Genomic DNA, 103,773 nt, shown 5'->3' on the forward strand with positions numbered 1-103,773 from the left:
GCCGCGGACTCGACCGCGCCCGCAGCGAATGGGCGTTCCACGCCGCCGTGCACAACCTCGGCAAGATCCTCACCCACCTGACCGGCGGCACCCCGCTCCCGGCCACCCCCTGACCCGGCGGGGGCCACCCCCGCACCGGCACCCACCTCGGCACGAGACACCCGCACCCGGACCGCCCTCACTCAATTCCGCAACAGCCCCCCGGGCGTTAATAAGTACTCACAGGCCGAAGGCATATAGTTCATAGATATACTAAAAGCGGAGGTGGCGGGCACTGGGCCCGCCACCAGCTCGCGATAGGGTTCCCCCATGACCGATGACGCAGCGCCGGTGCCCGTCGAGGTACCGGACAGCCTCGACTTCTGGTCGTTCATCGAACTGGCGAACCGGCGCCTGAGCACGGAATACGGCTCGACGCACGAACTCGCCACCCAAGTCCTCCTGACGTTGAACCGCGCGTCGAACGTGGTGACGTACGACCTGGAGTCGTCGATTCACCGCCCGCGCGGCCTGTCGTGGTCGGCGTTCCGGCTGATGTTCGTGACATGGCTGGCCGGGCCCGTCGAGTCGAAGACGGCGGCCAAGCTCACCGGTATGAGCAGGGCGGCCGTCTCGAATCTGACGAAGACGCTGGTCGGTGGTGGTCTGATGGAGCGGACCCCGGACGAGCGGGACGGTCGGTCCGTCCAGTTGTCGCTCACCGAGAAGGGCCGGAGCGAGATCGGTGAGATCTACCGTGAGCAGAACGAGCGGGAACATGCCTGGGCGAGTGTTCTCACCGAACCGGAGCAGCGCATTCTCGTCATGCTGCTGGACAAGCTGATCACCAACCGCAGCCAGTTCGACGTCCGCGGGCGTAACTGACCCCTGCTGTGCCTCCCGGGAAATCTGTGCTTGCCATCACGCCCGTAATTTAGTTAATGTGTTTACTACTACGGACACGCACTTCTAGGGAGGCCGGTCATGGCGTTCTATCGGCACGTGGGCAACATCCCGCCCAAGCGGCACACCCAGCACCGTKACGACAACGGTCAGCTCTACTTCGAGGAATTGATGGGAGAAGAGGGGTTCTCCTCCGACTCCTCACTGCTCTACCACCGCCACATCCCGTCGGCGATCGTTGATGCCACCGTGTGGGACCTGCCCGACCAGAGCACGACACCCAATCATCCGCTCAAGCCGCGCCACCTCAAGTTGCACGACCTGTTCCCGGACACGGTCTGGGCCGACACCGACGTGGTCACCGGACGCCGGTTGATCCTCGGCAACGCGGACGTCCGCATCTCCTACGTGGTCGCCGCCAAGGAGTCGCCGCTGTACCGCAACGCGATCGGCGACGAGATGGTCTACGTCGAATCCGGTGCCGCCACCGTCGAAACCGTGTTCGGCGCGCTCGAGGCGAAGCAGGGCGACTACGTTCTCATTCCGATGTCGACCACCCACCGCTGGATCCCGCAGGGACCGGAACCGTTGCGTGCCTACGCGATGGAGGCCAACAGTCACATCGTCCCGCCGAAGCGTTACCTGTCCCGGTTCGGTCAGCTGCTCGAGAACGCGCCCTACTGCGAGCGCGACCTGCACGGGCCGTCCGACACGCTGCAGGTCGAGGGCACCGACGTGGAGGTGCTCGTCAAGCATCGGACGTCGCACGGGATCGTCGGCACGCGAATGGTGTACCCGCACCATCCCTTCGACGTCGTGGGCTGGGACGGGTGCCTCTACCCCTACACGTTCAACATCTCCGACTACGAGCCCATCACCGGGCGCGTGCACCAGCCGCCGCCGGCGCACCAGGCGTTCGAGGGCAACAACTTCGTCATCTGCAATTTTGTGCCCCGCAAGGTCGACTACCACCCGCTGTCGATTCCGGTGCCGTACTACCACTCGAACGTCGACTCCGACGAGATCATGTTCTACGTCGGCGGAGACTACGAGGCGCGCAAGGGTTCCGGCATCGGCCAGGGCTCGATCTCGATTCATCCCGGCGGCCATGCGCACGGTCCGCAGCCCGGCGCGTACGAACGCAGCATCGGGGCCGAGTTCTTCGACGAACTCGCCGTCATGGTCGACACGTTCCGCCCGCTCGAACTCGGCGAGGGTGCCGTGGCGTGCGAGGACTCGGGCTACGCGTGGACGTGGGCAGGGCGGGGGCCGACGCCGTGATCTCCGCCCTCTTCGCCGGTCTCTGCGACGACGCCGCCCTCTTCCCGCCCGGAAACGCACCCCTGCCCGACGCCCTGCCCGCGCACGCCGGACATTTGTCGGCGCCGTACGCGGATCTGGTCGGTCCCTTCGTCTTTCCGGTCGCCCGGCTGGGCGAATTGACCCCCGGTGCGCTCGAACTGAGCCTGACGCTGCCCGGCGGTCCGGCCACGCTCGAACCCGCACTCGACCGCCTCGCGCAGATCGACGGTGCCACCGCGGTGGCACTCGAGATCGCGGTGCCCGCAGACCAGACGGCCGCGGAGTTCTTCGCTGCGATGGACGCCGTCGAGGCGCTGACCGCCGGGCTCGACGTGTTCGTGGAGGTGCCGCGTGGCGAGCGCCGGCCCGACTTCCTCGCCGCACTGACCGGCGGCCCGTTCGCGGCGAAGTTCCGCACGGGTGGCGTGGTCGCCGAGGCCTACCCGGACGAGACCGAACTCGCCGCTGCGCTGCACACCGTCATCGCGTCGGGAATCCCGTTCAAGGCCACCGCCGGACTGCACCACGCCGTCCGCAACACCGATCCGCACACGGGATTCGAACAGCACGGTTTCCTCAACGTGCTGCTCGCCACCCGGCACGCACTCGGCGGCGCCGGCGTCGACGAGGTGGCCGCCACCCTCGCCGGACGTGACGGCACACCGCTCGCCCGCGAGCTGCGCGACCTCCCGGCCGACGTCGTCGGCGCCGTTCGCACCGCCTTCCGATCCTTCGGCACGTGCAGCATCCTCGAACCCCTCGAGGATCTCGTCGCACTGCACCTCGTGCCGTCTTCCGTCCTCGCCTCCGCAGATCAAGGAGCCCACGCATGACCGTCCTCGACATCCCCGCAGATTCCCTCTTCGGAATCGAGAACCTGCCGTACGGCGTGTTCTCGACCGCCGACTCGACCCCACGGGTCGGAGTGCGGGTGGGAGATTCCGTCGTGGATCTCGCCGCCGCACTGGGTGACGACGTCTTCGCACAGCCCACCCTCAACGCCTTCATGGCGCAGGGCCGGGCCCGCTGGACCGAGGTCCGCAGGCAGATCACCGAACTCGTGCAGGGCGACGTCGCCGACACCGCGGTGTTCGCCGTCGAGGACGTGACGATGCACCTGCCGGTGGCCGTCGCCGACTACGTCGACTTCTACGCCTCCGAGTACCACGCCACGAATCTCGGGCGACTGTTCCGCCCCGACTCCGAGCCGCTGATGCCCAATTGGAAGCACCTGCCGGTTGGATACCACGGGCGGTCGAGCACCGTCATCGTGTCCGGCACGGACGTCATCCGGCCCTGCGGGCAGCGCAAGACCCCGGCTCAGGACGCCCCCGACTTCGGGCCGTCCCGCCGCCTCGACATCGAGGCCGAGATGGGCTTCCTCGTCGGTGTCCCGACGAAGCTGGGGGAGACGATCACCCCGGATCAGTTCGCGGAGTATGTGTTCGGGGCGGTCGTCGTGAACGACTGGTCCGCCCGCGACATCCAGGCCTGGGAGTACGTGCCGCTCGGCCCGTTCCTCGGGAAGAGCTTCGCGACGTCGATTTCTCCGTGGGTGGTTCCGCTCGACGCGCTCGAGGCGGCCCGCATCGACACCCCGACGCAGGATCCGCAGCCGCTGCCGTACCTGCGCGGCGAGGAGAAGTGGGGCCTGGACATCGACCTGGCCGTCGAATGGAACGGACACGTCGTGTCGCGTCCGCCGTATGCGCAGATGTACTGGTCGCCGGCGCAGATGCTCGCACACACCACGATCAACGGCGCCGCTGCCAGCACGGGCGACCTGTTTGCGTCGGGCACCATCTCCGGACCCGAGAAGGATCAGCGTGGTGCGTTCATCGAACTGACCTGGGGTGGACAGGAACCTGTCGTCGTCGGGGACGAGAAGCGCACGTTCCTCGAGGACGGCGACGAGATCGCCATCTCCGCCACCGCACCGGGCCCGAACGGCACCCGCATCGGCTTCGGTGAGGTGCGGGCCCGCATTGCTCCGCCCGTGAGTACTTGTTAACCGCGGGCGGTTGATAAGTACTCACGGGTGGTAGGCAGTAGTCATGACCGAGAACTTCGTTGAGACCACTGCCGAGCCGGACACCGGCGTCGCGTTCCTCACCCTGAACCGCCCCGAGCAGCGGAATCCGCTGTCGTCCGAGGCCATGCGGGACGTCACCGCGGCGCTCCGGAAGCTGGGCGACGACGACACCACCCGCGTCGTCGTCATCAGGGCTGCAGGACCGGTGTTCTCCGCAGGCCACGACCTGAAGGAGATGATCGGCCGCACACTCGAGGAGGAGCAGGCCATCTTCGACACCTGCGTCGAGATGATGCAGACCGTGCAGGACATTCCCCAACCGGTCATCGCGTCCGTCCAGGGCGCGGCCGTCGCGGCGGGCTGTCAGCTCGCCGCGTCGTGCGACCTGGTCGTCGCGTCGTCGAACGCCGTGTTCGGGACGCCGGGGGTGAAGATCGGCCTGTTCTGCTCCACCCCGATGGTGGCCCTCAGTCGTGCGATCGGACGTAAGCGTGCCCTGCAGATGCTGCTCACCGGGGAGACGATCGGGGCGGAGACCGCCGCGGACTGGGGGCTGGTGAACCTGGTCGTGGCACCCGAGGAACTCGACGCGCAGACCCGGACTCTCGCCGCGAAGATCACGAAGGCCAGCCCGCTCACGGTGAAGATCGGCAAGCAGGCGTTCTACCGGCAGATCGAGCTCCCTCAGGGCGAGGCCTACGCGGCGATGGCGGAGACGATGGCCACCAACGCGATCACGTGCGACGCCCAGGAGGGCATGCAGGCGTTCGTCGAGAAGCGCACACCGCAGTGGCAGGGAAAATAGCGCGCGCTGTCTGCATTGCGCGGTCCAGCGAACCGGCGAAGGATCAAGTGTGCAGTGGCTGCGGCCGCGGGCCGTCGGTGCCCGCTGACGGTGGACCGCGACGGGTCGGTCACCGAGATCGTTCTCACTGCGGGGCGACCGTCCCGCGGGAGGTGACTATCGATGTTCATCCAGGTTATTCAAGGAAAGGTGTCCGACGAGGCCGGCCTACGCCGGTGCATGGACCGCTGGACGGAGGACGTGCGACCGGGAGCGACGGGCTTCCTGGGCTGCACCCAGGGATTGTGCGACGACGGAACGTTCATCGCACTCGCGCGGTTCGAATCGGCCGAAGCGGCCCGGCGTAACAGCGAGCGTCCTGAGCAGGGCGCGTGGTGGGCAGAGACCGAGAGGTGCTTCGAGGGTGCCGTGTCGTTCATGGACTGCCCGGACGTGATGGAGTGGATGGGTGGCGGCTCGGACGACGCGACATTCGTTCAGGTCATGGAGGGGCACACCACCGACGCGAGCCGGATGCGGGAGCTGCTGGAACAGGCCGAACCCCAGGTTCATCAGCTGCGCCCGGAGATCCTCGGCGGAACGTTGTGCACGTACGGCGACGGCGGGTATGTCGAGGCGGTGTACTTCACCTCGGAATCGGAGGCTCGCGAGCACGAGAAGGTCGAGATCCCGGACGACCTGAGGTCGTTGTTCGAGGAAGAGGGGCGGTTGATGGGCGACGTGTCGTACTACGACATGCACGAGCCGATGCTGGTGCCTGCAGGGCGGTAGCCGAAACCTCCGGCAAGGTACTTGGACGTCCTATAACCTTCGTGCATGAGTCTGGATGCGCGTACCGATACCGTCGACGGAGTGCTGCGGCGCTCGGCCGCCAAGTTCCCCGACCGCCGGGCACTGACGTTCGAGGACCGCACGTGGACGTACCGTGAACTCGACGACGCGGTCAGCCGGGCGGCCGCCTACCTGCAGTCGCTCGGACTGTCGGCCGGTGAGCGGGTGGCCGCGTACGGCACGAACTCGGACGCGTACACGATCGGGTTCCTGGCCTGCGCGCGTGCGGGTCTCGTGCACGTCCCCGTCAACTATGCGCTCGAGGGTGACGAGCTGACCTATCTGGTGTCGCAGTCCGGGAGCGCCGCCGTGCTGGTCGATCCGGCGCTGAGGGGCACGCTCGACTCGGTCCGCGGCGTCCTCGATCTGCGCCACGTGATTCCCCTGCGCGACGCCGAAGACTCGCTGCTCGCCCACAGCGGCTCCGGCGAGGTCCCCGTGCTCGCGGTGCCGGTCGCGGCCACCGATCTGGCGCAGTTGCTGTACACGTCCGGGACGACGTCGAAGCCGAAGGGCGCCATGATGACTCACGGCGGGCTCGTGCACGAGTATGTGTCTTCCGTGATCGCCCTCGCGCTGAGCGACGGCGACAATCCGCTGATCTGCATGCCGCTGTACCACTCGGCGGGCATGCACGTCTTCCTGATGCCGTACCTGTCGGTGGGCGCCTCGGTGAATCTGATGCAGACCCCGGACATTCCGGAGATCCTGCGGCGCATCGAGGCGGATCGCATCGGCTCGCTGTTCCTGGCGCCGACGGTGTGGGTGCCGCTCGCCGGACATCCGGATCTCGGGACCCGCGACCTGTCGTCGCTGAAGAAGGCGCAGTACGGCGCGTCGATCATGCCGGTGACGGTGCTGAACAAGCTGCGTGAACGCTACCCCGACCTCGGCTTCTACAACTGCTTCGGACAGTCCGAGATCGGTCCGCTCGCCACGGTGCTGCAGCCGGGGGAACACGAGGACCGGCCGTCGTCGTGCGGCAAGGCCGTGTTCTTCGTCGAGACGCGGGTGGTGGACCCGGACGGCAACGACGTTCCGGACGGCACGCCCGGTGAGGTGCTCTACCGTTCACCCCAGCTGTGTCTGGGGTACTGGGACAATCCCGACGCCACCGCGGAGGCGTTCCGCGACGGCTGGTTCCACTCGGGGGATCTCGTGACGCGGGACCCGGAGGGGTACATCACCGTCGTCGACCGCATCAAGGACGTCATCAACACCGGCGGCATCCTGGTGGCGTCGCGGGAGGTCGAGGATGCGGTCTACACGCATCCGGACGTGGCCGAGGTCGCGGTCATCGGGACGCCGGACGACAAGTGGATCGAGGCGATCACCGCGGTCGTGGTGTTGCGGGAGGATGCCGCCGGCGTGACACCGGACGGGTTGATCGCCCACGTCAAGGAACGTATCGCACCGTTCAAGGTGCCCAAGCAGGTGGTGTTCGTGGACGAACTGCCCCGCAACCAGAGCGGGAAGCTGCTCAAGCGGGAACTGCGGGCGACGCTCTGACTACTTCCTGGTCGATGCCCGCTCGATCAGCTCGACCGGGAGTTTCACCGATTCCACGTCGTTGCCCGCGATGATCGACAGGAGATGACGCACACCCGTCGCGCCGATCAGGCGCGCGGGTGAGCGGACGGTCGTCAGCGGCACCGGCAGCTGGGCGACCACCGGAATGTCGTTGTACCCGACGAGCGCGAGGTCGTCGGGGATCCGCAGCCCGAGGTCGCGGGCGACGCCGAGGACGCCGATCGCGATGGTGTCGCTGACGGTGAAGATCGCCTCGGGACGCGAATCCGACTCGAGGAGAACGGTGGCCGCGGCGACACCGCCGGACACGTCGAAGTCGGAGCGGACGACACGATCCGGGCGGAGTTCGATGCCGTTCTCGGCCAGTGCGGCGCGGAATCCGGCGAGGCGGTCGCGGGAGGTGCTCGCATGGTCGGGGCCTGTGATGACGGCGACCTCGGTGAAGCCGCGGTCGAGGAGATGGCGTCCGGCGAGGTAGCCGCCCCGGTGGTCGTCGCCGGACACGAACGGCAGACCGACGTCGGCGTGCCGGTTGAGCTGCAGCATCGGCAAAGCCCCCACCGACAGTGAGTCGACGAATTCGCGGCCGGGACTGTGCAGGCTGCTGAGCAGCAGGCCGTCCACCTGCCTGCTGACGAGGAACTCGATGGCGCGGCGCTGGGCGTCGAGGTCGTCCGGTGGGCTCGACAGCAACACCGAGTAGCCGGCCTGCGTGGCCGTCTCCTCGATGCCCTGGAACATGGTCGCGACCACGCCGTCGGTGAGTCGCGGCATGACGACGCCGAGGGTGGTGGTCTTGCGTGTCCGCAGGCTCGCGGCCCACAGGTTGGGCTGGTAGCCGAGTTCCACCGCCACCTCGCGCACCCGCAGCGCGGCCTCGGACCAGCCGTCGGCGGGTTCGGGCTGCCGGAGCACCCGGGATGCCGTCGACACGTGGACGCCGGCGCGTTCGGCGATCTCGCGGAGGGTAGGCGGACGCCCGGAGGTGCGTGTCGGGCGGTCCGGCTGGTTCACGGGCAATCCTCGCGCTCGGGGACGGGGGCCGGCGGGTGTCGTGGTTGACGGCTGCCGGAACGCGCCTTAGTCTACGTGACGAAATCGTTCGTGCAATCGTTCTCGCGAACGTTTGCACATCAGCCCCACCGGCCCCGTGGAGGAACAATGTCCGACTCGCAGTCCCTGTCCCAGCTGTTCGCCCTCGACTCGCTGCTCGACACCGAGGAGATCGCGATCCGCGACACCGTGCGCCGATTCGCGGACGAGAAGATCCGGCCCCACATCGGCGAATGGTTCGAAGCGGCGGCGCTGCCCGTGCGTGAACTGGCGCAAGGGCTGGGCGAACTCGGCGTGCTCGGTATGCACCTCGACGGATACGGCTGCGCCGGCATGAGCGCCACCGCCTACGGCCTGGCCTGCCTCGAACTCGAGGCCGTCGACTCCGGAATCCGCAGCCTCGTGTCCGTCCAGGGCTCGCTGGCCATGTACGCGATCCACCACTACGGCAGCGAAGACCAGAAGCAGGAATGGCTGCCCCGGATGGCCGCCGGCAAGGCGATCGGCTGCTTCGGACTGACCGAGCCCGACTTCGGCTCCAACCCCGCAGGCATGCGCACGGGCGCCAAGCGGGACGGTGACGACTGGATCCTCAACGGCACCAAGATGTGGATCACCAACGGATCCGTCGCCGACGTTGCCGTCGTGTGGGCGCGCACCGACGACGGCATCCGCGGATTCGTCGTGCCCACCGACACCCCCGGCTTCTCGGCGCCCGAGATCAAGCACAAGATGTCGCTGCGGGCGTCCGTCACCTCGGAGCTCGTGCTCGAGGACGTCCGGCTGCCCGAATCCGCGATGCTGCCGGAGGCCAAGGGACTGTCCGGTCCGCTCGGCTGCCTCAACGAGGCCCGGTTCGGCATCATCTTCGGTGCGATGGGCGCCGCCCGCGACTGCCTCGAATCGGCCATCTCCTACGCGCAGGACCGTCAGGTCTTCGACAAGTCGCTCGCCGCCTACCAGATCACGCAGGTCAAGATCGCCGACATGGCCCTCGAGGTCGGCAAGGGCCACCTGCTGGCGTACCACCTCGGACGTCTCAAGGATCGCGGCGTGGCACGTCCCGAGCAGGTCAGCACGGGCAAGCTGAACAACGTCCGCGAGGCCATCGCCATCGCCCGCGAGTGCCGCACCATCCTCGGCGCCAACGGAATCACGCTGGAATACCCCGTGATCCGCCACGCCAACAACCTCGAGTCCGTGCTCACCTACGAGGGGACGTCCGAGGTCCACCAGCTCGTGATCGGCAAGGCGCTGACGGGCGAGGCAGCGTTCCGGTGAGAAGTGCATCCCTGGATGGCCTGCTGATCGCCGACTTCGGACGGGTGCTCGCCGGGCCGTACGCCACGATGCTGCTCGCCGATCTCGGCGCCGACGTCGTCAAGATCGAGCGCGCCGGTGTCGGGGACGACACCCGGCAGTGGGGGCCGCCGTGGGTGGGCGACGAATCCACCTACTTCCAGTCCGTCAACCGCAACAAGCGGTCCTTCGCCTGGGATCTGCGTGACCCCGCCGACCTGCAGCAGGCGCGGGAACTGGTCGCCCGGGCCGACGTGGTGGTGGAGAACTTCCTTCCCGGCACGATGGACCGGCTCGGGCTCGGCTACGACGCCGTGCGGGAGATCAATCCCGACGTGGTCTACTGCTCCGTCACCGGGTTCGGCGGCGAGAACAACCTGCCCGGGTACGACCTGCTCATCCAGGCCGTCGGCGGGTTGATGAGCATCACCGGTCCCGAACCTGGCGTTCCGACGAAGGTCGGGGTGGCCGTCGTCGACATCATCACCGGACTGCACGCCGCGGTCGGGATCCTGGCGGCGCTGCGTCACCGTGACCGCACCGGGGAGGGGCAGCGGGTCGAGGTGAACCTGCTGTCGTCGCTGCTGTCCGCCCTCGCGAACCAGACGTCGGGGTACGTGGGTGCCGGTGTCGTCCCGCAGGCGATGGGCAACCGGCACCCCAGCATCGCGCCGTACGAGGTCTTCCGGACCGGCGACCGTCCGCTGGTGCTGGCGGTGGGGAACAACCGTCAGTTCGCCTCTCTCGTCGAGGTTCTCGGTGTGCCCGAACTCGCCGGCGACGAGCGGTACGCGACCAACACGCAACGGGTGGCGCACCGCGAGCAACTGGTCCGGGACATCACCGCGGCGCTGTCCGCGGGCTCGGCGGACGAGTGGTTCGAGAAGCTGACCGCGCAGGGTGTCCCGTGCGGTCCGCTCAACGACATCGCCGACGCAGTGGCGCTCGCCGAGCGGCTCGGGCTGAATCCGGTGGTCGAGATCGACGACCCCCGCAGGGACCGGCCCGTACGTCAGGTGGCGAACCCGATCCGGCTCAGCGCCACCCCGGCGAGCTACCGCAGCGCGCCGCCGCGGCTCGGCGAGGACACCCCAGCCGTGAGTACTTGTTAACCGCCCGCGGTTAACAAGTACTCACGGGGGCTCTTCCCTAAGGGAGTGTTAGGAAGGCTCCGCGGCCCTTCCGTATCGATGTGACGTGACCCACTGTGGTGTGAACGCAGAGATCCAGAGCATCGAGAGGAGTCCCGCGTGAGCACCACATCGACGGGTGAGCGCCGAGTCATCGGCAATGTTTTGAAAGGTTCGGTCGGCAACCTGATCGAATGGTACGACTGGTACGTCTACGCGGCGTTCAGTGTGTACTTCGCGAAGGAGTTCTTCCCGGAAGGCGACACCACCGCGCAGCTGCTTTCCACGGCAGCCGTTTTCGCGGTCGGATTCCTGATGCGGCCGATCGGCGGCTGGATCATGGGACGGTACGCCGACCGGCACGGACGCCGATCGGCGCTCACCCTGTCGGTGACCGTGATGGCGGCGGGTTCGCTCGTCATCGCCGTCACGCCGTCCTACGCGAGCATCGGGCTCGTGGCACCGGTCCTTCTGGTGATCGCCCGGATGCTGCAGGGACTGTCGGTCGGCGGCGAGTACGCCACCAGCGCCACGTACCTGGCCGAGGTCGTGTCGCCCGGCAGGCGCGGGTTCTACTCGAGCTTCCAGTACGTCACGCTTGTCGCCGGGCAGCTGATCGCACTGGGTGTGCAGATCATCCTGCAGCTGACGTTGCCTGCGGAGGCCATGCAGTCGTGGGGCTGGCGGATCCCGTTCCTGATCGGCGCCGCCGGTGCCGTCGCGGTGATGTGGCTCCGTCGCACGATGGACGAGTCGGAGGCGTTCACCGACGAGGTGGAGGCGAAGCGTGACGCAGACTCCTCGGACGGTGGGCCGAAGGAAGGTTCGCTCCGGATGCTGCTGCAGTACCCCCGCGAGTGCCTGCTGGTGTGCGCCCTGACGCTCGGTGGTTGCGTGGCGTTCTACACGTACACCACGTACATGCAGAAGTACATGATCAATACGTCCGGCATCTCCAAGGACACGGTGGCGTGGATCAACTTCGCTGCCCTGCTGGTGTTCATCGTGTTGCAGCCRATCGGCGGCGCACTGTCCGACCGCATCGGTCGCCGGAAGTTGCTCATCTTCTTCGGGATCGGCGGAACCGTGCTCACCGTCCCCCTGATGACGGTGCTCGGGACCACGACGAACCCCCTGGTCGCGTTCGGCCTGATGATGCTGGGGCTGATCGTCGTCACCGGGTACACGTCGGTGAACGCGATCGTGAAGACCGAGCTGTTCCCGACGAAGGTTCGCGCGCTCGGGGTCGGGCTGCCGTACGCGCTCACGCTGGCGATCTTCGGCGGAACGGTCGAGACCGTCGCCCTCGCCCTGAAGCGGGCCGGCCACGAATCGCTATTCTTCTACTACGTGACCGGGTGCATCGCGATCTCGCTCGTCGTCTACTTCTTCATGCGTGAGACTTCGGACGGTTCGCCGCTCGACCGGACGACCAGCCGGGAGGACACCCCGGACGACGACGTCGAGCTGGTCGACTCGCGGAGCTGATCGAAGGGAAGAGAAGTGCAGATCGCGGTGGTCGAGGACGACGACGGAGTCGGCGACGCACTCGTGGAAGCATTGGCCACCCACGGCCACGAGGCGGTGCGCATGCGGCGCGGCTCCGATCTCCTTCTCGGCCATCGCGGTATGGACGCGGTGATACTCGATCTCGGTCTCCCCGACGCGGACGGCCTGCAGGTGCTCCGGCAGCTGCGGGCCGTCAGCGACGTTCCGGTGGTGATCCTCACCGCCCGCGACGACGAACGGTCGGTGGTGCGGGGCCTGCGGGGCGGGGCGGACGACTACCTCGTCAAGCCGGCGCGGCTCGCGGAATTGCTGGCGCGGCTCGACGTCGTGACCCAGCGTCGCCGCGCGACCGCGGCCTCGGCCGAGCAGACGGTCACCGAGGGTGACGTGGTGGTCGATCTGGCGGCACGCGAGGTGGAGGTCGGCGGCGCTCCGGTCGCGTTGACGGCCAAGGAGTTCGAGCTTCTCGAGGTGCTCGTCACCCGTCCCGGTGCCGCCGTGAGCCGCCAACAACTGATGGATGCGGTGTGGGGCGACGCGTACGTGGCCATCTCACGCACCCTCGACGTGCACATGACCGGGTTGCGCGCGAAACTGGGCCGGCCCGGGCTCATCTCGACCATCCGCGGGTACGGCTACCGCTGGGGCACCTGACGTGCGCCGCCGTGTGCTCGCCGTCCTGCTGGTGTTCGCGGCCGTCGCGGTGGTGGCATTCGCCGTCCCGCTGGCGCTGGCCACCAGCGCCGGGAGAACCCAGGCCCTGCGGCTGAGCAGGGAGGCGGACGCGACGCATTTCGCCAGCCTCGCCGGACAGACCCAGGCCCCCGGAAGTACCACGCTGCTGCGGGAGGAGGTGGCCCGCTACCACGAGTTGTACGGCGAGGGCGTCCTCATCGTCGACGCGCGAGGCAACCTCCGCGCGGGCGCCGGACTGTCGCCGGACGACGCCGACGTCGCCGCGGCGGTCACGGCGGGACTGCGCAACCAGAAGCAGGGGATCAGCGGTTCGCTGACACCGTGGTCGGCGGACCGTGTCCTGTCGGCCGTGCCCGTCGGAACGGGCGCGCAGGTGGACGGTGCCGTCGTCCTGGACGTGTCCACCCGCGCCGCACGGGAGTCCATCCGGACGTCGTGGGTGGTGATCGTCGCAGGGGCGCTCGTCGCGCTGGCGGCGGTCACCGCGGTCGCGATCGCGCTGTCCCGGTGGACCGTTCGTCCGCTCGGGGCGCTCACCGCCAGGGTCGGCGCCCTCACCGACGCCGTCCCGTCGCCGCGTCCGCGGGCGCGGCGCAGCACGGGGCAGCCGTCCGGCAGCTACACCGGGCCACCCGAGGTTCAGGAACTCGCGAAGGCGTTCGACACCATGTCGGGCGCCATCCAGGCGTCCGGTCAGGCGCAGCGGCAGCTGATCGCCGACACCGCCCATCAGCTCCGAAACCCCCTCGCGGCCCTGCACATCCGGTTGGATTCCCTCGGCCCGCACGTCGCCGAGGCCGGGGCCGAGACGTACCGTCGCACGGGGATGGAGGTCGATCGGCTCGGCGGGATCCTCGACGGACTGCTGGCGCTGGCCGTCGCCGAATCGCCCACGGACTCCGCCGACGACGAGACCGCGCACGGCGGATGCGACGTCGGTGCCGTCCTCGCGGACCGTGCCGACGCCTGGACGGAGGCCCTCGCGGAGTCGGGGATGGACCTCGTGCTCCGGGAACCGGCCGAACCGCTGGTCGCCGACTTCCGGTCGAGTCACCTGGCGCAGGTCCTGGACGTCCTGCTCAGCAACGCGCACGCGTACGCCGGTCGAGGTTCGACGGTCCGGATCGACACGGGACGGTCGGCCGCGGGAATCGAGATCCGGGTGAGCGACGACGGGGCCGGGGTGAGMGAGGACGAGATCGGCAAACTGTCGTCACGCTTCTTCCGCGGGTCCGGCGCGGCGCAGCAGGGCACCGGGCTCGGGTTGTCCATCGCGACCGCGCTCGTCGAGGGCGGCGGTGGGGCGCTGACGATCGCCGCGGAGCAGCCACACGGACTCCGGGTGACGCTGACACTGCCGGCGGTGGCGCCGTGATCACCCGACGTGCACTTCTACGCGGCGTCGTCGCCGCCGGAGCGACCGCGGCCACCGGTTCGCTGCTCGCCGCGTGCTCGGACAGCGACCGCGATCCGCTGCGACTCGCCGCCGGAGAGGAGGGCGGATTCTTCTGGGAGTTCGCCCAATTGACGGCCCAGGCCGCGGAGCGTGCCGCACTGCCGGTGAGCATCGTCCCGGTCCGCACCGCGGGGTCGATGGACAATCTGGCGGYGCTGGCATCCGGAGACGCGGAACTCGCCCTGAGCCTCGCCGACGCCGCCGTGGCGGCTCTCGAGGCCGGCGCCGGGTTCACCGCCATCGGCAAGGTGTACGAGAACTACATGCAACTCGCGGTGCGCGCCGATTCCGGGATCTCGGACACCTCGCAACTGAGAGGTACCCGAATCAGCCTGGGTGCCACAGGCTCCGGCGCGGAACTGACGGGCGAACGGATCCTCGAGGTGCTCGGTCTGGCGGGTCCGGGAGACGTGACGCGTCTGCACCTGTCGATGACCGACGCGGGGCAGGCCCTGCGTGACGGCACCGTCGACGCGGTTCTGTGGGCCGGCGGAGTGCCCACGCCGTCGTTCGCGAATCTCGGGATCCCGCTGCGTCTACTCGACCTGTCTGCCGAACTGGAATTGCTGCGGGAGCAGTTCGGCCCGCGCTACGAGCCGGTGCTGATTCCGCCCGGAACGTACGGACAGCAGGCGTCGGTCGCGACGATCGGTCTCGCGAACCTGCTGCTCGCCGACCCGGCCGTCTCGGACAGCGCCGCCGGCGCCATCGTCGAGGTGCTCATCGACCACGCGGCGGAACTGGTGCCGGATCAGGCGACCGGCAGCCAGTTCCTGGACCGGCAGTCGCTGATCGTCACCGCGGGGGTTCCACTGCACCCCGGCGCGGCCGCGGCGTACCGCAGACACCACGGCTGAGCCGGTCGATCACTACACCTGGTCGATCACTGCACCTGGGCGACGACGAAGATGCGCCGGAACGGGAAGAATGTGCTGCCGTCCGGTCGCCGGGGGTACGCCTCGTCGAGTAGCGGGACGAGTTCTTCGCGGAACCGGTCCCACTCCGGCGCCGAGAGGGCGTCCTTGACCGGGCGGAGCGCGGTGCCGGTGATCCACTCCAGAACCGGGTTCTCCCCGGTCAGCTGCTGCACGTACGTGGTCTCCCAGGCATCGACGGCGCACCCGGCGTCGGCGAGTAGACCGGCGTAGTCGGTGGGATCGTCGACGACCTTGCTTTCCCGGAACGGCGCGTCCGGCAGCAACCGGGACCATCGGTCGCTCGAAGCGAGGTCCCGGACGACTGCGTGCGAGGGCGCGTCGAAGTTGCCGGGAACCTGCACTGCGATCCACGCCCCCGACGGCAGCTGAGCCGGCCAGCGACGCAACAACTCCCGGTGTTCGGGCACCCACTGCAGGGCGGCGTTGGAGACGACGACGTCCGTGTCGGGCTTCGGCGTCCAGTCGCGCACGTCCTGCCTGCCGGCGTCGAGGCCGCGTTCACGCGCGGCCTCGACCATCTCGGGTGAGCTGTCGGAGGCCTCGAGGACGGCGTCCGGCCAACGTTCGGCCAGGCTGACGGTCAGGTTTCCCGGGCCGCAACCGAGGTCGACGACGCGGCGCGGTGACCGCGCGTCGACTCGCGACAGCAACTCGTAGAACGGGCGCCCGCGATGGTCCGCGAAGGCGAGGTACTTGTTCGGATCCCACATATAGTCCTCCTCGCCTGAAACAGTACGCCCATACTGTTGGCGTGTGGGGTCAGAGGCCGAGATCCTTCGCGATGATCGTCTTCATGACCTCGCTCGTGCCGCCGTAGATGCGGGAGACGCGGGTGTCCGCGTACAGGCGCGCGATGGGGTACTCGAGGATGTAGCCGTATCCGCCGTGCAGTTGCAGGCACTTGTCGATGACCCGGCCCGCGGCCTCGGTGCAGAACAGCTTCGCCTTCGCGGCATCCGCCACCGTGAGTTCGCCGGCGTCGTGCAGTTCGAGCGCCCGGTCGGCCATCAGCTGGATCGCCTCGACCTCGGTGGCGCACTCGGCGAGCACGAACTTGGTGTTCTGGAACGCCGCGACTGGCTTGCCGAACACCTTGCGCTCCTTCACGTACGCGATCGCGTGCTGCAACGCCGCGGCCGCGGTCGCCGACCCGCCGAGCGCGATGGAGAGGCGTTCCTGGGCGAGGTTGTGGGTGAGGTAGCTGAAACCGGCACCTTCGTCGCCGAGTCGGTCCGCCACGGGCACCTTGACGTCGGTGAAGGACAGTTCGGCGGTGTCCGAGGCCTTCAGGCCGATCTTCTCGATCTTGCGACCCACCGCGAAACCCTCGGACGTGGTGTCGACGACGAGGATGGTGAGACCGGCCCGGCGGTCCTCGGGGGTGCTGGGCGCGGTGCGGCACACCACGAGGATCCGGTCGGCGAGCGCGCCACCGGTGATGAACGTCTTCGCGCCGTTCAGGACGTAGTGCGACCCGTCGTCGGACAGCTTGGCCGACGTCGCGATGTTCGCGAGGTCCGAACCGGTTCCCGGCTCGGTCATCGCGATGGCGAACATGATGTCGCCGGACGCGAATCCGGGGAGCCACCGCTGCTTCTGCTCGTCGTTCGCGTACTCGAGCAGGTACGGCAGGATCAGGTTGGTGTGCACCGAGTAGCTGCCGAACGTGACTCCGGCGGCCGCCGTCTCCTCGCCGACCACCGCCGCGAACTTGAAACTCTTCTCACCGCCGCCGCCGAACTCCTCCGGCACCTGGATGCCGAGTACCCCGAGCTCCCCGAGACGACGGTAGAAGTCGCGCGGGGGATGCCCTTCGCCCTCCCACTCGTGGTGGACGGGGGCGACTTCCTTGGCGATGAAGTCGCGGATCGTCTTCCGGAACGCGTCGTGATCTTCGTTGAACACCGTACGCTGCACGGGCTTTCTCCTTCGAATTACAGTGCGTAACTGCGTAGTACGACCTTGCCGATGATTATCTTCCGTACCTCGGAGTGTTCGTCGGATCGAAAGTCTGGGCGAGGCGGCTCATGGGATGAGAATGCCCGATCCGCGGGGGTCCGGCTAGGGGCGTTCGGCTATCGGTCGGATAGCGCAGTCCAATGCACGCGTGGCTCCTCGACTCTGCCGACACATAGGCAGACGTAGCCGGTGCCTTCGCCGAGTGCGTATTGATCACGGGCACCCCGGTACGTTGAATGAACCGTGACACTGTGACCCACGCCACCCCGCTTCCGAAGGGATCACCACGTGACCCGCTCCACTGCCATCCTCGACCGGACCGTCGCCATCGGTTCCGAGTCCCGCAGCCGCGCTTGGGGCCTGACCGGGCTCCTCGTGCTGCTCTACGTCGTCAACTACGCCGACAAGGCCGTCCTCGGCATCATCGCCCAACCCCTCGCCCACGAGCTGGGACTGAGTGCCTCGCAGATCGGGCTGGTGGGAAGCCTCTTCTTCCTGACCTTCACCGTCGGCGGATTCTTCGCCGGCGCGCTGAATCGCTGGATGTCGCTACGGTGGGCGCTGCTGCTGCTCGCGATCGCCTGGTCCGTCGCGATACTCCCGCTCGTGGTCGTCGCGTCTTTCGCGGTGCTGCTGGTCAGCCGCCTGCTGCTCGGGCTCGCGGAGGGGCCGAGTTCCGCGCTGCTCCACACGGCGGCGTACTCGTGGCATGCACCCGCCAAGCGCGGACTGCCGAGCGCTCTGCTCGCCGGTGCCGCGTCCATCGCCAAGATCGCCGTCGCGCCTGCTCTCGCATTCGTGACCGTCACGTTCGGGTGGCGCTACGCGCTGGTCGCGCTGGCGGTCATCGGGGTCCTGTGGTGCGTCGTGTGGCTGACCGTCTGGAGCGAGGGCCCGTACATTCGCAGCGGCAAGGGCGCCGATTCCGCGGCCTCCGGTGACGCGGGCGAACCGGCGGTGCCGTGGGGTCGCATCTTCCGGACCCGGACGTTCATCAGCGGCGCGCTTCTCGTCATGAGCGTGTACGCGCTGGTCGCCGTGGTTCTGACGTGGCTGCCCTCGTACTTCGAGGTGGGCCTCGGATACAGCCGCCTCCAGGCCGGCTCGATGTTCGCGTTCCCGAGCATCGCCGGGCTGATCCTGATGCTGCTCTCGTCCGTGATCGGCGACCGTCTGCTCGCACGCGGTTCGACGTCCCGCGTCGTCCGCGTCATCGTCCCCGCAGTCGGGGTGCTGATCTGCGGAGCGATCCTGCTGGCACTCCCGTCCATCACCGCACCCGCCATCGCCGTCCTCGTCGTCTCCGTCGGCTACGGCTTCGCCGCGTCGGTGTTCCCGCTGCTCAACGCGGCGATCTCGGAGATCTGCCCGCCCCGTCAGACCGCGGGCACCCTGGGCGTCTTCCTCGCCGTCATGGCGATCGGCGGCCTCGTCGCCCCCTACGCGACGGGTCTGATCGTCGACGCGGCTGCCTCGCCCGCCGAGGGTTACGCCACCGCGTTCCAGTCGCTCGGCCTCATCGCCGCCCTCTGCGCGGTCGGCGCCCTGGTCTTCGCGAACCCCGAGCGCGACAAGACACTCGTCCGGGGTGACGCTGCGGACATAGGCACGAACTAACCCTCTGATCGGCCGAAAGTCGTTGTGCTGACGACATCGCCCGTGATTGATTCGAGTGACCCCCTCAGATCGAAGGAACACACCATGCGCGATGCAGTGATCGTCGACGCCGTCCGCACGCCCATCGGGCGGCGTGGCGGTTCCCTGTCCGGAATCCACCCCGCAAATCTGTCGGCGCACGTCCTCGAGGCCCTCGTGGCGCGCACCAATCTCTCTCCGGAGGAGATCGGCGACGTCGTCTGGGGCTGTGTCAGCCAGGTGGGGGAGCAGGCAGGCAACGTCGCCCGCACCGCTGTGCTTGCCGCCGGCTGGCCGGAGACGGTCCCGGGCACCACGCTCACCCGGGCGTGCGGATCGAGCCAGCAGGCCGTGAGCTTCGCCGCCGCCGCCGTGATCGCCGGCCACGAGGACGTCGTCGTCGCCGGTGGTGTGGAGTCCATGAGCCGGGTTCCCATGGGCAGCGCCAGCAAGAACGGCGAGCACTTCCCGGCGGCCGTCCTCGACCGGTACGGCGTCGACGGGTTCAGCCAGGGCACCGGCGCCGAGATGATGGCCGCGAAGTGGGGGCTCTCCCGTCAGGTGCTCGACGAATACGCGCTGCGATCCCACGAACTCGCCGCGCACGCCGCGGACCGGGGCTCATTCGACGGGCAACTCGCACCGCTCTCCGACGTCCTCGCCGGGGACGAGGGGATCCGCCGCGGCGGCACGCTAGAGTCTCTCGGCAAGCTGAAGACCGTGTTCAAGGAGGACGGCGTGATCCACGCCGGCAACTCCTCGCAGATCTCCGACGGCGCCGGTGCGCTGCTCGTCACGACGAGCGAGAAGGCCGCGCAACTCGGTCTGACCCCGATGGCCCGCATCCACACCTGTGCCGTTGCCGGCGACGACCCGGTGATCATGCTGACCGGACCCATCGCCGCGACGGAGAAGGCACTGTCCCGGTCCGGACTGAAGATCGACGACATCGGCGCATTCGAGGTGAACGAGGCCTTCGCTCCCGTCCCGCTGGCGTGGCAGGCGGAGACCGGCGCCGCGACGGACCGGCTGAACCCGCTCGGTGGCGCCATCGCCGTCGGTCACCCGCTCGGCGGTTCCGGCGCGATCCTCATGACCCGACTCGTCCACCACATGCGGGACAACGGCATCCGGTACGGACTGCAGACCATGTGTGAGGCGGGCGGCCTCGCCAACGCCACCATCCTCGAACTTCTCTGATCCGACAACACTTTTCGAAGGGAACACCCGCACGATGGAACTCAAGGGAATCTCGACCGCGGTCACCGGCGGCGCGTCCGGTCTCGGACTCGCGACGGCACGCCGCCTCGTCGACGCAGGCGCTCAGGTCACGCTCATCGACCTCCCGAACTCCGACGGGGAGGCGGCGGCGAAGGAACTGGGCAGCGCCGCCCAGTTCGCTCCCGCCGACGTCACCGATTCCGAGCAGTTCGCGGCCGCACTCGACGTCGCCGACGACCGTGGTGGCCTGCGCGGCATCGTGCACTGCGCCGGGGCGGGACGCCGGATGCGCATCCTCGACTCCGACGGCAAGGCAGGCTCCGTCGAGGACTTCGAGTTCGTGATCCGGCTCAACCTCGTCGGTTCGTTCAACGCCCTGCGCCTCGGCGCGGAACGGATCGCGCGGCAGGAGGAGATCGACGGCGAGCGCGGCGCGGTCGTGCTGACGGCGTCCGTCGCCGCCTTCGAGGGTCAGATCGGCCAGATCAACTACACCGCATCGAAGGCCGGCATCGTGGGCATGACGGTCACCGCGGCCCGTGACCTCGCCAGCCGCAACATCCGGGTGTGCACCATCGCGCCGGGAATCATGGACACCCCGCTCCTCGCCCGGCTGCGCGACGACGTGCGCGCGTCGCTGGAGAAGTCCGTGCCGGGCCCGTCGCGTCTGGGCAAGCCCAGCGAGTTCGGGCAGCTCGCCTGCCAGATCCTCGAGAACGGCTACCTCAACGGCGAGACCATCCGCCTGGACGGTGCCATCCGCATGGCACCTCGCTGACGAGTAAGGGACCGAACGTGAATTCTGCTGCACCGGTACTGCATTACCCCGACCTGACGTTGGCGGCGTTTCCGTCCGGCATGGCGGACCTGTACGGAGACAAGGCCGCAGTGGTCGACGGCGACACGGTGTGCACCTACCGCGAGCTCGACCAGCGGTCGGGCGCGTTCGCCGCCGCCCTGCGGGACGCGGGGGTGACCGAGCGTGACGTGGTGCTCCTGCACCTCGGCAACTGCATCGAATTCGTCGTGGCCTACTACGGCGCACTGCGGGCCGGCGCGACCGTCACCCTGGTCAACCCGCTGCAACCCGGCCCCGGCCTGCGCTCGCAGATCGTCGACACGGCGGCGGTCGCCGCCGTCACCCAGCCCGGACAACTGGACACTCTCACCGAGGCGGCGAGCGGCACCACCGTCCGCACCATCGTGGTGGCCGGACTCCCCGCGGGCGTCGGTCGCGGTCAGTTCGGGTTCGAGGAGTTCGTCCGCGGATACGCCACCGCACCGTTCACCCCGAAGGTGTCCGGGGACGACGTCGCCCACCTCGCCTACACGGGCGGCACCACCGGGTTGTCCAAAGGTGTGCGGGTACTGCACCGCAACGTCCTCGCCAACGTGACCCAGATGATCGCCTGGCGCGCGGGTCACGAGGTGCGCGCCACCGCCGACGGCGGGATCGAACTGCGCCCCGTCGAGAGTCTCGGGGACCGCGGGGTGGTGCCCGGCGCGGGCGCGACCGTCGTCGTGTCGCCGCTGTTCCACGCGCACGCGCTGATCAACATGTCGTTCCTCCTGCTGTGCGGGGCGACCCAGGTGTTCGCCGGGCGGTTCGAGCCGGGCCGCATGCTGGAGTTGATCGAGACGCACCGCGCCACGTACATCACCGGCAGTCCGGCGATGTGGCATGCCGTCGCCACCCACCCCGACGCCGTCGTTCGGGACACCGACTCGGTGCGGGTCGTGTCGTCGGGTGCGGCGCCGATCGATCATGTGACGCTCGAGGCGCTGGTCCGGGCGTTCCCGTCGGCGAGCGTGGTCGAGGGGTACGGGCTGACGGAGGGCACCTGCCTGGTCGCCTCCGCACCGTTGACCGGCTCTGTCGCGTACAAGCTCGGCAGCGTGGGGCTGCCGGTGTTCGACACGGAGGTGCAGATCCGTGCCCAGGACGACTCCGGCGCCGTGCTGGAGGCCGGCACCCGCGGCAAGTTGTGGGTCCGCGGCCCGCAGGTCACGGACGGCTACCTGAACCATCCGGAGATCACGGCGCAGCAGTACGTCGACGGCTGGCTCGACACCGGTGACATCGCCTACCTGGACGAGGACGGGTACCTGTTCATCTGCGACCGCACCAAGGACATGCTGATCTACAAGGGCTACAACGTGTATCCGCGTGAGCTCGAGGAGATTCTGGTCTCGCATCCGGACGTGTCCTCGGCTGCCGTCGTCGGCAGGGAGGCCGGCAGCGTCGGGCAGGAGCCGGTGGCGTTCGTGGTGCCGATGCCGGACGTGACGATCGATCCGGATGCGGTGTCCTCGTTCGTCGCCGAGCGGGTGCTGCCGTACAAGAAGGTACGCGACGTCGTGGTGGTCGAGCAGCTGCCGACGTCGGCGGCCGGGAAGATCCTCAAGACGAAGCTGCGTGAGCAACTCGCCGCCGCGACGACCTAGCGTTTTTCTCCCGCTGGGTGGAAGCGACCCTGTGGAGCGCTTCCTACTTCCCCCTACCGTCCTGGTGGGGGGAAGAAGGGAGCGCCGATGGCATCGGCCGAGTCGATCGTGTACATCGTCGACGAGATGGTGGCCGAGCCCGGGCAGGCTCGCGCGTTTCTCGCCGACTACCTGGAGCGCTATGTGCCCGGCGCGATTGCGCGTGGCCTGACCCTCGACCGCGTGCTCGTCTCCCCGCCGGTATGGCTGGAGGACCAGTCGAACACCCTGACCGTCAGCTGGACTCTGCGGGGCGCTCGCGCGTGGTGGCGGCAGAGTCTTCTCGCACGCCACGATGCGGAGGTGCTCAACTGGTGGGCCGATGCCGACGAGTTCCTCACCACCCGGCGACGCACCGTCTCCTGCTTGCCCGCGGACGTGGCGGCGATGACTGATGTTTAAGGTGACCACGCTCGTTCACCTCGTCGCCGACGCGGATGCCTCCACCGGTGCGGCGTTGGCCGACAGGCTGCGCGAGATCGCTGCGCCCACGGCCCGGCGCGTTCTCGTGACTCCGACCCTGCCCGGCGGAATCAACGGGGGCGACGTGATCGCGCACCTGCACTTCGACGACGAATCCCACTGGCGCGCTGTCGAACCAGGCATCATCGCACAGCTACGCATCCCCGAGATCGGGCACATCGACAGCGTCGGTTACACGGGCGTGCCCACTCCCGCCCTGGGTCCTCTCGAACCGACCGTCTACCGGACGCTGTTTGTCTCAGTGGACGATTCGGTCGACCCGGCGGTGGTGGAGCGCTTCGAATCCGAGACGCGGGCGATGCCGACCCACATCCGCACGATCGGGACCTCGCAGCTGAGCCGGGTGCACGAATCGGCCGGTTCCGCGCGGTGGACCCACGTCTGGGAGCAGGAGTACGCGAACCTGGACGGGCTGCTCGGGCCGTACATGACACACCCCTATCACTGGGCGCACATAGATCGGTGGTTCGATCCCGAACGCGGGCCGCGGATCGTCACTCGGCTGTGCCACAGCTTCTGTGCGATCGACGGCCCGACCATCACGGTTGCTGCACCTGCCACTCCCCGCTGAACGCAGGGGGCCGCTTCTCGATGAATGCGCGTAGTGCGGCCGGAGCGTCGGTCGCAAAGTTGACCGCTTGCGAACGCGCCTCGTTCTCGAGTGCCTCCCGCAACGACGACGTCGTGCCGTCCTCGATCAGGCGTGTCGACTGCATGACGGCCACCGTCGGCGCCGCGGCAAGACTGGTCGCGAACCGGGCGACCGTGGCATCCAATTCGTCCGGCTCGACGAGCTCGCTGACCAGTCCCAGCGCATCCGCCTGCTCGGCGTCGATCATCTCGGCGAGCATGACCAGACGTTTCGCGCGGTGCAGTCCCACCATGCGCGGCAGGAGCCACGAGCCGCCGAAATCCACCGACAGGCCGCGCTTGGCGAAGATCTGGCTGAACTGCGCGTCGCGCGAGGCGATGAGCAGGTCGCACAGCAGCGCCAGGTTCCAGCCGGCTCCCACGGCGTAGCCGCGAACCTTCGCGATCAGCGGCTTGGGGAACTCGGCGACCGCCAGCGCCGTCGCGTTGATCTGGCGCATGCGGTTCAGCGGGTGCATGGGGGTGCGCTTGTCGAGGTCTGCGCCGGTGCAGAAGTCGTCGCCCGCGCCGGTGAGGACCACGACGCGGGTGGCGTCGTCGAGGGCGAGTTCGCCGAGTGCCTCACGCAACGCGATCCACGAGTCGAGGGTCATGGCGTTGCGCCGTGCGGGCCGGTTCAGGGTGATCGTCGCGACCGCGCCGTCCCGGCTGATCAGAACGTCGCGTTCGGCGGATTCGGTGCCTGTGGTCGAGGTGACGGTTTCGATGCTCATACGCGGCTCCAGACGTCGGCGCGGTTCTCGGCGCACGCCGGAGTGGTCGACGCCGTGCCGCCCAGCCAGTCGATCACCGGGGACGTTCCGCCGCAATGTCGTTCTGGGATACACCGGATGAGGTGAAACCTATGGTTACCGCCGAGTGTCATAGGTTCCGATTAACCGGACCATCAGCGATGTGTCTTTGTCCACGCCCGGACTGCGTGCTGAACTGGTCGGACCTGGAAGTGCTTGCATCAGAAGACTCCCCCTCATCAGGAGAACCGATGTCTCTACCCTCCGTGCTGTCCGATCGCCTGCGCCTGCCGGCTGTGGCCTCCCCGATGTTCATCGTCTCGGGTCCCGAGTTGGTGATCGCCCAGTGCACGTCGGGAATCGTCGGCTCCTTCCCCTCGCTCAACGCCCGCCCACAGCCCGTCCTGCGTGAATGGCTCACCCGCATCACCGAGACCCTTGCCAAGCACGACGCCAACAACCCGGAGACACCGTCCGCGCCGTACGCGGTCAACCTGATCATCCACAACAGCAACGACCGCCTCGACGAGGACCTCGCGACCATCGTCGAGTTCGAGGTCCCGATCGTTATCACGTCCCTCGGCGCCCGCGCCGAAGTCAACGAGGCCATCCACAGCTACGGCGGCATCGTCCTCCATGACGTCATCAACAACAAGTTCGCGAAGAAGGCCGTGGAGAAGGGCGCCGACGGCCTCATCGCCGTCGCGGCCGGCGCCGGCGGACATGCGGGCACCCTGTCGCCGTTCGCGTTGATTCAGGAGATCCGCGAATGGTTCGACGGGCCGCTCTTGCTGTCGGGCTCCATCGCTCACGGCCGCTCGGTTCTCGCCGCGCAGGCCGCCGGCGCCGACCTCGCCTACATCGGCTCCGCGTTCATCGCCACCGCAGAGGCCGACGCGGACCAGGGCTACAAGCAGATGATCGTCGACTCCACCGCGTCCGACATCGTCTACTCCAACCTGTTCACCGGGGTGCACGGCAACTACCTGCGCGGCAGCATCGAGGCCGCCGGACTCGACCCGAACAAGCTCGCCCACTCCGACCCGTCCGCCATGAGCTTCAGCGGTGGAACCGCCAAAACGAAGGCATGGCGCGATATCTGGGGGTCCGGACAGGGGATCGGCACCGTGCGCTCGGTGCAACCGACGGCGGAACTCGTCGACCGGCTCGTCTCCGAGTACGCCGCGGCCAAGAGCTACCTGCTCGCGCTGTAACCTTCCGCCCGCACGAGTTCGACGAACGCGTGCCCGACCGGGGAGAGCATGTCGGGATCGAATGCGATCCCGAAGGTGCGGGCAATCGTCGGCTCCGCGCGGCGGACCACCGCGCGGTCCTGGGCCGCCTCCGCGATCGACCGTTCCAGCAGGGTCCCGCCTATTCCCGCGAGTACCAGGGGAAGTCGCGCCTCGCGGTGATCGGACAGCGCCGCGAGAGTGGGGCGTGCGCCGGCGCGACGGATCGATTCCTCGATCTCATTGGCGACGGAGTGGCCGCGGGGGACGAAGACCATCGGGATGTCGGGAAGCGCGGCGAGCGGAACGGGACCGTCCGGGAGGTCGGTGCCCGGTGGGTACACGAGCCAGTACTCCTGTTCGCCGAGTTCGACGACGTCCAGGCGGGCGTCGTCCAGCGGTAGGTGGGCCACCACGAATTCGCAGTGGCCATCCTCGATCAGCGACCCGGCCTGTGCCTCGTCTTTCAATTCACCCAACCGGACCATCACATTCGGGTGGGTTCGCCGGAATTCGGTGACGAGGTCGACGAGGGGTCCGATCGCCAACGCCGGAAACGCCATGATGTCCAGTCGGCCGGCGAGTGCCCCGTCGGAGGTGGCGAGGAGGTCTTCGACGGCGGTGACGTCGCGCAGGATCTGCCTGCTCGGCCCGACCATGCTGCGCCCTGCGGCGCTGAGCACCATGCCCCGGCCGATGCGGTGGAACAGCTGCACACCCAGTTCCCGCTCGAGCCCGCGCAATGCCTGCGAGATGGTGGGCTGTGCGACACCGAGCGACGCGGCGGCCCCGTTGATGCCTTCGTGTTCCACGACGGCGAGAAAGTACTCGACCTGACGCAACTCCATGTGCTCAGTTCCTCACTCGGGTGCCGGTGTTCGGGTGGCCTGCGCGATCGCGACGAACGCCGAGGCCGCCGGTGATCCCGGCCCGGACCGCTGCACGAGACCGACGGGACGGGTCAGCTTCGGCGTCATCGACCGGATCGAGACCCCGCGCAACTGTTCCTCGGCGACGAGGCGGGGGAGGACGGTGGCCCCCGCGCCGCGCATCACCAGCTCCCACGTGGCGCCCGGGTGCGTGCAGTCGATGACGACGTTCGCGGGCTCGCCGACGAGCTCGGTGATCAGCGCCGCGTCGCTCTTGTCCCCGAGATCCTGAACGAGCGGAATGTCGCGGACGGCCGAGCGGGGCACCGGATCGGGAAGCGTCTCGGCGAGGGCGCCGGGCAGGGCGAGTACCAGCTCCTGGTCGCCGATGGGGACCGAGCGCAGTGCGCTGTGGTCGACGGACAGGTCGATCACCCCGAGTTCGGCCTCGCCGCGGCGCAGGGCGCCGAGGACGCCGGTGGGGCCGTCGGCGTCGATGATGCGGACCGTCACGCGGGGGTACTGCTCCCGGAACCTGCGCACCAAATCGACGATCGGATCGATCGAGAACGCCGCGTAGGTGACGACGTCGACGCGGCCGGACACGAGTTCGCGCACGGCGGCGACCTTCGCCTTGGCCCGTTCGACGTCGGCGAGGATGCGGCGGGCGGCGACGTCGAGGGTGCGGCCGTCCTCGGTCAGCTCGAGACGCCGCCCGGTGCGGTCGAACAGGGTGACACCGAGGCGGCGTTCGAGTGTGCGGATTGCCTGCGAGAGCGACGGTTGCGAGATGTAGAGGGACTGCGCGGCCCTGGTGATCCCGCCGTGATCGACTACCGCGACGAAGTAGGTGACGAGATGCAGGTCCACGCGGTCATCGTACGGAAGCCGTGATGCGGGCTGTGCCGATCATGCGGCTAGCGGCCACGCCACACCGGCGGGCGCTTCTCCGCGAAGGCGCGTGCACCCTCCTGCGCGTCCTCGGAAGCGAACACCGGATCGAGGAAGCGGCGTTGCCCGATGAACGCGTCGGGGTCGGTGTAGTTGGCGGACATCGCGACGACCTGCTTGGTGGCGCGCACGGCGAGGGGACCGTTGGCGGCGACCCGTGCCGCCAGTTCGCGCGCGGTGTCGAGGGCCTGTCCGGGCTCGGTGAGCCGGTTGACGAGTCCGTGCGCGTGCGCCACCTCGGCGGTGAGGGGGTCGCCGGTGATCGCCATCTCCATCGCGATCGGGTACGGCAGCACCTTCGGCAGTCGCAGCAGGCCGCCGCCGGCGGCGGCGAGCCCCCGCTTGACCTCGGGGATGCCGAACTTGGCGTCGCGGGCGGCGACGATCAGATCGGCCGACAGTGCCAATTCGCAGCCGCCGGCCAGCGCCCAGCCCTCGACCGCGGCGATCAGCGGCTTCGTCGGCGGGGCCTCCGTGATTCCGCCGAAGCCGCGTCCGGGCAGCGACGGCCGCTCCCCGCGGGTGAACGCCTTCAGATCCATGCCCGCGCAGAACGTTCCCCCGGCGCCGGTGAGGATCGCGATCGTCAGGTCGGGCCGCGCCTCGAACTCGTCGATCGCGGCGGCGAGTGCCTTGGCGACCTCGAGGTCGACGGCGTTCTTCGCCTCCGGCCGGTTCAGGGTGATGACGGCGACGCCGTCGGAGAATTCGGTGAGAACCACGCTCATGGGGTGTCTTCCTTACGGTGTCGGGGTCCAGCGTTCGGGGTGCCCGCCGAGTGAGCGGATGCTCCCGCGGTCGGCGAGAACGAGCAGGTGGGCATGGGTTTCGCGGACCGCGAGGCGGAGCAGGCGGTCGGACATGGATTCGAACGGCCGCGACCACGAGATGTGCTGCGAGATCTCCCACGCCGTCGATTCGGGGCGCACCCCCAGGGCGTCGACGATCTCCGCGAGGCGTTCCTCGTGATGACCCATCAGCTGCCGGGCGCGGTCGGCGATGCCCCGGAAGCGGTACTCGTGGGCCGGCAGCACCTCGCCGTCGGGCATGGAGGTGGTGGCGTGCAGCGACAGCAGGTAGCGGTGCAGCGGGTTCTCCAGCTCGCCGGGGACCGTGGAGATGTTGGGACTGATGCGGGGCAGCATGTGGTCGCCGCTGAACATCAGCCCGTGGGTGTCGTCGACGAAGGTCAGATGACCGGGAGTGTGCCCCGGGGTCCAGACCGCCCGCAGATCCCAGCCCGGAAGGTCCAGGGGAGTGCCGTCATCGAGCACGACGTCCATGGATTCGCCCGCTCCCAGGCGAACGAGGTCGACGCGGGCGGCCGCGAGGATGTCGGTGGGGGCCCCGAGTTGGGCGAGCTGGGTGTTCCACAGCTGTTCGTCGGCGGTGGCGTCCTCCGGCGAATGGTGGCCGAGGAGTGCGGCATCCGCGCCGTGCATCGCGAGCGCGGCCCCACTGACCTCCCGCAGCCGCGGCGCGAGACCGAAGTGGTCGGGATGCAGGTGGGTGACGGCGGCGTACCGGACGTCGGTGACGTGGTGCCCGGTCTCGGCGATGCCGTCGACGAGGGCTCGCCACGACTCCTCGGAATCCCAGCCGACGTCGATCAGGGCGAGGCCGTCGGGCAGCGCGAGCGCGTAGATCAGAACGTAGCGCAACGGGTTTCGCGGCATCGGCACCGGGATCGACCACAGTCCGGGTCGTACCTGCTCGACCGGTGGCAGGACGCCGCGGGCCCACGCCTCGCGCTGGACGGTACCGACGTCTTCGGTGACGATCACGACCGCACCTCCGTCGCGCGGAGCCCTTCGCGCAGGGTGCGTTTGAGGATCTTGCCGCTCGCTCCGCGCGGAAGTTCGGCGACGTAGACGATCTCCCGCGGCTTCTTGTACGACGCGAGCCGGGCGGCGGTGAACGCGATCAGGTCCTGCTCGTCCGGTTGGTTCGCCGGATCGACGAGCCGGACGACCGCCGTCACGGACTCACCCCACGTCCGGTGCGGCACGCCGACCACCGCCACCTCGGCGACCGCCGGATGCTCGGCGAGCACCGATTCGACCTCGATCGGGTACACGTTCTCGCCTCCCGTGATGATCATGTCCTTCACCCGGTCGGTGACGAACAGATAGCCCTCCTCGTCGATGTGCCCGGCGTCGCCGGTGCGCAGAAAACCGTCGTGGGTGAGCAGTTGCGCGGTCTCGTCGGGCCGCCGCCAGTAACCCGTGACGTTGTTGCGTGAGCGGCACACGATCTCCCCGGATTCGCCCACCGGAAGCCGGGCACCGGTCACCACGTCCCGGATCTCGACCTCCACACCGGGCATGGGTTTGCCGGCGGAACGCAGCAGGTGCGCGCGGTGCCCGGACGGGTCGTGGTCCTCGACGGCGAGGGCGGTGACCGAGCCCGTCGTCTCGGTCATGCCGTAGCGCTGCACGAATCCACAGCCGAGCCGATCGATCGCGCGCCGGAGCAGAGTGGTGGTGATCGGCGCCGAACCGTAGGCCACCAGTTCGAGGCTCGACACGTCGTAGCGGTCGAGGTCGGGCACGTCGAGGAGCATCTGAATGGTCGACGGAACCAGGAAGGCGTGGGTGATCAGGTGCCGTTCGACGAGTTCGGCGACCTGTCGGGCGTCGAACGCGCCGAGCAGCACCACGTGGACGCCGGCCGACAGGCACGTGCTCATCCAGCCGGCACCCGCGATGTGGAACAGCGGCATGGCGTCGAGTGCCACCGAGCCGGGCTTCCAGCGGTAGATCAGCAGGCCCTGCGGCTCGTTGTGCAGGTTGCGATGCGTCGCGACGACGCCCTTCGGGAAGCCCGTGGTGCCCGATGTGTAGAGCTGCAGCACCTCGGCGTCGGGGTCGTCCCCGAGACCCGGATCGGTGGCGGTGCCGGACGTGACCAGCCGGTCCCACGTCCAGGTGCCGGGCCGAAGAACGTCGCCGTCGGCGGCGTCGACGACCACCACGACCACACTCGGGAGCGCGTCGCGGACGGCGTCCGCGGCGGCGGCGAATTCGGATTCGACGATCAGTACCTGGAGTTCGGCATCGACCGCGATCGCGGCGGCCTCGGCGGGCGGGAGTCGCCAGTTGAGCGGGACGAACACCCGCCCCGACTTGGCGGCGGCCACGAACGTCTCGACCCCCTCGGTGCGCATCCGCAGCAGTGCCCCGACCCGGCCGCCACCGGATGTCAACGCCGACAGCGCGGTTGCGATCCGATTGGTCCGCCAGTCGAGCTCCGCGTACGTCAGCGTGGTGTCACCACACGTCACGGCCGGTGCTCCGGGCCGTTCTGCGGCATGGCGCCGCACGCGCTGGGGAAGATGCAGACCGCTCACATCACGCTCCTCGATGACTCGTCGACGCCGCCGGGGAACCGGGTGACGCGTGCTGCCAGTCGACCACCCGTGTGAGGCCGGAAACAAAGTCACAGAGCCGAACGGACAGTGAGGAATCGCCTATGGATGCCCGGCCGAGCGGCCTCGCGGCGTTTGTAGACTGGCGTGATGGCCGCCACCCCCGCCCTGAACCCCGAGGATGTTCAGCGTGCTGCGGCGGCACTGCACACCCCCGACATCGACGGGTGGGCCAACCGGTTCGAACTGCTGTCCGACGGCAACCGCCTCCGACTGCTGTTGTGTCTGCACCACGCCCCCGACATCTGCGTCGGCGACCTGGCGGCGGCACTCGACATGACCGGCACCGCCGTCTCGCACGCGCTGCGACTGCTCCGCAACCAGGGGTGGGTGTCGGCGACGCGGGACGGTCGATCGATGCGGTACCGGCTCACCGACGACACCGTGCACGAACTGCTGCACACGATCGGGGCCACGCACTATCACAATCACCCGGGTGCCGAAGAGGAAAGGTGAATCCCGACATGGAGAACGACCCCGGACTGCTGCCGCTCGACGGCATCACCGTCGTGGCACTCGAGCAGGCCGTGGCCGCTCCGCTCGCCACCCGCCATCTCGCGGACATGGGCGCGCGGGTCATCAAGATCGAGCGCGTCGGTGAGGGAGACTTCGCCCGCAACTACGACGACGCGGTGTTCGGGCAGGCCTCGCATTTCGTGTGGCTGAATCGGTCGAAGGAGTCGCTCGGCGTCGACCTGAAGTCCGAGGTGGGTCGGGACACCGTCGCGAAGCTGATCGCGAAGGCCGACGTCTTCGTCCAGAATCTCGCCCCCGACGCCGCCGACCGTCTGGGGTTCGGCGCCGACGAGTTGCGCGCCGACCACGAGGAACTGATCGTCGTGAACATGTCGGGCTACGGATCGGCGGGGCCGCGGCGCGAACGCAAGGCCTACGACATGCTGGTCCAGGCCGAAACGGGGATGATCTCGGTGACCGGCACCCCCGACACCGCAACCAAGACGGGTGTTCCGGTCTCCGACATCGCGGCGGGAATGTACGCGATGACGTCAGTTCTCGGAGCCCTGTTCCGGCGGTCACGAACCGGGGTGGGGGCGCGGATCGACGTGTCGATGTTCGACGCGACCGCCGAGTGGCTGGGCCACCCGATGTACATGAAGATGTACGCCGACAAGCAGATCCCGCGCGTCGGGCTCGGTCATGCGGCGATCGTCCCGTACGACTCCTACCCCACCCTCGACGGGCAGATCCTCATCGGTGTCCAGAACGACCGCGGGTGGCGGCAACTGGTGACCGACGTGTTCAAACGCCCCGAACTCGCCGACCACCCCCGGTTCGCGACCAACATGCTGCGCGTGCAGCACCGCGCCGAGGTGGACGCCCTCGTCGCCGAGGAGACTCAACGCTTCACGAGCGCGGYTCTCGACCAGGCGCTCGCGGACTCCGGGATCCCGGCGGCGGAGCTCAACGACATGGGCGGGTTGATCGAGCATCCGCAGCTGGATCAGCGCGACCGCTGGCGTGACATCGGCACCGAGGCCGGGCCGATCAGGGCGATGCTGCCCCCGATGACGTTCTCCGACGTGGAGATGCGGATGGGCGACGTGCCCGCGCTCGGCGCGCACACCGATCGGATCCTCGGTGAACTGGGCTGGTCGGCGCAAGATATCGCGACGATGCGCGACCAGGGCGTCGTCGGCTGACGACGCGCCGCAGCCCCGGCCCGAGTGAGGCCGGGGCTGCAGCTCGCTCTTCGCTCAGGGTGTGGCGAAGAACTGCTCTACGGCCGGCTGTGCGTTGGGATTACCCACACCGATGCCGATGACGGCGCCGGCGATCGTGCCGACCACTGCGCCGACGATGCAGCCGGCAATGAAGTTGGGGAAGATCGACACGCACCCGATGGCCATGCCCACGTTGGAACCGATCGCCATGCCCTGCAGGCCCGCGTTGTTCCAGCCGGTATTGATCTCGTTGGTCATCTTGTCGAAGGCGTCCTGCTTCCCTTCGTTCTCCGGGAAGAACTGTTCGGCCACCTGGCTGCTGCCGCCGTCGGCTGCCGGGGTCATCAGCGGCTGCGACCAGTCGATTCCCTGAGGTGCGGGATCGGCATACGCAGTGCCCGCCCCGACGGCCATCGCGGAGATGACGAATATGGACAATGCCAGAGTTTTCAAGAGTTTCATGGAAATTCCCACCATGTCGTAGGACGAACACGGTCCCCACCTGAGTGCACCGAACATCGTTGTGCGTGGACCATATTCGCTGGAAAACCGGAACGGCTACATGCATATGTGGGTGCGCGGTGATGCTCCCCGTGTGCGAACTAACCCATAGCCCTCCCGAAATCGTCTTCGGAGTCGGACGGAAAGCCCCGCTACGGGGTTCCGAGGAATTCGTAAACCGCTGGTGGCGCAGCGGGGTTCGCGTTGCTGATACCCGTGACCGCGCCGATCGCTGCGCCCACCGCGGCACCGGGGAGGCACCCGCCGAGGATGAGGAAGACGCACCCGACGACGAATCCGATGCCTGCGCCGATCGCGGTCGCGGTCCCGCCGCCGTTGTCCCAGCCGATCTGCAGTTGCTCGACCATGTTGTTGTACGCCGAATCCCTGTCAACCGGGGTGAGGGCGAGGGTTCCCGCGACAGGGGTCGTCGTGGGTGTCAGGTTCAGGAAGCGGCCGGCGTCGGTGATGACCGGATCGATCGCGAACTGCACACCGGCGATCGAATAGCGCAGGGGGATCATGCCCACCGGGGTGCCCGAATCGTTGACGATGTCGACGGCGGCGGCCGTCCGCGACAGGGTGAAGTGCCCGGCGTCGAGTGCCGTGCCGACCGATCGGCCGTCGGCGCTCAGGCTGGTGTGCGAGATGACGGCCTGGTCGGCGGGAGTGGGGGCGGCATACGCGGTACCCATTCCGACACACAGGGTGGCGATCAGCAGCGCTGCCGGTGCTGTCACTCTATGCAGTTTCATGGTGTTTCCCATGCGTAGTAGCGGATGACAAACGACAAATCTGGTTCGACCTGGCGCTTCACAGTTGCCCCGACCGGCGAAAGCGTCCGTAACCTGCCTACTGCAGACATCTTCCCCCTTCGGATGCCCCAGTTTTCGGCCTTTCCGCAAAATACGTGCGTATCGGGGTGTCGGTGCAGGGATTACACCGTGAGCCGGTAGAACCGGAAGAACGCGAAATCCTCGATCGGCAGGACGTCCATGGTGCCGAAACCGGCCGCCTCGGCGTAGCCGCGCAATGTGCTCGGGCGCATGACCGTTCCGGTGCCCGCGCTGGGTGTGTGGTTCATGCCGTCGGGAAGACACACGGTGAGGCTGAATCCGTACATCAGACGCTCGATGTCGCTTCCCGGGGCGGAGAACTCGTCGTCCACCGCCTCGTCCATCACGATCATCGCGCCACCGGGAACCAGTGCCTTGCGGACCGCGGACAGCACGTCGACGGGCGCGGGCATGTCGTGGATGCACTCGAACGCGAACGCGGCGGTGTAGCTGCTCTCGGGGATCCCGGCCGCATCCGATTCGGTGATCGTGATCCGATCGGCGACGTCCGGCCGCTCGCGCACATTGGACCTCGCGAGTTCAACGGTCGCGGTGTCGATGTCGTAGCCGTGGAGCCGGGCATCCGGGTAGGCACGCGCGAGTGCGATCGTGGACCAGGCGCCGCCGCATCCGACGTCGGCGATGGTGGCACCGGGCGTCCGGAGCAATGCATCCACCTCGGGAACCGATGCCAGTGCACCGGGAAGAACCTGCTCGTACCACGGCCGATTCATGTCGGCCTGCGACTCACGGGCATCCGTGCCGTACTGCGCCCAACCCACACCGCCGCCCGTGCGGTACGCCTCCAGCAACGCGGGCATCTGCGTGGTCGCGGCGACGAAGATCCGCGCCAGCGGTGCAAGATAGTTGAGACTCTGCTCGTCGGTGAGTACTTCGGCGGCGCCGGCCGGAAGCGTGAACGTCCGTGGCTCCGAATCGTCGACCGTGAGAAGTCCCGACACGGCCTGCTGTTCGAGCCACTCCCGCGCGTACCGCGGGTGGGTGGTGGTGCGTTCCGCCAGTTGGTCCGCGGTCGCCGGACCGTCCGAAGCGAGACTGCGGTACCAGCCGAGACGGTCGCCCAGATGGACGGCAAGGAGGTCGATCGCTCCGAGCGATGCGTCGAAAATGCGCTGGGACACGGCCCCGGCGTCGGCTTCGGGTATGGACATCGCTGACCTCCGGTGGGAGTGCGGGCGAAGCTTCGTCTCCCCATCGTGGGCTACCTGGTCGGCGGTGTCACGGATCGTTCGCCGGGCGAATGAGGGTCGGTCGCGGGAAGCCGGAAACCCCAGGGCAACTCGAGACGATGCTGGGCGAGCAGCGCGGGGTCGCCGAGCAGTTCCAGGATCGGACCGTCGGCCACCAGGTGTCCCTCGTCGAGGATCACGGCGCGCGTGCACAACTGGGCGGCGTACGGCAGGTCGTGCGTGACGAGCAGCTGCGTGGTGTCGATACCCAGGAGGACGTCGGCCAGTTCGCGTCGGGCGACGGGGTCGAGATTGCTCGACGGCTCGTCCAGCACGAGCACGTCCGGGGCGCACGCGAGGACCGTCGCCAGCGCGACGCGGCGGCGCTGCCCCACGGAGAGGTGCGCGGGATTGCGGTCCGAATGTGCCGTCATGTCCACGGCCGTCAGCGCGTCGTGCACCCGCTCGTCGAGCGCGGTCCCGGTGACCCCGAAGTTGACCGGACCGAACGCGACGTCCTGCGCGACGGTCGGCATGAACAACTGGTCGTCGGGGTCCTGGAAGACGATGCCGACGCGGCGCCGGACCTCCCGCACCGTGTCCCGGGACGCCCCCCGCGACAGCTCCAGCCCGCCCACGGTGACACTGCCCTCGGTGGCCGTCAGAATGCCGTTGAGGTGCAACATCAGTGTGGTCTTCCCGGCCCCGTTCGGACCGAGGACGGCCACCCGCTCGCCGGGTTCCACCGTGAGGTCGATCCGGTGCAGCGCGGCCCTGCCGTCCGGATACGCGAACGAGACGCCCTCGAGATGCACGGCCGCGGTCATCGGAGCACCCACACGGTGACACAGATCCCCACCGCGCACACGGCGGGCACGAGCCCCGCCCGCCACATCGCAGCGGTCGCCGGGGGCGCGCCGATCGTGGGAACGGAACCCGTGAAACCCCGCGACAGCATGGCCAGGTGGACGCGCTCGCCGCGCTCGTAGGACCGCACGAACAAGCCGCCGACGCCCCGGGCGGTGGCACCGATCTGCCGGAACGTCCGGGGGTCGTCGCCGCGGGAGAGCCGGGCGGTGCGCATCCGCTCGACCTCGGCGGTCAGCAGGTCGAGGTAGCGCAGCATCAGCACCACGATCGTGGTGAGCATCGCGGGCACGCGCAGCCGCGCCAGACCCAACGGCAGGTCCCGGGCCGGCGTCGTCGCGGCGAGTGTCAGCGAGACAAGGACGCCGAGCGTGCCCTTCACGAGAATGCCCCAGGCGGCGTAGAGGCCCGCGACGGACAGCGACAGTCCGAGGACGGTGACGCGTGCACCGCCCTCGGCGAACGGCAGGAGGAGCGCGAGCGTCACGAATGGCAACTCGATCAGCATCCGCGGTCCGATCCACGTGAGCGCAATGCCGGCGATCCGCCAGATCACGATCAGGATCGCGAGATACCCGGCGAACGCCCAGAACGCCTCGCGTGGCGTCGCGACCACCGCGAAAACGAAGACGACGGCGCAGACGATCCCGACCTCGGCCGGCAGTCGGTGCACGGGGGACGTGCCGTCGAGGTAGAGCGGATGGGCGTGGCCGGCTCCCACGGTCAGGGGCTCGTTCGGTTGCGCCGCACGCGGGCGAGCAGCCAGAACAGGCCACCCGCGACGACGAACGTGGCGGTCGCGCCGATCACGCCCGCGACCCCGGTGAGATGCGACCGGCCGCCCACCGTGTAGTCGGCGAGCGGCGAGTCCGACAACGGGTGGGCGGACGCGTTCTGGGCGATGCAGTCACCCTCGAGCGTCTCCCCGGTATCGGTTTCCACGGTTTCGCACCCGCGAGTGGTCGCGGAATCCAGACCGTCAGGACTCGAGCTGGCGAGGTACGAGACCGCGCCGGCGACGAGCAACGCCACCAGCGCGAAGCCGATGAGGAATCGGCGCAGCGAGACCGGCGACGACGTGCTCATGCCCGCACCTCGACTCGGCGGGGCGCCGTCCGCAGCAGGTACACGAGGTCGGGGCGCGCCTTCGCCACGGCCGTCGCCGTGACGGCGGTGATGAGGCCTTCGCCGATGCCGATCAGCACGTGCGCCCCGAGCATGTACACCGCCACCGCGCCCAGCGACGTCGAATCTCCGGACGTCGCATGACCGCCGATCGCGTATTCGAGGACGAAGCCCATCGACGCCGCCACCGTTCCGCACAGTGCCGCGGCGAAGGCGAGCGCACCGAGGATGCGGAAGCGCAGTCGCTGCTGTCGCACCACGAGTGGACGCAGGGCCACCGCGACGCCGTAGCCGACGACCACCCCGATGATCGCCATGTTGGTGATGTTCGCTCCGAGCGCCGTCAGCCCACCGTCGGCGAACAGCAGCGCCTGCACGATCAGCACGATCGAAACGCAGAGCATGCCGGTGTAGGGGCCGACGAGGATGGCGGCGAGCGCGCCGCCGAGGAGGTGCCCGCTCACACCGGGAAGGATCGGGAAGTTGACCATCTGGACCGCGAAGATGAAGGCCGCCACGAGACCGGCCATCGGGGCGGTGCGTTCGTCGAGTTCGGAGCGCGCGCGCCACGCGGCGATCGACAGTCCCGCCACCGCGACGACGACGAACAGCAGGGAGGTCGGCGCATTGATCAGGCCGTCGCTCATGTGCATTGCCACGGGTTCCACGGCGTCTCCTCCGGCCGGCAGCTGATCCTTCGAAGTCTAGTTTCTCGTATGAACACTTGAACAGGTGTTCATGGGTGCCGGTGAGCGCGTGTGTGGTCTCCGCGGATCCCGGGTCAGTGCCAGGTGTGGTCGACGAGCGCCGTCCGGGGCCCGAACTTGGGTTTGACGGCCTGTCCGCTCACCTCCAGCAGGCGTACCGCGCGATAGCGGTGCGGCTGCAGCGGAGCCAGGTACTCCACCATCTCGGCGTCGTCGAGGGGCTTGCCGAGCAGCGACCACCCCACCACCGCGGCGAGGTGATAATCGCCGACCGACAGGGCGTCGGGATCGCCGAGCGCACGCTGCGACACCTCGGCCGCCGTCCAGATCCCGACGCCGGGGACGGACATCAGCCGGCGATTCGCTTCCTTGCGGGGGAGGTCGACGATCTTCTCGAGCCGGTCGGCGACCTGCGCGCAGCGGACGATCGTCCGGGACCGGCTGGGGTCGACGTTGGCCCGGTGGAATTCCCACGACGGAACCCGCCGCCACACGTCCGCGGTCGGCGGTAGTCGCATCCCGTCGGGGGCGGGACCGGGCGCGGGTTCGCCGAACTTCCACACGAGCCGCCGCCACGACGCGAACGCGGCGAGGCCGTGCACACGCTGCTCGAGGATGGCGGGAACGAGGGCCTCCATCACCCGGTCGGTGCGGCCGAGGCGCAGGTGCGGGAATCGGCGGTGGGCCTCGACGAGGATCGGATGGTCGGGGGCGAAGTCCGCGCAGTCGTCGTGGTCGCCGACGAGGCGGCCCAGGCCCTCGGACAACTCGTGGGCGCCCGCACCCCACGCCTGACAGCGCACCGAGTGGCGGTCGATCTGGGTGAGGCGATACGTGACCGGCCCCGACTTCTGCACCGACGTCCGCCAGATCGAGCCGTCGGCCGTCCGGCGGTGGCAGGGGTCGCCCTTGCCGCGTTGCAGCGGCTGCAACGACATGGCGACGTCCAGGGGACGCCGCGCGGTCACGGTGGTCTCGACCACCTCCAGCGAAACCGTCATCGAATGCAGCGTATCCACTCCGAAGGCGACCGCTACCGGCGGATGTCGGAGCGCGCACGTAAAGTCCCAGCCATGATCATCGTGAGTACCGACGGATCCTGTCTCCGCAACCCCGGTGGGGCGATCGGCTGGGCATGGGTCAATCACGAGGGTCCCAGCCAATCGGGTGGCGAACCCTCCGGGACCAATCAGATCGCCGAGCTGCGGGCCTTGCTCGAAGCGATCACCGCGCATCCCGGGGAAGATCCGCTGCTGATCGAGTCCGATTCCCAGTACGCCATCAAGTGCGCGTCGGAGTGGCTGCCCGGTTGGAAGCGCAAAGGCTGGAAGACGGCGGGTGGCGCCCCCGTCAAGAACCTCGCACTGGTGCAGTCCATCGACCGGGCCATCAGCGAACGGCCCGGGCCCGTGCGTTTCCGCTGGGTTCGCGGCCACGTCGGCAATCACTACAACGAGATGGCCGACGTTCTCGCGGGCGAGGCGGCCCGCGCCGTCGCGTCCGGTGCGCTCGCGCCGGCGCCGGTCTCTGCCCCTGCCCCCGCGCCTGCACCGGCAGTCGTCGCGCCGTCCACCCCCGAGGCCGAGGACGCGTTCACGCTGTTCTGAGTCGGCCCCGTTCTGATCTGCMGGGGTCTGCGTCCGGCACTGCGTCGAGGAGAAGACTGTTGTCCGAGGATCTGCGAGTGCAGGAGTTCTGGCGTGCGCTGGGGCTGCCCGGCATCATCGACGTTCACACCCACTTCATGCCTGCGAACGTGATGGAGAAGGTGTGGGGTTACTTCGACGCAGTCGGTCCCCTCACCGGACGTGAGTGGCCCATCCACTACCGGCACGAAGAGGACGTCCGCGTCGAACACCTCCGTGGGTTCGGTGTCAGGCGGTTCACGTCGATGATCTACCCGCACAAGCCGGAGATGGCCGCGTGGCTGAACCAGTGGTCGGTCGAGTTCGCCCAACAGACCCCCGACTGTCTGCGGACCTCGACGTTCTACCCGGAGGAGTCCGCGGCCACGTATGTCGCCGAGGCGGTCGAGTCGGGGACGCGCGTCTTCAAGTCCCACATCCAGGTGGGCGATTACTCGCCGAACGATCCGCTCCTCGACCCCGTGTGGGGTGTGCTGCAGGAGTCGGGTGTCCCGGTGGTCATCCATTGCGGGTCGGGGCCGGCGCCCGGCACCTACACGGGCCCCGGCCCGATCGCCGAGTTGCTGTCGCGGTACCCGAGGCTGCACCTGATCATCGCCCACATGGGTCTGCCGGAGTACCGGGAATTCCTGGACTTGGCCGACCAGTACGGCAACGTGTATCTCGACACGACGATGACGTTCACGGACTACACCGAAGCGGCCACACCGTTTCCGCGCGATCAGGTGCACCGGCTGGCGGATCTGCAGGAACGCATCGTGTTCGGCAGCGACTTCCCCAACATCCCGTATCCCTACCTCGACGCACTCGAGGGACTCACCCGATTCGACCTGGGCGAGCCGTGGCTGCGAGCGGTGTGCCACGACAACGCGGCCCGGCTCTTCGCGATCGTCTGACGACGGGGTGCGGTGCCGCGTCGATCCGGTTCCGTGTCACCGTCATTCACACTCCGACCAGTCAGCACTGCTCTCGCCCGGGCGCAGGGTGCCGAACGGCCACTCGAATCCCTCGAGGTCGAGGACCCGGCACCGGTAGTTGCCCCATGGGGTGTTCGCGGGTTCCMAGACCGAGGTGGCGCCGGCCTCGATCGCCGTGGCGTAGAGCTCGTCGACTTCGCTGTCGCTGCCGACGCTGAGATACGTACCGTGCCCGACGGTCTCGCCGCGGAGCGCAGGCCGGTCGTAGTTGCCGTCGTCGCTGAAGACCATGATGGCGGCGTCGCCTCGTCGCAATTCGGAATGCATGATCCCGCCGTTGTCGTCCGGGAATTCGAGGGTGGTCTCGAAACCGAACGCGCGCTCCAGCCAGCGCAGAGCTGCCGGGGCGTCACGGTAGGCGAAGTACGAGTGCAGGGCGGCCGGGCGGTTCTCGGTGGTGGTCATGGGGCGACGATACGAACGATCGAGGTCAGCCACGGTCCGCAATATCCGTAGCCCCGGAATGTCGACGCGGGCGCGGACCCCGCTGACCGAGCTGCCCTGCGCTAGAAAGGATTCCACCAGTTGATGAACGCGATATAGAGATTGGTCGGGAAGAAGAACTCCCAGTCCAATCCCATGTACGGCAGGTCGGGCAATATGCCGATCATGATCCCGTCCCATTGTTCGTCAGGGCGGCCAACAGGTGCAGCAGGTTGGCAATCAGCGGCGGGAAGATGTCGATGTCCACCCAGTTCATGAGACTCTCCTCGGGTCGTCCCGACCTGCCTGGCGTATCGCCTGCGGCGTGACCTGCGTTACCACGTCCAAGCTGCGGGAGCGGAGCGCAGTGAGGACTACCGCAGGCAGGAGAGTGCCCTCGGCAGGATTCGAACCTGCGACCTACCCTTTAGGAGAGGGTTGCTCTATCCCCTGAGCTACGAAGGCGCGGTGCACGCGCGGGGCGCACACCGAGGTGAGTGTAGCGGGAATGGTGGTGCGCTCGCGATGGGGAGGGCATGGTTGTCGCAGATGTTCTGGAAGTGACGACGGAACGGGAGACGCACATGTCCGAGATCGACTTGACCGACCTCGCTGCGCGGCACGACGGTTCGCTGAACTTGCACGGTTATCTGGCGAGGCCGTCCGGTGAGGGTCCGTGGCCGGGTGTAGTGATGGTGCACGAGGCGTTCGGCTTGGACGACGTGATGCGCCGGCAGGCGGACAGGCTGGCGGCGGCGGGGTTTCTGACGGTTGCGCCGGATCTGTTCAGTGCGGGTGGTGCGCGACGCTGTCTGGTGTCGACGATGCGGGCGATGCTCTCGGGGAAGGGCCGGGCGTACGGCGACATCGAGGCTGCCCGTCAGTGGTTGTCCGGCTCGTCGGACTGCACGGGGAAGATCGGTGTCATCGGATTCTGCATGGGCGGCGGGTTCGCCCTGATGTCCCTGCGCACGGGGTTCGATGCGGCGGCCCCGAACTACGGGGTCCTGCCGCGCGACCTCGACGCGGCCGTGGCGGGTGCGTGCCCGGTGGTCGCCAGTTACGGCGGCAAGGACTTCGCTCTGCGGAATGCGGCGGCCAAGTTGGAGGCGGCGCTGACGAAGGCCGGCGTGGCTCACGATGTGAAGGAGTACCCCACTGCCGGTCATACGTTCCTGAACGATGAACTGGYCGGACCGAAGGTGCTGCGTCCCCTGGCGAAGGTCACGGGGATGGTGCCCGACCCGGAAGCCGCCGCCGACGCGTGGAAGAGGATCGACGGTTTCTTCGGGGAGCACTTGAGTTGATCAGTGGATGTACTGGCGGGCGCTCGACGTGGCGTGCCGGTAGTCGAGTCCGCATGCCCGGACGACCTGCCCGAGACTGAGGTAGCCCTCGACGCTGGTGGCCTTCGCGAATTTGCCGTCGGCCCGCACCGTGACCGTGACGCTGGACGCGACCGAATCGACCCGTGCGAGTTCGTACTCGTCGACGCCGTCGGCGGCCTGAGCCACGCAGGTGACTGCGCCCTGGGCGTACGCGATCTCGATCAGGTCCTCGATCATGTGCAGGCTCCTCGCCTCGAAGTAACGAACTGAGGTTAGCCTTAGCTACTCGGCCTCTGTCAAGTCCCTCGATGCGGAATGCCGTCCTCGACCGTGGTGCGCGAACGGTCCCGGCGTAACGTGACCCACGCTTTCGGACGGTGACAGCAAGGACTGAGAAGGGTTGCAGGTGTTCCATGGCTGACCGCACTTCCTCGACGGGCTCGATCGGATCGGAACCGGGTGATGGCTCAGGGACGGGACCGGCCGGTGAGCCGCATCTCTCCAGGCAGCTCGCCAACCGGCACATCCAGCTGATCGCGATCGGCGGAGCAATCGGCACGGGTCTCTTCATGGGATCCGGGAAGACGATCTCGCTGGCCGGACCGTCGGTGATCTTCGTCTACATGATCATCGGCTTCATGCTGTTCTTCGTGATGCGGGCGATGGGCGAGCTGCTGCTCTCCAACCTGCATTACAAGTCGTTCTCCGACTTCACCGCCGACCTGCTCGGCCCCTGGGCCGGGTTCTTCACCGGGTGGACGTACTGGTTCTGCTGGATCGTCACCGGCATCGCCGACATCGTCGCGATCTCCGGTTACGTGCAGTACTGGTGGCCCGACCTCCAGTTGTGGATCCCGGCGCTGGTCGCCATCGCGGCGCTGCTGCTGCTGAACCTGCCGACCGTGCGGGCGTTCGGTGAGACCGAGTTCTGGTTCGCGCTGATCAAGATCATCGCCATCGTCAGCCTCATCGTCGTCGGACTCGTGATGGTGTTCACGCACTTCACGTCGCCCAACGGTTCGGAGGCCGGCTTCGACAACCTGTGGAACGACGGCGGCATGTTCCCGACCGGGGCGATGGGCTTCGTGGCCGGATTCCAGATCGCGGTCTTTGCGTTCGTCGGTATCGAGCTCGTCGGCACCACCGCGGCCGAGGCGAAGAACCCGGAGAAGAACCTGCCGAAGGCCATCAACTCCATCCCCATCCGCATCCTGCTGTTCTACGTGGTCTCGCTGATCGTGATCATCTCGGTCACGCCATGGCGTGAGGTCGTCCCCGGCGAGAGCCCGTTCACGGCGATGTTCACCCTCGCCGGTCTGGGGATCGCGGCCGGAGTCATCCAGTTCGTGGTGCTGACGTCCGCGGCGTCCTCGGCGAACTCGGGAATCTATTCGACGTCCCGGATGGTCTACGGCCTCGCGCAGGAGGGTGACGCGCCGGGCCGGCTCGGCAGGCTCTCCTCCCGCAAGGTCCCGGCCAATGCGCTGATGTTCTCGTGCGCCTTCCTGCTGTCGGCGATCGCGCTGCTGTTCTCCGGCGACTCCGTCATCGAGGCGTTCACGACTGTGACGACAATCTCATCGGTGCTGTTCATGTTCGTGTGGACGATGATCCTGGCCAGCTACATCGTGTACCGGAAGCGGCGGCCCGAACTGCACGAGGCGTCGAAGTTCAAGATGCCCGGCGGTGTGGTGATGTGCTGGGTCGTCCTGGCGTTCTTCGTGTTCCTCATCTGGGCGTTGACCCAGGAGGCGGACACCCTGGAGGCGCTCCTCGTCACCCCGGTATGGTTCGTCGTGCTCGGGATCGCGTGGGCGGTGATCCGCCGGCGCGCCCCGCACCGCGCCCGCTACGCCGCATTCAAGGCAGAACTCGAGGACCGCCGAACATAAACGTTCGGTAACGGTGGCGCGGACCTATATCGTTTTGTTACATTCGTCGCCAGACAGAGGAGCCCACCCCGGACGGGGAGAGCTGCAATCCGACGACTGACGAGGTATTTACTGTGGGTTCCCACCACCGGGCAAACGGGTCTTCCGTTCGCTTCGAGATCGATCCGGACGCGGCGCGCGGACGCCATCGCAACCAGCAGACCGGAGCGGGTGTGGGCATCAAGGCCGCGACTGTTGCGGCCGCCACCGGAGCCATCGTGGTCGGCGCAGCCCAGCTGGGCGCCGGAAACGCTGCTGCCGCCCCCGTCGACTCCCACGAGACGAGCGGCGCGCAGACGCTGCCGGGTGTGCCGTTCGAGATCCCGGCCGGTGTCCTTCCCGCCGGCTTCGAACTGCCCGCAGACCTCGGTGCCGCCGCCCAGAACCTCGGCGGCCCGGACCTCGGCGCTCAGGCGCAGCAGTGGCTGTCGTCCGTCAACCCGGTCAAGCCGCACGCGGTTCAGCCGGTGTCGGGCAAGCTGACCTCCAACTTCGGTTCCCGCTGGGGAGCACACCACGGCGGCATCGACATCGCGGCGCCCATCGGCACCTCGGTGCTCGCGGCGGCCGACGGTCAGGTCATCGACGCCGGCGCGGCGTCCGGTTTCGGACTGTGGGTGCGTCTGCTGCACGACGACGGCACCGTCACCGTCTACGGACACGTCAACGACTACACCGTGAGTGTGGGGCAGCGCGTCACCGCCGGGCAGGAGATCGCCCACGTCGGTAACCGCGGTCAGTCCACCGGACCGCACCTGCACTTCGAGGTACACGACGCGAGCGGTAACAAGGTCGATCCGGGGCGCTGGCTGCAGGACCGCGGCGTGGCCGTCACCTGGGGCGACGCAGGCGCCAACGCGTAAGGGCCTATTCCGGCTCGAGGTCGTCGTCGTTGCGGAACACGAGTGGTCCGCTGTCGAGGGCGATCGCCCAGCGGCGTGAGACGGCCCAGTCGCGGCCGTACGAATCGTTGCTGATGTCCTGGACGCCGGCGAAATCGTCGACGATGACGCCGGCCTCCAGGGGCCACTTCTTCTCGGCCAGTTCGTGATCGGCCGAATGCCGCGTTTTCACGCGCGTGCCCACGGAGAACTCTGGTTTCTTCTTGGAGTCGGTATCAGGCGTCATCTCAAGTCCTTCCGCTCACCAGCGTCTGGTTCGAGGTTAGCCCGCCATCCCGCCTTCGCGCGGGATGAACGGATATGCTCCCCCGTGAGCGCAGTTCGACGCGCAGTTGGGGAGTGGTATGGGTCGCGAAGTGACGTCTCGGACATTCACCCGAGAAGACCGGCGCCTGTTCCGGCAGAAGGTGCTCATGTGCGTCGACGCGCTCGAGAGGATGCTGCGGGAGGGAGCGTTCGTCGACGAGGTCGACCCGCCGAGGCCCATGCTGGGCATGGAGATCGAGTTCAATCTCGTCCATGCCGACATGACGCCGGCGATGTCCAATCTCGCAGTCCTCGAGTCGATCGACGACGACGCCGTGTTCCAGACCGAACTCGGTCAGTTCAACGTCGAGATGAACGTCCGGCCGGGTCCCCTGATCGGTGAGGGGACGTTCGAGCTCGAACGCACCCTGCGGGCATCGCTGCACGTCGCCGACGCGCGGATCCACGGGCACGACGCCCAGCTGGTGATGGTGGGAATGCTCCCGACATTGCAACTCGAGCACCTCGGCCGCGAGTGGATCACCGCGAATCCCCGCTACGAGCAGCTCAACGATCAGATCTTCGCCGCGCGCGGGGAGGACATCGAACTCGACCTCGAGGGTGTGCCGCTCGAGGGCCGGCTCGCCGAACAGCTGAAGGTGGACGCCAATTCGGTGCTCCCGGAAGCCGCGTGCACGTCGCTGCAGCTGCACCTGCGCGTCGCGCCGGACGAATTCGCCGCGCACTGGAACGCCGCGCAGTGCCTGGCCGGTGCCCAGGTGGCCCTCGCCGCGAATGCACCGTTCATGGCAGGCAAGGCGCTGTGGCACGAATCGCGCATCCCGATCTTCGAGCAGGCCACCGACACGCGGCCGCTGGAGCTGAAGAACCAGGGCGTGCGGCCGCGTGTGTGGTTCGGCGAACGATGGATCACGTCGGTCTTCGACCTGTTCGAGGAGAACTCCCGATACTTCCCGGCGCTGCTGCCGGAGGTCTCCGACGTCGACCCGTCGGCCGAACTCGACGCGGGCCGGGTACCGGACCTCAGCGAACTGCAGATGCACAACGGCACCATCTACCGATGGAACCGCCCGGTGTACGACAGCGACGACGGCAAGCCGCACCTGCGGATCGAGAACCGGGTGCTGCCCGCGGGCCCGACGGTGCTCGACACGATGGCGAACGCCGCGTTCTACTACGGCGCGCTGCGCGGGCTCGTCGAATCGGACCGGCCCGTCTGGTCGCAGATGTCGTTCAACGCGGCCGAGGAGAACCTGCACGCGGGCGCGAAGTACGGTATGGACGCCGAGTTGTACTGGCCCGGTGTGGGGTTCGCGGGCGCCGACGAGCTCGTCCTGCGGCGGCTGCTGCCGATCGCCGACGAGGGGCTCGCCGCGTTCGGGCTGTCCGCGAAGGCCCGCGATCGCTACCTCAGCGTCATCGAGGGCCGGTGCGTCACCCGGCAGACGGGGGCGTCGTGGCAGCGTGCGCAGGTGGTCCGGCACGAGAACGCCGGTCTGAGCCGCCCGGAAGCCCTGGCCGCCATGTTGCGTCAGTACGTGGAGAACATGCGTGAGGGCAGCCCCGTCCACACCTGGCCGGTGTGAACGAAGCCGCCGTGGCTCTCACACGGTGGCCGACCAACTGTCGGGGCCGAACACCTCGTAGTGGATGTTCTCGGCGGGCACGTCCTTCGCGAGGAGCGCCTCCCGCATTCCGAGCATGAACGGCAACGGACCGCACAGGTAGGCGCGAGTGCCGGGCGCGATCGCGACCTCGCCGAGGTCCGCGCGGCCCTCCCGCAGGCTGCCCTCGGGCCGGCGGGCGCCCAGGTCTTCGTACCAGCGGTGCATCACCGCGAACGGCAGACGTTCCACCAGTTCGGTCAGTTCCGCGCGGTGCGCGTGACTGCTGGCGGACCGGTCGGCGTGGAGCACCGAGATCGGTCGGCTGTCCTCGGTGTCGGCGAGGTGGCTGAGCATCCCGATCATCGGCGTGCACCCGATGCCCGCGGACACGAGCAGCAGCGGCGCGTCGTCGTCCTGCAGGACGAGATCGCCGAACGGCGTCGACACCGTCACGATGTCGTCTTCGAAGACGTTCTGGTACAGGAAGTTCGACACCTCGCCCGCTCGCTTCACCGAGATCCTCCAGTCACCGCGCGACGGGGCCGACGACAGGCTGTACTGGCGGATCTGGCGCGCGCCGTCCGGCAGGTGCACCGCCACGGACAGGTACTGCCCCGGAGCGAACGACGGAAGCGGCGAGCCGTCGAGGGACGTCAGCACGAACGACACCGTGTCGGCGGACTCGTGGCGGCGCTCGCGGACCCGCACGTCCCGCCACACGTCGCCGACCGTCACTCCCGCCGAGGCGTAGAGGCCGGCCTCCATCGCGATCAGCGTCTCCGCCATCAGCCAGTACACCTCGTCCCAGGCCGCAGCGACCTCGGGAGTGACGGCGTCACCGAGGACCTCGACGATGGCCGCGAACAGGTGGGTGTGCACGATCGCGTACTGCGCGGGCTCGATCCCCAGTGAGGCGTGCTTGTTCGCGATCCTCGACAGGATGAGGTCGACGCGCGCCTGATCGGGCTCGAGTTGGAGGGCCGCGAACGCGGCGATGGCCCCGGCCAGCGCTTTCTGCTGTTCGCCCTGCTTCTGATTTCCGCGGTTGAACAGGTCACGTTCGAGTTCGGGGTGCGCGTCGAACAGCTTGCGGTAGAACAGCGTCGTAATGTCCGAGATCGCGGCGCCGACCACGGGCAGGGTGGCGCGGATGACGTCCGTCGAGGTGGGCGAGAGCATGTCATTCTCCGATCGTTCGAGAAATCTGGGAAGTTGTGGCGGCGGCTACGCGTGGGAGGGTGAGCAGCACGGTTCCGGTGGGGGACCGGGTGAGGTCTTCGATGGTGAGGGCGTCCAGCGACTCGAAGAACGCGTTCTGCGCGCGTCGCAGCGCCGACCGCAGCAGGCAGCCCGATCGCAGCGGGCACGGTTGGGCGCCGTCGCAGTCGACGACCTCCGCATCGCCTTCGAGTCGGCGGGCGAGCCAGCCGACGGAGGCGGTGCGCCCGAGTTCGGTGATGGCCAGACCGCCCGCGCGTCCCCGGCGTGCGTCCACGATGCCGAGTTCACCCAGCCGGGTAATGACCTTGGCGGCGTGGGTGTACGACACCGACAGTTCCTCGGCGATCGCCCGGCTTCCCGGTCGTTCGCCCTCCCCGGCGACGGCCAGTCGCATGACCACCCGCAGTCCGAGGTCGGTGAACTGTGTGAGTTGCATGACCCGAACGTACTTTAATTCGCATTCCGAATACCAAATTTGTGACCGACGTCGCTCCAGCGGAATCTGCTCGGAAAGTGCAGTGGCCCAGCAAAATTCGAATAGGGCACAGGACCCCACCTTCTCATCATCGTCGAAGTCGGGGCCCGCGGCTACGGGCGGAGAGCCCGAGTTGGTGGGGACTTAAGTCCCTCGTCGAAAGGCGAAGGGCGGCAGACGCGAAACGGAGGCCGGGGATAGTGTGAAGTCATGAGCACACGGGACCGCAACAGCGTCGTCGTCGGTGTCGACGGATCGGACACCTCGAAGTCCGCTGTTCGGGTGGCCGCCGAACTGGCCACCGAACGTGGACTGAACCTGAAGATCATCCACGCACTCGACTTCGCCCCGTACGGGTTCGGCGGTCCCTACATGGATTCGGGCGGCGTGTACGAGTGGGTGGAGGCCAGCGGCAAGGCGATTCTCGCCGAAGCGCAGGAGCAGGCGTTCGCGGTCAATCCCATCATCGACGTCCACACCGAACTGTCGATCGGCAGCAGTGCCCAGTGGCTCGTCGACCTGTCCGAGAACGCCCGGATCGTGGTCGTCGGCGCGTCCGGGTCCGGAGCGGCCGCCACCGCACTGCTCGGGAACACGGCGATCAACGTCACCAGCCACGCGCACTGCCCGGTCGTCGTGGTCCGCGGCGACGCCCACGCCGGAGGGCCCGTCGTGGTCGGCGTCGACGGCAGCCCCACCAGTGAGCGGGCGATCTCGGTGGCTTTCCAGGAGGCGTCGCTGCGGAATGCGCCGTTGGTGGCCGTCCACGTCTGGAGTGACCTCGGACCGAAAGCGTTCGAGGACCCGCGGGCCGCGGCCCTGGTGCCGCAGGGACTCGAGGAGGACGAACACGCCGTTCTCGCCGAGAGCCTCGCCGGCTGGCAGGAGAAGTACCCCGACGTGCGGGTCACCCGGGAGGTGTACATCGACAATCCGCGGGCGCGACTGCTCGAGTGGTCGAGGAAGGCGCAACTGCTGGTGGTCGGCAGCCGGGGGCGCGGAGGATTCAAGGGGATGCTGCTCGGATCGACCAGTAACAGCCTGGTCGGTGGTGCGCATTGCCCGGTAGTCGTCGTGAGGCCTGCACGTCCCTGACGCGATTGTTCGCAGTAGTGTCTGGGTTGACGCAGGAACAGGTTGCAGATAACGCCAGGATTGGGGAACGACGTGCGCATAGGTATGGGCTTGAACTACAGCGGCGGTTTCGCCGAGACGGTCGACGAGGTCGCCGACCTGGAGAAAGCCGGGCTCGACATCGCGTTCGTGCCCGAGGCCTACTCGTTCGACGCGGTGAGCCAGATCGGCTATCTCGCCGCCAAGACCACGACACTCGAACTCGCGTCGGGCATCTTCCAGATCTACACCCGCACGCCCAGCCTGACCGCCATGACGGCGGCCGGCCTCGACTTCGTGTCGGACGGACGCTTCGTGATGGGCCTCGGCGCCTCCGGCCCGCAGGTGATCGAGGGCTTTCACGGCGTCAAGTACGACGCCCCGCTCGGGCGCACCCGCGAGGTCGTCGAGATCTGCCGCAAGGTGTGGCGCCGCGAGAAGGTCGAGTTCCAGGGCAAGTACTACCAGATTCCGCTGCCCGCCGAGAAGGGCACCGGGCTGGGCAAGCCGCTGAAGATCATCAACCACCCTGTGCGTGATCGCATCCCGATCGTCATCGCCTCGCTCGGACCGAAGAACGTGGAGCTGACCGCCGAGATCGCCGAAGGCTGGGAACCCATCTTCTACCACCCGGAGAAGGCGGCGAGCGTGTGGGGCGAGCCCCTGGCCAAGGGCAAGGCGAAGCGCGACCCCAGCCTCGGTGAGCTGCAGGTCTTCGCGTCGCCCGCCCTCGCCATCGGCGACGACGTCGAGCACATGCTCGACTGGGTCCGCCCGGGCCTGGCGCTGTACATCGGCGGCATGGGCGCGAAGGGCAAGAATTTCTACAACGACCTCGCGGTCCGGTACGGCTACGAGAAGGAAGCCGAGACCATCCAGGACCTCTACCTGTCGGGCAAGAAGGACGAGGCCGCCGCCGCGGTGCCGGACGATCTGGTGCGGGCCGTGTCGCTGATCGGTCCGGAGAGCTACGTCGCGGAGCGGGTGGCCGCCTTCGCCGAGTCCGGGGTCACCACGCTCACCGTCACCCCGCTCGCCGCGGATCGTGCGGGACGAGTCGCGCTGGTCGAGAAGCTCCGCAAGATCTGCGGGTAGCCCCGCAAACCCCAGCAGTGCCCAGCCGGAAGAATCAGGAAAGGTGACCATGACTGGAATCAAGCCGATCGTCGTGGGTGTGGACGGATCCGAGGCGGCCTCGGCCGCAGTGGCGTGGGCCGCTCGCGCCGCCGCCGCCCTGTCGCTCCCGCTGCACATCGTGACAGTGGTGCACATTCCTGCCTTCTATTACACCGAGCCGTACCTGGCCGAGAGTTTCAAGGAAGAACTCGAGGACACGGCGAAGGCCCGGCTGGGCAGTGCGCGGGTGCATGCCAAGCAGACGGTGGACGAGCCGCTCGACATCACCACCGAACAGCACGAGGGCAAGGTGAGTCAGACACTCATCGAGCTCTCCGCGAACGCGCACATGGTGGTGCTCGGTTCGCGGGGGCACGGTGAGTTCACCGGTCTGCTGGTCGGCTCCACCACCTCCGCGGTCGCCGCGCACGGCCATTGCCCGCTGGTGGTCGTGCGGGGGCGCACCATGGACGGGCAGCCGCCCACGGAGGGGCCGATCGTGGTCGGCGTCGACGGCTCGGAAAGCAGCAAGGCGGCGGTGGAAGTGGCGTTCGAGCAGGCCGCCGCCCGCGGAGCGAGCCTGGTCGCGGTCAATGTGTGGAGCGATGTCAGTGTGCAGCCGTCGCTCGGCGCCAGCCCGGAGGACGCGCTGTGGAGCAGCATCCAGACGGGTGAAGAGGTGGTGCTGTCGGAGCGCCTCGCCGGATACCAGGAGCGGTATCCCGACGTGACGGTCGAACGCATCGTGGCGCGGGACCGTCCGGTGCGGGTGCTCAGCGAGTTCGCCGAGAAGGCGCAGCTGATCGTGGTCGGCAGCCGCGGCCGGGGTGGCTTCAAGGGAATGCTGCTGGGCTCCACCAGCAATGCGTTGCTCCACACCGCGGATTGCCCGGTGATGATCGTCCGGCCGGAAAGCTAGCGCCCCCGATCACGACGACTGTGCGGTAGCCTTCGCGCGACTTCGCAGAGGAGGTTCGAGTGAAGGCAACCCTCATGCTCCGGGGACTGGTCGCCGGCGCAGTGGTTGTCGGCGCAGTGGCCTCGGTCCAGCCGGCGACGGCGAGTGCCGGCACGGGCACGCTGCTGCGCCTGCCTGCGAGCGATTCGAACGTCGGTGTCAGCACACTCGAACTGGTGGATCACGATCGCGACGATCCGTGGTCGCCGGGCCGTGCGCGATCCATTCCGGTGACGGTCACCTATCCTGCCGGATTCGCCGCGGGCGGAACCCGCTCGCTTCCCGTGATCCTCTTCTCGCCGGGCTTCTATGTGCCGCGGACGCTGTACACGATCGCCGCCGAGGATCTCGCGAGCCGCGGCTACGTGGTGATCGGCATGGACCACACGGGTGAGGCCCTCGCGACGGTGTTCCCGGACGGCCGCGTCGTCACGTCGCAGATCACCGACCCGTACTCCGCGGAAACCCAGAAGAAGGCGCTCGACACCCGGGTGGAGGACGCGAGTTTCGTCGTCGACACCGTCGAATCCCTCTCCCGCGGTGACGACCCCGACGGGATCGGCCGGCTGCTGCCGGACGGCCTCTCCGAGGCCGTCGATCCCGAACGGATCGGGATGTTCGGTCACTCGATCGGCGGAGCCACGACCACCCAGGTCCTCCTCGACGATCCGCGGGTGGACGCCGGGGTCAATGTCGACGGAGCGCTCCTGTACGCGAACACGGCGAGCCCGATCGTTTCCCAGGATCCCGGCACCCCACTGCTCAGCGTGCTCAACTCGCGTCACGCCGAGAGCCCCGAAGGCCGGGACAGGTTCTGGGGACAGTATTTTGCGACCCCCCGGTCCTGGAGCAAGGTCTACGCACTCCGGGACACCGGGCACTTCAGCTTCACCGACGCCGAGCACTACGTCCCGCAGGCGATCCCCGATCCTCCCGGAATGGACGTGCCCGCCGGCTTCAGCCTCGGCACGGCTCCCCGCCAGGAGGTGGTCGACACGACCAACGACCTCGTGGCGGGAATGTTCGACCGCTTCCTGAAGGAGGCTCCGGCACCCGAACTCGACGACGCCGCGTCGCGGTACCCGCTGGTCTTCGAGGTGCGTTAGAGGGCCGCGGCGCGTTCGCCGCGGCGGAAGTTGCGCATGCCCCAGTAGCCGATTCGCAGAATCAGTTGGGGATGGCCCGGCATGTCGAGTCGGCGTGCCAGCCGGTGCGCCGAGTCGTCGACGCGAAGCGGGTGGGAGAGGATGGAGGCACCCAGCCGGGCGTCGACGGCGGTCAGCCACGCTCGTTCGACCGCGATTCCGGTGCGGACCAGGTCGATCGACTCCTGCGTGTCCGATACGAACACGAGGACGGTCTCGCTCTCGATGGCCGCGGCGAGCCGTGCCGAGTCGGGGACGCCGCGGGTGACGACGGGGCGGATCGCGTCGACCGACTCGTGACCGCCCTGCGGCAGCCAGTGCGACGTCCACGGGAAGAGGTCGCGCTGGTGGCCGGGATCCTGCCGAACCCGGTCGGCGGAATAGAGAAGGACGTCGGCGAGCGCGGGCGCCTCGTCCGCGGCGAGCAGCCGAGCGCGGACGCCCTCTATCTCCGCCGCGGCGACGATGTCGGCGATGGTTTCTGCGGGAACCGGTATGTCGGCGAACGCTTCTCGATGACTCCGGCGGCGGGCCATCGCGGAGAACAGCCTCAGCTCGGTGCTGGACGGGGTAGCTGTGCCCACGGCCCGAACGGTGGCGACGAGGTCGCGTCTGCGCGGATCGGGCAGCAGGTCGGTCTCGATCTTCTTGCCGAGCGCCCGCAGCGCGAGCTCCACGTTCGCGACACCCGCACCGCACGAGATCACGCGGTCGGCGCGTGGTGTGTCCGTGAAACCGCGACGCTCCGTGACCTCCGCGCACCCGCCGTCGAGCCGAAGATCCCACGGCTGGGTGTCGTGGACCGACGGGGCCGAGACGATGGCGCGGGAGACCACCTCGATGTCACTGAGCGACCAGCTGTTCATCGCGACCTCCACTTGTCGTGTCCGGGTGTTCCCCCGCAGGCTCAGCCTCCCGCGCACCGCGGCGCCGGCGCTGGGGTCGAAGGTCCCGAATGCGCGAGGGAGAGGTCCCGGAGGGGTGGGCACCGGTCGCCGGCGCGGTACGGTTCGAGGAGAAGACGGTGGAGGTGCAGACATGACCACGCGGGTGTTCCTGGTCGACGACCACGAGATCGTGCGACGAGGCCTGGTCGATCTACTCGGCAGCGTGCCCGACCTCGAGGTCGTCGGGGAGGCTGCGTCCGTCGGCGAGGCGATGGCACGGATCCCGGGCAGCGGCGCCGACGTCGCCGTGCTCGACGTCCGGTTGCCCGACGGCAACGGCGTCGAACTGTGCCGGGACCTCCGCACGTCCCTGCCCGAACTGCGGTGCCTGATGCTCACGTCGTACTCCGACGACGAGGCGCTGTTCGACGCCATCATGGCAGGCGCGTCCGGATTCGTCCTCAAACAGATCCTCGGCACCGACCTGGTCGCCGCCGTGCGGACGGTGGGGGAGGGCGGTTCGCTGCTCGACAGCAGGGCGACGTCGGCGCTGATGAACCGGATCAGGTCCGCGCGCCGGGAAGACCCCCTGGCGGAACTGTCCGAGCAGGAACGCGCCGTGTTCGAATTGATCGGCGAGGGGCTCACCAACCGGGAGATCGCCGAGCGGCTCTTCCTCGCCGAGAAGACGATCAAGAACTATGTGTCACGGCTGTTGTCGAAACTCGGGATGCAACGACGCACGCAGGCCGCCGTGCTGGCCACCGAACTACGCAACCAGCGCTGACTTCTTCCTCACGTCAACGGAACCCGCCACGTGACGACGGTTCCGCCGCCCTCGGCGTCGACGGTGCAGGTGCCGCCGCAGTGCTCGGCACGCCGATCGAGGTTGTCCAGTCCGCTGCGCCGGGCGCCGTCGGCGATCCCGATGCCGTCGTCCGCGACCGTGACGGTGAGGTCGTCCCCGGCGGCCACCGAGATGTCGATGGTGGTGGCCCGCGCGTGCCGCAGCGCATTGCTCAGGGCTTCCCGCAGCACCGCCTCCGCGTGCTGGTGGATGCGGCTGGGCACGAGAGTGTCGATGGCGCCCGAGAACTGGACGTTCGGCGCGATCGGTGACTGGGAGGTGAGGTCGCCGATCACGTCGAGGAGACGACGGCGCAGACTGGTCGCGGACGCAATCCCGGTGGCCTGCAGATCGAAGATGGTGGTGCGGATCTCGCGCACCGTGCGATCGAGTTGCTCGACCGCGGTGGCCACGATGGAGCGCACGCCCTCTGGGACGTCCCCGACCGCGTGCGTGCTCTGCAGGCTCATGCCGGTGGCGAACAATCGCTGAATGACGTTGTCGTGCAGGTCACGCGCTATCCGGTCGCGGTCGGCGAGCACCGACAGCAGGCGTTGCTTGCTCTGCTGATCGGAGAATTCCACCGCGACGGCAGCCAGGTCGGCCACCGATTCGAGTCGGGCGACCTCGTCCGGATCCCACGCGGTGTTGCCGCGCGCCGTGACCACCAGGATCCCGCCGACCCCCGACGCCGTCGACAACGGCAGCACCGCGGCCCGGCCCGCCTCGGCGGAGAACGGTGCGAGACCGTCGAGACCCGTCAGCAGTGCGGGAGTGCGGGAGCGCAGCACTTCGGCGAACGGCTCGGCCTGGGTGGCGATTCGGAAGCTGTTGCGCAGCGGCCGCACCGTGCTGTCCGCGCCGACCACCGCGCCCTCGCCGAGCGTGACGACGATGAAGACCTCGTCGCCGCTGGACAGTTCGCGTACCTCGGCGGCGAGTGTGTGGAGTGTTTCGTCGAGTGATCCGCCGACCATCAGCCGGGACGTGATCGCCGCGACGGCCGTCAACCACCGCTCCCGCGTCCGCGATTCCTCGAACAGCCGCGAATTCTCCACCGCCACACCTGCCGAGGTCGCGAGCGCGCGCAGGATCACCTCGTCCTCGTCGGTGAACTCGGGTCCGCTGAGTTTCTCGGTGAGGTAGATGCTCCCGAAAACCTTGCCCCGCATCATGATCGGCATGCCCAGAAAGCTCTTCATCGGTGGATGATCGGGCGGGAAGCCGATCGACCCGGGGTGATCGGCCAGGTTGGCGAGGCGCACCGGGCGGGGGTCGTGGATCAGCAGTCCCAGCAGACCGAGGCCTTCGGGCAGATGGCCCATGTGCGCACGCTCTTCCGGCGTGATGCCCTCGTAGACGAACTCCGACAGCCCCCCGTCGGGGGCGTGGACACCGAGCGCGCCGTACCGGGCGTCGAGCAGGGACGTGGCCGAAGTGACGATGCGTTGCAGGGTGGAATCCAGCTCGAGTCCCGAACCGACCACGAGGACCGCCTCGAACAGTCGCTGCAGACTTCGGCGCGTGGGGACCACGTCGGCGAGCCCCTCCCGAAACTCACTGATCCTCGCCTCGTGCCCGCCGTCCGCTCCCATGTCTGCAGCATAGGTCCGGGGGCGGCGTAACGCCGCGAACCGCGGCGTCGATAAGGGCTCGAGTGTTTACTCATTCGAACTAATGCTTACCCATTGACGTGACGAGGGAGAAGAAGAATGAATCGACGGCACTTCGGACGACGGGTCGCGGCAGGTCTGACCGCTGCAGTGGCAGCGACGATGATGTTCACCGGTGTCGTATCGGCGCAGCCCGCAGATTCCGCCCCCGTCGTCGACCCGGCCACCGCGATCGCGAAGCTGCGCACCGTCGCCGCCGGTAACCCCGAGGCCGAAGCCGCCCTCGAGCGACTCGCCGCGTCGCCGACCGACACCGCGGCAACGAACATCGCCCTCCCGGGCCAGATCTTCCAGATCCCCGCGTACTCCGACACCGGGCAGGGCGGTCCGGTCCTCGGACAGCTGTACGGCGCGGGCGTGGCGACCAACATGAGCAACCAGTTCCGCTTCGGATTCTTCGGCGGACCGGGCGTCATCGCGAACGACCAGACCGGTGCCGAACTCGACGTCGTCTACTACAGCTTCGCCACCGGTGCCAGCGGCATCGTGAAGCTGGACCAGAACAACGTCGCGGTTCCCACGGTCGTCTCCTCTCCGCCGGTCGCCGGGCTCGGCAGCGGTCTGGTCGTGGCGGCGGTGTACGGCTCGCTGAACCACCAGGTGGGGCCGAACGTCGTCAAGAGCACGATCTGGTGGCCCACCCTGGGCACCGTGCTCGCCTGACCGTTCGAGAACTCAGGTGGCAGGTTCGGCTCCCGGCCGGGCCTGCCACCACTCTCTCCAGCGCTCTTCGAGTTCGGCCCACTCCTCGTCGTCCAGGTCGTAGGCCGCCAGCAGGATCTGCGCACCGCCGTTGGGGCGTGCCGCGTTGACGGGCTGCTCGCCGAACTGCAACAGTCCCGGGCCGAGGTCGTCGACACTCACCGCGGTCTGGTGTTCGCCCACGAAACACACGACCCCGTGCAGCAGATCGCCCGTCTCGGCGACCACGGTGAAATGATCGCCGACCGTCATTCCCTCGAGTTTGTCGAGGCCGAGCAGATGCCGCGCCGAATCACCCTCCGCGACCGGGCCTTCGAGGAACAGTGTGCGACGCTCGTCGAGTCCGTGCCGCTCGATGCCGAACTTGAGGAACTGCAGAAACGTGGTCCAGCCCTCGGTGACGTCGTCGTACCAGTCGTCGGCGGCGGGGTCGCCGCTGCGGGGCGGGCGGGTGATCCGCACCAGCGTGGTGCCCTCGTGCTCGTGGAGGCTGAACTTGTCGGCGCCGTTCAGGGCCAGAGTGAAGGCGGCGGCGTCCTCTTTCACGTCGTCGAAGTAAATTTCCCTGATCTCGTCGGCCAGGCCGGCGTAGTCCCAGCCGTGCCAGCGCCGGATCAACTCCGGGTCGCGCAGGGCAGGCCACACCACCGACGGCGCCGCAGCGACGGACACCTCGATCACGGGCTGGGATTCGGTCACGCGTTCTCCTGCGTCGTCACTGTTGCCGGTCCGACATGCACCACCGACCGCCAGAGATGCACCACCATGACGACGAACGCCACGCACCACACGGTGAATGCACACCACAGTTCGGCACTACCGACGATACCGACGAGTGGAAGATGGTCCGCACGCCCCAGGTAGATGCCGGCGACCCCATACATGCCGAGTGGGAAGACGATGCTCCACACGGTGGCGTCGTAGCGCAGCGGCACCTTGTTCGCGACGTGACGCCACGATCGGTCGAGATCAGGTCGAACCCGCCCAGGTTCATGCCACCGAGATGATGCCGCTGGCCATCACGATTGCGAAATAACCCAGGTTCAGGCTTCGAACGGACTCCTCGACACGATCGAGCACGACCCTCACATGGCGACGGTGAGCAGGAACGCGACGTCCTCGATCGCCTCGACGCTGTGCCGATCGGTCGGAAGAACCAGCAGATCGCCGGTGGAACCCTTCCACGAGTCCTCGCCGGCCACGAGGTTCAGTTTGCCGCTGAGAATGAACAGGGTGGCCTCGCCCGGGCTCTCGTGTTCCGCCATCTTCTGACCCGCGGCCAAGGCGATGACGGTCTGTCGGAGGCTGCGCCGATGCCCGCCGTACACGGTCTGCGAACTGCGGCCGCTGGACGTCCCGCCTGCCAACTTCAGTTGCTGACGGGCAAGGGCGGTCAGTGACTTCTTGTCCATGAGGTGAGTATGAACCACTGCGCGCACCGTCACCCGTCGAATGGGGTAACGGTGCGGCGGCAAAGGGGTCGTTCAGCGCCGGATGAGGGCCCAGCCCTGGGCCACCGCGAACGCGCCGACCACCGCGGCCTGCAGCAGCACCCAGACGACGCCGACGGTGGTGAGGTGCTGCCACTCCGTGAGCACCAGGGCCACGCTCGCGCCCACCCAGAAGACGTTCGCGAGGACGACGGCGTCCACCGCGGCCGGCGAAGGACGGGCCGGCACGCTCACCGYCCACACCCCGGCGGTGAAGACGATCAGGAAGACGCCGATGGCACGCAGGAAGCCGGCTGTCGGGCCGAGGACGTCGTCGAGCACGGTGGCGGCGGCGAGGTAGGCGACGCCGTTGGCGCCGGTGACGACGGCGTCGACGCGGAGAGTGAGGCGCAGTGGGGAGAGAGCGGTGCGGGTTTCGAGTGCGGCGATCATGTCGGCGGTCCTCACGTGAGACGAGTGAACGGGTACGTCACTCAGACTCGCGCCGAAGCCGAATGCTCTCAATTACCTCGCAGGTAATGCTCGCGTGTAGGTGATCCACCGGTAGCGGGTGCCGTTCTTCGCCGACGTGAGCCACTCACCGGTGTCCTGCGCGTGCCAGGAGTCGTCGATCGGGGGTGCCCAGGCGTCGCCGTCGATCGTGACGTCGATCTCGGAGACCAGCAGTTGGGTGGCGAACGGCATTGCCGCCGTGTAGATCTGGGCGCCGCCGATGACGCAGACGTCCTCGTTGGTGAGCGCGAGCGCGGAGCCGAGCCCGTCGGCGGACTCGGCACCCTCCGCAGTCCAGTCGGGCTGACGGCTGATCACGATGTTGCGCCGCCCGGGCAGGGGCCGGAACCTCGGGGGCAGCGAGTCCCACGTCCGGCGGCCCATGATCACCGGGTGACCCTGCGTCACCTTCTTGAAATACGCCATGTCCTCGGGGACGTGCCACGGGATCGTGTTGTCGAGGCCGATGACGCCGCCGACGCCCTGGGCCCAGACCAGCTTGACCTGCCGCGCCGCCACTAGACGGCCACCGGCGCCTTGATGGCGGGGTGGTGCCGGTAGTCGACGATCTCCACGTCCTCGAAGGTGTAGTCGAAGATCGAATCCCGCTTGGTCAACTTCAGCGTCGGGTACGGCAACGGTTCCCGGCTCAACTGCTCGGTGACCTGGTCGACGTGATTGTCGTAGATGTGGCAGTCGCCGCCCGTCCAGATGAAATCGCCCGGTTCGAGCCCGGCCTGCTGCGCCACCATGTGGGTGAGGAGCGCGTAGCTCGCGATGTTGAACGGCACACCCAGGAACAGGTCGGCGCTGCGCTGGTACAGCTGGCACGACAGCTTGCCGTCCGCGACGTAGAACTGGAAGAACGCATGGCACGGCGCCAGCGCCATCTGCGGGATGTCGCCGACGTTCCACGCCGACACGATGATGCGACGCGAGTCGGGGTTCGACTTCAGCGTCTCGATGGTCTGGGTGATCTGGTCGATGTGCTCGCCGGACGGGGTCGGCCAGCTGCGCCACTGCACGCCGTACACCGGGCCCAGTTCGCCGTCCGCGTCCGCCCACTCGTCCCAGATCGTGACGCCGTTGTCCTGGAGCCACTTCACGTTGGAATCGCCGCGCAGGAACCACAACAGTTCGTAGACGATCGACTTGAGGTGCACCTTCTTCGTGGTGATCAGCGGAAACCCGTCCGCGAGGTTCCAGCGCATCTGATGACCGAAGACGCTCTTCGTGCCGGTCCCGGTGCGGTCTGCCTTCGGGGTGCCCGTGTCCATGACGAGTCGGAGCAGGTCTTCATACGGGGTCGGCACAGTCACGGCGTCCAGTTTAGGCGCTCCGCGCCCGTGCGCCTTTTCGGTAGCTGGAACAACCGGAAAGGCGCACGAGCGCTAGCCTTCGCCCATGCGTGAACTCTTCGTGATCGGCGTCGGTGCCGGCGACCCCGACCAGGTGACGGTCCAGGCGATCAAGGCGATGAACAAGGCCGATGTGTTCTTCGTCATCGGCAAGGGTGACGAGAAGCAGGACCTCGTCGATCTCCGCACCACGATCCTCGAGGAGCACGTCGCCGGCGCGTACCGCGTCGTGGACATCGTCGATCCGCCCCGCGACCGCACGCCGTCCGACTACGAGGGCGTGGTCGACGACTGGCACGAGCGCCGGGCGGCGCTGTTCGAGGCCGAGTTCGCGTCCGAGCCGGGGGTCGGGGCGATCCTCGTGTGGGGTGACCCCTCTCTCTACGACAGCACGCTGCGGATCGTCGAGCGGGTGCTCGCCCGCGGCAACGTGTCGTTCGACTACTCGGTGATCCCGGGCGTCACCAGCGTGCAGTCGCTGGCCGCGCAGCACCGGATCGTGCTCAACCGGATCGGCGAACCCGTGCACATCACGACCGGCAGGCGACTGGCCGAGGGTCTGCCCGACGGCGTCGACAACGCCGTGGTCATGCTCGACGCCCACTGCACGTTCACCCAGGTGCCCGGCGACGACGTCCAGATCTGGTGGGGTGCCTACCTCGGCACACCCGACGAGGTGCTGATCTCCGGTCGCCTGCGCGACGTCGAGGACGAGATCCAGCGGGTGCGCGCCGCATTGCGCGAACGCAAGGGCTGGATCATGGACACCTATCTCCTCCGCAGGTGAGTGAGAAAGCGTGGAGGAGCACACTTCGGCGCTCACCTACCGTTAGCCTGGGACCATGCCCGAGCTGCCCGAGGTGGAGGCGTTAGCCGAGTTCCTGCGTGAACATGCCGTGGGAGCGGTCGTCGGCCGAGTGGACGTGGCGGCCCTGAGCGTGCTGAAGACGTTCGACCCCCCGATCACCGACCTGCAGGGTCGCGACGTGACGGGCGCGGCCCGGTTCGGCAAGCACCTCGCACTCGATTGTTCCGGGTTGTGGCTCGTCACCCACCTCTCGCGTGGGGGCTGGTTGCGCTGGACCGACAACCCGTCGGCGGCGCCGCCGAAACCGGGGAAGGGTCCGCTGGCGCTGCGGGTGCACTTCTTCACCCCGGAGGGCGCGACGCCGGCGTTCGACCTCACCGAGGCGGGCACCAAGAAACGGCTCGCGGTGTGGGTGGTGCACGACCCGCAGGAGGTGGAGGGGATAGCCCGGCTCGGACCCGACGCCCTCGCCGTCACCGAACCCGAGTTCGCGGCGCTGCTGTCCACCACGTCGGCGCGGATCAAGAATGCGCTCGTCGACCAGTCGCTGCTCGCCGGCGTCGGCAACGCGTACTCCGACGAAATCCTGCACACCGCAAAGATTTCCCCGTTCGCCACGTCGCGCACTCTGCCGGAAGACCAGGTGCACGTGCTGTACGACGCGATGCGGTCGGTGCTCAGCGACGCCGTCCAGAGGTCGCTCGGCCAGGATGCGGCGCGGCTGAAGGGGGAGAAGCGATCCGGGATGCGGGTGCACGCCCGGACCGGCCTCCCGTGTCCCGTCTGCGGCGACACCGTCCGGGAAGTGTCGTTCGCGGAGAAGTCTTTTCAGTACTGCGCCACGTGTCAGACCGGAGGCAAGGTGCTCGCCGACCGCCGGATGTCGCGACTGCTGAAGTAGGCGTCGGCGCGAAACGGTGCCCGCATATAGTTGTGACCATGCGTGAACAGGCACCCGTACGGTTCGGTACACCTCTGACGGCAGGCGCGACGCGCGTGATGCTGCTCGGGTCGGGTGAGCTGGGCAAGGAAGTGATCATCGCCCTCCAACGGCTGGGGGTCGAGGTGATCGCCGTCGACCGCTACGACAACGCGCCGGGCCACCAGGTGGCGCACCGCGCGCACACGATCGACATGAGCGACCCGGAGGCGCTGTTGCGTCTCATCGAGGAGGAACGCCCCCACTTCGTGGTCCCCGAGATCGAGGCGATCGCCACCGATGCGCTGGCCACGATCGAGGAGCGCGGCACCGCGGTGGTCATCCCCACCGCGCGGGCGACGCAGCTGACCATGAACCGTGAGGGGATCCGGCGCCTCGCGGCGGAGGAGCTGGGGCTGCCGACGTCGCCCTACGAGTTCGCCGAATCGCTCGAGGAGGTCCGCGCGGCCACCGAGCGCATCGGCTTTCCCTGCGTGATCAAGCCGGTGATGTCGTCGTCCGGAAAGGGGCAGTCCACGGTGCGCGGCGCCGGCGAAGTCGAGACCGCCTGGGAGTACGCGCTCGCGGGCGGCCGCATCAATTACGGCCGCGTCATCGTGGAGGGGTTCGTCGAGTTCGACTACGAGATCACTCAGCTCACCGTCCGGGCGATCGGCGCCGACGGCGAGGTGGGCACCTTCTTCTGCGAGCCCATCGGGCATCTGCAGGACTCGGGCGATTACGTGGAGTCGTGGCAGCCGCAACCGATGAGCGACGCGGCACTCGCCCGGTCGCGGGAGGTGGCCGAGAAGGTGACCGCAGCGCTGGGTGGGCGCGGGATCTTCGGTGTGGAACTGTTCGTGAAGGGCGACGACGTCTACTTCTCGGAGGTCAGTCCGCGACCGCACGACACGGGCTTGGTCACCCTTCGGACACAACGACTCTCGGAATTCGAACTGCATGCCCGCGCCATTCTCGGCCTGCCCGTCGACACCACCCTCACGACACCCGGTGCGTCCGCGGTGATCTACGGCGGCGTCGACGCCACCGGTATCGGCTTCGAGGGCGTCGCCGACGCGATGGCGGTCCCCGAGACGGACCTCCGCCTGTTCGGCAAACCCGAGAGCTTCGTCCGCAGGCGGATGGGCGTCGCCGTGTCCACGGGACCGGACGTCGAGACCGCGCGCAGCCGCGCGCGGGAGGCGGCTTCCCGCGTCGAGCCCGTCGCGTGAGTCCGGGCGCCGAACTCCTCGTCGGCCTGGCCATCGTCATCGGGCTCGTCGGAATCGTCATCCCGATCCTGCCCGGAACGATCCTCATCTTCGCGGCAATCCTGGTGTGGGCCATCATGACCGGTGGCGCGACGGCGTGGACGGTGTTCGCGGTCGCAACGGTGTTCCTCGTAATCAGTGGCGTCGTCAAATACACCTGGCCCGGTAAACGGATGCGCACGGCCGGGGTTCCCAGCCGGTCGCTGATCGTCGGCGGACTGGCCGGGATCGTGGGGTTCTTCGTCGTTCCCGTGGTGGGGTTGTTCCTCGGTTTCATCGCGGGAACGTATGTGGCCGAGCTCTACCGGCTGCGTGCGCACAACCGGGCGTGGGCGTCGACGTGGCACGCCTGCAAGGCCGTCGGACTGTCGATGCTGATCGAACTGCTCGGCGCCCTGATCGCTTCCGGTGTGTGGCTGGCCGCGGTGGCCGCGACGTAGGTCGCTCGCAATCGTCGCCGAGGGGTATCCAGAAGGGTCCTCCACCTGCGATGATCAAATGCGGATGTTGATCTTCCCGGCCAGCGGAGGAATACGCCGTGAACAAGAAGACGACCTGGATCCTGGCGCCCCTCGCTGCCGTGGCCCTCTCCCTGAGCGGCTGCGGCGACGACTCGTCCGACTCGGCGGCGCCGAGCACGACCAGCGCCGCCGCCACGAGCAGCGGCGAAGCGGCGCCCGCGTCGAACATGATGGAGAAGGTTCCGTCACCTTTCGTGATGACCCCACAGATGGAGCCGACCTACGTCGGTGCGGTCGACGGATCCGACGCGTACATCGCGCTGGCCCGGTCCGGGGACGACATGATCGCCTTCCTGTGCGACGGAGACCAGATGTGGACATGGATGACCGGCACCATGGACGGCGACAAGGCGTCGCTGTCGTCGCCGGACGGAGCGACACTCACCGCGTCGATGAGTGACGGCACCGTGACGGGGCAGGTCAGCGCGCCGGGCACGCCCGACAAGGCGTTCGTGGCCCACCCGGCTGCTGCGGAGGAAGGCATGTTCCGCGCAACCACCAACCACGACGGCGCCGATTACACCCTCGGCTGGATCATGACCGCCGACGGCGTCCGGGGGCTCGAACGGCAGGCCAACGGATCGAGCACCGGTGCCATCGCGGTCGATCGGAACGACGACGACATGGACGATCGGCAGCGTGAGCGGCGGCAGGAACGCCGCGAACAGCTGGACTGCGACGAGATGAACAACTACAACATGTGGCTGGTGGCGCAGCCACAGACGCCGCCGGTGGCCGAGATGGTGTCGATGAACAGTGTGCAGATGGAAGGGTGTTGACACGGGTCCTGCGTGCTAGCAGGCCCCTCCGGGAGCGTCGCAGCGGTACCAGGCGCGCGCGTTGCCGCCCATGACGGCGTCGAAGTCGTCACCCACCGCGTCCGCGACGATGTCGATGTCGCTGTCCTGGAACACTCTTCGGGAACGACTACCCGGAAGGTCGGTGCCGAACATCAGCGCCTCGGGGTTGACGGCGTGGATCTTGCGCAGCACGTCGCCGACGTTCTCGATGGTGGTCCGCCCGAACCCGGTTGCCTTCACCCGAACTCCGCGGTCGACGAGGTCGAGCAGGTACGGCAAGCCCCGTGTCGACATCCCCAGGTGGTCGATGCACACGGCGGGAAGTTTTGCGAACACCGGCTCGAGCGACAGCAGCAGCGTGGCGTCCACGTAGAACTCGGCGTGCCAGCCGGCCAGCTCGTACGCGCGCAGGGCCTGCTTGGTGAGGAGCTTCACGTCGGTCGCGCTGCGCCGGAGGTTGAATCGGAGGGCCCGCACGCCGGCGCGGTCGAGTTCGAGGATGCTCTCGTCGGTGGCGTCGGGCTCCATCTGGGTGACACCCACCCAGCTGGGGCCGAGCTCCTCGAGCGCCGCCTTCAGGTAGTTCTGATCGGTCCCCTGGTACGAGGCCGTGACGACCGCGCCGCCGTCCACGCCGAAGCCTTCCGTGCGCGCCCGGTAGTCGGCGATGGTGAACGGCTTTGGGAGATAGCCGTGGTTCTCGACCACCGGGAACCGGGGGTCGATGATGTGAACATGGGCGTCAAACACGACTTATATCCTGCCTTGTGCGGGGGACACGTTGCGTGGCGGAGCGGTGCGCGAGTGCTGGTACAAGCGTCCTACACATACGTCTCAGACTCCTTAGGGTGAGGTCATGGGAAATCGCGAAGACCTGATCGACGGCGCCGCGCGCAGCCTGTACGAAAAGGGATACTCGCGGACGACGGCCCGGGACATCGCGTCGGCCTCCGGGGTGAGTCTCGCGGCGATCGGCTACCACTTCGGCACCAAGGAGGCGCTGCTCCACGCCGCCCTGTACCGGGAGATGGAGCGCTGGGGCGACGACCTCGCGACGGCCGCCGCGAAGAAGATCGAACCCGGCATGAGTTCGACGGAACGGTTCGAAGCCATCTGGACCGGGGTCATCGAGTCGTTCACCGCCCATCGTCGGTTGTGGATGCTGCAGTTCGAACTGCTCGGGCACCTGGACTCCCTGCCGGAATTGAGAAAGAACCTGGTGGCGTCGACGGCCGACGCCCGCGAAGGACTGGTCGAACTGTTCGGTGACGCGGGCATCGAGCCCGGCCGGGCACACACATTGGGCGCTCTCTACCAGGCACTGCTGCTCGGCGTCGCGGAGCAGTGGCTGGTGGACCCCGACCACGCGATGTCGGCCGAGGAACTGCTCACGGCGTTGCGGGCGCTGTCGTCACACCTGGCCTGAGACGACGGAAGGGAACCTCCCGCAGGAGGTTCCCTTCACACCGATTCGAAAGATCAGGCCTTGTCGGGCTCGCTGGCCTTGAGCATGTCCTCGCGCTCGACGACCTTGATCCGCTCACGGCCCTCGGGCTCGCCCAGGCTGCGCTCGTGCGCATCGAGGCGGTACCAGCCCTGCCAGGTGGTGTACGGGACCTGCTTGCCCTCGAGGAACTCGATGATCGCGTCCTCCGACGGGTTGGCGGGCTCGGCGAAGCCGGACCGGTCCTCGAGCAGGTTCGCGACGGTCTCGTTCGCGTCGCCCTTGGTGTGACCGATCAGGCCGACCGGGCCGCGCTTGATCCACCCGGTGACGTACGTGGCGGGCATGAACCGGTCGTTGCCCTCGGCGGTGTCGTCGGCGATGACGCGTCCGGCCTCGTTCGGGACGGTACCGGCCTGCTCGTCGAACGGGAGCTTGGCGATGTTCTGCGACAGGTAGCCCACCGCGCGGTACACGGCCTGCACGTCCCAGTCGTTGAACTTGCCGGTGCCCTTGACGTTGCCGGTGCCGTCGAGCTGGGTGCGCTCGGTGCGCAGACCGACGACCTTGCCGTCCTCGCCGAGCACCTCGGTGGGCGATTCGAAGAAGTGCAGGAACAGCTTGTGCGGACGGTTGCCCACGTCGCGGATGGCCCAGTCCTGCAGGGTGTTGGCGACCATGTCGACCTGCTTGGAGTTGCGGCGCGCCTGCTCGGAGCCCTCGTCGTAGTCGATGTCCTCGGGATCGACAATGACCTCGATCGTCGGCGAGTGGTCGAGTTCACGCAGCTCGAGGGGGGTGAACTTGGCCTGCGCCGGTCCGCGGCGACCGAACACGTGGACCTCGACGGCCTTGTTGGCCTTGAGTCCCTCGTAGACGTTGGCGGGGATCTCCGTCGGCAGCAGTTCGTCGCCGGTCTTGGCGAGGACGCGGGCGATGTCGAGGGCGACGTTGCCGACACCGAGGACGGCGACCTTCTCGGCCTCGAGCGGCCAGGTGCGCGGGACGTCGGGGTGGCCGTCGTACCAGGAGACGAAGTCGGCGGCGCCGTAGCTGCCGTCGAGTTCGATGCCCGGGATGTTCAGGGCGCGGTCGGCGTTGGCGCCGGTGGAGAAGATCACCGCGTCGTAGAAGTTGTGCAGGTCTTCGAGGGTGATGTCGCTGCCGTAGTCGATGTTGCCCAGCAGGCGCACCGACGGCTTGTCGAGCACCTTGTGCAGGGCGGTGATGATGCCCTTGATGCGCGGGTGGTCGGGTGCGACGCCGTACCGGATCAGACCGAAGGGGGCAGGCATCCGCTCGAAGAGGTCGATGCTGATCCCGCCGTCAGACGCGGCATCGGATTTCATGAGAGCGTCGGCTGCGTAGATACCGGCGGGGCCGGCACCCACGATCGCAACGCGCAACGGACGTGTCTGATCAGTCATCTGGAGCGAACTACCTTCTGATGGGCGGACAACGAAACCTCAGCTTAAATTAAGCCCAGCCTAATCGGGTGGCCGAGGTGCGGCAGACAGGGCAGAGCCCATTCTCGGGACGCACGCCTGTAGAGGGTAGTCGCCTTCGCGTTGGGGGGTCACAAACAAGATTTGTAGGGGCAGCTCTATACACTCGTGGCCACGCCGAGATCGAAGGGAAGTCATGTCCGGTTCGAGCGAATCGCCCCAGCGCGACGCGGGAGGCACCGAAGATCCGGTGGATCCCCGGCGCACCACGGCGGTGCCGTTCATCGCCGCCGTCACCGTCATCGTCGTCATCCTGGTTGCCATCGTTGTGTCCAGCAGGCTCTCGCCCGCAGACGAGAACGTCACGGAAGCGGACCGCATCAACCGCTCGGTCGCCGACTTCATCCAGGCCCACAACCACGACGACGCCGATCTGCAGAAGACGCTGGTCTGCTCGTCGTGGTCCGACGATCGGTCGGTGCTTCGGGACCGGGAAGGCGAGGTCACGCTGAAGGGCGTCGAATCGTCCGAGGTCAACGGGGATCGTGCCCGGGCGGAGGTCCGGGTCAGCGCCGACGACGGCAAGGGCGAGACGACGGATACCTGGCAATTGACGCGGGACGGGGAAACATGGGTCGTCTGCAACTGACCGTTGCCCGGAAGGGCATACCGAACAGGGTTGTGAAAAGCTGACATGGTGAGTTACGCAGGCGACATAACGCCGGAGCATGCCTGGGAGCTGCTCCGCGAGAATCCCGACGCTGTGCTCGTGGATGTGCGGACGGACGCCGAGTGGAAGTACGTCGGAGTCCCCGACACCACCCCGCTCGGGCGGAAGACCGTGCTGATCGAATGGGTCAGCTACCCGACGGGCACTCGTAACGACAACTTCGTGGACCAGTTGAAGGAGGCCGGGATCGCGGGCGGCGAGAACGCCCCGGTGATCTTCCTGTGTCGCTCCGGCCAGCGGTCCATCGGTGCGGCGGAAGCCGCGACAGCGGCGGGCATCGGCCCGTCGTACAACGTGCTCGACGGTTTCGAAGGCGGCCTGGACGCCGAAGGTCATCGTGGGGCGGTCGGCTGGCGGGCGCTGGGCCTGCCGTGGAGGCAGTGGTGAGTGCAATTCCCCGAGGCGGCGCGTTCGACAAGGCGCTGCCGGACGACATCGGCCAGGGCACGATCAGCGTGCGCGGAGGAACCCTCCGTTCCGGTTTCGAAGAGACGTCCGAAGCGATCTTCCTGAACTCAGGCTTCGTGTTCGAGAGCGCGGGAGCGGCCGAGGCGTCGTTCACCGGCGAGATCGACCACTTCGTCTACTCCCGGTACGGCAACCCGACCGTGAAGATGTTCGAGGAGCGACTGCGCCTTATCGAGGGCGCAGAAGCGTGCTTCGGCACCGCCAGCGGCATGTCCGCGGTGTTCACGGCACTGGGCGCGCTGCTCAAGGCCGGCGACCGGCTGGTCGCGGCGCGTAGCCTGTTCGGTTCCTGCTTCGTGGTGTGCAACGAGATCCTGCCCCGCTGGGGTGTGGAGACGGTGTTCGTCGACGGCGAAGACCTCGACCAGTGGGAGAAGGCTCTGTCCGAGCCGACCACCGCGGTGTTCTTCGAGACGCCGTCGAACCCGATGCAGACGCTCGTCGACGTGCCCCGGGTGGCGGAGCTCGCGCACGCCGCCGGCGCAAAGGTCGTGCTGGACAACGTGTTCGCGACACCGCTGCTGCAGCACAGCCTGGAGCTCGGTGCCGATATCGTCGTCTACTCCGGCACCAAGCACATCGACGGCCAGGGCCGTGTGCTCGGCGGGGCGATACTCGGACCGCAGGACTACATCGAAGGTCCCGTCCAGAACCTCATGCGCCACACCGGGCCGGCTCTCAGCCCCTTCAACGCGTGGACGCTCCTCAAGGGACTCGAGACGATGCCGATCCGGGTGCGGCACTCCGTCGGCTCCGCACTGGAGATCGCCCAGTTCCTCGAGGGCCACTCCGCGGTCGACTGGGTCAAGTACCCGTACCTCGAATCGCACCCCCAGCACGAACTCGCCAAGCGGCAGATGAGCGGCGGCGGCACCGTCGTCACCTTCGCACTGAACGCATCCGAGAGCGAAGCGAAGAAGCGGGCATTCGAACTCCTCGACGCCCTGCGGCTGGTCAACATCTCCAACAACCTCGGCGACTCCAAGTCGCTCATCACCCACCCGGCCACCACCACCCACCGGGCGATGGGCCCGGAAGGTCGTGCCGCCGTGGGCATCACCGACGGCGTCGTCCGGCTGTCCGTGGGACTCGAAGACACCGCCGACCTGCTGACGGATCTGGAGCAGGCGCTGGGATAGGCGCTTCGCGCCCGTGCGCCTTTCTGGTTGTTMCGGCAACCAGAAAGGCGCACGAGCCCGAAGGGCCTACAGGTCGAGGCTCGTGGCCGGCGCGATTGCGTCGAGGCGTTCGGCGGTGGCCCCGTCCTGGGTGTCGTACCGGCGTGCGCACTCGGTGAGGTTCGTCGACATCTCGGCCACAGTCCGCTGCAACAATTCCCGCCGCTCGTCCAGGTAGGACGTGAACCGGGCGAACGCGCCGCCGGCGGCCTCCGGCCAGGCCGCACCCGAGTCGGCGAGGGCCGCGTCGGTGGTGTTCAGCTGTGCGGACGCATCGTCGAACAGGACGTCGAGCTGACCGGCCGCTGCGCGTAGGGCCGCTGTGTCGACGTGGATGGAACCGCTCATTTTCGATCCTTCGTGTCGGTCGAGACGAGATCGGACTCCCGCGGGCGCGATCGATCCGTTAGGGTACGGGCATTATGCATCCTGGGGGGGATCGTGAATCTGAGGGACATTGCCCAGTGGGACACCCGCGCGCTGCAGGCCGTGCAACGGTCGCTGTCGGTGCGGGCGGCGACGATCTGTTTCGTGCAGGACGGTCTCGCCGACATCGGCCGGTTGCCGGCGTGGCACGACGACGCCGCGGACGCCGCACGTCGGCGGTTCCGGATCGTCGCGGATGATCTGAGCGGTGAGGCCGCGGCGATCGCCGTCGTCGAGAAGCTGGCCCGCGACCTGGTCGACGCGGTCACGCACCTGAAATCCGAACTCGACGGCCTCCGCGAAGCGGCCGCCGCCCACGGTATGGCTCTGTCGGACAGCGGGGACATCGCCGAGGCGCCCGGACCGCCCGTCGACACCTCAGGGGCAGCACGGCGCGACGAACTCCGTGCCGCGGCCCGGGCGCTGATCCTGCAGGCGGAAGACCTCGTCGCCGACGCCGCCGCTGTCCTGACGCGGGCCGCGGACGGCGCGGCCGAACCCGGTGAGGCGGATCGACCGGGCACCGGACTGTCCGCCCCGGCGCCCCCGCGGGACGGCTCCCCGCTGGACAACCGCGAGTACTGGGACGCGCTGCCGGCAGCCCAGCGCCGCGAGGTGATCGAGCAGCATCCCGAATGGGTGGGTGACCGCGACGGCATCCCGTCCGCGGTGCGGCACGAGGCGAACGTGAGCCGGTTCGACGACGAGCGGTCGCGGTGGGAGACGGAGCGGGACCGGCTCGGGGAACGGCTGGGCCGCAACATGTTCGGTGGAGCATTCGCCGACGACGACGCCGAGTTGTGGTACGCCGAGCAGAAGTTGCGGGACCTCGACGACCTCGAGAAACTCGTGCGCGATCACCCGGACGGCAGGCTGATGCTGCTGGACCTGCAGTCGGGTGAACGGACGATGGCCGCATTCGCGCTCGGCGACCCCGACACCGCCGACCACATCGCCGTCACCACACCGGGCATCGACACGACCGCCGCCTCGCTGCGCGGGATGACCGATGAGGCGTCGGCGCTGAAGGCCGAGACCGAACGGCAGTTGGACCTGGCCGGCCGCACCGGCGACACGGTGTCGACGATCGCGTGGCTGGGGTATCAGCCGCCGACCACCACCGGTCCGGGCAACTACGACGTGCCGTTCATCGACCAGAATCTCGGGCGCGGATGGCTCCTCGATTCCTGGCAGTCCGACCGCGCGACCGCGGGTGCCCCGAAGCTCGCCTCGTTCTACGAGGGACTCGACGTCGCCTCGCAGACGCCCGATCCGCACATCACCGCGCTCGGCCATTCGTATGGTTCGTACACCCAGGGCCTGGCCCTGCAGGACGCGGGACCGCGGCAACCGGTCGACGACGCCGTGTTCTACGGTTCGCCCGGGTTCGACGCGAACGACGAATCGGATCTCGGGTTGGCACCCCGGCACGGGTTCGTGATGCGCGCGCCCGATGACCCCATCACCGTGGCAGACGGGTTCGGCAGGCTCGGCCCCGATCCGGTGCAGACGGACCTCGAACAACTGTCGGTGCTCGAGGCGTCGACCCCGGACGGCGTGCGGCGCGAAGATGCCAGCGGGCACAGCGAGTATCCGCGGCCGAGTGGCAACGGGGAGCTGCGGACGTCCGGCTACAACATGGCGGTGATCGTCGCGGGCATGCCGGAACTGGCTGTCCGGTGACGGTCCGCGGCGGGTGGGTGGTGAAGACGGTCGCCGTGATCGGCGCGGCGATCCTGACGAGCGGATGTGGTGGCGTGACGGACAACCCGTACAACTTCAGCGACGAGGAGGTTGCGGCGGCGGCAGCGAGCCTGAGCGACCGGCCGACACTCGCGGTCACCGAGCGGCAGGTCACCGACGCGCTGATGCGGATCAGCGAGGCCGTCGCGGCGATTGCACCGGATGTTCGGTGGCGGTGGCATCGCGAACGCAGCCGGGGCGGCGGGTGCCCGGGACCGTATGCGTACACGGAGGGGCAATCCGTCACCACGCCGGTATTGCTGTCCGACACCCCGATCCGCGACGCCGATTGGCCCGCCATGCTGGCCGCGGCCCGTGCGATCGCCGCCGACGCCGGAATGGACCGGCTCGACGTGCAGGCCGACCGACCCGGACACCACGACGTGACGTTCGCCGGTGGCGACGGGAACTGGATCACGTTCGGGACGTACAGGGCAGCGACGATCAGGGGTATCACGGGCTGCCGCCACCCGTGAGTACTTGTTAACGTCCCGCGGTTAAGAAGTACTCACGGGCGGCGGAGCCGCATCGCCGAACGGATCCGACGTCCGGCCGACCAGGTCGGCGACCGATTTGAGCACCGCGGTGGGACGGTAGGGGAACAGTTCCACCGAATCCCGCGTCGAAATTCCGGTGAGGACGAGGATGGTCTGCAGGCCGGCCTCGAGCCCGCAGACGATGTCGGTGTCCATGCGGTCGCCGATCATCAGCGTGTTCGCGGAGTGCGCGCCGATGGCCCGCAACGCCGAGCGCATCATCAGCGCATTCGGCTTGCCCACGTAGTACGGGTCGCGACCGGTGGCCCTACTGATCAGTGCGGCAACGGATCCCGTGGCCGGAAGGGAACCCTCCCGGGACGGGCCGGTGGGGTCGGGGTTGGTGGCGATGAAGCGAGCGCCCCTCTCCACCAAACGAATTGCGGTGGTGATCGCCTCGAAGGAGTAAGTGCGGGTCTCGCCGAGGACCACGTAGTCGGGATCGTTGTCGGTGAGGACGTACCCGATGTCGTGCAGTGCGGTGGTGAGCCCGGATTCGCCGACGACGTAGGCGCTGCCGCCGGGGCGCTGGCTCGCCAGGAACGTCGCGGTGGCCAGGGCGGACGTCCAGATCGATTCCTCGGGAATGTCCAGGCCGGTGCGGAGCAGACGGGCGCGGAGGTCGCGCGGAGTCCTGATCGAATTGTTGGTGAGGACGATGAACGGGGTACCCGACTCCCGGAGTTCGGCGAGGAACAGGTCGGCCCCGGGAACCAGGTGCTCTTCGTGGACGAGAACGCCGTCCATGTCCATCAGATAGGTCCAGCCCGGGTGCTCTACGTCTTTGCTCACCGACTCAGTATGAGGGAGCGGGAGGGTGCATGCGCGACTATGCGAGCAGCCGGAACAGGCCGATGAGGCCGACGACGACGATGGTTCCCCGCAATGCGGTCGGCGACAGCCTGCGGCCGTAACGGGCACCGAGGACGCCTCCGAACAGCGAGCCCACCGCGATCAGGCCGGCGGCCGCCCAGCTGATCCGGTCGAAGGCCACGAGCGTGTACGCGGTCGCGGCGACGACGTTGACGAGGAGCGAGAGCAGGTTCTTCGCGCCGTTCATCCGTTGCAGGCTCTCCGGCAGGATCGCGCCCATCACACCCATCAGCAGGATGCCCTGCGCGGCGGTGAAGTATCCGCCGTACACGCCGACGGCGAACGTCCCGACGGTCAGCAGGGTGAGGCGCGCCGGGCTCAGGCCCGCCTCGTGGCTGCCGCGCTGCTTCGCCCAGGCCTGGATCTTCGGCTGCAGCACCACCAGGATCAGGGCGAGGATCAGCAACACCGGGACGACGAGTTCGAACACAGTTTCGGGTAGGTGCAGCAGTAGCCACGAGCCGAGAACCGCACCGCACAGCGACGCCGGGATCTGCCACCGCAGCCGCGGTCCCTGCCCGGCCAGTTCCCGCCGGTACCCCCACGTGCCGGACACGCCACCGGCGACCAGGCCGATCGCGTTCGACATCGTGGCGGTCACCGGAGGGAACCCGAACGCCACCAGGGTGGGGAAGGTGATGAGCGTGCCGCTGCCGACGATGGCGTTGATCGCGCCCGCGCCTACACCGGCTACCAGGATCGCGATGACTTCGAGTGGTGTCACCGAGGCGACGTTACAAGGGCCTCGGAAGGCCCGGCAGCCGGGTCGCACGACCACGGAGATGCAGGGCTGCACGCATCATCCAACCGCATCGATCTCCGTCTGTCAGTACTTCTGCGCACGGTGATTCTTGCGGCCGATCGGCACCATTTCCCCTGTGTTGCAGGGAAATACCCCGTGTTGACGGGGTTCGGGAATGCGGCTAGTGTTCGCTTCAACCATCCAGAGCGACCGAGAGACCTGGCTCGTTGACGTCGCAGCAACCCTTCCGAATTCTTCGGGTGCGGGTGCTACCGCCGGGATCGATGGAAGGCAGCACATGAACTACCCCGCGCGCCCTGCGTGGCGCAGACGGCACATCGACCTGTGCCGGACCACCTCCTGCCACTGTTGACGAGGTCTCACAGCACGCTCACCGGGCATTTCGCCCGGTGAGCGCCTGACGCGCGCCCGCATCCCGCGGAAGACGCGCCGTCCTCCTGTCCCGATACCAGGTGAAAGGCCGCCTCAGTGATGTCTGTCGTAAGTGGTGAGGAAGCGTGAGCGCCCCCGTCCGGGCGCGTTCGGCCGCGCCCTTCCATTCAGTGCCCTCCGGCGACGGGGACGCCGCGCTGGAAGTGGCGCGGAGGTGGCATCCGTGGCGGTGGATCGTCAGCGCCGCCGTGCTGGTCCTGCTCGCTCAGTTCGTCCACGGCCTCGCCACCAACCCGGGATGGGACTGGGCGACGTTCGCCAAGTACTTCACCGCCGGCTCCGTGCTGCAGGCCCTGTGGATGACGGTGAAGCTGACGCTGTGGGGGACGATCCTCGGATTCGCACTCGGCGTGGTGCTGGCGGTCAGCCGCTTGTCGCACAATCCGGTGTTGCAGGTGATCGCCTGGGTGTACATCTGGGCGTTCCGGTCGATTCCGCTGATCGTGCAGCTCCTGTTCTGGTTCAACATCACGTACCTGTATCAGACTCTGTCGCTGGGCATTCCGTTCGGTCCAGGCTTCTTCACGTTCGAGGTGAACGGTGTCATCAGCGGCTTCACCGCCGCCGTCATCGGTCTGGCCCTGCATCAGGCCGCGTACTCCGCCGAGATCATCCGCTCCGGCATCATCTCGGTGGACCACGGGCAGATCGAGGCGGCGCAGTCGCTGGGCATCCCGCGCCGACGCCAGTTCTTCAAGATCGTTCTGCCCCAGGCGATGCGCGGCATCCTGCCGAACGCCGCGAACGAGGTGATCAGCCTGTTCAAGGGCACCTCGATCGTGTCGACGATGGCAATCGCCGAACTGTTCTACCAGGTTCAGGTGATCTTCGGCCGCAACGGCCGCGTCGTGCCGCTGCTGATGGTCGCGACGATCTGGTACATCATCCTGACCACGCTGTTGTCGATCGGCCAGTACTACGTCGAGCGGCACTACGCGCGCGGATCGGCACGGGCGCTGCCGCCGACTCCGTGGCAGAAGCTCACCCGGAAGTTCGCCGAGATCCGTGACGCCGGTGTCTCCGTACCGAGAGGCGCCACGAAATGACAACCGAAGCCCATCCGGCGGAGTACGCGGTGGAAGTTCGCGGAGTCCACAAGTCCTTCGGCGCACTCGAAGTCCTGCGGGGTGTGGACCTGCTAGTCCGCAAGGGCGAGGTGACGGTGATCCTGGGGCCGTCGGGTTCCGGCAAGTCCACGCTGCTGCGCACGCTCAACCACCTGGAGAAGGTCGACCGCGGCACCATCCGCATCGACGGCGACCTCATCGGTTACCGGCGCAAGGGCAGCAAACTGCACGAACTGCGTGAACGCGACATCCTGAAGCAGCGTTCCCGGATCGGATTCGTCTTCCAGAACTTCAATCTGTTCCCTCACCTCACGGTGCTGGAGAACGTGATCGAGGCGCCGGTGTCGGCGCAGGGCCGCGACCGGGCCGAGGTCGAGGCCGAGGCGATTGCGCTGCTGGAACGGGTGGGCGTAGGTGACAAGGCCCACGAGTACCCGCGACAACTGTCCGGCGGCCAGCAGCAGCGGGTCGCGATCGCCCGGGCCCTCGCACTGCGCCCGGCGGTGATCCTGTTCGACGAGCCCACGTCTGCCCTCGACCCGGAACTGGTCGGCGAGGTCYTCGCCGTGATCAAGCAATTKGCACGGGACGGCGCGACCCTCGTGATCGTCACCCACGAGGTGGGCTTCGCGCGGGAGGTCGCCGACACGGCGGTCTTCATGGACGCCGGCGTCGTGGTGGAACAGGGCCCGCCCTCGCAGGTCATCGACAACCCGCAGCACGACCGCACCACAGCATTCCTCTCCCGAGTTCTCTGATTCTCCACACCTCGGTGTGGATCCCCGAAAGGCGCACATGTCCACCGCACGGTTCCGTACGAAAATTCTGGCCTCGGCCCTCACCACCGTCGCGCTGCTCGCCGCCGCATGCGGGGGCGGCGACGTCGAGGACGAGGGATCGGCGCCGACCTCGGCTGCCGGATACAACCTCACCGCCGACCAGAATCGCATCACCACCGACGAGGTCGAGTCGATCGCCGCGAAGGTCCCCCAACAGATTCGCGACCGCGGCACGCTCGTCGTGACGGGCAGCGCCGGCTCCGCCCCGCCCCTGCGTTTCTACGCCGACGACGACAAGACGCTCATCGGCTCGGAGACCGACTTCGCGTACCTGATCGGCGACGTTCTCGGGTTGAAGGTCGATCTCCAGGCGGCGGACTGGGCGCAGAACTTCGTCCGCATCGATTCGGGGGAGGCCGACGCGTTCATCTCCAACGTCACCGTCACCGAGGAGCGGAAGGAGAAGTACGACTTCTCGACGTACCGCCTCGACACGGTCGCGTTCGAGACGAAGAAGGACAGCGGCATCCAGATCAAGGAGCCCAAGGACGTCGCAGGTCTGAAGATCGCGGTCTCCTCCGGCACCAATCAGGAAGCGCTGCTGGTGAAGTGGAGTGAGCAGAACGTCGCGGCGGGGCTCGAACCGACCGACATCACCTACTACCAGAACGTCACCGACTACTACCTGCCCCTCGCGTCGGGCCGGATCGACGCCTACTTCGGGCCCAACCCGTCCTCGTCGTTCCACGTGGCGCAGGCCGGGGAGAGTGAGATCGCCGGAACGTTCTCGGGGGCGGGCGACGCCCTCCAGGGTGAGATCGCCGTGCTCACCAAGAAGGACAACGGACTGGTGGCCGCCGTCAACGAGGCCATCAACCACATCATCGAGAACGGTACGTACGCACAGGTTCTCGAACGCTGGAACATCGCGAGCGAGGCCGTCGGCACGTCGGTCGTCAACCCGCCCGGCCTCCCGAAGACCAGCTGACAGGAGGACCAGTGACCGAGAGGACCGAATCCGTGCAGACCGTGTTCGTCGATCAGGCCGATCCGCTGGCCGCGCCGCTGCTCGAAGAACTGGCGATCGAGTACAGCACCCGGTACGGGCGCACCCGCGACGAGATCTACGACGACCTCAGCACGTACCCGGCGGAGGAGTTCGCCGCACCGGGTGGCGCGTTGCTCGTTCTGGTCGACGACGGGACGTCCGTGGCGGGCGGGGCCTTCCGCCGCTACGACGACACGACGGCCGAACTCAAACGGATCTGGACCTCGTCGGCGCACCGCCGCCGCGGCCTCGGACGAATCGTGCTGCGGGAGCTCGAGGCCGCGATCGCCCGAGCAGGCTATTCCCGCATCTTCCTCACCACTGGGCCGCGGCAGCCCGAGGCGGTGGCCCTGTACCTGGCCGCGGGGTACACGGCGCTGTTCGACCGCTCCCTCCCACCGCAGGACGTCGGAATCCACGGATTCGAGAAGATCCTGCACACCCCTACCGCTCTGCCTTCCGTCTGGGCCGCAAAGGAGTACGAGTCCGTATGAAGTTTCTGCTGATGAGCCTGATCACTCACCACCCGGACCCGGTGACCGGGGAGAAGATCGGCACTGCGGCGAGGCTGCAGGAGGTCGTGGACTCCGCCGTCCTCGCCGAGCAACTGGGGTACGACGGGTTCGCGGTGGGCGAGCGCCACGAGCATCCCTTCCTGTCCTCGTCCCCGCCCGTGGTGCTCAGCGCCATCGCGGCGCGCACCAGCACGCTGCAGTTGTGGACCGCGGTGACCACGCTGAGCCTGCTCGACCCGGTCCGCGCGTTCGAGGACTACTCGACGCTGGACAACCTGTCGGGCGGCCGGTTGCAGCTCATCATCGGCAAGGGCAACGGCACCGCGCAGGCGGAGCTGTTCCACGTCACCCCGGACGACCAGTGGGACCGCAACCGCGAGGGCTACGAACTGTTCCGGCAGTTGTGGGAGAGCGAGGACGTCACCTGGGAAGGCACGTTCCGGCCGTCTCTCGAGCACGCTGTCGCCCTTCCGCGCCCGCTGCAGCGGCGGATCCGGATCTGGCACGGCAGCGCGACGAGCAAGGAGTCGGTGGATCTCGCTGCCCGCTACGGTGATCCGATCTTCTCGGCGAACGTCACGTATCCGATCGACTCGTACGCCGAACTCGTCCGGCACTACCGCGAACGGTGGGCGTACTACGGTCACGATCCCGCCGACGCCCTCGTCGGCGCCGGAACGGCCGGGTTCTACGTGACGGCGAACTCGCAGGATGCGCTGGACGTGTGGCGGCCGATTCACGCGGCTCGCCTCGACTTCGCCCGCAGCGCAGGACTTCCGGTGGTGTTCGAGACCGTGGAGGACTTCGTCGAACGCAGCTCCGCACTGATCGGCAGCCCGCAGCAGGTGATCGACAAGGTGCAGCGCTACCACGAGCAGTTCGGCCACGAGGTGATCCACCTGAGCGCCGACCGCGTCGGCAGCGACAAGCAGCACCGCGAAAGCCTGGAGCTGTTCCAGGCCGAGGTGGCAACCGGGCTGYGCGAGACCATTCCGAGCCGACCCCTCGCGGCCGGCACCGAGGAGGAAAACTCATGAGCCTGGTTCTGGGCATCGAACTCGACGGCGAGGGTGCGCATCCCGAAGCCTGGCGGCGAGCCGCGCACACACCCGACCGGTTGCTGACCGGGCGAACGGTGGCGGACCGGGTCGCGGCCGCGGAAAACGCCGCTTTCACGTTCGCGTCTTTCGACGATTCGCTCCTGCCGCCCGGCGCCGACGGGGGACCCGTCGGCCGGATCGACGCGGTGAACCGCGCAGCGTTCGTCGCCGCGACCACCAGCACGATCGGACTCGTACCGGTCGTCGGCACCACGTACGCCGAGCCGTTCCACACGTCCTCCCAGCTCGCGACGCTCGACTACGCGTCGCGCGGTCGCGGCGGCTGGATCGCGGCACGCGACACCGACCCGCGGGTCGCGAGCGCACTGGGCCGGGCCGAGGTCACCACACCCGCCGACCTCGCGCGGGAGGAACGGGACGCGATCACCGTGGTCCGGGACCTGTGGGATTCGTGGGAGGACGACGCGGTGATCCGCGACTACGCCACCGGACGTTTCGTCGACCGCGACCGATTGCACTACATCGACTTCCGGGGCGAGACGTACTCGGTGAAGGGTCCGGCCATCGTGCCCCGGCCACCGCAGGGGCAATTGGTGGTATTCGGCCGCGCGGGGCACACGGATCCGTCGCTGGTCGACGTGGTGCTGGTGTCCGGACCGACACTCGAGGACACCACCGCGGCCGCCGGGCGCGCGAAGGCCGGCGGCGCACCGCTGGTGGTCGCCGAACTGGATGTCGCGCTCGGCTCGTCGACGCCTGCCCCGCCGAGCGGACGGCTGTCGTTCGCCGGCGACGCCACCGGGCTGCTGGAACTGCTCCGCGCCCTGGATACGCACGTCGACGGTGYGCGCCTGCATCCCGCCGTCGTCGACGAGGATCTTCCGGTGCTCGCGCGATACGTGGTCCCGGCACTTCTCCGTGCCGGCATCGCCCACCGCCCCGTCCCCGGTTCGACCCTGCGCAGCACGCTGGGCCTCGACCGTCCCATCACCCGATTCCAGGCCGAGCGCCTCGAAGACTCCTCTCGCTGAAAGGTTGTGGAGAACATGACCGACAACTCGTACGCCAGGCCCGGCGCCCAGGTGCACTTCGGTGTCTTCTTCCAGGGCGTCAACCACACGACGATCTGGTCCGATCCGTCGAGCGGATCGCAGATCGACTTCGAAACGTTCCGTCGGGTGGCACTGACCGCCGAGCGCGGCCTGTTCGACGCCTTCTTCCTCGGTGAGGGCCTGCGCCTGCGGGAACAGGAAGGCAAGATTCTCGATCTCGACATCGTGGGCAGGCCGGACGCGATCACCCAGCTCTCGGCGCTGGCCGGCATCACCCGGCACATCGGGTTGGTGGCCACCCAGAACACCACCTACAACGAGCCCGCCGACCTCGCCCGGCGGCTGTCCGGGCTGGACCTGCTGTCCGGTGGCCGTGCCGGCTGGAACGCCGTCACCACGGACAACGCGTGGACCGGTGAGAACTTCCGGCGCGGCGGCTTCCTCGATCACGCCGACAGGTACGAGCGGGCCGGGCAATTCCTCGACACCGCCCGGGCGATCTGGGATGCGTGGGTAGACGGCGCGGTCGCGACGAGCACCGACGCGCCGTCGTGGTCGACCCCGGACGGTGTGCAGGAGGTGTCCCGGCGCACGTCACAGTTCGACGTCACGGTCACCCCCACGCTGCCGCGCAGCGCGCAGGGGCATCCCGTCATCTTCCAGGCCGGCGACTCACCGGCGGGCCGGGACTTCGCGGCCGCGCACACCGACGTGATCTTCTCCCGGCACGGAACGCATTTCGACGAGGCGCTCGCCTTCGCCGAGGACATCCGGGCGAGACTGCGTCGTGCCGGCCGTCCCGAGGACGACGTCAAGATTCTGCCGGGCACGCAGATCGTGCTCGCGGAGAACGCGTCCGAGGTGGAGGAGAAGGTGCGCTGGGTTCTCGAGGGCCAGTACACCGGGCAGACGGCGTTGTCGCTGGTCGGTCAGGTGTGGGGCCGCGATCTGTCCGATCGCGACCCGGACGGTCCACTGCCCGAATTCGATCCGGTGCCCGCGCCGATCTCCGTCACCCGTGGGGCGGCGCGTGACGGAAAGGATCCGCTCGCCATCGCCCGGGAATGGCGGGCCCTGGCAGAGGCGCAGAACCTGTCGCTGCGTCAGGTTGCGATCGCGACCACCCAGCGCTCCGGATTCGCCGGTACTCCCGGGCAGGTCGCCGACGAACTCACCCGGTGGGTTCGCAGTGGGGCCACGGACGGGTTCAACATCTCGCCGTATCTGGTGCCCACCGGACTCGACGAGATCGTCGACCTGCTTGTGCCCGAATTGCAGGAGCGAGGTTCGTACCGAACGGAATACGAAGGCTCCACCCTGCGTGAACATCTCGGTCTCCGGCCCGCTCTGTCGCGGCGGGAACTCCCGCCCCGGCAGGCCGTGGGGTAACGGGGGTCCGTGTGGCGCGGCGACCGGCGATCTCTTACACTCGGTAACGACCATCCAGAGCGACCGAGAGACCTGGCTCGTTGACGTCGCAGCAACCCCCCGCCCTGCGGGTGCGGGTGCTACCGCCGGGATCGATGGAGGAACGATGTTGACCGAAGGTTTCGTGAGCGCCTGGGGGCGTCTCCACGTCGATCTCTGCCGGCTGTCCACCTCGATCTGTCACAGCTGACCTGACACCCCGATCCGTCGGGGTTCCGGCTCTTCACACCGCATCCGCGTCGGATCCGGTGTCCCTCACCTTCCTGTGCGCGTGAGCGCTGCCGAATCGACTTGGCAGCACGCACGGCACTTCTTCGAGATCACGGAGTTCTCGGTGCCATCAGTGCTTTTGTCCTCGCCCCACCGCGGTGCCCGCATCGCAGCAGGTATCGGTGCCGTTGCCGTGCTGGCCACGGCGCTCACCGCCTGCGGTGGCGGTTCCAGCAGTTCCTCCGCGGATGCGGGCCCCGCGCAGCCCGGCGGCACACTCCGCTACGGCCTGTCCCAGGCACCCACGTGCGCCGACCCCGCGCAGTCGGGCACGAATCAGACGGTCTACGTGGCTCGTCAGGTGGTGGACTCGCTCACCGACCAGGACCCGGAGACGGGCGAACTGAAGCCGTGGCTCGCCGAGAGCTGGGAAACCGGCGCCGACGCGTCCTCCTTCACGTTCCACCTGAAGGAGGGGGTGACGTTCAGTGACGGAACACCTTTCACCGCGGAGTCGGTGAAGAAGAATCTCGACGCCATCGTGAACACCCTCTCCGGCGCCAAGGCCCCGCTCGGTGCCAGCTACCTCGCCGGTTACACCGGTACCACCGTGATCGACCCGCTGACGGCGCAGGTCGACTTCGCCGCACCCAACGCGCAGTTCCTGCAGGCGTCGTCCACCCCGCAGCTGGGCATCCTGTCCGATGCGTCCGTCGCGAAGTCCGCCGAAGAACGGTGCACCGGCAACATCTCGGGCACCGGACCGTTCACGTACGCCGACTACCAGCAGGACAAGTCGGTGACCCTCGCCAAGCGCGCCGGATACAACTGGGGTTCGGACGTGTTCGGCCATGACGGCGAGGCCTACCTCGACACCATCGAGTTCAGCGTCGTGCCCGAATCCGGTGTCCGCACGGGCAGCCTGTCCTCGGGACAGCTGGACGCGATCAGCGACGCGTTGCCGCAGGACGCCCCGCAGATCGAAGGCGCGGGCGGGCAGGTGCTCACCACGTCGAACCCCGGGACCCCGTTCGGCTTCCAGCCCAACGTGACTCGCGGACCGCTCGTCGACCCCGTCGTGCGCAGCGCGCTGGTCCCGGCGATCAACCGGCAGGAACTGGTCGACACCGTACTCGGTCCCAACTTCACACCCGCCACCAGCACGCTGGCCAGTCGCACCCCGGGCTACGTGGCGCTGCTGGACGTGACGTACGACCCGGAGAAGGCGAAGTCGATTCTGGATCAGGCGGGCTGGGTTCCCGGTGCCGACGGCATCCGCGAGAAGAGCGGTCAGAAGCTGAGCTTCCCCGTTCTGTTCAGCTCCGTGTTCGCCGGCAACCAGGCCATCCTCGAACTGGTGCAGCAGCAGCTCAAAGAGGTGGGAGTGGATCTGCAGCTGAATCTCGTGTCCACTCCGGAGTCCATCGCCCGCCAGAATTCCAAGGACTTCGACGCCACCTACTACAACAGCACCCGCGCCGACGGTGACATCCTCCGCACCCAGTTCGGCCTCGACGGCCGCAACCTGAACAACCGCGGACCGATTCCCGCGCTCGACGACGTGCTCGCGAAGCAACTCGCCACCACCGACACCACCGAGCGGAGCGCGCTCGTCGCCGACGCCCAGCAACAGGTGCTCGACAACGGTCTGTGGATCCCCACGGTGGAGTTGTCGCAGGCGATCGGCGCAGGTCCCAACGTGCAGGACCTGAAGTTCGAGGCCTCGGCCCGGCTCCAGTTCTTCGACACCTGGATCAGCGGACGCTGAGCCATGATTCGCTACCTCGGACTACGCGTGCTGCAGGCGATCGCCGTCCTGTGGGCGACGTTCACCGTGTCGTTCGCCGTGCTGTTCCTGCTGCCGTCCGACCCRGTGAGCATCGCCGTCGACTCGGCGACCACCGGAACGACGGTCGACGCGGCCGCCGTCGCGGAGCTGCAGGCGCGGTACGGCCTCGACCAGCCGGTGTGGGTGCAGTACTGGAACTCGCTGAGCCACGCCGTCCGCGGTGACTTCGGGTACTCGATCGCCACCGGGCAATCGGTGACCGAGGCGATCGGGAACGCGGTCCCCAGCACGCTCGCGCTGGCGTCGGCGGCGCTGGTTCTCGCGGTCGTGTTCGGGGCAGCGGTCGCGTTCCTCGCCACCTACACCAGGGTCCACTGGGTGCGGAATCTGCTGTTCTCACTGCCTCCGCTCGGTGTCGCGGTGCCGACATTCTGGGTGGGACTGATTCTGCTGCAGCTATTCTCGTTCCGGCTGAAGGCCTTCCCGGCGTTCGGTGACCAGGGGATCGCGACGCTGGTGCTCCCCGCGGTGACGCTCGCGCTGCCGACCGGTGCCGTGATCGCGCAGGTGCTCGCGGCGAGTCTGCAGACCACGTGGCGGCAGCCGTTCATCGAAGCCGCGCGGGCGAAGGGCGCGTCCCGCTGGCAGATTCAGACCCGGCACGCGCTGCGCCTGTCGAGCATTCCGGCGTTCACCATCGCCGGTGTGCTCGTGGGTAATCTGCTGGCCGGATCGGTCGTCGTCGAGACGGTGTTCTCGCGCGCCGGCGTGGGGCGGCTCACCCAGACGTCCGTGATGGCGCAGGACATTCCGGTGGTCCAGGGAATCGTGGTGCTGAGCTCGGTCGTCTACGTACTCGTCAATCTCGCCGTCGATCTGCTCTATCCGCTGATCGATCCCCGGATCGTCGAGGGCAGGCGCAGTTCCGGCCGCAACACCACCGCGGATGTGGAGGAGAAGGTTCATGTCTGACATCCTCACCAGGGAACTGATCGAGGAGGCCGAGGGTTTCGGCGCTCCGCCGACCGAACCGCCTCCCGTGGTCGCGTCCGAGTCGGACAGTCGCGGACGCCGCGCGGTGCCGTGGTTGCGTCGCAATCTCGTGCCGGTGGCCTCGGCCGCCGTGCTCCTCGTCGCGGTCGGATTCGCGGTGGCGCCGTCGGTGTTCGCGAGCGGCGACCCGCTGGTCGGGGTGCCCGCCCAGAAACTGCAGGCGCCGAGTGCCGCGCATTGGTTCGGCACCGACAACATCGGCCGTGACGTGTATACCCGCGTGGTCCACGGTGCCGGATTATCTTTGACCGCAACGCTGTTGGCTGTGGGTATCGCGCTGGTCGTCGGTTCGCTGATCGGCCTGCTGTCCGGTGCCGTCGGAGGTGCGCTGGACGCCGTCCTGATGCGCGTCGTCGACGTCCTCCTGTCGATCCCCGCCCTGCTGCTCTCGCTCGCCCTGGTGACCGCGCTGGGGTTCGGCACGGTCAACGTGGCGATCGCGGTGGGCGTGTCGCTGATCGCGAACTTCGCCCGCGTGATGCGGTCGGAGGTGCTGCGAGTACGCCGGTCGCTGTACGTCGAGGCGGCGTTCGCGTCGGGTGTCCGCTGGCACACGGTGCTGCGCCGCCACGTTCTGCGGAACTCGTACGCGCCTGTCGTGGCACTCGCCGCCGTCGAGTTCGGGATGGCGGTCCTCGCGGTGTCGTCGCTGAGCTTCCTCGGGTTCGGCGCGGTGCCGCCCACCCCGGAATGGGGCTCGCTGATCTCCGAGGGCCGGAACTACCTCGCCACCGCGTGGTGGATGACCACCCTGCCCGGACTGGTGATCGTGGCCGTCGTGCTGTCGGCGCACCGACTCGGGCATGCACTCGAACAGAGGGAAGCGCGATGAGCTCGACGACTACTGCTGCGGCAGGCACCACGGCGCCGCTACTCCAGGTCTCCGGACTGCGGGTGGCGTACGGGAGCGTGAGCGATCCCGTCGTGGCCGTGAAAGGCGTCGACCTCACGGTGTCGCGCGGGGAAGTGGTGGCCGTGGTCGGCGAGTCCGGCTCCGGGAAATCCACCACCGCGCACGCGATCCTCGGATTGCTCAGCGGATCCGGGCGGGCCGTGGCCGGCACCGTCACGTTCGACGGTGAGCGTCTCGACACCAAGTCGGAGCGCGCACTCGAGCGGATCCGCGGCGCCCGGATCGGGCTGGTTCCCCAGGACCCGACGACGTCGCTCAACCCCGTCCTGAGAGTCGGCGCCCAGGTGGCGGAGGTGCTCCGGATCCACGGTCTCGCCGACCGGCGGACGGCAGGCATCGAGGCAGTGCGCATTCTCGCCGAGGCCGGGATCGACAAGCCCGAGGTGCGGGCGAGGCAGTACCCGCAGGACCTGTCGGGCGGGCAACGGCAGCGCGTCCTGATCGGGATCGCGCTGGCGTGCAGCCCCGAACTCGTGATCGCGGACGAGCCGACCAGCGCACTCGACGTCACCGTGCAGCGTCGGATTCTCGATCACCTCGACGCGCGGATCGCCGAGTCCGGCACCGCGGTCCTGCTGATCACGCACGATCTGGGTGTCGCCGCCGACCGTGCCGACCGGATCGTGGTGATGAGCGAGGGTGAGGTGGTGGAAGCGGGCCCCACCCGCGAGATCCTCGAGAACCCACAGCACGAGTACACCCGCACCCTGCTGGCCGCGGCGCCGAGTCTCGCGGTGGGACGGGGGCCCAGTCGCGCCGCGGAGGCGGGCGGAGCCGAACCCGATGTCCTGCTGCGCGTGTCCCGGGTGTCCAAGACGTTCCGGATCGACCGGCGCACGGCCATCGACGCCGTCCAGGGCGTGTCGTTCGAGGTTCCCCGCGGGCGCACGCTGTCGCTGGTGGGGGAGTCCGGGTCCGGCAAGTCCACGGTGGCCCGGATCGCGATCCGGTTGGAATCTCCCACCGCGGGCCGCGTCGAGTTCGACGGCCGGGACATCACCGGCCTGCGCGGCGGCGCGCTGCGTGCCCTGCGCCGCCGAGTGCAGATCGTGTACCAGAACCCGTATGCGTCCCTCGATCCGAAGCTGACGATCGCGGACATCGTCGCGGAACCGCTCGGTGCGTTCGGTGTCGGCACCCGGGCGGAACGGGCGGCACGAGTCGCCGAACTGCTCGAACAGGTCGCGTTGCCGCGTACCTACCTCGAACGCAGACCGGCCGAGCTGTCCGGTGGGCAACGGCAGCGGGTCGCGATCGCCCGCGCGCTCACGCTGCACCCGGAACTCGTCGTGCTCGACGAACCGGTGTCCGCGCTGGACGTCTCGGTGCAGTCGCAGATCCTCGGGCTGCTCGAGCGCCTGCAGCGGGAACTCGGGCTCAGCTACCTCTTCATCTCGCACGACCTCGCCGTGGTCCGGCAGATCAGCGACACGGTCGCGGTGATGCAGTCCGGCCGCATCGTCGAATCGGGCACCGCGGCAGCAATATTCGACAATCCCCGCCACGACTACACCCGGCAGTTGCTCGACGCCATCCCGGGACGATCCGTCGTGCGTCCACGTTCTGCACAGCTGGAGGAATCGATTCATGCCTGAGCCACACGACCCGCTCGTCGCCGTCGATCTGTACGGCACGGGGATTCACCCGCAGTCCTGGCGTCGTCCGGACTCGCGCGCCGAGGACCTCTTCACCGCCGGCTACTGGACCGGCCTGCTCGGGCAGGCCGACTCGGCCGGAGTGGACCTCGCGTTCGTCGGCGATACCTTCGCGATCGCCACGACGGGACATGCCGATCAGCGTGGGCAACTGGACGCCGTGGCGATCGCCGCACGGGCCGTCGCGCCCACCGAGCGGATCGGCCTGGTTCCCACGGTGACCGTCACCCACACCGAACCGTTCCACGTGTCCAAGGCCATCGCGAGCCTCGACCACGCGTCTCTCGGCCGTGCCGGATGGCAGGTGGACGTGTCGGCCGGTCAGGCGCAGGCGAATCTGTTCGGACGCAAGGACGCGCAGGATGCCGAGAGTCTGTGGGCGGAGGCGGCCGACGCGATCGAGGTCGTGAGCCTGCTGTGGGACAGCTGGGAGGACGACGCCGAGATCCGCGACGTCGCCACCGGCCGCTTCATCGACCGGGACAAGCTGCACTACATCGACTTCGAGGGCGCGCACTTCTCCGTGAAGGGTCCCTCGATCACGCCGCGGTCGCCGCAGGGGCAGTCGCTGATCGTGATCGGCGCGCGGGACGAGCACTCCACGAGGGTGGCCGCCGCGCGTGCCGACGTGATCCGCATCGGCGCACCCACCGTGGACGCGGCACGTGACGTCGCGGACCGGGTGCGACGTGCCGCCGCCGAGGCCGGCCGGGACCCCGCCTCGCTGCGGATCCTGCTCGACGTCGAGGTGGTGATCGCCGAGACCGCCGACACGGCGGAACGCGACCTCGCCCAGCTCGAGAACTGGTCCGGCGGCCGGTACGAGCCGGCGTCGATTCTCCACCGCGGCGACGCGCCGGGACTCTCCCGGCTGATCACCGACGTGGTGGGCGCCGGGGGCGTCGACGGCGTGACCCTCCGGCCGCTGGCGCTGACGTCCGGCCTGAACGAGATCACCGAGCGCGTCCTGCCGCTGCTGCGGCCGGGCGGCCGAGCGTCCGACAGCGGGGTGCTCCGGGAGCGGCTCGGCTTCACCCGTCCCGTCAATCACTTCGCCGGACAGGACTGACATCATGAGCAACCAGCGCAAGCAGATTCATCTCGCCGCGCACTTTCCCGGCGTCAACAACACCACCGTGTGGAGCGACCCCGAATCGAAGAGCCAGATCGACTTCGACTCGTTCGTGCACCTCGCGGAGACCGCCGAACGCGGATTGTTCGACTTCTTCTTCCTCGCCGAGGGCCTGCGCCTGCGTGAGCACCGAGGCCAGATCCACGACCTCGACGTGGTGGGCCGCCCCGACACCTTGACGGTGCTCGGCGCACTCGCCGGAGTCACCACGCATCTGGGCCTGGCGGGGACGATCAACACCACGTTCAACGAACCGTACGAGTTGGCACGGCAATTCGCCTCGCTCGACCATCTGTCCGACGGCCGGGCCGCGTGGAACATGGTGACGTCCTCGGACGCGTTCACGGGGGAGAACTTCCGGCGCGGGGGATACCTCGACAAGGCCGACCGGTACGTCCGCGCAGGCGAACTGATCGAGGGCGCCCGCAAGTTCTGGGACAGCTGGGATCAGGATGCGCTGCAGATCGACCGCGCCCGGGGGGTGTTCGCCCCGGACAACTCGATCCGCGACGTCACCCACTCCGGCTCCCAATTCGACATCCGGGGGCGGTTCACGATTCCCCGGAGCCCGCAGGGGCACCCGGTGCTGCTGCAGGCGGGCGACTCCGATCAGGGCCGCGAATTCGGGGCCGCGCAGGCGGACGCGATCTTCACCATCCACGGGTCGCTCGAGGACGGCCAGAAGTTCTACACGGACGTCAAGGGCAGGCTGGCGAAGTACGGGCGCAGCCACGGTGATCTCAAGGTGCTGCCGGCGGCGACGTTCGTGCTGGGCGACTCCGCGGCGGACGCGGCCGAGCGCGCCGATCACATCAGGCACCAGCAGGTGGGCCCGCAGACGGCGATCGCGTTTCTCGAACAGGTGTGGGGCCGCGACCTTTCCGCGTATGACCCGGACGGTCCGCTGCCGGACGTCGAACCGGCCGACGACACGAACATCACCCGCGGCCGGGTGCGGCACGCGAAGGACCCCCGCGAGATCGCTGCCGCGTGGCGGGCGAAGGCGGAAGCCGAGAAACTCAGCATCCGGGAACTGATCATCGCGGTCACCACCCGCCAGCAGTTCGTCGGCACCGCCGCCGAGGTGGCCGAGGAGATCGACCGCTACGTGCAGGCGGATGCGTGTGACGGCTTCATCCTGGTACCGCACCTCACTCCGGGCGGGCTCGACGAGTTCGTCGAGAAGGTGGTCCCGGAATTGCAGAACCGCGGCAGTTTCCGCTCCGAGTACTCGGGGACGACCCTGCGCAGTCATCTCGGACTGCGCCATCCGCATCACCAGACAGAAGGAGTTCGGGCATCATGACCGCAGTCACGGCAGGCGCGACATTCGAGCAGGACTGGCAGGACTGGCATTCGGGGCGAGAGGAGTCTTTCCGCGACCCGCTGGGATGGCTGAGTCTCACCGCCCTGCACTGGCTCGTCGAGACCGACACCACGTTCCCCGATCTGCCCGGGAAGTGGCGGGCCGACGCGGACGGTGTGGTGATCACGGCGACCGCCGACGCCGGGCTCGAGGTCGACGGCGAACCCGTCGACGGCACGGCGGCCCTCGCACCTCTGGAGGGCGCACCCGGTCAGCTCGTGCGGCACGGGAGCCGCAACATCGAGGTGATCCGGAGAACCGGTGACGTCGCCCTGCGGATCCACGACCCCGAGGCGGGCACTCTCGCCGCGTTCACCGGCATCCCCACGTTCCCGCCCGCGCGGCAGTGGTCCGTGCCGGCGACGTTCACCCCGTTCCCGCAGTCCCGCGTCGTGACGACGGGTGCGGTCGTCGAGGGGCTCGAGCACCACCACACGGCGCTGGGGACGCTGACCTTCGACTACGACGGCGCCGCAAACGAACTCGTCGCGTTCGCAGGCAAGAACGGTGGCCTGCACGTTCTGTTCACCGACGCCACCAGCGGGGTCAGCACGTACCCCGCGGCGCGGTCACTGGCCGTGGACGCTCCCGCCGCCGACGGCCGGGTGATCCTCGATTTCAACCGGGCGGCCAACCTGCCGTGCGCGTTCACCGACTACGCCACCTGCCCGGTCGCGCCCGCCGAGAACCGGCTGACGCTCGCGGTCGAGGCCGGCGAGAAGAACCCGCGGTAGGCATGGCCGAGAAGCAGGTCGTGCTCGGGGCGGCGGCACCCGCGGGCCGGACGGACTTCGCCGTCCTCGCGGATGCCGCCCGCACCGCGGAGCGGGGGAGATTCGACTTCTTCCTCGCCGATGGCGACACCGCGGCGAACGCGCTGGCCGGGTTCACCGACACGGTGGGGCTCGCGGCGACGCTGGACACGACCTCTGCCGAACCGTACGACGTGGCCCGCCGGCTGGCCTCACTCGATCACCTGTCCGGCGGGCGGGCGGCGTGGAACACCTGGGCTTCCGGCGATGAGTGGGCCGCGGAGTTCGTCGACACCGCACGMACGCTGTGGGATTCCTGGGCCGAGGGGGTCGTGACCATCGACCGCGGCGCGGGGCGATTCGTCTCGGATCCCACCGCAGGCGCGTTCTACCACCGGGGCAGGCACTTCGACATCGGTGGACGCTTCACCGTCCCGCGGAGCCCGCAAGCGCAACCGGTGGTGATCGTGTCGGGTGACGGCCCGCAGGCCCGGGATCTCGCCGCCCGGCACGGCGACGTGATCATCGCGCCGCTCGGCACATTCGAGGCAGGGCGCGAGTTCTACGACGACCTCGCACGCCGCACGGTCGAGGCGGGCAGGCCCGCCGATGCGGTGAAGGTTCTGTCCGCCACGACGTTCGTGGGTACCGCCACGTCCGTCGCGGACCGGATCGTCCGCTGGGTCCGCGAGGACGCAGCGGACGGGTTCGTCCTCCCCTCCTCCCTCACCCCGGACGAACTCGCCCTGTTCGTCGACACGGTGGTGCCGTTGCTGCAGGACCGCGGCGTCCTGCGTACCGAATACACCACCGTCGCGCTGCGGCGGCACCTCGGACTCGGTGCCCCGCGCAGCCATCGCGCTGTCAATCCCCGCTCTCTCCAGAAGGTGCCCTCATGACCACTCCGTTGTCCGTCCTCGACCTGTCGCCCGTCAGCGAGGGCACCACCGCCCGCACCGCCCTGCGGAACACCGTCGACCTCGCCCGGCACGCCGAAGCGTGGGGATACAAGCGGTACTGGGTTGCCGAACACCACTTCGTGGGCGTCGCCAGTTCCTCGCCGGCCGTGCTCGTCGGGATCCTGGCCGCGGCAACCAGCACCCTCCGGGTCGGCGCCGCCGCGGTGCAGTTGGGCCACACCACCGCAGCGGCAGTGGTCGAGGCGTTCGGCACCGTCGACGCGCTGTACCCGGGTCGACTGGACCTCGGGCTCGGACGGTCGGGTCAGCGGCGGGCCGAGGCGCTGAAAGCGGTTGCGGAACGCAACAACCAGCCGGCCCCGTCCCGCCGGCAGACGGAGATCCGCGACGGCGTCGTGATCCCGGCGCCGTTCGACCCGTCCGGGCTCCTGCTGTCTCCGCGGCTCACGGCGGCGCAGTCGGTACTGCAGCAGCCGGGCGCGCTGTCGCCCGCATTCGACCAGCAGGTCGACGACATCCTGGCACTGCTCGACGGCACGTACAGCACCCCGGACGGGATCGAGCTCCACGCCAGCCCCGGCGAGGGCGCCGACGTCGAGGTGTGGGTGTTCGGCAGCAGCGCGGGACCGAGCGCCGAACTGGCCGGGCGGTTGGGGCTGCCTTTCGGAGCGAACTACCACGTGAGCCCGTCGACGACGCTCGAGGCGGTCGAGGCCTACCGCGCCGCGTTCCGCCCGTCGTCGCAGCTGCAGAAGCCGTACGTCGTCGTCTCCGCCGACGCGGTCGTAGCGGAGGACGACGCGACGGCGAAGGAACTGGCGTCGACGTTCRCGCACTGGACGCACAGCATCCGCAGCGGCCACGGTGCGATCCCGTATCCCGACCCGGCGCACACGGCACCGCTCGGCGAGGCGGAACGCGCGGCGGTCGAGGACCGGCTGATCACCCAGTTCGTGGGGGCACCGGCCACCGTCGCGGACCGACTCGACAGTCTGCGAAGGCTCACCGACGCCGACGAACTGGCGATCACCAGCGTCACCCACGATCACGGCGACCGCTTGCGCTCCTACGAGCTGCTCGCAGCGGAGTGGGGACTGCCGGGCCTGCTGGCCGCCTGAGGGCACGATGATTGAACGCTGGTCCAAATGGGAATCCCACGCCCATGGACACAGCAAATACCCCTGTGCCCGAGTCCCATGACGAGCTGGTCGAGCAGCTACGGCAGTACCTGAGCTCGATCACGTCGACGGAACTCGGTCCCGACGACGACTACTTCACCCTGGGATTGGTGAGTTCGTTGCGGGCCCTGGAGATCGTCACGTACATCGAGGGCTCCCACGACGTCGTGGTCGAGGTGGAGGATCTCGATCTCGACAACTTCCGTACCGCAGCGCGGGTAGCGGGCTTCATTCGGAGAAAGCGGGGCGAGCAGCTTCGTGCGACGGACGGGGCGTCGCCGTGATCGGTATCGACACACTGGTCGCCTCCGCCGAGACCGACGCCGGCACCTGGGACGAGACCGGACTGCCGGTCGACGTCATCGAGGCTGCCGCGCGGGCGGGAGTCCTCGGGCTGGACCGGACGACGGACTGCCGGGGACTCGGCCTGAACGCGGCCGAACTCGGCTCGGTCGCAGAAAGACTCGGGGCGGTCTGCACGTCGTTGCGTTCGCTGCTGACCGTGCAGGGGATGGTGAACGCCGCCCTCGACCGGTGGGGCACCGCCGAACAGCGGGCACAGTGGGTGCCGGCCCTGGCGACCGGCGAACTCCTCGCCGGATTCGCCGCCACCGAATCCGGAGCCGGCAGCGACCTCTCCTCTGTGACTACCCGTTTCGAGGCGCACGGCTCGGATCACCGGATCTCCGGACGGAAACTGTGGGTCACGTTCGGCGAGGTCGCGGACGTACTGCTCGTCCTCGGCCGGTCGGAGGCCGGGCTGACCACCGCGCTGGTCGAAACGGACGCAACCGGAGTGTCCGTCGAACCGATCCACGGGCAGCTGGGCATGCGCGGTGCCCGGATCGCGCACATCGCGCTGGACGGCGTCGTCGTCCCCGCCGACCACCTGATCGCACCGCCGGGGTTCGGACTGTCCCACGTCGTCGGCACCGCCCTGGACCACGGCCGGTACACCATCGCCTGGGGGTGCGCCGGAATGACGCGCGGGTGCCTCGCCGACGCCGTCGCGCACGCGTCCACCCGGGTGCAGGGCAGCGCCGTGCTGTCCGAGCACGACTCGGTCCGCGCGATCCTCGGTCGCAGCTGGGTCGATGCCGCCGGCGCCCGCGCGCTGTGCGAGCGGGCCGCCGAACAACGCGACGCCCACGAGCCGAGCGCGCTGTTCACGACGATCGCCGCGAAGTACGCCGCGGCCCGCGTCGCCGCGTCGGTGAGCCAGCAGGCGGTTCAGGTGCTCGGGGCCGCCGGGTGCGTTCCCGGCAGCAGGGTGGGGCGCTTCTTCCGCGATGCCAAGGTCATGCAGATCATCGAGGGCGCGACGGAGGTCGCCGAACTCCAGATCGGTGACTACGTGCTCGGGGGAGGTGCGCCATGATGGCCGACCGACCGGTCACGGTCGACTCGGTCGCGCTCTGGTTCCCGGACGACGAGGTGACCGTTGCCGGACTGCCCGAGCTCGACGAATTGCCGATCGCGCAGCGCGAGCACGCATTGTCACTGGGCATCGACACGGTGCGGATCGGAATCGGGCTCTCCGAGGTGGATCTGGCGCACGCCGCGGCGGACGAGGCGCTCCGGAAGGCGGGCCTCGACGCCACCCAGATCGATGCGCTGTTGCTCGTCCAGGGCCGGGTTCCGCAATACCTGCTCGCGTCCGAGGCGACCCGGCTGCAGCACCGGCTCGGCGCGACCCAGGCGTTCACCACCGGTGTGGGGGACCTCGGGTGCGTGTCCGTCTCGGCGTCGTTCGCGCTCGCGTCGGCGTTGCTCCGCGGCGACCCCCGGTGCCAGAACGTCCTCGTCGTCGCGGCGGCGAAGACCCCGACCCGGTCGCGGTACCGGTCGCCGATGACGCTCCTGGGCGACGGCGCCGCCGCGGTCCTGCTGACGACGTCGGGGACCGGGCGGTACGAACTCGTCGACCAGATGATCCGCAGCGACGGAAAATACGCCGACCTGTTCCACATCGACTACCGCGACGTCCGCGAAGCCGACTGGGTCGAGGAATGCGCCGACGAACCCACGTACTCGTTCCGCCTCGCGGTCGAGAGCCGGAAGCGGTTCACGGAGATCAACGCGGACCTGCTGGCCCGGAACGGGCTGCAGCAGGACGCGATCGGCGTATTCCTCATGCAGAACCTGTCGCTCGGCGCGTTCACGTTCTGGCAGGAGGCACTCGACGTCACCATCGATCCGGTCTGCCGCGACAACCTGGCCCGGTTCGGCCACCTCGGATCCGTCGACGTCGCGGCGAACCTCGAGCACGCTGCGTCCGCACAGGTGCCCGGCGACTACTGCGTGATCATGAACAGCAGCCCGGTCGCGGCGTGGAGCAGCGCACTGCTCCGACGTCTGCCGGATCGACCCGGGCACGGGAAGTGATCGCGATGGAGCAGACGGTCAAGTGCGTGGTCTGGGATCTCGACGACACCATCTGGGACGGCGTCGTCCTCGAACAGGACGCCCCGGTGCCGAAGGCGGACGCCCTCCGCGCCCTGGACGTGCTCGACCGCCGCGGCATCCTGCACGCCGTGGCGAGCCGCGGCGAATACGAACCCGCCGCCGCACACCTGCGCATGCACGGCATCGAGGAACTGTTCTGCGCCGTCGACGTCGGCTGGGGCCCGAAGTCGGAGGCCGTGCGCCGCATCGCGGAGACACTGAATCTGGGTCTCGACACCATCGCGTTCGTCGACAACGATCCCGTCGAGCGGGCCGAGGTGTCCGAGGCGCTTCCGCCGGTGCGTTGCTATCCCGCCGAGCAGATCGCGTCGTTCCCCGACCTTCCCGAGCTGACGCCGCCCGCCGTCACCGAGGAGGCGAGGCAGCGGAGGTCGCTGTATCGCGCCGAACGGATCCGTCAGGTGAGCGAACAGGAGTTCCACGGGTCCAACTCCGAGTTCCTGGCGTCGCTCGAACTGGTCATGACGGTCCGCCGGGCGGCCGAGGACGACCTCGAACGCGCCCACGAACTGACCGTCCGGTCTCATCAACTCAACACGACGGGCCGGACTTTCGGCATCGACGAACTGCGCCGGCTGTGCGCCTCGGACGACCACGAGGTGCTCGTCGCGTCGCTCGGCGACCGATTCGGCGGGTACGGCACGATCGGTCTCGCGGTCTCGGAGATCCGCGGCGACGATTCCGTCCTGCAACTGCTGCTGATGTCGTGCCGGGTGATGTCCCGTGGGGTCGGGACGGCGCTGATCCGGCACGTCGTCGACCGGGCCCGCGCCCACGGCAGGCGGGCGCTTGCCGAGTTCGTGCCGACGGACGTCAACCGAGTGATGCTGGTGACGCTGCGATTCGCGGGTTTCGACGTCGTCGACCCGAACCCCGATCGGATGCTGCTGGTGTGCAATGACGTTCGCAGTGCTGCGGCACCGAACGCCGATCACGTCGTGGTCCTCTCGGAAGACGTGGCGCCATGACGGACGTGGTCGCGAACGGTGGGGTGATGACCGGGATCCTCCGCCAGTGCGCGCGGGTTCCCGGCCGGATCGCGATCGTGGTGGGCGACCGGGTGCTGACGTATCGCGAACTCGATTCGGCGAGCGAGGCACTGGCGCGGCAACTCGCCGCCCTCGGTGTCCGGCCGGGGCAGGTGGTGCTGATCCACCAGCGGCAGAGCGTCGAGACGGTGGTGGGGATGATCGCCGCGCTGCGGCTGGGTGCGGCGTGGTGCGTGATCGAGCCCGGACATCCGGTGGGTCAGCTCCGCGCACTCCTCGGCGACGTCGACTGCGGTGCCATCGTCTTCGGGTCCGCGGATCCGAAGACGTCGCCGGCGTGGATCCGGGACCTGGCCCGCAGCGCGGTCGGACGTGTTCCCGCACTGCACGACCGGGACGCCGAGCACCGGCCCGTCGCCGAACCGGCCGATCTACCCGAACACGTGCCCGCGGGCACCGCCGCCTACGTGATCACCACGTCCGGGTCGACCGGCGTCCCCAAGGCTGTCGTCGCGAGCCGCGCCAACCTCGCCAGCATGGTCGACGGTCGCAACTACGACTACGACGACGGCGACCTCGTCACGTTCTCCGCGTTCCGCCTCACGTGGGACGGTTCCCTGCTGAAGACCCTGTGGGCGTTGTGCACCGGCGGCACCAGCGTGCTCCCGGACGCTCGCGAACTGATGGACGCCGAGGCCGTCGCCGCGCTCGCCCGGACATGGCAGACCACTCACCTGGTCGCGACCCCCTCGTTCTACCGGCTGCTGCTGCCGCATCTCACCCCGCTGCGCGAGCGTCTGCGATTGGTGACGCTTGCGGGAGAGGCCCTTCCGGGCACGCTCGTCGAACAACATCGTGCGGTGCTGCCCGGGGTCCCGCTGAGCAACGAGTACGGTCCCACCGAGACGACTGTCAGCTGCCTCGCTCATCCGGTGCGCGACGTGCCCGCCTCGATCGCGCCGATCGGCAGACCACTGGGCGCGAGCACGGCCTACGTCCTCGACGCGAAACTGGTCGAGGTGCCGTACGGAGCGGTGGGGGACCTGTACGTCGGCGGTCCGCAGATCTCCGAGGGCTACGCGTCCCGCCCGGCCGCCACCGCGGCCCGCTTCGTCGCCGACCCCTTCGCGGCGCGGCCCGGTGCGCGGATGTATCACACAGGCGACCTCGCACGCGTCGATCCGCACGGCGACATCGAATTCCGCGGCCGGTTCGACGGACAGGTGAAAGTGCGCGGCGCCCGGGTCGAGAGACACGCGGTGGAGGCCGTGCTGGAGAGTCACCCCGCGATCCACCAGGCGGTGGTTCTCGCGACCGCCGACGAACACGGGGAGACGGTGTTGACCGCGTTCTGGGTGCCCGCGGCCGCGGCCACCGTACTGCCCACACCACGCGACCTGATCGCGCACTGCGCCGCGCGGCTCGTCGCGCAGGCGGTGCCCGACCGCTTCCTCGCGCTCGGCGCCCTTCCGCTCGCACCGAGCAGCAAGGTGGACGAGGTGGCGTTGCGCCGGCTGCTGCCCAGCGGAGGTGGTGGCGTTGCGTGAGCACCATACCGAGGCCGCCGGCAGCGCCGAAGCACCGTTCCCGCTGTCGTCGGCCCAATACGAGGCGTGGCTGGCCCAGCAACTGGCCCCCGACGTGCCGCTGTGCATCGCCCAGTACGTGGAGGTGCACGGCGACCTGGACGTCGACCTCCTGCGCGAGGCGACCGTCGCGACCGCCGACGAATTCGGATCGCCGTTTCTCCGGTTGATCGACCGGGACGGTCAGCCGTTCCAACTGGTCGATCCGTCGGCGGACCGGTCGATCGGCCTGATGGACTTCCGCGGGGACGCCGAACCGGTGGAGGCCGCCCGTCGATGGATGCGCGCCGACTGCGAGACCCCGCTGGATCCGACGCGCGATCGCCTCGTCGAATCGTCGATTCTTCGCGTCGGCGACGCGCACTATCTGTGGTACAGCAAGATTCACCACGTCGCCCTGGACGGGTACGGTGCGATGACGATGCTCAACCGCATCGCGGCCCGGTACACCGCCGAGGTGCTCGACCGGGAATTGCCGCCCAACGAGGCCGTGGACCCCCGGCACCTGTACGACGCCGATCAGCAGTACCGGTCGTCGTCCCGCTTCGCCGCGGACCGGCAGTTCTGGGCCGAACGGGTCGACGGCCTCGGACCCGGATCGAGCCTGGCCCGACGCACGGGGCCCGCGGTCGCCACGAGCGCCGACGTCACCGCGCCCCTGCCGGACTCGGCGGAGCGCGCACTCGGCGACACCGGCGCCCACGGGACCGCGAAGATCGTCGCCGCGTTCGCCTGCTACCTGTCGAGGACGACGGGACACCGGGACGTGCTCCTGAAGATCCCGGTGTCGGCGCGCACCACCGCGACCCTGCGGCGGTCCGGCGGAATGGTGGCGGGCGTCGTGCCGCTTCCCGTGCAGATCCGCCCCGGGGACACGGTGGGGCAACTGGTGGAGCGGGTCCAACTCGACCTGATGGGCGCGCTGCGACACCAGCGTTTCGGGCTCGGCGACATCCGGCGCGACGCGGGCGCCGTTGCGGCGCAGTCGCTGTCGGGTCCGATGGTCAACGTCATGCTCTTCCACCAGGAACTCGTTCTGGGGCCGCTCGTCGGCGAATACCACATCGTCACGTCCGGGCCGGTCGAGGATCTGCTCGTCAACGTGTACCGGAGCGGCACACCGGTCCGGACCTTCGTCCACTTCCTGGCCAACCCCAACCGGTACGACGCCGACGAGGTCGGCGCGCATCACCGGCAGTTCCTGGAACTGCTCGGCGACTTCGTCACGGCCGACGCGGACGCCGCGCTCACCACCGTCCACGAGGAGACGGCCCAGCTCGACTTCTGGACGCGCACACTGGCGGACGCGCCCCCGGTGCTGGACCTGCCCACCGACCGCCCGCGGCCCGCACGGCCGTCCCACCGCAGCGCCGCCGTCGACGTCGCCCTCGACCCGGATCTGCGGCGCACGCTCGACGCGTTCGCCGCCGCACACCGCACGGACGCCGCCACCGTGACCCATGCGGTGCTGGCGCTGGTGCTGGCACGGTCGGCCCGTACCGACGACGTCGTCATCGGCAGGCGGACGGACACCGACCCGGTGGTGCTGCGGACCCACGTGCGCGGCTCGGATCGCGTCGACGAGTACGTCGGCACCGTGCGGGACGCCGACGCGGAGGCGTTCGCCCACCGCTGCGTGCCCGCCCGGCGAATCGTGGACGCGCTCGACCCGCCGCCGTCCGGGTCGCACGCACCGCTCTTCCAGGTGCTGCTCGAATTCTCGGACCCCGGAGGAGAACTCGGCGACCTCGATCTGCGCGTGACGGTGTCGGACACGACGGCCCGATTCACCTACGCGACAGACCTGTTCGACGCCGCCACCGTGGAGGGACTGGCTCGGCGGTTCGTGCGGACCGCCGAGGCCGCCGCCGCGGATCCGTCCGTCGTGATCGGCGACATCGACCTGGTCGAACCGGCCGAACGCGCTGTGCTGGAGGACTGGTCGACCCGTCCGGCCGATACCGCCGAGCAAACGACACTCGGTGAGCTGTTCGCCGCCCGGGCAGCGCGGACCCCCGACGCCACCGCGGTCGTGTCGGGTGGCGAGCGCCTGAGTTACGCCGACCTCGACGCCCGGTCGAATCGGCTTGCACGGAAACTGCTCTCGCAGCGAGGGGGCCCGGAGTTCTCGGTCGCGGTTGCGATGCCGCGCTCGGCGGCGCTCGTCGTCGCGCTCGTGGCGGTCGTCAAGGCCGGGGCCGCCTACGTCCCGATCGACGCGGATCATCCCGGTGAACGGTCGGCGCTCGTCCTCGACGACGCCGACCCGGTGTGCATTCTGGCCACCCGGGACACCGAACGCGCGCTGCCGGCGTCGGACGTCCCCGTCCTGCTCCTCGATTCGACGGACACGGATCCCGGCGGCATCTCCGCGGACCCGCTGACCGACGCCGAACGGCCACCGGTCGATCCGGACTCGTTGGCCTACGTCGTCTACACGTCGGGATCGACGGGACGTCCGAAGGGCGTCGCGGTGTCGCACCGCAACGTGGTCTCGCTCTTCACGAGCACCCGGGATCTGTTCCGGTTCGGGGACACCGACGTGTGGACGATGTTCCATTCCCCGGCATTCGACTTCTCGGTCTGGGAGTTGTGGGGCGCGCTGCTGCACGGCGGGACGCTCGTCGTCGTCGACTTCGACACCACCCGATCGCCCGCCGCGTTCCTCGCGCTGCTGCGCCGCGAGCGGGTGACGGTGCTGAGCCAGACGCCGACGGCGTTCTCGCAGTTGATCGAGGCCACCGATACGGAGGACGGCGCGAGCCCACCGCCGCTGCGCTACGTCGTGCTCGGCGGCGAGGCGCTCGACTTCGGGCAACTCGAACGCTGGTACTCCCGCCACGGTGAGGACGCACCCGTGCTGGTGAACATGTACGGCATCACCGAGACGACGGTGCACGTCACGCACCTCCCGCTCGGCCGCGGACTCGCCGCCACCGCGTGGACGAGCAAGGTGGGGCGGCCGATTCCGGGATTCCGGGTGTCGGTGCTGGACGCGCGGCTGCGTCCGGTGCCGGTCGGGGTGGCCGGCGAACTGTACGTGGCGGGACCGCAACTCGCGCGCGGCTACCTGGGCCGCGCCGGGCTCACGGCGGCCCGCTTCGTCGCGGATGCGTCGGGCGCCCGGATGTACCGGACCGGGGACGTCGTGCGGTGGCGACGCGACGGGAGTCTCGACTACCTCGGACGCGACGACCTGCAGGTCGAGATCCGCGGATTCCGGGTGGAACTCGGCGAAATCGAATGGGTGCTGGGCCGGTGCGACGGGGTCGCGCAGGCGGTGGTGACCCTGCACGAGGATCCGGTGACCGGCCCGGCACCGGCGGCGTACGTGGTGCCCGAGGCGGGTGCGATCGTCGACACGGAGGCCGTGCTGGAATTCGCCGGAGGCGCGCTGCCGTCGTACATGGTCCCGGCGTCGGTGACGATCCTCGAACGGCTGCCGCTCACCGTCAACGGGAAATTGGACCGGGCGGCGCTTCCGGCGCCCGTCGCAGCTTCTCGCGAATTCGTGGCACCGGGCACTCCCGTCGAAGAGTCGCTCGCGGTCATCTTCGCCGCGCTGCTCGGCGTGCCCGCGGTCGGGATCGACGACGACTTCTTCGCGCTCGGCGGCAACTCGCTGATCGCGGCGAAGGTCGTGGCGCGGATTCAGGGTGTGCTCGGTGCGGGTGTGGGAGTGCGCGACGTCTTCGAGGCGCGGACGGTGCGGTCGCTGGCGGCTCGGGTGAGCCGGGCGGCCTCGGCGGACCGGCCGCCGCTGGTGGCGACGGACCGGTCCGCGGCGGCGCCGGTGTCGCTAGCGCAGACGCGGATGTGGTTCCTCGACCAGTTCGACACGACGTCGCCCGCCTACAACATCGCGGCGGCCTTCCGGTTGCGCGGCCCTCTCGACGTCGCGGCGCTGCACGCGGCGCTGACGGACGTCGTGGACCGGCACGAGGCGTTGCGAACGGTCTTCCCGATGCGGGGGGACACGCCGGTGCAGTCGGTGATCCCGGCGTCGGCCGCGGTGCCCGCCCTCCGCGCGGTCAGGGTGTCGGGGGAGAGCGACCTGCGGGACCGACTCGCGGCGGCGCTGTCCGCGGGCTTCGAGGTGACCGCGCAGGTTCCGTTGCGGGCGCACCTGTTCGAGGTCGGTCCGCATGATCACGCGCTGGCCCTGGTGGTCCATCACATCGCGGCGGACGCGCTGTCGCTGGGCCCGCTGGCCCGCGACATCACCTCCGCGTACACCGCCCGGGCGCGGGGGGACGCGCCGGACTGGGTGCCGCTTCCGGTGCAGTACGCCGACTACAGCATCTGGCAGCGGGCGCTGCTCGGGTCGGAGGACGATCCCGGCTCCCTGATGTCCCGCCAGCTCGGGTACTGGCATTCCGCGCTCGCCGACGCGCCGGTGGTGACGGACCTGCCGATGGACCGCGCACGTCCCGAACACCGGTCGCTCGCCGGCGCGCGGGAGTCGTTCGAGATCGGGGACCGCCTGCACCGGAAGGTGGTGGCCCTTGCCCGCGAACACGATGCGACCGTGTTCATGGTCACGCACGCCGCGTTCGCGGTCCTGGTGTCCCGCTTGGGAAGCACCACCGATGTGGTGATCGGATCCGCGGTGGCGGGCCGCGGCGAGGCCGTCCTCGACGACGTGGTGGGGATGTTCGTCAACACCCTGGCACTGCGCACCCCCGTCCACGGCGCCGACTCGTTCACCGCGCTGCTCGCCGCCGTGCGGGACTGCGATCTGGAGGCGTTCGCGCACGCGGAGGTGCCGTTCGAGCGGGTGGTCGAGGCGCTCGCTCTGCCGCGCACCACGGCCCACGCGCCGTTGTTCCAGGTGCTGTTCGAATTCCAGGACGTCGTGCGGCCCACTCCGAGCCTTCCGGAACTGGACGTGGAGGAGATCGACCTCGGTGTCTCCGTCTCCACGTTCGACCTGCAGCTGACCCTGGCCGAACGATTCGGGGAGGGCGGGGAACCCGCCGGAATCAGCGCCGGATTCACCTATGCCACCGACATCTTCGACGCCGCGACCGTCCGCAAGTTCGCCGAACGATACGTGCGGCTCCTCGACGCGGTGGTCGCCGACCCGGAGATTCCACTGGCCCGATTCGATCTGCTGTCGCCCGGCGAACGCGAGGCCCTCGTCCCGGTGCGCGGGCGGCCCACCGGCACGACCCGGCTGCTGCCGGAGATCCTCTCCGCCGCGGCCGCCCGGGACCCGCACGCCGTCGCGCTGTCCTACGGCAACGCGGTGATGTCGTATCGCGAGCTCGACGACTGGTCGAACCGCCTGGCCTGGGTGTTGATCCGCCGCGGAATCGGACCGGAGGACCACGTGGCGATCGGGCTCGTCCGGTCGGTGGAACTGGTGGTGTCGGTGTGGGCGGTGGCGAAGTCGGGTGCGTCGTTCGTCCCGGTGGATCCGAATCTGCCGCCGGGGAGGATCGCCGACATCCTCGCCGACTGCGGGGCGGTGGCGGGACTCACGGTCGCCGAACAGCGCGATCGGATGCCCGACGGTGTGGAGTGGCTGCTCCTCGACTATCCGGGTCCGACGCGGCGATGGGAATCCCATCCGATCACCGACGACGACCGGGTCGTACCGCTGCGACCGGGCCATCCGGCGTATCTGATGTACACATCCGGGTCGACGGGGGCACCGAAGGGCGTCGTGATCCCCCATGCGGGGCTGCAGAACTTCACGATCGATCAGCGCGCCCGGTACGCGACGACGAATGCCTCGCGCGTCCTGAATCTCGCGTCACCCGGGTTCGACGCGACGATGCTCGAATACCTCATGGCGTTCGGTGCCGGTGCGCGACTGGTCATCGCGGCGCCGCACGTGTACGGCGGCGCCGCACTGACGGAACTGCTCGCGGCCGAGCGGATCACGCACGCGTTCGCCACCCCCGCGGTCCTGGCCACCA

The 103,773-nt window shown here is 68.5% G+C and carries 104 protein-coding genes, 1 tRNA gene and 2 riboswitches; of the genes, 69 read left to right on the forward strand and 36 right to left on the reverse strand.

Annotated elements, in window-relative coordinates; translation table 11 throughout:
• Positions 1-309 precede the first annotated feature (309 nt).
• From AC1D1G_RS06040 to AC1D1G_RS06070, 7 genes are all read left to right on the forward strand, one after another.
• Positions 310-864 (forward strand): MarR family winged helix-turn-helix transcriptional regulator, encoded by a 555-nt coding sequence (locus tag AC1D1G_RS06040; protein WP_280780400.1) that lies wholly within the window; start codon positions 310-312, stop codon positions 862-864.
• 99 nt (positions 865-963) lie between these two features.
• A complete protein-coding gene (locus AC1D1G_RS06045) occupies positions 964-2,163 on the forward strand; it encodes a homogentisate 1,2-dioxygenase domain-containing protein (protein WP_477951504.1) in 1,200 nt (399 codons plus the stop codon).
• Positions 2,160-3,017, forward strand: a complete 858-nt coding sequence (locus AC1D1G_RS06050; RefSeq protein ID WP_283353310.1) for a hypothetical protein — start codon at positions 2,160-2,162, stop codon at positions 3,015-3,017. The genes AC1D1G_RS06045 and AC1D1G_RS06050 overlap by 4 nt, the downstream gene beginning before the upstream one ends.
• Complete coding sequence (gene fahA / locus AC1D1G_RS06055) at positions 3,014-4,195, forward strand: fumarylacetoacetase (protein ID WP_280780398.1); 1,182 nt, start codon at positions 3,014-3,016, stop codon at positions 4,193-4,195. The genes AC1D1G_RS06050 and fahA overlap by 4 nt, the downstream gene beginning before the upstream one ends.
• Positions 4,196-4,238: 43 nt before the next feature.
• Complete coding sequence (locus AC1D1G_RS06060; RefSeq protein WP_283336284.1) at positions 4,239-5,021, forward strand: enoyl-CoA hydratase; 783 nt, start codon at positions 4,239-4,241, stop codon at positions 5,019-5,021.
• Positions 5,022-5,183: 162 nt separating this feature from the next.
• A complete protein-coding gene (locus AC1D1G_RS06065; RefSeq protein WP_005251516.1) occupies positions 5,184-5,792 on the forward strand; it encodes a hypothetical protein in 609 nt (202 codons plus the stop codon).
• 45 nt (positions 5,793-5,837) lie between these two features.
• A complete protein-coding gene (locus AC1D1G_RS06070) occupies positions 5,838-7,361 on the forward strand; it encodes an acyl-CoA synthetase (protein WP_477951505.1) in 1,524 nt (507 codons plus the stop codon).
• Here AC1D1G_RS06070 and AC1D1G_RS06075 read toward each other — a convergent pair whose 3' ends face one another.
• Positions 7,362-8,396, reverse strand: coding sequence for a LacI family DNA-binding transcriptional regulator (locus AC1D1G_RS06075; RefSeq protein WP_283336287.1), 1,035 nt, complete (start codon positions 8,394-8,396; stop codon positions 7,362-7,364).
• Positions 8,397-8,543: 147 nt separating this feature from the next.
• Here AC1D1G_RS06075 and AC1D1G_RS06080 point away from each other — a divergent pair, with 147 nt between their 5' ends.
• From AC1D1G_RS06080 to AC1D1G_RS06105, 6 genes are all read left to right on the forward strand, one after another.
• Positions 8,544-9,716: an acyl-CoA dehydrogenase family protein gene (locus tag AC1D1G_RS06080; protein ID WP_283353255.1), complete on the forward strand. Its 1,173-nt coding sequence runs from the start codon at positions 8,544-8,546 to the stop codon at positions 9,714-9,716.
• A complete protein-coding gene (locus tag AC1D1G_RS06085) occupies positions 9,713-10,846 on the forward strand; it encodes a CaiB/BaiF CoA transferase family protein (RefSeq protein ID WP_283353256.1) in 1,134 nt (377 codons plus the stop codon). Before AC1D1G_RS06080 ends, AC1D1G_RS06085 begins: the two co-directional genes overlap by 4 nt.
• 138 nt (positions 10,847-10,984) lie before the next feature.
• On the forward strand, positions 10,985-12,352 hold the full coding sequence (locus AC1D1G_RS06090; RefSeq protein WP_477951506.1) for an MFS transporter: 1,368 nt from the start codon (positions 10,985-10,987) through the stop codon (positions 12,350-12,352).
• Positions 12,353-12,367: 15 nt separating this feature from the next.
• Positions 12,368-13,027 (forward strand): response regulator transcription factor, encoded by a 660-nt coding sequence (locus tag AC1D1G_RS06095; RefSeq protein WP_005261382.1) that lies wholly within the window; start codon positions 12,368-12,370, stop codon positions 13,025-13,027.
• A 1-nt stretch (position 13,028) separates the two neighbouring features.
• Complete coding sequence (locus tag AC1D1G_RS06100) at positions 13,029-14,444, forward strand: sensor histidine kinase (RefSeq protein WP_477951507.1); 1,416 nt, start codon at positions 13,029-13,031, stop codon at positions 14,442-14,444.
• A complete protein-coding gene (locus tag AC1D1G_RS06105) occupies positions 14,441-15,382 on the forward strand; it encodes a TAXI family TRAP transporter solute-binding subunit (protein WP_477951508.1) in 942 nt (313 codons plus the stop codon). Before AC1D1G_RS06100 ends, AC1D1G_RS06105 begins: the two co-directional genes overlap by 4 nt.
• A gap of 26 nt (positions 15,383-15,408) precedes the next feature.
• Here AC1D1G_RS06105 and AC1D1G_RS06110 read toward each other — a convergent pair whose 3' ends face one another.
• Positions 15,409-16,173, reverse strand: a complete 765-nt coding sequence (locus AC1D1G_RS06110; RefSeq protein WP_283353259.1) for a trans-aconitate 2-methyltransferase — start codon at positions 16,171-16,173, stop codon at positions 15,409-15,411.
• 49 nt (positions 16,174-16,222) lie between these two features.
• Positions 16,223-17,380, reverse strand: coding sequence for an acyl-CoA dehydrogenase family protein (locus AC1D1G_RS06115; RefSeq protein ID WP_280780387.1), 1,158 nt, complete (start codon positions 17,378-17,380; stop codon positions 16,223-16,225).
• A gap of 330 nt (positions 17,381-17,710) precedes the next feature.
• Between AC1D1G_RS06115 and AC1D1G_RS06120 the strand changes: the two genes are divergently transcribed.
• The 6 genes from AC1D1G_RS06120 to AC1D1G_RS06145 all read left to right on the forward strand — a co-directional run bounded on the left by AC1D1G_RS06120 (position 17,711) and on the right by AC1D1G_RS06145 (position 23,816).
• Positions 17,711-19,039 carry an MFS transporter gene (locus AC1D1G_RS06120; protein WP_477951509.1) on the forward strand — a complete coding sequence of 443 codons (1,329 nt, stop codon included), beginning with the start codon at positions 17,711-17,713 and terminating at the stop codon, positions 19,037-19,039.
• Positions 19,040-19,123: 84 nt separating this feature from the next.
• Positions 19,124-20,257: a thiolase family protein gene (locus AC1D1G_RS06125; protein WP_280780386.1), complete on the forward strand. Its 1,134-nt coding sequence runs from the start codon at positions 19,124-19,126 to the stop codon at positions 20,255-20,257.
• A 34-nt stretch (positions 20,258-20,291) separates the two neighbouring features.
• Positions 20,292-21,056: an SDR family NAD(P)-dependent oxidoreductase gene (locus AC1D1G_RS06130; RefSeq protein WP_005261389.1), complete on the forward strand. Its 765-nt coding sequence runs from the start codon at positions 20,292-20,294 to the stop codon at positions 21,054-21,056.
• Between the two features lie 17 nt (positions 21,057-21,073).
• Complete coding sequence (locus AC1D1G_RS06135; RefSeq protein ID WP_477951510.1) at positions 21,074-22,723, forward strand: class I adenylate-forming enzyme family protein; 1,650 nt, start codon at positions 21,074-21,076, stop codon at positions 22,721-22,723.
• A gap of 87 nt (positions 22,724-22,810) precedes the next feature.
• Positions 22,811-23,164 carry a hypothetical protein gene (locus AC1D1G_RS06140; protein WP_477951511.1) on the forward strand — a complete coding sequence of 118 codons (354 nt, stop codon included), beginning with the start codon at positions 22,811-22,813 and terminating at the stop codon, positions 23,162-23,164.
• A complete protein-coding gene (locus AC1D1G_RS06145) occupies positions 23,157-23,816 on the forward strand; it encodes a Dabb family protein (protein ID WP_477951512.1) in 660 nt (219 codons plus the stop codon). The genes AC1D1G_RS06140 and AC1D1G_RS06145 overlap by 8 nt, the downstream gene beginning before the upstream one ends.
• Here AC1D1G_RS06145 and AC1D1G_RS06150 read toward each other — a convergent pair.
• Complete coding sequence (locus tag AC1D1G_RS06150; protein ID WP_477951513.1) at positions 23,785-24,609, reverse strand: enoyl-CoA hydratase/isomerase family protein; 825 nt, start codon at positions 24,607-24,609, stop codon at positions 23,785-23,787. The two genes, AC1D1G_RS06145 and AC1D1G_RS06150, sit on opposite strands and share 32 nt — an antisense overlap.
• Positions 24,610-24,878: 269 nt before the next feature.
• On the opposite strand from AC1D1G_RS06150, the gene AC1D1G_RS06155 reads away from it, so the two are divergent.
• A complete protein-coding gene (locus AC1D1G_RS06155; RefSeq protein ID WP_477951514.1) occupies positions 24,879-25,841 on the forward strand; it encodes an NAD(P)H-dependent flavin oxidoreductase in 963 nt (320 codons plus the stop codon).
• On the opposite strand, the gene AC1D1G_RS06160 is transcribed toward AC1D1G_RS06155, so the two are convergent.
• The 5 genes from AC1D1G_RS06160 to AC1D1G_RS06180 are packed head-to-tail and all read right to left on the reverse strand — an operon-like array spanning position 25,823 to position 31,028.
• Positions 25,823-26,707 (reverse strand): LysR family transcriptional regulator, encoded by an 885-nt coding sequence (locus AC1D1G_RS06160; RefSeq protein ID WP_280780380.1) that lies wholly within the window; start codon positions 26,705-26,707, stop codon positions 25,823-25,825. The two genes, AC1D1G_RS06155 and AC1D1G_RS06160, sit on opposite strands and share 19 nt — an antisense overlap.
• A 12-nt stretch (positions 26,708-26,719) precedes the next feature.
• A complete protein-coding gene (locus AC1D1G_RS06165) occupies positions 26,720-27,598 on the reverse strand; it encodes a LysR family transcriptional regulator (protein WP_280780379.1) in 879 nt (292 codons plus the stop codon).
• 47 nt (positions 27,599-27,645) lie between these two features.
• The gene (locus tag AC1D1G_RS06170; RefSeq protein WP_280780378.1) at positions 27,646-28,407 is read right to left on the reverse strand and encodes a crotonase/enoyl-CoA hydratase family protein; all 762 of its coding nucleotides are present in this window, start codon (positions 28,405-28,407) and stop codon (positions 27,646-27,648) included.
• 12 nt (positions 28,408-28,419) lie between these two features.
• Complete coding sequence (locus tag AC1D1G_RS06175) at positions 28,420-29,463, reverse strand: MBL fold metallo-hydrolase (RefSeq protein WP_283353268.1); 1,044 nt, start codon at positions 29,461-29,463, stop codon at positions 28,420-28,422.
• Positions 29,460-31,028, reverse strand: coding sequence for a long-chain-fatty-acid--CoA ligase (locus AC1D1G_RS06180; protein WP_477951515.1), 1,569 nt, complete (start codon positions 31,026-31,028; stop codon positions 29,460-29,462). Before AC1D1G_RS06180 ends, AC1D1G_RS06175 begins: the two co-directional genes overlap by 4 nt.
• 168 nt (positions 31,029-31,196) lie before the next feature.
• On the opposite strand from AC1D1G_RS06180, the gene AC1D1G_RS06185 reads away from it, so the two are divergent.
• A complete protein-coding gene (locus tag AC1D1G_RS06185) occupies positions 31,197-31,562 on the forward strand; it encodes an ArsR/SmtB family transcription factor (RefSeq protein WP_280780375.1) in 366 nt (121 codons plus the stop codon).
• A gap of 8 nt (positions 31,563-31,570) precedes the next feature.
• Entirely contained in the window at positions 31,571-32,767 is a 1,197-nt protein-coding gene (locus tag AC1D1G_RS06190) for a CaiB/BaiF CoA transferase family protein (protein WP_477951516.1), read from the forward strand.
• A gap of 54 nt (positions 32,768-32,821) precedes the next feature.
• Here AC1D1G_RS06190 and AC1D1G_RS06195 read toward each other — a convergent pair whose 3' ends face one another.
• The 8 genes from AC1D1G_RS06195 to AC1D1G_RS06230 all read right to left on the reverse strand — a co-directional run bounded on the left by AC1D1G_RS06195 (position 32,822) and on the right by AC1D1G_RS06230 (position 39,015).
• Complete coding sequence (locus tag AC1D1G_RS06195; protein ID WP_280780373.1) at positions 32,822-33,250, reverse strand: hypothetical protein; 429 nt, start codon at positions 33,248-33,250, stop codon at positions 32,822-32,824.
• 191 nt (positions 33,251-33,441) lie between these two features.
• Entirely contained in the window at positions 33,442-34,044 is a 603-nt protein-coding gene (locus tag AC1D1G_RS06200) for a DUF8020 domain-containing protein (RefSeq protein WP_317568287.1), read from the reverse strand.
• Between the two features lie 182 nt (positions 34,045-34,226).
• Positions 34,227-35,297: a methyltransferase domain-containing protein gene (locus AC1D1G_RS06205; RefSeq protein ID WP_418340687.1), complete on the reverse strand. Its 1,071-nt coding sequence runs from the start codon at positions 35,295-35,297 to the stop codon at positions 34,227-34,229.
• Between the two features lie 50 nt (positions 35,298-35,347).
• A complete protein-coding gene (locus AC1D1G_RS06210) occupies positions 35,348-36,142 on the reverse strand; it encodes an energy-coupling factor ABC transporter ATP-binding protein (protein ID WP_283353273.1) in 795 nt (264 codons plus the stop codon).
• A complete protein-coding gene (cbiQ, locus tag AC1D1G_RS06215) occupies positions 36,139-36,903 on the reverse strand; it encodes a cobalt ECF transporter T component CbiQ (RefSeq protein WP_105415374.1) in 765 nt (254 codons plus the stop codon). The genes AC1D1G_RS06210 and cbiQ overlap by 4 nt, the downstream gene beginning before the upstream one ends.
• A gap of 2 nt (positions 36,904-36,905) precedes the next feature.
• Complete coding sequence (locus AC1D1G_RS06220; protein WP_105415372.1) at positions 36,906-37,268, reverse strand: PDGLE domain-containing protein; 363 nt, start codon at positions 37,266-37,268, stop codon at positions 36,906-36,908.
• Positions 37,265-37,960 carry an energy-coupling factor ABC transporter permease gene (locus AC1D1G_RS06225; RefSeq protein WP_283336350.1) on the reverse strand — a complete coding sequence of 232 codons (696 nt, stop codon included), beginning with the start codon at positions 37,958-37,960 and terminating at the stop codon, positions 37,265-37,267. The genes AC1D1G_RS06220 and AC1D1G_RS06225 overlap by 4 nt, the downstream gene beginning before the upstream one ends.
• 128 nt (positions 37,961-38,088) lie before the next feature.
• A complete protein-coding gene (locus AC1D1G_RS06230) occupies positions 38,089-39,015 on the reverse strand; it encodes a DNA-3-methyladenine glycosylase family protein (RefSeq protein WP_283336308.1) in 927 nt (308 codons plus the stop codon).
• Between the two features lie 72 nt (positions 39,016-39,087).
• On the opposite strand from AC1D1G_RS06230, the gene AC1D1G_RS06235 reads away from it, so the two are divergent.
• Positions 39,088-39,621 carry a ribonuclease H family protein gene (locus AC1D1G_RS06235; RefSeq protein WP_283336309.1) on the forward strand — a complete coding sequence of 178 codons (534 nt, stop codon included), beginning with the start codon at positions 39,088-39,090 and terminating at the stop codon, positions 39,619-39,621.
• A gap of 59 nt (positions 39,622-39,680) precedes the next feature.
• The gene (locus AC1D1G_RS06240) at positions 39,681-40,556 is read left to right on the forward strand and encodes an amidohydrolase family protein (RefSeq protein ID WP_283336311.1); all 876 of its coding nucleotides are present in this window, start codon (positions 39,681-39,683) and stop codon (positions 40,554-40,556) included.
• 42 nt (positions 40,557-40,598) lie between these two features.
• On the opposite strand, the gene AC1D1G_RS06245 is transcribed toward AC1D1G_RS06240, so the two are convergent.
• Both AC1D1G_RS06245 and AC1D1G_RS06250 read right to left on the reverse strand, forming a co-directional pair.
• The gene (locus AC1D1G_RS06245; RefSeq protein ID WP_477951517.1) at positions 40,599-41,042 is read right to left on the reverse strand and encodes a VOC family protein; all 444 of its coding nucleotides are present in this window, start codon (positions 41,040-41,042) and stop codon (positions 40,599-40,601) included.
• 410 nt (positions 41,043-41,452) lie between these two features.
• Positions 41,453-41,525 (reverse strand) — tRNA-Arg (locus AC1D1G_RS06250).
• Between the two features lie 71 nt (positions 41,526-41,596).
• Between AC1D1G_RS06250 and AC1D1G_RS06255 the strand changes: the two genes are divergently transcribed.
• Positions 41,597-42,367, forward strand: coding sequence for a dienelactone hydrolase family protein (locus tag AC1D1G_RS06255; RefSeq protein ID WP_477951518.1), 771 nt, complete (start codon positions 41,597-41,599; stop codon positions 42,365-42,367).
• Here AC1D1G_RS06255 and AC1D1G_RS06260 read toward each other — a convergent pair whose 3' ends face one another.
• Positions 42,368-42,625: a hypothetical protein gene (locus tag AC1D1G_RS06260; protein WP_105415257.1), complete on the reverse strand. Its 258-nt coding sequence runs from the start codon at positions 42,623-42,625 to the stop codon at positions 42,368-42,370.
• A gap of 176 nt (positions 42,626-42,801) precedes the next feature.
• Here AC1D1G_RS06260 and cycA point away from each other — a divergent pair, with 176 nt between their 5' ends.
• Positions 42,802-44,280: a D-serine/D-alanine/glycine transporter gene (cycA, locus tag AC1D1G_RS06265; protein WP_477951519.1), complete on the forward strand. Its 1,479-nt coding sequence runs from the start codon at positions 42,802-42,804 to the stop codon at positions 44,278-44,280.
• A 113-nt stretch (positions 44,281-44,393) separates the two neighbouring features.
• The gene (locus AC1D1G_RS06270) at positions 44,394-45,182 is read left to right on the forward strand and encodes a M23 family metallopeptidase (protein ID WP_283336319.1); all 789 of its coding nucleotides are present in this window, start codon (positions 44,394-44,396) and stop codon (positions 45,180-45,182) included.
• Positions 45,183-45,186: 4 nt separating this feature from the next.
• Here AC1D1G_RS06270 and AC1D1G_RS06275 read toward each other — a convergent pair whose 3' ends face one another.
• The gene (locus AC1D1G_RS06275) at positions 45,187-45,447 is read right to left on the reverse strand and encodes a hypothetical protein (RefSeq protein ID WP_005251602.1); all 261 of its coding nucleotides are present in this window, start codon (positions 45,445-45,447) and stop codon (positions 45,187-45,189) included.
• A gap of 118 nt (positions 45,448-45,565) precedes the next feature.
• Here AC1D1G_RS06275 and AC1D1G_RS06280 point away from each other — a divergent pair, with 118 nt between their 5' ends.
• Positions 45,566-47,074: a glutamate-cysteine ligase family protein gene (locus tag AC1D1G_RS06280; protein WP_005254223.1), complete on the forward strand. Its 1,509-nt coding sequence runs from the start codon at positions 45,566-45,568 to the stop codon at positions 47,072-47,074.
• Between the two features lie 18 nt (positions 47,075-47,092).
• Here AC1D1G_RS06280 and AC1D1G_RS06285 read toward each other — a convergent pair whose 3' ends face one another.
• Both AC1D1G_RS06285 and AC1D1G_RS06290 read right to left on the reverse strand, forming a co-directional pair.
• The gene (locus AC1D1G_RS06285) at positions 47,093-48,274 is read right to left on the reverse strand and encodes a globin domain-containing protein (RefSeq protein WP_283336320.1); all 1,182 of its coding nucleotides are present in this window, start codon (positions 48,272-48,274) and stop codon (positions 47,093-47,095) included.
• 1 nt (position 48,275) lies between these two features.
• On the reverse strand, positions 48,276-48,752 hold the full coding sequence (locus tag AC1D1G_RS06290) for an RrF2 family transcriptional regulator (protein WP_280780360.1): 477 nt from the start codon (positions 48,750-48,752) through the stop codon (positions 48,276-48,278).
• A 249-nt stretch (positions 48,753-49,001) separates the two neighbouring features.
• Between AC1D1G_RS06290 and AC1D1G_RS06295 the strand changes: the two genes are divergently transcribed.
• The 4 genes from AC1D1G_RS06295 to AC1D1G_RS06310 all read left to right on the forward strand — a co-directional run bounded on the left by AC1D1G_RS06295 (position 49,002) and on the right by AC1D1G_RS06310 (position 53,084).
• Complete coding sequence (locus tag AC1D1G_RS06295) at positions 49,002-49,886, forward strand: universal stress protein (protein WP_271212723.1); 885 nt, start codon at positions 49,002-49,004, stop codon at positions 49,884-49,886.
• A gap of 72 nt (positions 49,887-49,958) precedes the next feature.
• Positions 49,959-50,999: an LLM class F420-dependent oxidoreductase gene (locus AC1D1G_RS06300; protein WP_011595049.1), complete on the forward strand. Its 1,041-nt coding sequence runs from the start codon at positions 49,959-49,961 to the stop codon at positions 50,997-50,999.
• A 49-nt stretch (positions 51,000-51,048) separates the two neighbouring features.
• Positions 51,049-51,939, forward strand: a complete 891-nt coding sequence (locus AC1D1G_RS06305) for a universal stress protein (protein ID WP_283336324.1) — start codon at positions 51,049-51,051, stop codon at positions 51,937-51,939.
• 59 nt (positions 51,940-51,998) lie between these two features.
• Positions 51,999-53,084 carry an alpha/beta hydrolase family protein gene (locus AC1D1G_RS06310; protein WP_477951520.1) on the forward strand — a complete coding sequence of 362 codons (1,086 nt, stop codon included), beginning with the start codon at positions 51,999-52,001 and terminating at the stop codon, positions 53,082-53,084.
• Here AC1D1G_RS06310 and AC1D1G_RS06315 read toward each other — a convergent pair.
• Positions 53,081-53,989, reverse strand: a complete 909-nt coding sequence (locus tag AC1D1G_RS06315; RefSeq protein ID WP_283353282.1) for a nitroreductase family protein — start codon at positions 53,987-53,989, stop codon at positions 53,081-53,083. The two genes, AC1D1G_RS06310 and AC1D1G_RS06315, sit on opposite strands and share 4 nt — an antisense overlap.
• Positions 53,990-54,161: 172 nt before the next feature.
• On the opposite strand from AC1D1G_RS06315, the gene AC1D1G_RS06320 reads away from it, so the two are divergent.
• Positions 54,162-54,797 carry a response regulator transcription factor gene (locus AC1D1G_RS06320; protein WP_283336329.1) on the forward strand — a complete coding sequence of 212 codons (636 nt, stop codon included), beginning with the start codon at positions 54,162-54,164 and terminating at the stop codon, positions 54,795-54,797.
• Between the two features lie 8 nt (positions 54,798-54,805).
• Here the strand turns inward: AC1D1G_RS06320 and AC1D1G_RS06325 are convergent, their stop codons facing one another.
• Positions 54,806-56,452, reverse strand: coding sequence for a sensor histidine kinase (locus AC1D1G_RS06325; RefSeq protein WP_283353283.1), 1,647 nt, complete (start codon positions 56,450-56,452; stop codon positions 54,806-54,808).
• 117 nt (positions 56,453-56,569) lie between these two features.
• Between AC1D1G_RS06325 and AC1D1G_RS06330 the strand changes: the two genes are divergently transcribed.
• Positions 56,570-57,193, forward strand: a complete 624-nt coding sequence (locus AC1D1G_RS06330) for a hypothetical protein (RefSeq protein ID WP_009474921.1) — start codon at positions 56,570-56,572, stop codon at positions 57,191-57,193.
• A 12-nt stretch (positions 57,194-57,205) separates the two neighbouring features.
• Here AC1D1G_RS06330 and AC1D1G_RS06335 read toward each other — a convergent pair whose 3' ends face one another.
• From AC1D1G_RS06335 to AC1D1G_RS06360, 6 genes are all read right to left on the reverse strand, one after another.
• Entirely contained in the window at positions 57,206-57,931 is a 726-nt protein-coding gene (locus AC1D1G_RS06335; RefSeq protein ID WP_037230761.1) for an SRPBCC family protein, read from the reverse strand.
• Positions 57,928-58,167 carry an SLAC1 family transporter gene (locus AC1D1G_RS06340; protein ID WP_283353284.1) on the reverse strand — a complete coding sequence of 80 codons (240 nt, stop codon included), beginning with the start codon at positions 58,165-58,167 and terminating at the stop codon, positions 57,928-57,930. The genes AC1D1G_RS06335 and AC1D1G_RS06340 overlap by 4 nt, the downstream gene beginning before the upstream one ends.
• A gap of 150 nt (positions 58,168-58,317) precedes the next feature.
• Positions 58,318-58,644: a cupin domain-containing protein gene (locus AC1D1G_RS06345; RefSeq protein ID WP_087559051.1), complete on the reverse strand. Its 327-nt coding sequence runs from the start codon at positions 58,642-58,644 to the stop codon at positions 58,318-58,320.
• A 72-nt stretch (positions 58,645-58,716) separates the two neighbouring features.
• A complete protein-coding gene (locus tag AC1D1G_RS06350) occupies positions 58,717-59,115 on the reverse strand; it encodes a hypothetical protein (RefSeq protein WP_477951521.1) in 399 nt (132 codons plus the stop codon).
• 72 nt (positions 59,116-59,187) lie between these two features.
• Positions 59,188-59,694 (reverse strand): dihydrofolate reductase, encoded by a 507-nt coding sequence (locus tag AC1D1G_RS06355; protein ID WP_283353286.1) that lies wholly within the window; start codon positions 59,692-59,694, stop codon positions 59,188-59,190.
• On the reverse strand, positions 59,694-60,494 hold the full coding sequence (locus AC1D1G_RS06360) for a thymidylate synthase (protein WP_283336334.1): 801 nt from the start codon (positions 60,492-60,494) through the stop codon (positions 59,694-59,696). The genes AC1D1G_RS06355 and AC1D1G_RS06360 overlap by 1 nt, the downstream gene beginning before the upstream one ends.
• A gap of 85 nt (positions 60,495-60,579) precedes the next feature.
• On the opposite strand from AC1D1G_RS06360, the gene cobF reads away from it, so the two are divergent.
• The 5 genes from cobF (at position 60,580) to AC1D1G_RS06385 (ending at position 64,831) form a co-directional block, all read left to right on the forward strand.
• Complete coding sequence (gene cobF / locus AC1D1G_RS06365) at positions 60,580-61,320, forward strand: precorrin-6A synthase (deacetylating) (protein ID WP_283336335.1); 741 nt, start codon at positions 60,580-60,582, stop codon at positions 61,318-61,320.
• A 55-nt stretch (positions 61,321-61,375) separates the two neighbouring features.
• Positions 61,376-62,242 carry an Fpg/Nei family DNA glycosylase gene (locus tag AC1D1G_RS06370; RefSeq protein WP_005251638.1) on the forward strand — a complete coding sequence of 289 codons (867 nt, stop codon included), beginning with the start codon at positions 61,376-61,378 and terminating at the stop codon, positions 62,240-62,242.
• 38 nt (positions 62,243-62,280) lie between these two features.
• Entirely contained in the window at positions 62,281-63,492 is a 1,212-nt protein-coding gene (gene purT / locus AC1D1G_RS06375; RefSeq protein ID WP_283353287.1) for a formate-dependent phosphoribosylglycinamide formyltransferase, read from the forward strand.
• Entirely contained in the window at positions 63,489-63,971 is a 483-nt protein-coding gene (locus AC1D1G_RS06380; protein WP_283336339.1) for a DUF456 domain-containing protein, read from the forward strand. Before purT ends, AC1D1G_RS06380 begins: the two co-directional genes overlap by 4 nt.
• A 98-nt stretch (positions 63,972-64,069) precedes the next feature.
• The gene (locus AC1D1G_RS06385; RefSeq protein ID WP_477951522.1) at positions 64,070-64,831 is read left to right on the forward strand and encodes a hypothetical protein; all 762 of its coding nucleotides are present in this window, start codon (positions 64,070-64,072) and stop codon (positions 64,829-64,831) included.
• 15 nt (positions 64,832-64,846) lie between these two features.
• Here the strand turns inward: AC1D1G_RS06385 and AC1D1G_RS06390 are convergent, their stop codons facing one another.
• Positions 64,847-65,602 (reverse strand): amidohydrolase family protein, encoded by a 756-nt coding sequence (locus AC1D1G_RS06390; protein ID WP_283353288.1) that lies wholly within the window; start codon positions 65,600-65,602, stop codon positions 64,847-64,849.
• A gap of 106 nt (positions 65,603-65,708) precedes the next feature.
• On the opposite strand from AC1D1G_RS06390, the gene AC1D1G_RS06395 reads away from it, so the two are divergent.
• The gene (locus tag AC1D1G_RS06395) at positions 65,709-66,278 is read left to right on the forward strand and encodes a TetR/AcrR family transcriptional regulator (RefSeq protein ID WP_283353289.1); all 570 of its coding nucleotides are present in this window, start codon (positions 65,709-65,711) and stop codon (positions 66,276-66,278) included.
• Between the two features lie 53 nt (positions 66,279-66,331).
• Here the strand turns inward: AC1D1G_RS06395 and AC1D1G_RS06400 are convergent, their stop codons facing one another.
• Positions 66,332-67,723, reverse strand: a complete 1,392-nt coding sequence (locus AC1D1G_RS06400) for an FAD-dependent oxidoreductase (protein ID WP_009474907.1) — start codon at positions 67,721-67,723, stop codon at positions 66,332-66,334.
• Between the two features lie 214 nt (positions 67,724-67,937).
• On the opposite strand from AC1D1G_RS06400, the gene AC1D1G_RS06405 reads away from it, so the two are divergent.
• From AC1D1G_RS06405 to AC1D1G_RS06415, 3 genes are read left to right on the forward strand one after another with little or no spacing between them, the layout of a single operon-like run.
• Positions 67,938-68,390, forward strand: coding sequence for an Rv0361 family membrane protein (locus tag AC1D1G_RS06405; RefSeq protein WP_005251646.1), 453 nt, complete (start codon positions 67,938-67,940; stop codon positions 68,388-68,390).
• Positions 68,391-68,438: 48 nt separating this feature from the next.
• The gene (locus tag AC1D1G_RS06410; protein WP_280780342.1) at positions 68,439-68,858 is read left to right on the forward strand and encodes a rhodanese-like domain-containing protein; all 420 of its coding nucleotides are present in this window, start codon (positions 68,439-68,441) and stop codon (positions 68,856-68,858) included.
• Positions 68,855-70,078, forward strand: coding sequence for an O-succinylhomoserine sulfhydrylase (locus tag AC1D1G_RS06415; protein WP_009474904.1), 1,224 nt, complete (start codon positions 68,855-68,857; stop codon positions 70,076-70,078). Before AC1D1G_RS06410 ends, AC1D1G_RS06415 begins: the two co-directional genes overlap by 4 nt.
• A 66-nt stretch (positions 70,079-70,144) precedes the next feature.
• On the opposite strand, the gene AC1D1G_RS06420 is transcribed toward AC1D1G_RS06415, so the two are convergent.
• The gene (locus AC1D1G_RS06420; protein ID WP_317568305.1) at positions 70,145-70,465 is read right to left on the reverse strand and encodes a type VII secretion target; all 321 of its coding nucleotides are present in this window, start codon (positions 70,463-70,465) and stop codon (positions 70,145-70,147) included.
• A gap of 93 nt (positions 70,466-70,558) precedes the next feature.
• On the opposite strand from AC1D1G_RS06420, the gene AC1D1G_RS06425 reads away from it, so the two are divergent.
• On the forward strand, positions 70,559-72,226 hold the full coding sequence (locus AC1D1G_RS06425; RefSeq protein ID WP_477951523.1) for an alpha/beta hydrolase: 1,668 nt from the start codon (positions 70,559-70,561) through the stop codon (positions 72,224-72,226).
• On the forward strand, positions 72,223-72,762 hold the full coding sequence (locus AC1D1G_RS06430) for an LppA family lipoprotein (protein ID WP_477951524.1): 540 nt from the start codon (positions 72,223-72,225) through the stop codon (positions 72,760-72,762). The genes AC1D1G_RS06425 and AC1D1G_RS06430 overlap by 4 nt, the downstream gene beginning before the upstream one ends.
• 21 nt (positions 72,763-72,783) lie before the next feature.
• Here AC1D1G_RS06430 and AC1D1G_RS06435 read toward each other — a convergent pair whose 3' ends face one another.
• Complete coding sequence (locus AC1D1G_RS06435; RefSeq protein ID WP_280780012.1) at positions 72,784-73,575, reverse strand: HAD-IIA family hydrolase; 792 nt, start codon at positions 73,573-73,575, stop codon at positions 72,784-72,786.
• Between the two features lie 76 nt (positions 73,576-73,651).
• Positions 73,652-74,419: a sulfite exporter TauE/SafE family protein gene (locus AC1D1G_RS06440; protein ID WP_280779768.1), complete on the reverse strand. Its 768-nt coding sequence runs from the start codon at positions 74,417-74,419 to the stop codon at positions 73,652-73,654.
• 212 nt (positions 74,420-74,631) lie between these two features.
• Positions 74,632-74,728, forward strand: a riboswitch (SAM riboswitch).
• A gap of 7 nt (positions 74,729-74,735) precedes the next feature.
• Between AC1D1G_RS06440 and AC1D1G_RS06445 the strand changes: the two genes are divergently transcribed.
• The 24 genes from AC1D1G_RS06445 to AC1D1G_RS06560 form a co-directional block, all read left to right on the forward strand.
• Positions 74,736-74,810 carry a putative leader peptide gene (locus tag AC1D1G_RS06445; protein ID WP_369426197.1) on the forward strand — a complete coding sequence of 25 codons (75 nt, stop codon included), beginning with the start codon at positions 74,736-74,738 and terminating at the stop codon, positions 74,808-74,810.
• 145 nt (positions 74,811-74,955) lie between these two features.
• Positions 74,956-75,936 carry an amino acid ABC transporter permease gene (locus tag AC1D1G_RS06450; protein WP_477951525.1) on the forward strand — a complete coding sequence of 327 codons (981 nt, stop codon included), beginning with the start codon at positions 74,956-74,958 and terminating at the stop codon, positions 75,934-75,936.
• Complete coding sequence (locus tag AC1D1G_RS06455; protein WP_477951526.1) at positions 75,933-76,715, forward strand: amino acid ABC transporter ATP-binding protein; 783 nt, start codon at positions 75,933-75,935, stop codon at positions 76,713-76,715. Before AC1D1G_RS06450 ends, AC1D1G_RS06455 begins: the two co-directional genes overlap by 4 nt.
• A 37-nt stretch (positions 76,716-76,752) precedes the next feature.
• Positions 76,753-77,724 carry an ABC transporter substrate-binding protein gene (locus AC1D1G_RS06460; RefSeq protein ID WP_283353291.1) on the forward strand — a complete coding sequence of 324 codons (972 nt, stop codon included), beginning with the start codon at positions 76,753-76,755 and terminating at the stop codon, positions 77,722-77,724.
• Positions 77,725-77,735: 11 nt separating this feature from the next.
• On the forward strand, positions 77,736-78,278 hold the full coding sequence (locus AC1D1G_RS06465; protein ID WP_477951527.1) for a GNAT family N-acetyltransferase: 543 nt from the start codon (positions 77,736-77,738) through the stop codon (positions 78,276-78,278).
• Positions 78,275-79,336, forward strand: a complete 1,062-nt coding sequence (locus AC1D1G_RS06470; protein ID WP_477951528.1) for an LLM class flavin-dependent oxidoreductase — start codon at positions 78,275-78,277, stop codon at positions 79,334-79,336. Before AC1D1G_RS06465 ends, AC1D1G_RS06470 begins: the two co-directional genes overlap by 4 nt.
• On the forward strand, positions 79,333-80,391 hold the full coding sequence (locus AC1D1G_RS06475) for an LLM class flavin-dependent oxidoreductase (protein WP_477951529.1): 1,059 nt from the start codon (positions 79,333-79,335) through the stop codon (positions 80,389-80,391). Before AC1D1G_RS06470 ends, AC1D1G_RS06475 begins: the two co-directional genes overlap by 4 nt.
• A gap of 15 nt (positions 80,392-80,406) precedes the next feature.
• Complete coding sequence (locus AC1D1G_RS06480; RefSeq protein WP_283336541.1) at positions 80,407-81,801, forward strand: NtaA/DmoA family FMN-dependent monooxygenase; 1,395 nt, start codon at positions 80,407-80,409, stop codon at positions 81,799-81,801.
• Positions 81,802-81,848: 47 nt separating this feature from the next.
• Positions 81,849-81,942, forward strand: a riboswitch (SAM riboswitch).
• 4 nt (positions 81,943-81,946) lie between these two features.
• The gene (locus AC1D1G_RS06485) at positions 81,947-82,030 is read left to right on the forward strand and encodes a putative leader peptide (RefSeq protein ID WP_310794466.1); all 84 of its coding nucleotides are present in this window, start codon (positions 81,947-81,949) and stop codon (positions 82,028-82,030) included.
• A gap of 153 nt (positions 82,031-82,183) precedes the next feature.
• Positions 82,184-83,818 carry an ABC transporter substrate-binding protein gene (locus tag AC1D1G_RS06490; protein WP_477951540.1) on the forward strand — a complete coding sequence of 545 codons (1,635 nt, stop codon included), beginning with the start codon at positions 82,184-82,186 and terminating at the stop codon, positions 83,816-83,818.
• Positions 83,819-83,821: 3 nt separating this feature from the next.
• Positions 83,822-84,811, forward strand: a complete 990-nt coding sequence (locus tag AC1D1G_RS06495; RefSeq protein WP_105415193.1) for an ABC transporter permease — start codon at positions 83,822-83,824, stop codon at positions 84,809-84,811.
• Positions 84,804-85,724 (forward strand): ABC transporter permease, encoded by a 921-nt coding sequence (locus AC1D1G_RS06500; RefSeq protein WP_477951530.1) that lies wholly within the window; start codon positions 84,804-84,806, stop codon positions 85,722-85,724. The genes AC1D1G_RS06495 and AC1D1G_RS06500 overlap by 8 nt, the downstream gene beginning before the upstream one ends.
• A complete protein-coding gene (locus AC1D1G_RS06505; RefSeq protein ID WP_477951531.1) occupies positions 85,721-87,400 on the forward strand; it encodes a dipeptide ABC transporter ATP-binding protein in 1,680 nt (559 codons plus the stop codon). The genes AC1D1G_RS06500 and AC1D1G_RS06505 overlap by 4 nt, the downstream gene beginning before the upstream one ends.
• Complete coding sequence (locus AC1D1G_RS06510; RefSeq protein WP_477951532.1) at positions 87,393-88,529, forward strand: LLM class flavin-dependent oxidoreductase; 1,137 nt, start codon at positions 87,393-87,395, stop codon at positions 88,527-88,529. The genes AC1D1G_RS06505 and AC1D1G_RS06510 overlap by 8 nt, the downstream gene beginning before the upstream one ends.
• Positions 88,530-88,533: 4 nt before the next feature.
• Positions 88,534-89,898: an NtaA/DmoA family FMN-dependent monooxygenase gene (locus tag AC1D1G_RS06515; protein ID WP_477951533.1), complete on the forward strand. Its 1,365-nt coding sequence runs from the start codon at positions 88,534-88,536 to the stop codon at positions 89,896-89,898.
• A complete protein-coding gene (locus tag AC1D1G_RS06520) occupies positions 89,895-90,692 on the forward strand; it encodes a DUF1684 domain-containing protein (protein WP_477951534.1) in 798 nt (265 codons plus the stop codon). The genes AC1D1G_RS06515 and AC1D1G_RS06520 overlap by 4 nt, the downstream gene beginning before the upstream one ends.
• 2 nt (positions 90,693-90,694) lie before the next feature.
• The gene (locus tag AC1D1G_RS06525) at positions 90,695-91,609 is read left to right on the forward strand and encodes an LLM class flavin-dependent oxidoreductase (RefSeq protein ID WP_283336549.1); all 915 of its coding nucleotides are present in this window, start codon (positions 90,695-90,697) and stop codon (positions 91,607-91,609) included.
• Positions 91,606-92,748 (forward strand): LLM class flavin-dependent oxidoreductase, encoded by a 1,143-nt coding sequence (locus tag AC1D1G_RS06530; protein WP_477951535.1) that lies wholly within the window; start codon positions 91,606-91,608, stop codon positions 92,746-92,748. Before AC1D1G_RS06525 ends, AC1D1G_RS06530 begins: the two co-directional genes overlap by 4 nt.
• 44 nt (positions 92,749-92,792) lie before the next feature.
• Positions 92,793-93,092: an acyl carrier protein gene (locus tag AC1D1G_RS06535; protein WP_105415177.1), complete on the forward strand. Its 300-nt coding sequence runs from the start codon at positions 92,793-92,795 to the stop codon at positions 93,090-93,092.
• Complete coding sequence (locus tag AC1D1G_RS06540; protein WP_477951536.1) at positions 93,089-94,186, forward strand: acyl-CoA dehydrogenase family protein; 1,098 nt, start codon at positions 93,089-93,091, stop codon at positions 94,184-94,186. Before AC1D1G_RS06535 ends, AC1D1G_RS06540 begins: the two co-directional genes overlap by 4 nt.
• Entirely contained in the window at positions 94,183-95,193 is a 1,011-nt protein-coding gene (locus AC1D1G_RS06545) for a 3-oxoacyl-ACP synthase (RefSeq protein WP_477951537.1), read from the forward strand. The genes AC1D1G_RS06540 and AC1D1G_RS06545 overlap by 4 nt, the downstream gene beginning before the upstream one ends.
• The gene (locus AC1D1G_RS06550; protein ID WP_477951541.1) at positions 95,190-96,242 is read left to right on the forward strand and encodes an HAD-IIIC family phosphatase; all 1,053 of its coding nucleotides are present in this window, start codon (positions 95,190-95,192) and stop codon (positions 96,240-96,242) included. Before AC1D1G_RS06545 ends, AC1D1G_RS06550 begins: the two co-directional genes overlap by 4 nt.
• On the forward strand, positions 96,239-97,810 hold the full coding sequence (locus tag AC1D1G_RS06555; protein ID WP_477951538.1) for an amino acid adenylation domain-containing protein: 1,572 nt from the start codon (positions 96,239-96,241) through the stop codon (positions 97,808-97,810). The genes AC1D1G_RS06550 and AC1D1G_RS06555 overlap by 4 nt, the downstream gene beginning before the upstream one ends.
• On the forward strand, positions 97,797-103,773 hold a 5,977-nt coding region (locus tag AC1D1G_RS06560), incomplete at its 3' end, for an amino acid adenylation domain-containing protein (protein WP_477951539.1). The genes AC1D1G_RS06555 and AC1D1G_RS06560, both read left to right, overlap by 14 nt.

Source organism: Rhodococcus sp. P3_B8, from assembly GCF_056402775.1.

Coding starts and splice junctions, on each gene's coding strand:
- AC1D1G_RS06545 (WP_477951537.1), top strand. CDS start 94,183: ATGATGGCCGACCGACCGGTCACGGTCGACTCGGTCGCGCTCTGGTTC.
- AC1D1G_RS06155 (WP_477951514.1), top strand. CDS start 24,879: ATGTCTCTACCCTCCGTGCTGTCCGATCGCCTGCGCCTGCCGGCTGTG.
- AC1D1G_RS06535 (WP_105415177.1), top strand. CDS start 92,793: ATGGACACAGCAAATACCCCTGTGCCCGAGTCCCATGACGAGCTGGTC.
- AC1D1G_RS06330 (WP_009474921.1), top strand. CDS start 56,570: ATGAATCGACGGCACTTCGGACGACGGGTCGCGGCAGGTCTGACCGCT.
- AC1D1G_RS06160 (WP_280780380.1), bottom strand. CDS start 26,707: ATGGAGTTGCGTCAGGTCGAGTACTTTCTCGCCGTCGTGGAACACGAA.
- AC1D1G_RS06485 (WP_310794466.1), top strand. CDS start 81,947: ATGTTGACCGAAGGTTTCGTGAGCGCCTGGGGGCGTCTCCACGTCGAT.
- AC1D1G_RS06195 (WP_280780373.1), bottom strand. CDS start 33,250: ATGAAACTCTTGAAAACTCTGGCATTGTCCATATTCGTCATCTCCGCG.
- AC1D1G_RS06520 (WP_477951534.1), top strand. CDS start 89,895: ATGACCGCAGTCACGGCAGGCGCGACATTCGAGCAGGACTGGCAGGAC.
- AC1D1G_RS06080 (WP_283353255.1), top strand. CDS start 8,544: ATGTCCGACTCGCAGTCCCTGTCCCAGCTGTTCGCCCTCGACTCGCTG.
- AC1D1G_RS06220 (WP_105415372.1), bottom strand. CDS start 37,268: ATGAGCACGTCGTCGCCGGTCTCGCTGCGCCGATTCCTCATCGGCTTC.
- AC1D1G_RS06280 (WP_005254223.1), top strand. CDS start 45,566: ATGGGTCGCGAAGTGACGTCTCGGACATTCACCCGAGAAGACCGGCGC.
- AC1D1G_RS06125 (WP_280780386.1), top strand. CDS start 19,124: ATGCGCGATGCAGTGATCGTCGACGCCGTCCGCACGCCCATCGGGCGG.
- AC1D1G_RS06420 (WP_317568305.1), bottom strand. CDS start 70,465: ATGAGCGGTTCCATCCACGTCGACACAGCGGCCCTACGCGCAGCGGCC.
- AC1D1G_RS06395 (WP_283353289.1), top strand. CDS start 65,709: ATGGGAAATCGCGAAGACCTGATCGACGGCGCCGCGCGCAGCCTGTAC.
- AC1D1G_RS06295 (WP_271212723.1), top strand. CDS start 49,002: ATGAGCACACGGGACCGCAACAGCGTCGTCGTCGGTGTCGACGGATCG.
- AC1D1G_RS06225 (WP_283336350.1), bottom strand. CDS start 37,960: ATGCACATGAGCGACGGCCTGATCAATGCGCCGACCTCCCTGCTGTTC.
- AC1D1G_RS06260 (WP_105415257.1), bottom strand. CDS start 42,625: ATGATCGAGGACCTGATCGAGATCGCGTACGCCCAGGGCGCAGTCACC.
- AC1D1G_RS06290 (WP_280780360.1), bottom strand. CDS start 48,752: ATGCAACTCACACAGTTCACCGACCTCGGACTGCGGGTGGTCATGCGA.
- AC1D1G_RS06320 (WP_283336329.1), top strand. CDS start 54,162: ATGACCACGCGGGTGTTCCTGGTCGACGACCACGAGATCGTGCGACGA.
- AC1D1G_RS06480 (WP_283336541.1), top strand. CDS start 80,407: ATGACCGACAACTCGTACGCCAGGCCCGGCGCCCAGGTGCACTTCGGT.
- AC1D1G_RS06110 (WP_283353259.1), bottom strand. CDS start 16,173: ATGTGGGATCCGAACAAGTACCTCGCCTTCGCGGACCATCGCGGGCGC.
- cobF (WP_283336335.1), top strand. CDS start 60,580: ATGCGTGAACTCTTCGTGATCGGCGTCGGTGCCGGCGACCCCGACCAG.
- purT (WP_283353287.1), top strand. CDS start 62,281: ATGCGTGAACAGGCACCCGTACGGTTCGGTACACCTCTGACGGCAGGC.
- fahA (WP_280780398.1), top strand. CDS start 3,014: ATGACCGTCCTCGACATCCCCGCAGATTCCCTCTTCGGAATCGAGAAC.
- AC1D1G_RS06400 (WP_009474907.1), bottom strand. CDS start 67,723: ATGACTGATCAGACACGTCCGTTGCGCGTTGCGATCGTGGGTGCCGGC.
- AC1D1G_RS06510 (WP_477951532.1), top strand. CDS start 87,393: ATGCCTGAGCCACACGACCCGCTCGTCGCCGTCGATCTGTACGGCACG.
- AC1D1G_RS06370 (WP_005251638.1), top strand. CDS start 61,376: ATGCCCGAGCTGCCCGAGGTGGAGGCGTTAGCCGAGTTCCTGCGTGAA.
- AC1D1G_RS06325 (WP_283353283.1), bottom strand. CDS start 56,452: ATGGGAGCGGACGGCGGGCACGAGGCGAGGATCAGTGAGTTTCGGGAG.
- AC1D1G_RS06505 (WP_477951531.1), top strand. CDS start 85,721: ATGAGCTCGACGACTACTGCTGCGGCAGGCACCACGGCGCCGCTACTC.
- AC1D1G_RS06150 (WP_477951513.1), bottom strand. CDS start 24,609: ATGAGCATCGAAACCGTCACCTCGACCACAGGCACCGAATCCGCCGAA.
- AC1D1G_RS06500 (WP_477951530.1), top strand. CDS start 84,804: ATGTCTGACATCCTCACCAGGGAACTGATCGAGGAGGCCGAGGGTTTC.
- AC1D1G_RS06515 (WP_477951533.1), top strand. CDS start 88,534: ATGAGCAACCAGCGCAAGCAGATTCATCTCGCCGCGCACTTTCCCGGC.
- AC1D1G_RS06460 (WP_283353291.1), top strand. CDS start 76,753: ATGTCCACCGCACGGTTCCGTACGAAAATTCTGGCCTCGGCCCTCACC.
- AC1D1G_RS06435 (WP_280780012.1), bottom strand. CDS start 73,575: ATGGACATGGACGGCGTTCTCGTCCACGAAGAGCACCTGGTTCCCGGG.
- AC1D1G_RS06235 (WP_283336309.1), top strand. CDS start 39,088: ATGATCATCGTGAGTACCGACGGATCCTGTCTCCGCAACCCCGGTGGG.
- AC1D1G_RS06305 (WP_283336324.1), top strand. CDS start 51,049: ATGACTGGAATCAAGCCGATCGTCGTGGGTGTGGACGGATCCGAGGCG.
- cycA (WP_477951519.1), top strand. CDS start 42,802: ATGGCTGACCGCACTTCCTCGACGGGCTCGATCGGATCGGAACCGGGT.
- AC1D1G_RS06130 (WP_005261389.1), top strand. CDS start 20,292: ATGGAACTCAAGGGAATCTCGACCGCGGTCACCGGCGGCGCGTCCGGT.
- AC1D1G_RS06040 (WP_280780400.1), top strand. CDS start 310: ATGACCGATGACGCAGCGCCGGTGCCCGTCGAGGTACCGGACAGCCTC.
- AC1D1G_RS06170 (WP_280780378.1), bottom strand. CDS start 28,407: ATGAGCGTGGTTCTCACCGAATTCTCCGACGGCGTCGCCGTCATCACC.
- AC1D1G_RS06070 (WP_477951505.1), top strand. CDS start 5,838: ATGAGTCTGGATGCGCGTACCGATACCGTCGACGGAGTGCTGCGGCGC.
- AC1D1G_RS06285 (WP_283336320.1), bottom strand. CDS start 48,274: ATGCTCTCGCCCACCTCGACGGACGTCATCCGCGCCACCCTGCCCGTG.
- AC1D1G_RS06145 (WP_477951512.1), top strand. CDS start 23,157: ATGTTTAAGGTGACCACGCTCGTTCACCTCGTCGCCGACGCGGATGCC.
- AC1D1G_RS06205 (WP_418340687.1), bottom strand. CDS start 35,297: ATGTCCATACCCGAAGCCGACGCCGGGGCCGTGTCCCAGCGCATTTTC.
- AC1D1G_RS06230 (WP_283336308.1), bottom strand. CDS start 39,015: ATGACGGTTTCGCTGGAGGTGGTCGAGACCACCGTGACCGCGCGGCGT.
- AC1D1G_RS06275 (WP_005251602.1), bottom strand. CDS start 45,447: ATGACGCCTGATACCGACTCCAAGAAGAAACCAGAGTTCTCCGTGGGC.
- AC1D1G_RS06555 (WP_477951538.1), top strand. CDS start 96,239: ATGACGGACGTGGTCGCGAACGGTGGGGTGATGACCGGGATCCTCCGC.
- AC1D1G_RS06185 (WP_280780375.1), top strand. CDS start 31,197: ATGGCCGCCACCCCCGCCCTGAACCCCGAGGATGTTCAGCGTGCTGCG.
- AC1D1G_RS06200 (WP_317568287.1), bottom strand. CDS start 34,044: ATGAAACTGCATAGAGTGACAGCACCGGCAGCGCTGCTGATCGCCACC.
- AC1D1G_RS06140 (WP_477951511.1), top strand. CDS start 22,811: ATGGCATCGGCCGAGTCGATCGTGTACATCGTCGACGAGATGGTGGCC.
- AC1D1G_RS06315 (WP_283353282.1), bottom strand. CDS start 53,989: ATGAACAGCTGGTCGCTCAGTGACATCGAGGTGGTCTCCCGCGCCATC.
- AC1D1G_RS06060 (WP_283336284.1), top strand. CDS start 4,239: ATGACCGAGAACTTCGTTGAGACCACTGCCGAGCCGGACACCGGCGTC.
- AC1D1G_RS06405 (WP_005251646.1), top strand. CDS start 67,938: ATGTCCGGTTCGAGCGAATCGCCCCAGCGCGACGCGGGAGGCACCGAA.
- AC1D1G_RS06210 (WP_283353273.1), bottom strand. CDS start 36,142: ATGACCGCGGCCGTGCATCTCGAGGGCGTCTCGTTCGCGTATCCGGAC.
- AC1D1G_RS06065 (WP_005251516.1), top strand. CDS start 5,184: ATGTTCATCCAGGTTATTCAAGGAAAGGTGTCCGACGAGGCCGGCCTA.
- AC1D1G_RS06345 (WP_087559051.1), bottom strand. CDS start 58,644: ATGGACAAGAAGTCACTGACCGCCCTTGCCCGTCAGCAACTGAAGTTG.